This is a genomic window from Blautia sp. MSK17_66 (genome assembly GCF_020538025.1).
Taxonomy (GTDB): domain Bacteria; phylum Bacillota; class Clostridia; order Lachnospirales; family Lachnospiraceae; genus Blautia_A.
The window spans coordinates 57,672-173,014 of sequence record NZ_JAJBNQ010000003.1; the positions used below are offsets into that span (position 1 = coordinate 57,672).

The following is a 115,343-nucleotide window of genomic DNA, read 5'->3' on the forward strand; positions in this document are numbered from 1 at the left end:
AAGGCGGGGCAGAGACGATAGAGGATTTTTGCACGATTATTCTAGAGGAGGCGAATGCAGAAGGCATCCGTGGGGAAGTTGTATTTGAACAGGCCATGCTTGAGACAGGATGGCTTGCATATGGAGGTGATTCCGGGATTTCCCAGTACAATTTTGCCGGCCTTGGAACCACAGGCGGCGGTGTCCAGGGTGTTTCCTATCCTGATGTGAGGACCGGTATCCGTGCACAGGTACAGCATCTCAAAGCATATGCCTGTGATGAAGCACTGAACCAGGACTGTGTAGACACACGCTTCGATATGGTACGAAGAGGCAGTGCTCCCTATGTGGAATGGCTTGGACAGCAGGAAAATCCAAATGGAGGCGGCTGGGCAGCCGGAGCTGATTACGGAGCAAAACTGATCCGCTTACTGGGTGAACTTAAAGAGAAATAAAAGATTGACAAAAAATTATAAAATATGTTAAAAATATCACGACAATATGGAAAACAGACAAAACTTTGCATAAATTATTGAAATTTTTTCGCATTTCCCTTGTATATATTAACTATTTAATGTATAATGAAAACTATCATTACTGTGTAAAGTATACAAATTGATAAACACAGATCAAATTACATTTTTAACAAGGAGGGAATCGAATGTTAGATCAGTCTTATTATGTGAAGACAGATGAGATCATCGAACACTACGGACGCAAACCGGCATCACTGATTCCGATCATGCAGGATATTCAGGCGGAATACCGTTACCTGCCGGGAGAGCTTCTGACCTATGTGGCATCTAAGATCGGGGTTACCGAGGCAAAGGCTTACAGTGTTGCCACCTTTTATGAGAACTTTTCCTTTGAGCCGAAGGGTAAGTATGTGATCAAGGTCTGCGACGGAACTGCCTGTCATGTACGTAAATCCATGCCGGTCAAGGAAGCCCTTATGAAAGAACTTGGCCTCAGTAACAAGAAGCATACAACGGATGACATGCTTTTTACAGTAGAGACGGTATCCTGTCTTGGTGCATGCGGACTCGCACCGACACTTACCGTAAATGACGAAGTACATCCGAAGATGACACCTGAAAAGGCAATTGAGCTTTTGAATGAATTGAGAGGTGAGAAGGTATGAGTATTGTGAGTAAAGATGATCTGCTCAGGAAGCAGGCCGAAGTAAAAAATACCCTGGAATCTTTTACCTGTCGTATACTTGTCTGTTCAGGTACCGGATGTATTGCCTCCGGTGCACAGAAGATTTACGATGAGATGGTGAGACTCTGTGAGAATCTTGACTGGGTAAGCATCGAGATGAAGAAGGACGTGCCGCATGTTGGTATCGTCAAGACAGGCTGCCAGGGCTTATGCGAACTTGGACCTCTGATGAAGATTGAACCGTATGATTACCAGTATGTACATGTACAGGTGGAGGACTGTAAGGAGATCGTGGAGCGTACAGTCATGGGAGGAGAGCCTGTTACCCGTCTGTTCTATCGTGATCATGATAATGTCTGTCAGCATCCTTCAGACATTCCGTTTTTGAATCAGCAGACCAGGATTGTTCTTGAAAACTGCGGCAACATCGATGCAGAATCTATTGACGAATATATTGCAGCAGGCGGATTCCAGGCTATGGCCAAAGCCTTCTTTGATATGACTCCGCAGGAAGTGATCGATGAAGTGACCAGATCCGGTCTTCGCGGCCGTGGCGGTGCCGGTTTCCCGGCAGGCAAGAAATGGTCACAGGTTGCACGTCAGAAAGAAAAAGTACGCTATGTAGTCTGCAACGGTGACGAAGGTGATCCGGGTGCATTTATGGATGGCTCCGTAATGGAAGGTGATCCATACAAGATGATTGAAGGTATGACTATTGCCGCTTATGCAGTTGGTGCAGAGGATGGTTATATCTATGTGCGTGCAGAATATCCGCTGTCCGTCAAACGACTTCATATGGCGATCGAGCAGGCCGAATCCTATGGACTTCTCGGTGACAATATTCTCGGTTCCGGTGTAAACTTCCATTTACATATCAACCGTGGAGCCGGTGCTTTCGTATGTGGTGAGGGTTCAGCACTTACCGCATCCATCGAAGGCAAGAGAGGTATGCCGCGTGTCAAACCTCCTCGTACTGTAGAGAAAGGACTCTGGGAGAAACCTACTGTCCTCAATAACGTAGAAACCTATGCCAACGTTCCAAAGATCATCCTTCAGGGTGCTGACTGGTTCCATACCATCGGAACAGAGGGAAGCCCGGGAACCAAGACCTTCTCTCTGACAGGTTCCATTGAGAACACAGGTCTGATCGAAGTTCCTATGGGAACAAGTCTCCGTCACATTATCTATGATATCGGCGGCGGACTTAAGAACGGAGCTGTTTTCAAGGGCGTACAGATTGGCGGACCATCCGGCGGCTGTCTGATCGAGGATCAGCTCGACCGTCCTCTTGATTTTGACTCTGTCAAATCTTTTGATGCGATTATGGGTTCCGGCGGCCTTGTAGTTATGGATGACAATACCTGTATGGTAGAGGTTGCCAGATTCTTCATGAACTTTACACAGAGAGAGAGCTGCGGTAAGTGTGTACCATGTCGTGAAGGTACCAAGCGTATGCTTGAGATCCTTGAGAGGATCGTAGAAGGTAAGGGCGAAATGTCAGATCTGGACGAGCTGGAAGAACTTGCTACCATGGTTCAGAGCATGGCTCTTTGCGGTCTCGGCAAGAGTGCTCCTCTTCCTGTTATCAGTACACTGAAACGCTTCCGCGACGAATATGAAGAACACATTCGTGACAAGAAATGCCGTGCAAAAGTCTGTACAGCACTTCGTCAGTTCCACATCAATCCGGAATTCTGTATCGGCTGCGGCAAATGCGCGAAGAACTGCCCGGCAGGTGCGATCAGCGGAAAGATCAAACATCCGTATCACATCAACAACGATGCATGTATCAAGTGCGGTGCATGTAAAGACAACTGTAACTTTGATGCGGTTTATGTGGAAGCATAGGAAGGAGGCTGACTTATGGGTACAATGACAATTGACGGTAGAAAAGTTGAATTTACCGATGAAAAAAACGTCCTGACCGTTATCCGTAACGCAGGCATTAATATTCCGACACTGTGCTATCATTCGGAACTCTCTACATTTGGTGCCTGTCGTTTATGTACGGTAGAAGATAACAGGGGCAAGACCTTTGCTTCCTGTTCAGAAGAACCGAGAGACGGTATGGTTATTTATACCAATACCGATAAATTAAGAAAATATCGTAAACTGATCGTAGAACTGCTTCTTGCAGCACACTGCCGTGACTGTACAACCTGTATTAAGAGCGGTGAGTGCGTTCTCCAGGAACTGGCACACCGTCTCGGCGTGAGAAACGTTCGTTTCCAGAATACAAGAGAGTATCATGAACTGGATTTCAGTTCACCATCCATCGTTCGTGATCCGAACAAATGTATCCTCTGCGGAAACTGTGTACGTGCCTGTGAAGAAATTCAGGGAATCGGTGCACTTGGATTTGCTTTCCGTGGAACAGAAGCTATGGTTATGCCTGCATTTAACAAAAAGATTGCAGAGACACAGTGCGTAAACTGTGGACAGTGCCGTGCTTTCTGTCCGACAGGAGCGATTTCCATTCATACTAATACAGACAAAGTATTTAAAGCACTGGCAGATCCGGATGTCCGCGTCGTTGCACAGGTTGCTCCGGCAGTCCGCGTTGCAGTAGGCGATCACTACGGACTCCAGAAGGGCCGCAGTGTTATGGGCAAGATCGTCAATGCACTTCATCGCATGGGATTTGACGAAGTTTATGATACTACTTTCAGTGCTGACCTTACCATCATGGAAGAAAGTGCAGAATTCCTTGACCGCATAGAAAAAGGCGAGAAACTGCCTCTTCTTACCTCCTGCTGTCCGGCATGGGTAAAATTCATCACAGATCAGTACAAGGATTACATTCCGAATATTTCCACCTGCAGATCTCCACAGGGAATGATGTCTGCAGTTATCAAGGAATACTTCCGTGATCCGGAGAATGCCAAAGGCAAAAAGACTGTTATGGTTTCCATCATGCCATGTACAGCCAAGAAGGCAGAAGCAGCTCGTCCGAACAGCTATACACATGGTGAGAAAGATACCGATATCGTTATTACAACGACAGAACTTCTCCGCATGATCGACAACTTCGGCCTCGATTTTGCGACAATTGAGCCGGAAGCATGCGATACACCATTCGGATTTGGTTCCGGCGGCGGCGTTATCTTTGGTGTTACCGGTGGTGTTACAGAGGCGGTTCTCCGTCGACTTACTCCAGATCACAGCAAAGAAGCAATGCGAGAGATCGCTGAGTGCGGTGTCCGTGGAGATGAAGGCATCAAAGAATTCTCCGTACCATACAAGGGCATGGAGATTAAGATCTGTGTAGCCAGCGGACTTGCCAATGCGAGAATTGTCATGGATCGTGTAAAGAACGGCGAAGCAGAGTATCACCTGATCGAGGTTATGGCATGCCGCCGCGGCTGTATCATGGGAGGCGGACAGCCGACCAGATCCGGCGACAGAACCAAGGCAGCCAGAGCAAGAGGTCTGTACAACGCAGACAACACCATGATCATTAAGAAATCCGACGAGAACCCGATGGTACTGGAACTTTATCAGGGACTTCTCAAAGGCAGAGAGCACGAACTGCTCCATAATGAGTTTTATTGAATAGAATAATTTCATAAAAAACTACCCTCCTGCATACATTATAACGATACATGGGATTGTGCGAATTTATGCAGGGGGGATTTTTTATGGAAAATTTTCAGATTTACCGGGACATTCAGGCTCGTACCGGTGGGGATATATACATAGGCGTTGTCGGACCGGTGCGTACAGGAAAATCCACGTTTATCCGAAGATTTATGGAGCTTATGGCACTTCCTGCGATGGAACCAGACAAACAGGCAGAAGTGCGGGATCAGCTTCCCTTAAGCGGTTCAGGGAAACTCATCACCACGGTGGAACCCAAATTTATTCCGAAAGAAGCGGTTCCCGTCACCCTCGGTGAAGACCAGAAGGTGAGGATAAAACTGATCGACTGTGTTGGCTTCCTCGTAAAGGATGCCTCTGGGCATATTGAGGAGGGAAGAGAACGGATGGTCAGAACCCCGTGGTTTGAAAAATCTATTCCCTTCCACGAAGCGGCACAGGTTGGCACCCGCAAAGTGATCGAGGAACACGCGACCATTGGGCTTGTGGTCACAACAGACGGAAGCTTCGGTGAAATCCCGCGGCAGAATTTTGCCGAGGCGGAGGCACTCACAGTAAATGAACTGAAAAAACAGGGAAAACCATTCCTGATCCTTGTCAACTCCCAGACACCATATAAAGAAGAAACACAGAAGCTCTGCCGCAGGCTGTGGGATAACTATGGCGTAACCACGATCGCTGCAAACTGCGAACAGCTTCGGAAGGAAGATGTCACAAGAATCCTGGAAAACATTCTCTATGAATTTCCGGTCAGTGAGATCCAGTTCTACATTCCGAAATGGGTGGAGATGCTCTCCCCTGAGCACGAACTGAAAGCCCAGATCCTCACCCAGATCAGAGAACATATGCAAAAGCTGGCGCATATCCGTGATATCACAAAGGACTCCATACAGCTCACGGGCCCTTATGTCCAGGAAACCCTTCTTGATCAGATCGACCTTTCCAGCGGCATTATCCGCATCCGGGTTCAGGTTCGGGACGAATATTATTACAAAATTTTAAGCGAACTGAGCGGCATCACTATGGAAAGCGAATACGACCTGATCCATACCATGAAGGAACTGACCAATATGAAAGAGCAGTATGTCAAGGTCAGGGATGCTCTCGAAGCTGTCCGTTCCACCGGCTATGGAGTAGTTGTGCCCGAGCTTTCCGAGATCCAGATCGAAACGCCGACCGTTATCCGCCAGGGAAATAAGTTCGGCGTAAAAATCCGCTCCAAGAGCCCGTCCATACACATGATAAAAGCAAACATCGAGACAGAGATTGCCCCGATCGTCGGAACCGAGCAGCAGGCAAACGATCTCATCCAGTACATCGGTGAGAGCAGCCAGCGCGGCGAGAGCATCTGGGAGACCAATATCTTCGGCAAATCAATTGAACAGCTTGTAAAGGACGGCATCAGCAGCAAGATTTCCACCATCGGCGAAGAAAGCCAGACCAAGCTTCAGGATACCATGCAGAAAATCGTCAACGACAGCAAAGGCGGGATGGTGTGTATTATTATATAGAAGAAAGGTAACCAGGGCTTCACGGCAGCGCCTGTCAGAAACAAAAACAGACAGTTGCTGTGAAGTCTTTTTTGTACACCAAAGCCTGTGAGAAAGTTAGAATTTGCTAAAATAATCAAAAAAGACAGATTTAGTGTCATTTTGTGCCGAATCAACCACTCTTTTTGGTTGACGAATTTTGGTTAAACAGGTATAGTATATAACGAGAATATAAAAGTGGAGTTGAGTATATGTATAAGAAATCAGCAAAAGGTTGGTTGAAGCACTGGGATTTTATTCTGTTGGATATTATCTGTCTGCAGCTTTCATTCGTCGTTGCATATTATCTGCGGCAAGGGGATGGCAACCTCTATAGCGATCATTTGTACAGCGGCGTGGCAATCAGTTTTATTCTATGCCAGATTGCGGTAATGTTCTTCAGCCAGTCCTATCAGGGAATCCTGAAGAGAGGATATTACGCTGAATTTACCAAAACGGTAAAGCATGTCTGCATGGTCATGCTGTTGTCTATGGCTTATCTTTTTATTACCCAGCAATCGGAACAGTTTTCCAGAATCATCTTTTTTATCACAGCAGGAATTTATCTGGTCATTGCCTATATCGCCAGACTTCTGTTGAAACGCTATGTCCTCGAGAAGAATCTTAACGACAAACATAAGAAGTCCATGGTGCTGGTCGTAGCATCTGATGAGGCTGAGATCACAATTAATCGAATGATGAGCGGACCGATCCAGGATTTTGTGATCACAGGAATTGCCTTTATGAATAAAGGCTTTAAGGGCGATACATTCAACGGAATCCCGGTTGTCGGAGATATTGACACAGTCAAGGAATATCTCTGTCGTGAGTGGGTTGACGAGGTCTTTATCAAGATCACGGATACACAGCCATATCCGGTGAAGCTGATCGATGAGATCGTTACCATGGGACTGACCGTACATATGAGTCTTGGTTCCGTAGAGCAGTCGCTTCCAGGAAAGAAGTTCGTGGAGAAAGTCGGCGATTACACTGTTGTCACTTCCAGTATCAACACAATCACGCCGAAGGAAATGATCTATAAGCGGCTTATGGATATCGCAGGCGGTATTGTAGGATGTCTGATCACTTTACTTCTGATCATTACCATAGGTCCGATGATCTACATCAAATCACCGGGACCGATCTTCTTCTCACAGGTTCGTATCGGTAAGAACGGTAAGCGCTTCAAGATCTATAAGTTCCGAAGCATGTACATGGATGCCGAGGCCCGCAAGGCAGAACTTATGAGCCAGAACAAGATGGATGGATTTATGTTCAAGATGGATTACGATCCACGAATCATCGGCAGCGAGAAGAAGGACAAGAACGGTAATCCGAAAGGCATCGGAAACTTCATCCGCAAGACCTCACTGGATGAATTTCCGCAGTTCTGGAATGTTCTTAAGGGAGATATGAGTCTGGTAGGAACACGCCCGCCGACAGTAGACGAGTGGGAGAAGTATGAACTTCACCACAGAAGCCGTATGTCCACCAAACCGGGAATCACCGGTATGTGGCAGGTGAGCGGACGAAGCGATATCACAGATTTCGAAGAAGTTGTACGCCTTGACACTGAGTACATAGAACACTGGACCATAGGTCTGGATATCAAGATTCTGATCAAGACAGTCCTAGCTGTTGTCAAACACGAAGGATCTGTATAGTAACTGTTCACAATAACTCTGTATAACTTGACAGAATGAAATCAAACGAGTATGATGAAGAAATGTATATGTAAAAGTCATATTACGCTGGCTCCCGGGTCAGCGTAATATAAAAAAAACAAAATTAGATAAGTTATAAATATAACTAAGAAAAGGAGAAATATGAATACATCCATAAAGAAGTTAGACGATGGCAGACAAACAGAATCCATGACCTCTTTATTCTTATCACAGTCTTATCAGGATGCATGGGACGATTACGCACGCTCTTTGAAGAAAGAAGGCTTTGCAAGATGGGACTATATCGTATTAACCGCTTCCAATGAGGAACAGGCAGAAGGATTTCATGCACAGATCGCATTGCGGCAGAAAGAGAAACTTCTTCCATCCCAGACCAGATTTTTGATTCTGCCGGATCCTGATGGGAAGCGCGTCGGAAGCGGCGGTGCAACCTTAAACGTACTCCGTGCGATTGCAGAAGCGGAAGGAACAGGAGATTTTACAGGCAAAAAAATCCTTGTCATCCACAGCGGCGGAGACAGCAAACGCGTCCCGCAGTATTCCGCAATGGGAAAACTGTTTTCACCAGTGCCTCACGAACTTCCGGATGGAAGAACCTCCACACTTTTTGACGAGTTCATGGCTGAGATGAGCGGAGTTGCAGGACGGATCCGCGAGGGAATGGTATTACTTTCCGGCGATGTCCTTCTGTTATTCAACTCCCTTCAGATTGATTTTCCGGGAAGAGGTGCAGCAGCAGTTTCCTTCAAGGAAAATGTCGAAATCGGTAAAAACCACGGAGTCTTCCTCATGGGAGAAGACGGAAATGTGGCGAAATTCCTTCATAAACAGACTACCGAAAGCCTCCGTGCCCAGGGAGCAGTCAACGAACAGGACTCCGTAGATATAGACACCGGAATGGTGATCTTCAGCCCTGAGATTCTGAACGGACTGTACAGCCTGATCAGCAGACAGGGGATTTTTGACAAAGAAAAATACGATACCTACGTAAATGAGACTGTGCGACTGTCACTGTATGGAGATTTCCTCTATCCACTGGCAGGAGAATCCACACTGGAAGCTTTTTACGAGGAAAAACCGGAGGGAGAATTCTGTCCGGAACTTCTGGCGGCCAGAAAAGTTGTCTGGGAGATCCTGCGTCCATACAGAATGAAACTTCTGCGCCTTTCCCCGGCAAAATTCCTTCATTTCGGAACCACAGCGGAGATCCTGAAGCTGATGACACAGGGAACCCTTCACTACAGCCATCTGGGATGGAAAAGCAAGATCAACAGCAGCGTCGGACAGAATCCGTCCTACGACAGAGATGGAACCAATCTGATCTCCCGAAATATCTGGAAGAGCGGAAGACCGGAGCTTGCACAGGCCAGTGCCAGACCGGGAAGCGTCGCAGCATTAAACAGCATCCTGTCCACAAACGCAGAATGTGGCGAGGACTGCTATCTGGAGGTCAGCTATGTACATCCAGGATCTGTGATCGGAAACCATGTCGTTCTCTCTTATATCGATATCCACGGAGAAACCGTCCCGGATGAAGTCGTACTCCATGGCCTGAAACAGCGCGACGGACGTTTTGTTGTCCGTATTTACGGCATTCACGATAATCCAAAGACCGCCCTGAGCGAAAACGGCTGTGCTTTCCTGACAGGAACACTCAGACAGTTCATGGACAGAAACGGAATTTCAGAAAATGAGCTCTGGGATGAAGGAGAGAATAAAACTCTCTGGACAGCCCGCCTCTATCCTGTGTGCAGCACAATTCCAGAGGCCGTGGCAGCAGCGCTGAATATTTATGAGATGGTAAACGGAAACGGCGATGCCACTGCGTGGAAAAACTCCGAGCGTAAGAGTTTGTGCTCCGGTTTTGGCGAAGCATCCCCACATGCACTGATCGACTGGCAGAGCCGTATGCACGAGCTGGTCAAGATGGACAGCCTTGAACAGATCATCCACACCGGAGGAACCGTACAGGAGGCACAGAACCTTCTCCAGAAAGACAGCCTGAGCAAGATCCAGAATGAATGGCTGGACCGCCACATCGGAAGAGGCGGCTTCAGCAGCATGATCCGCCTGTATTACTACATTGGCTGTGCACTCGGCGGATCTGAAGGCGAGAAATACATAGACAAATGCTTCCAGACCATAGGAGAAGAAATCCTAGCAGGAACACTGGACAGCATTCAGACAAATTTTGACTGCAGAATCCAGTGCGAGGAACACCATGTAAACCTTCCTCTTCGCGTCAACTGGGGCGGCGGCTGGAGCGATACCCCTCCATACTGCAACGAAAACGGAGGAACCGTCCTCAATGCAGCAATCAGCCTGAACGGCGACCTTCCGGTAAAAGTAACCTTACGCCGTCTGGAAGAACACAAAATCGTTTTTGACAGCCGCGACATGGATACCCATGGAGAATTTACCGAAATAGAACCACTGCAGTCCTGCGGTGATCCCTACGATTCCTTCGCTCTTCAGAAGGCAGCCCTCTTGGTATGCGGAATCATCCCGGCAGAGGGTTCAAGCCTGGAAGAAGTACTTGAGCGGATTGGCGGCGGTATCTTTATGAGCACCGAGGTTGTAGGCGTGCCGAAGGGCAGCGGTCTCGGAACCAGCAGCATCCTTGCAGGTGCCTGCGTAAAAGCTCTGTTTGAATTTACAGGAATCACCTACACACAGGAGGATCTCTACGACCATGTCCTGTGCATGGAACAGTTAATGTCCACCGGCGGCGGCTGGCAGGATCAGGTCGGCGGCCTCTCAATGGGACTGAAATACATCACCGCCGAAAGCGGCATGCACCAGTACCCGAAGGTACAGCAGATCGAACTGAAACAGGAGACAAAAGACGAACTGAACAGCCGTTTCGCACTGATTTATACAGGACAGAGAAGACTTGCACGAAACCTGCTCCGCGACGTTGTGGGACGCTATATCGGAAACGAGCCGGATGCACTGTATGCCCTGTCCGAGATCCAGAGAACAGCAGCTCTGATGCGCTTCGAGCTGGAACGCGGAAACGTAGATGCTTTCGCGAAACTGCTCTCCGAACACTGGGAACTCTCCAAGAAACTCGATAAAGGAAGCACAAACACCTGCATCGACCAGATCTTCGCCGTGATCGAAGACCTCATCGATGGAAAAATGATCTGCGGCGCCGGCGGAGGCGGATTCCTCCAGGTAATCCTGAAGAAAAATGCCACAAAGGAAATGCTGGAAGAAAGATTGAACAACGTATTCCAGGACAGCGGCGTGAATGTCTGGGAGAGCGAGATTTTGTGGTAATAGAAGCTTCTACGAATGTCTACCTCAAACTTTCAGTGGCAGCATGATGGTCTACGGTGGCGTATAAAACTCATGCAAAATACCCCTATTACGAGCCTGTTTTATTGCAGAGCAAGGGACGGACATGATAACTGCATTTTTCTGGGGAATTAGAGGTGGAGGTTGAAAGCGTTGAAAAGCCCAAAATCTATTTTTCTGGAAAAATTTATTGCAGACGAGAGATGGACATGATAACTGCATTTTTCTGGGAAATTAGAGGTAGTGAGTGGCAGATGATTGTTCATGTTGCGACAAGGAAATGGTATGAACTTGTACAGTTTTAACAAAGTGAGTTGGTTTACGAGTTATGACAATAAAGGTCAGCACTTTGAAAAATGGAGAAGTGCGACTGCGAGTTATGACAATAAGACCTAACACTTTGGTGGTGAGCTGGTATGAAGGTGTCTACCATGAATTTTCAGTTGAGGGAAAATGAGAGTGTAGCCCGTGAAAGGTCTACATAAAAGATTCAGTGGTGGTCGGAAATGTAGATGGTCACTGTGAGAAAAAGGATAACTATAGTGTGATGAACACACTGTTATAAATAGATAAAGTCCGTGGGTGTACTGCATCGGCGGTTAGATATAAAAACTTGTGAGAGGAATATAGCAGAATGTCGAATAAGAAGAATCTCCTGATCTACGCTCATTACTATATTCCAGATACTGCGTCAACGGGGCAGATCCTCCGTGAATTGGCGGAGGGTATGCTGGATAAATTCAACATCACGGTCATCTGTGTGGTGCCGAGTTACTTGGGAACTATTGAAGATAAATACAAATCACAGAAGTATTACGAAGAAGAAATCAACGGCGTAAAAGTCTTAAGGATAAGAGTGCCGGAATTCAGCAAGACTAACAAGAAGAGCCGTGTGAAGAATATTGTTTCCTATTTCTTTGGAGCAATGGGAGTGACCTTTAAGGTTGGCAAGATGGACTATGTGTTCTCCATTTCTCAGCCTCCAATCCTCGGAGGACTGCTGGGCGTTTGGGGCAAGTGGGTAAAACACGCTAAGTACATCTACAACATTCAGGACTTCAACCCAGAGCAAGTGCTGGCGGTCGGTTACACTAAGAATAAGCTCATCACCGATGCCATGATGTGGTTCGACAAGTTTAGTTGCAAGCGTAGCGACCTTGTGATAACAGTCGGCCGCGATCTGGTGGAAACGGTGGAGAACCGTTTCAAGGGAAAGAAAGTTCCTAAGACCGTTATGATCAACAACTGGATCGATGAGAACGAAATCTATCCGTTGGATGAGAATAACGAGAAGGTTCAGGCTTTCAGAAAGAAATACAGTCTCGATGGCAAGTTCGTCATCATGTACTCTGGCAATATTGGTCTTTACTATGACCTTGAGAATCTGATTAAGGTTGTGGAGAAAGTTGTGGCTGGAACGAAAACAGCGGATGGTCGAGAAGTCGTATTTGCATTTGTTGGTGCGGGCTCTGTGCTGGACAAGTTGGTGCTCTATGCAAAGGAGCATCACATGGACAATGTGACTTTCATTCCGTATCAGGATAAGGCTGATCTGATTTATAGCCTAAACGCCGGGGATGTTCACTGGTGTGTGAATGCGAAAGGTATTAAAGGTGTGAGTTGCCCGTCAAAATATTACGGTTTGGCTTCTGCTGCAAGGCCAGTAATTGGGGTCTTGGAATCTGGATCTGAGATCCGGTGCATTATCGAGGACACAAAGGGCGGCCTGTGCTGCGAACCGGGTGAGTATGACAAGGTTGAAGAAAACATCCGCTGGTTCATTGACAATGCTGGCAGCGAAGAACTGAAAGCAATGGGAGCCAGAAGCCGGGAAAACCTTGAGAAGAATCTGACAAGAAATGTAAGCGTACAGAAGTATGCAGAAGAAATTCTGAAGCTGTAAAGGAGGTGAGAGGACATGAACAGTAACTGGTTCAAGCTGGTTATGAAGATGACAAAAGTTGAATATGGAAAGAACCTCTTGCTGAAGGGTGTACCAATCATTTTCAACAAAGGCGGTGCCAAACTGAAGATTGGTGAGAACGTCACAATTAAGAGCAGCTTCCTCAGTAATTTGGTTGGACTTTACAGCCGGACAATCATTGTTACCCGCGCTCCGGGAGCAGAGATTGAAATCGGAGATAACGTGGGAATAAGTGGAGCAACGATTTACGCCCGCAAGAAGATTACGATTGGTGAAAACACCTGTATCGGTGGTAACTGCAAAATTCTGGACAATGATTTCCATCCTATCGAAGCAGAAGCCAGAAATAAACTGCTGCGAGATGAAAACGGTGGTGACAGTGATCTGGTGCCGAGCAGGAAGATTGTGATAGGGAAAAACTGCTTTATCGGGTGCAACAGCATAATCCTGAAAGGCACAGTGCTGGGCGATGGCTGCGTTGTCGGTGCTGGTGCTGTGGTATGCGGAAAGTTTGAAGATAACTGTGTGATTGCTGGAAATCCAGCAAAAGTGATTAGGAGGCTGTAAGAGGATGGGGGAGACTTCAAAACAATCAACTTCATCATTTGTATTCGGGGATAATTCATTTGATGTCTTGCGGATATTCTCAGCCTTACTTATTGTGTTGGGCCATATAATAGGACACTTAAATTGCAATGTTTGGAAACCGCTTTATTTGCTATGGATCCATTGGCCCGGATTATTATGTTTATTTACATTAACTGGTTATTTAATTCCTGCTTCCTTGGAACGATCAAAATCAAAGAAAGAATTTTTGGTGAAACGAATATCAAGAATATATCCAGAGTTATGGGTGGCTTTTGCTGTTTCTCTTGTTGCGGTGTTGGCAATGGGGGGATATGGAAATCTTCATTATAGCGTAAAAGATATAGTGGTATGGACCATATCTCAGGTTACAGTATTTCAGTTTTATACACCATCTTCAATCGAAATTTATGGAGTGGGAAACCCTAATGGAGCCTTATGGACCATTTCAATGGAACTGCAGGTTTATGTTGTTATCATGCTTGTATATCCATGGTTGAAAAAGCAAAAGAAAAGTGTCTGGTGGGGAATTGGATTAATTTCACTCCTATTCAATATCCTCTATCCATTTTCAGAGGCTTTTATACCGACAATTGTGTACAAATTAATAAATGTAACCTTTTTGCCGTATGCATATATTTATTGGATTGGAATATATGCATACACGTTTAAGGATAAACTGATTCCGAAACTCAAAAAATATTTTTGGTATCTTCTTGGAGGTTACATGATATGGTGTGTTCTTAATGATACAGTGTTGCATTTGAGTTTTGGACATTATTGCAATATCGTGTCTGGAGTTTTTATATGTATGTTGACATTAAGTGCAGGATATTATTTTGGCAATCACAAATTCAAAAAAGATTATTCGTACAGTATTTATCTTTACCATATGATAGTGATAAATGTACTTGTTATGTTCGGTATCAAGGGGAATATGTGGGCTATATTTATTACATATGCGACCACTTTGGCATTCTCGTTTATTTCAACGAACTATGTGACAAAGGGCAATAAATTGATACGGAAGTTGCTGCTACGATAAGGTGTAAGTAGGCAAAATGTATGGGGTGATTTAAAAGTAGTTATTCTTACCAAAATGAGGAGAACGATAAGGAAATGAAATATTTTGTGTTTTTTTCAACAATCCTCCTGATTTTATATTTAGTGGAATTTGTAAAGAAAGATAATAGAACTTTCACTTTTATGGATAAAGATTTTACTACAGCTATCAAAGGCTTTTCAATTCTCACAGTCATGTGGGCGCATGCAGGTGCAAGACTTGGTGTTGGCGGAATTCAGTTCATTGCCGGTGTTGGAGTGGCGTTATTTCTTATCTGTTCTGGCTATGGGCTTGAAATGTCATATCAAAGGAATGGTCTGAAAGGTTTTTGGAAGAAACGCTTTTTGAAGGTCTGTATTCCGTTTTGGATTGTGGAGCTAGTTGGATTGCTTATCACACAGCAGTTTGAGATAAAGAAGTATCTGCTAGATGCTGTGTTTATTAGCCCGGCTACAGGTTATGGTTGGTTCATGCAGTATATTGTCATCTGCTATATTTTGTTTTTCAGTGTGAAGATGATGTCAGAGAAGCTACGAGTAAACGAGATGTGGATACTCATTGTGGCATTTGCTGTATGGTTCATAGCTGACAGTTGTTTTTTTGCAGATTCCGGAATGCCCTTCCTGCGAGCAAGACAAATGCTCTCGTTTCCACTTGGCGTGATGATTGCAAAGAACAGAGAAAAGATAGAACGTTATAGCACTCGAAAAAGAACTGTTATTTTAGTATGGGGGGGGTATAACAGGTATACTCTTCATGGCAATCACGCAGTTATCTGTGGTTAAAGCATTGCCGTATTTTGTATCTAATGTAATGGCTTTATTCACGGTGTTACCGCTGGCAATAGCGTTTATTGCATTTGTAGGAAAAGCAAAAGTTTTGCTGAACAACAAATTCTTACTTGGAGCTGGAACTGTTTCTTACGAGATTTATCTTGTTCATGCGTTTTCACTTAATTTGGTAAAGGGCTCATTAGTACGGGTTAGTGTGTTTGTTGCTGTGACGGCTGTACTTGCATGTGTGTTGTATCTGGGACAAAAGAAAATGATGGGAAGTAGGGTTTGAATAAATTATGGTTGATTTAACAGTTGTCATTCTCACGAAGAATGAAGAAAAAAATCTAAGAAAGTGCATTGAATCTTTTTGTGGAATTGTGAAGCGATTTGTGATTGTGGATAGTTTCAGCACGGACGGAACAGAGGCGCTCTGCAAGCAACTTGATTCTGAGTTAAGAGCCAATGGCTCGCAACTTGATTTCTATCAGAATAAGTGGATGGATTACGCTACACAGCTTAACTGGGGACTGACTCAAACTAACATTACTACAGAGTGGTCCATGCGTTTTGATTCTGATGAAGAACTTACCGAGGAGCTTGTAAATGAAATTGAACAGAAACTGCCGGATGTGAAAGAGCCTGTTAACGGTATCATACTTCGGAGACGCGTATATTTCATGGGGCGATGGATCAAGCACGGAGGTAGATATCCGGAACTGTTGCTACGTATTTTCCGCACGGGAAAAGCAATGTGTGAGCAAAAGCTGATGGATGAACACATGATTTTGTCTGAAGGGACAACGACTACATTCCAATACGATTTGATTGATAATAATCAGAAAGACTTGGAATGGTGGACAGCGAAGCATAACTGGTACAGCAACAGGGAAGTTCTGGATCATCAGATGACACTAGCAAACCAGCAAGTAGAGACGCTCGAATCTGGTGGACAGTCCAGCGGACAGGCTTCCATGAAACGCGCGGTAAAGAATGGTGGATATTATAAGCTGCCGAAGTTCTGGCGGGCACATATCTATTTTATTTATAGATATTACATAAAACTGGGTTTTCTGGACGGACCTGAAGGGAAAATATTCCACTTCTTGCAAGCATATTGGTATCGGTTCTTAGTCGATGCAAAACTGTATGAATGTGAGAAAAAAGGCATAACAATGAAGCCACAGGGAGATTTGAAGGCTTAGGAAAAACTTAGTGGGGTATAAAAAGTCATGAGTAAAAAGAAAAAAATACTTGCATTTGCGGATTTTCCATCACCGTACCGTGTTGAAGTTTTTAAAGGTCTTTCAGAATGCTATGATATGTTTGTGATTTTTGATAAAATGTCGGATCAAAATAGAAATGCGGATTGGTTTTGTAAAAGTACAGGGCTGGATTCAGTTTCTCTACTTGATGAAGAGGGAAGAAAGAGATTTGAAAGAGAATTACTTGAATTAAATAAATATGATCTCATTTTGGCATACGATTATCATATCAAAAATGCAATTAAACTCGAAATATCATGTATAAGACAACATGTGCCATATGTTATGAATTGTGATGGTGCATTTATTAGAAAAAATCCGATAAAAAACATGATAAAACGTTATCTTATCAGGCATGCATCTGGTTATTTTGCAAGTGGAAAGCATGCGGCGGAATATTTTATTTACTTTGGGGCGGATGAGAAGAAGATATACTATCATCCGTTTACATCCTTACATTCTTCTGAAATATATGAATATCCAGCTTTGGAGCAAGAGAAGATAGCGTTAAGAACGGAATTAGGATTAAGCAATCAAACTACTTATATATCAATAGGTCAATTTATTCCGCGAAAGGGATTTGACGTATTATTGAATGCGTGGAAAGAATATGACAATGAGAATCAGCTGCTAATTATTGGTGGTGGCGATGAAAAAGAAAAATATGAGAATACTATTAGACAAAATAAATATAAAAATGTTCATTTGATCGATTATAAACCCAAAGAAACAATTTTTAAATATTATAGGGCTTCGGACATTTTTATTTTGCCGACAAGAGAAGATGTTTGGGGACTTGTTGTAAATGAAGCAATGGCTTGTGGGCTACCAGTCATTTCAACTGATATGTGTTTGGGGGCAACTGAACTCATTGAATCAAAGATTAATGGTGAGATTGTTCCAGTAGATAATGAAGAAGAATTGATTAAGGCGATGCAATGGGGACTTTTTTGTGATAGGAAAAAAATAGGTGTTAACAATATAAAGAAGATTCAAGAGTATACCTACGAAAATGTTGTTGATAAACATATCAATGCTATTAACGAGATTCTTCTTTAAATAGTGGAGAGAAAATATGCGAATCGTAATTTACATAAATAACAAGTCAATAGCGGATGTGGATTGTTCTGATTTAACAAAGGGTAATCCTGGAATTGGTGGTACTGAATACTGTATATTATTGTTGGCACAGTTGTATAAAAGGTATTATCCAGACAATCAAATTACATTGATTGCCAGCAGTAAGGGGATACTACCCGAAGTGGATGATATTGTAATAGAAAATAATTTGTTTGCTGTTCCTCAAACAGCAAAGAGTATTGCAGCAGATGTGCTTGTAGTCAGTTCTGTATTTGAGGGGAAGCCTTTGCCTATAGATTTCTTTTCTGCGGTAGAAGCAGAAAAAATCAAAACAATTACATGGGGACATAATTTTTACCTTAATGATTTTTGTAATCTACTAGTAAAGAACGATTTTATTTGCGCAAATGTTTTTGTAGGGCACCAGCAATATGATCGTTATATTGATCATGAAGTAATTCGGAAGTCTACCTACATATACAATATGTACCCAGAAGTTAGTGAACCGTTTCGCAAAGAAAATGATGGAAAAACTGTGACATATATTGGGTCCTTGGTGCCAACCAAAGGTTTTCATCTGTTGGCGAATGCCTGGAAGGCTGTTTTAGTAGAGGTTCCTGATGCACAACTTCATGTTGTCGGCAGCGGTAAACTCTATGATAGGAACTCAAAACTTGGTGTATACGGAATCGCTGAAGAGTCATATGAAAACAGTTTTATAAAAGGAATCACAGACAGAGCTGGTGAATTATTGCCTTCTGTTCATTTCCATGGTGTAATGGGAGAGGAAAAGAAGGAGCTGATAGCTAGGACAAGTGTCGGCGTAGCCAATCCTTCAGGACGGACAGAGACTTTTGGTATCAGTGCAATAGATTTTTCCAGTCGCGGAGTTCCGGTTGTTACCATTGCATCCGGCGGTTTTCTGGATACTGTAGAAAATGAAAAGACAGGCTTGCTATATAATGATACGAAGGATTTGGCAGGCTGCATCGTGCGTTTGCTGAAAGAAAAAGAATTCAATGAAAAATGTGGGGAATATGGAAAAGAATATTCTAAACAGTATGCCCCGGAAAAATTGATTGTAAAATGGCACGAGGTATTTGAACTTGTTTTAAAGGGAAAAAGACCAGCGATTGAAATGCCTACCAATTTTATGAAAAACAATTTGAAGCAGTTTCGGATTTTAAATAGAAAAATCAAGAACTTCCTGCACTGGGAATACCCGATTTCTGTGATAGGAATTGAAACGATAGGAAGAAATCTGTTAAGGAGGTTGGGACATTGATTAAATTTAGCATCATAACGGTATGCTTAAATGCCGGACAAGATTTGATTGATACTGTAGAGAACACATTAAATCAGAGTTATGATAATTTTGAAATCATTGTAAAAGATGGTTTTTCTAAAGATGGTTCTATAGAGAAGTTGCCGTATAATGACAAGATTAAGCTAATTCAAAAGAAAGATACGGGCATTTATGATGCTATGAACCAGGGAATAGAGGCTGCAACCGGTGATTATTTGATTTTTATGAATTGTGGTGATTGGTTTTATGATGGCTCAGTACTTGAAAGAATCGACGCAGCCATCAAAGAAAAGCAGGAGATGTGTTATTACGGTTTGTGCTATAACCGAAAACTTGACAGCATAAACGCTTATCCAAAGAAAGTGACGAGATTTACTTGCTTTCGGACGATGATTTGCCACCAAAGTACAGTATACTGTCGAAAACTGTTTGAGGAGAAAAATTACGATACATCCTATAAAATTTTGGCGGACAGAGAATACTTAATGTGGATTGTCTGTAGCAAACGAATTTCTCCTTGCTATTTGGATTTCCTTATCGTTAACTATCAAGCTGATGGAGCTTGCGAAAATGAAAAGTATAGGGAGCAAAATAAGAAAGATATTCAAAGAATGAACGAGACTTATCTGTCAAACTTTGAACAAACAAAGTTTAAAATCCTGCATTGTTTGACTTTGCCGAGATTAAGGTCTTTGATCTCAAGTAGTCCTAAGCTCGGGAAAATATATATGAAGTCGGTAGATATGATATACAGAGCTATGTCAAAAAACAGCAGGTGATTGTTTTTATCAAGGAGGAAATGCAAGTGAATCATCATCCAAAGGTATCTATTGTAACCGCTTGTTACAACAGTGAAAAATACATAGAGGATTGTATCAAGTCAATTATGCGGCAGACCTACGATAACGTGGAGCATATTATTGTCGACGGAGGAAGTACAGATGGAACACTGGATATTATAAAAAAATATGAGAATCAGTATAATATGCGCTGGATCAGCGAAAAAGATAACGGTATGTATGATGCAATAACCAAAGGCTTCAGAATGGCAAGTGGAGAAATTTATGCCTGGCTGAATTCCGATGATATGTATATGCCGTGGGCATGTGAGTTGGTGGCAATCGTTATGGAGAAAACGGGAATTCAGTGGTGTACGGGAATTCCGTGCCATTACAACGAGCGTGGGGTGGCTCATAATGTTCCGAGAATTACTCCTGTTTTTCCACGAAATTTTATTCGCAAAGGATATATGGACGGTAGAGTGGCAACTTTTCTAGAGCAGGAATCTATGTTTTGGAGTAAGAATCTGTGGGATAAGGCAGGTCATGTTCTGGTGCAGTATAAAACCGCCGGAGATTACCATCTCTGGAAAGAGTTTGCAAAATATGAAGCCCTCTACACACTGGACAGTGTGATTTCCGGTTTTCGGATTCACGCTGGGCAAAAATCAGGTGATCGGAATAAGTATTACGCAGAGGTTGGGGAAAATTCCCTTTGCGGAAAATTATTACAGAAGAGTAAGCTGATTAAGGTGTTATGTTGTATCGAGTCTTTCACTTTTTCAAAATACCGTATTAAAACACGAGATTTTTTAGTGTGATAAATATGAAAATAATAAAGAACCTTGAGATTTGCAATAGTGGGAAACATTTTGCCAGATGTTGGCACGATTGGTAGGTTACATTATTTCTACTATAAGATGAGGTAAAAAATAGTGGTTATAAGAGTAAAAAATAAAAAACGGATATTTGCATATTTAACAATTATATATCTTTTGGTAATGTCAGGCTCTGTTTTGCATTACAAATACATGGGTACGATAGGTACTATTAATATGAATATTACTATAGTGTTTTTTGCATGTTATCTTTTAACGCATAAAAGTAGATCGAGATACCTTAAAAAAGAAATTAATGACATATTTATGATTTTGGCAGCGTTAGGGCTAATTGTTGTCATGCTTTTGGGAAAAAGTAATTTTACAGGATATTTGGCAACCTATTGCGCATTACTGATGCCATGGTTGATTGTGCAGATGGTAGATTTTGATTATTTTATAGATGCTTATATTAAAACAATGTTAGTTCTTGTGGTATGTTCTTTAGTGTTCTTTTATTTTCCACAAGTTTTAAATGTTATGCCCGGTACGGTATTGAAAACATCAGGATGGAGTTATGACTTTTATGGAATATATGCAAAGTTTCATAAAGCAGAGTATGAAATATTAGAACGTAACATAGGAATATTCTGGGAACCGGGAATGTATCAGGGTTATGTTATTTTTGCATCAATACTGGTGGCAGTGCGAAAAGAGATTTCTTGGAAAACTATCATTTATCAGATACTTATGGTTGTGTGCATTTTTTCTATGAAGTCTACAACAGGTTATCTTTTGTTAATTCCGGTTTTTTTGATCTACGCATTGAAAAGTGCTGAGGGATTTAATAAAAAAGTACAATTTTTGATGACAGCGGTCATCATAGGGATAACTGTAATAATCTTTTTTAATAATGATATTTTGTATGGAATCATAGAATTTATTTCACCTGATATCATACCTAAAATAAGTAATACATCTAATGAATCGACAGCAACAAGATTGTATAGTACATTAATAGATATGAACCTTGTTGTACGACATCCGTTTGGAATCAATATATTGGAAATTGATAGTATGCGAGCTCAGATGGCAGGTATATTGAGATACATGGTAGATGGTTCGAATATAAATACTACATTTACTATGATGTTATATTATGGAGTGATTCCAGGATTATTATATTTATTTTTGCAGATAAAAGCGTGTTTTATGATGTCGGACAATCGTTTTATTTCCGCAGTGATTCTTGTAATTACGTTAATCATTATAAATACTGAACCTCATTATATGACATTATTGTTTACTACGTTTTTCATGTACTTTGCACGGAAGATTGAAAAGAATGAATATAATGAAATGCAGTCTGAAGGATAGGAGAATTATGTTTAATCAACTGAAAAAAATAATTGCAAGCAATGAAATGTTATTAAAAAACATTATTGGAGCCTTTGTTGTTAAAGGAGGATCCTTGATTATCTCTGTCGTCCTTCTTCCATTGTATCTTAGATTCTTTGGAGACCAAACAGTTCTAGGAATTTGGTATACAATTCTTTCTATATTAAATTGGGTGGTGCTCTTTGATCTAGGTTTAGGGCAAGGTTTAAGAAATCAGCTTCCTGTTTTTATTGAAAAAAATAATCAAAAAGGTATAAGGGATAGCATTTCAACGACATATATTCTTATGTCAATCATTGCTATCGTGATTGGCATAGCAGGCTATGCCTGTATTCCTTTAGCAGATTGGAACAATATTTTCAATGTATCTTCATCATTGGTTGAAAATTTCATTTTAGTCAAATGCGTTCGAATTGTTTTTATTGGAATAATGTTGCAGATTGTTTTGAAAATTATTACATCTATCCTGTATGCATATCAACGTTCTGCAATAGTTAATGCTTTAGCCCTGTTCACGAATATTCTAATTCTGCTTTTTCTTTTGGTTTTGCCATCGAAAAGTATTTCTGAAAACCTTCTTATGATGTCTTGGGTTAACGTAGTGGCGGCTAACGTTCCCTACATAATATGTAGCATTGTAGTATTTTCAACCATGTTAAAAGGTAAGGTTCCTAGTTTCAAATGTTTCAATAAAAATTACATCAAGCAAATTTGTAACGTGGGAATAGCACTTCTTTGGCTTCAGATCGTTTTTATGGTTGTTTCTTCGGCAAATGAATTTTTGATTTCAAATTTTACTGCACCAGAATATGTTGTTGAATATCAGGCGTATTTCAAGATATTTAAAACCGCCGCAATGATAATTTCACTTGCATTAACTCCTGTTTGGTCAGCAGTAACGAAAGCACAAGCCCAAAAGAATTATGTCTGGATATTGAAAATATACCGTGTATTTTTAATTTTAACATTGGCATGCTTTGTCGCGGAACTTCTGATTGTCCCTTTTTTGGGTGTAGTATTTGATATTTGGCTTGGTACAGGAGTAATTCATGCAAACATAGTATATGGGCTTGTATTTGTATGTTCAAGCGTCGTTTTTGTTGCACATAATGTGAATACTACGATAGGCAACGGTATGTCATATTTTAAGTTACAAATGATTTGGATGACGTTCGCTGGAATTATTTTTATACCGTTGGCCTATATTTTGGTTCAGATTACTAGAAGTTGGATAGCCGTTGTTCTTGCTAATGTGCTAGCTATGTTGCCATACGAAGTTTTGGCGCCTATATTTACTATAAAGAAATTGAAGAATAAAATTGAGGAATAGCAAAGATGAACTCGGATAAGAAACAGAGAAATTCATATTTGGACATTATGAAAGGCATTTCAATTTTTCTAGTACTTCTCGGACATTCCATTCAATATGGAAGTAAGATTTCTTATGTGGGAAGTAGGCTGTTTTTTAATGATCCGGTTTTTAAGCTGATTTACAGTTTTCATATGCCTCTGTTCGCATTGTTGAGTGGATATTTGTTCTTCTATACAATAAAGAAGCGTACTCCGAAAGAGCTGGTTATAAACCGTGTGAAAACGCTTGTACTTCCTATTATCTGCTGGGGAACAATCGATTTTGCAGTCAGAATATTAACGGGGCAATTGAACGGGTCAGGAATCATCTGGTGGGTTAAGCGCTATGTGATTACTTTGTTTGGAACGCTTTGGTTTTTGTGGGCGATATTGCTATGCTCTGCTATAGTAGCCGGAATCCATTATCTATTTAGGGACAATAAGGCTGTAATGTTGCTTTTGATGATTGCCTTCTTTATTACTCCGGATAAATTCAATTTAGGGTATATGAAATTTTTGTATCCATTTTTTGTTGCTGGTTATATGTGGAATTTACATGGTGTAAGAGTCAGCAATAAAATTCAGAAGGTTGTATTGATAGTATCAGGCTTTGTGCTTTTAATCTTGTTGCGCTTTATGCAGACGGGCACTTATATTTATGTTTCTGGATTTGCAATATTAGGAAAAGAAAATCCATGGATACAAATGTATTACGATTTATACCGATGGACTATCGGCTTTGCTGGATCGGTATTTGTGCTTTCAGGAATTAATTTATTAATGAATGTGACAGTGAATAAATTCAAAACCGCCAAAAATCTAGTGGGGGGGGTGGGAACGCTCTCTATGGGAATTTATGCAGTACAGGGATATGTTTTTCAGTATGTCATAATACCAGTCTTCGCAATAGTAGGAGTAGATGTTCCTTTTATATTGGTAATTGTTGAGGCGCTGTTGATTTTGGGCATTTGCTGTGGAATAACGCTTTTTTTAAAAAAGATAAAACCATTAAGCATTTGCTTATTAGGTGGAAGATAGAATACTTTATAGAAGAATTTGCATATATGATCTTTAAGCATGTTTGTTCACATTCCTATAACGGATATAACCCCCCCCGTTTGAGACACGTTATGCAGATACAAATAAATTTGATATTATTAGTCAATATGGAATAGACGGGGTCAGGCAGTGCGCCCAGCCAAGGGTGAACCATTTAGCGGGTGGAAATCCCGTCCGAAAAGGCTCTAGCCAAGCCATCGGTAGCAAATCCTGGGCTTGCATTGGTAACAGTGCGAGTCAAGCGTGGAACGTTAGGCAGTAGGGTAAGTGATTGAGCACCGTAATCCCGATAAGTCCGTAGGGCGATGCCGTTGCCTGAGCAGAAGCCAACATGTGGGTTTATCGTCACGGCGAGATTTCACACACTGCGGCGGTGTCGGAAGGAGCTTATCATGCTGTACAATGATGGTTCGTCAACTGGGGAGAACCTGTGTATTCCATGGAAAAGTGTAAGGTCTGTGGTATTTCTGACAAGGTAACAAGGAAGGAAAATGATGCACAGGTAGTCGGATGGCCGGATAGTACCTTTGATGGTGTGAATAATAAGCACACCGGAGGGAAGCCGAGAGGGACTGTTCCTCACAGTCCTGCCATGCAAAGTAATATCAAAGAGGAAACATTATCAATACGCAGAGATTGGAGAAATAATGGAAACGAAATTGGAGAGAATATCGCAGTTATCAAGCGAAAATCCAGACATGGTCTTTACTTCTGTTGGACACCTTATCAATAAAGAACTGTTAGCAGACTGCCATAAAGAAATGGACGGAACGAAAGCGGTAGGAATTGACGGGATGACAAAAGAAGAATATGGGAAGAACCTTGAACGCAACCTTGAAGATTTGGTAGCGAGGCTGAAAAGGAAATCCTACAAACCGAAACCGGCAAGAAGGATAGAAATCCCGAAAGAGAATGGTAAGACCAGACCTCTTAATATCTATAGCTACGAGGACAAACTGGTGCAGGAAGCATTGCGGAGAATCCTGGAAGCAGTGTTTGAACCTCACTTTTATGATGAAATGATGGGGTTCAGACCTAACCGAGGATGCCATAAAGCGATAAAGAAGCTGAACACCATGATAGAGAAGAATTTCACGAATTATGTGCTTGATGCAGATATACGCGGATTCTTTGATAATCTCGACCATAAATGGATAATCAGGTTCGTAGAATCCAGAATCAAAGACCCGAACATCACAAGACTTGTGCAGAGGATGCTGAAGGCAGGGATTATGAACGGCTTCCAGTACGAAGAATCCGAATGGGGTTCTGGGCAGGGAAATGTGTGCTCACCAGTGCTTGCAAATATCTACATGCACTATGTGCTGTTGTGGTGGTTTAAGGAAAAGGTTGAACCTGCATGCAGGGGATATAGCGGCATAATTGTTTATGCTGATGATTTTGTGTGCTGCTTTCAATATAAAGAGGAAGCAGAGCGATTCTATGAGAGATTGAAACGTAGGATGGGTTACTTCGGATTAGATCTGGAAGAAGAAAAGAGCAGGCTCATCAAGTTTGGCAGATTTGCGGAAAGTGACTGCCAGAAACTTGGGACAAAGCCGGAAACTTTTGATTTTCTGGGATTTACACACTACTGTTCGCATAGTCAGGACGGAAGATTCCGGGTAAAGAGGAAAACCAGCAAGAAGAAATTCCGCAAGAAATGTAAAGAAATACACCAATTGATTAAAAGCATGCGGACGATTCGACTGAGAGAGGTAATCGTTAAACTGAATCAGATGCTTGTTGGTTACTATCACTACTATGGTATTACAGATAATACACGGAGTCTCACGGACTTTCGATACTGTGTCCTGAAAAGCTTGTATTACTGGTTTAATCGACGCAGTGAGAAGAAAAGTTACAATTGGGTGGAATATTTGGAAATGCTAGATGAATTTCAACTTGCCCGTCCAAGAGAACGTGTGTGGGAGGCATTGCGTCCATACAGGATGAAATTGCTTCGTCTGGCACCGGCTAAATTTATTCATTTTGGTACAACGAGAGAAATCCTGAAACTGATGAGCGGTGGTGTAGATGAGTATCGTGAACTTGGCTGGGGACGTTTGGTTGGAAGTAGTATTAAGGATAGTGATACAGCAGGCTATAACAGTGTTTTAAGCAGCAGAGCAAATATGGGTAAAAACTGTTATCTGGAAGTTTCTTATGTGCATGGTAATTCAGAAGTGGGAGAGAATTGTGTCCTTTCTTATATTGATATTCATGATGAGGTGATTCCGGCTGATGTTGTTTTGCATGGACTGAAACAGAGAGATGGAAAGTTCATTGTCCGTATTTTTGGTATTAATGATAATCCGAAAGAGAACAGACTGTTTGGACGAGATCTGGATGAGATTGAAAAGGAGCTTGGTGCGAAGCTGTGGGAGAATGATTCTCATACATTATGGTCGGCTGCCTTATACCCGGAAAAAGACACGATTGAGGAAGCGGTCAAAGCCGCCTTAAATCTGTATGCAATTGTAAAGGGAGAAGATCAGGCGGATCTTTCCGCATGGAGAGAAGCACAGAAAAAATCTCTTTGTTCTGGATTTAACGACGCGGATCCGGATGCGATCATTGCATGGAATAAGCGAATGGCAGATCTGGTTGCGATGGATGAGATTGCGAAAGCAATCCGAAACAAAGTGCCGGCAGCTAAACTGAGGAAGAGAGAGTCGCTGACAAAGATACAGAAGGAATGGCTGGAACGTCGGATCAGAAAAGCAGATTTTAGTGAAAAAATGCGTCTTCATTATTATCTGGGAACCATTCTGGAGGACGAAGATGAGGTTCAGGAATGTTTCAGCACGATTCAGTCAGAGGTTCTGGCTACAACGCTCAGAAATTTGTCTTATAATGAAAATGCTCGAATCGTCACAGAAAAGCATACAGTAAAATTGCCGCTTCGTGTCAACTGGGGCGGTGGATGGAGTGATACACCTCCATATTGTAATGAAAATGGCGGTACAGTACTGAATGTGGCGATTCTTCTGAATGGGCAGAAGCCTGTAGAAGTCACACTGGAGAAGCTTAGTGAGAAGAAGATTGTTTTCGACAGTCGTGATATGGATGTTCATGGAGAATTTGATACGATTGAGCCGCTTCAGGCAACTGGTGATCCATTTGATCCGTTTGCTCTGCAGAAAGCATGTCTGCTTGCCTGTGGAATTATTCCAAAAGAAGGAAGTAGTCTGGATGAGATTCTGGATCGTCTTGGTGGTGGATTTGAAATGCATTCTGAAGTAACTAACGTTCCAAAAGGATCCGGGCTTGGTACTTCATCTATTCTTTCTGCAGCTTGTGTAAAAGCAGTATTTGAGTTTATGGGAATTGAATATACAGAGAAAGACCTTTACGCGCATGTGCTTGCTATGGAACAGATCATGTCTACTGGTGGCGGCTGGCAGGATCAGGTAGGAGGAATCACTCCAGGGTTGAAATACATTACCTCTATGCCAGGAATTGATCAGCAGTTAAAAGTAACGCACGTGGATATCCCAGAGTTTGCAAAGAGGGAACTGGATGACAGATTTGTTCTGATTTATACCGGACAGAGAAGACTTGCCCGTAACCTTCTTCGTGATGTCGTCGGACGTTACGTTGGAAACGAACCAGACAGTCTTTTTGCTTTGGAAGAAATCCAGAAAACAGCAGCTTTAATGTGCTTCGAATTGGAACGTGGCAATGTAGATGGCTTTGCAAAACTTCTGGATTACCACTGGGAACTGAGTAAAAAAGTTGATGCAGGAAGCAGTAATACTTTGATTGAGCAGATATTCAGTAGTATTGAAGAACTGATTGATGGGAAGCTTGTCTGCGGTGCCGGCGGCGGAGGATTCCTGCAGGTTATCCTGAAGAAAGGTGTTACAAAGCAGCAGGTAGAGAATCGACTGAATGAAGTGTTTATGGACAGTTTGGTTGGTGTGGCTGATTGTAAGCTTGTGTGGGAATAAAAAATCTGGATATCACTATAAAGTAAAATTTTGAACGAGAAATTTAAGGATTATGGAAAGGGGGAGCTTATGGAACAGGAATTATTTAATCCACAGTCATCCTCTGTAAGTTCCTCCAGAGTTCTTTATACACCGTCAGTTTTTGCCAGAACATCTCTGATCCACCTTCAGGAAGTTGGTTCTCTCAAGGCCATTCATCCGCACATATTGAAGCGATCGAACCTGGTATCGTTTTTATGTTTTGTTGTGTTGAGCGGAAGCGGTGAACTGGAATATGAGGGAAGAGAGTATAAACTGGCAGAAGGTGACTGTGTTTTCATTGACTGTCGAAAGGCATATAGCCATAGCACAGGAATTCATTGTGCGGATAATAACAACGGTGGAGAAAATGAGGATTTAAATAAAAATCTCTGGTCTCTTCAGTGGTGTCATTTTTATGCACCTTCTCTTCCATCGGTGCATGAGAAGTATAAAGAACGAGGTGGTCATCCAGTATTTCATCCGAAGGAACCGACACGGTTTACTGATATATTTACAGATATTTATAAACTGGCGTCTTCTTCAGATTATATCCGAGATATGCGAATCAATGAAAAACTTAGTGTTCTGTTGACTCTTCTTATGGAACAGTCCTGGCATCCTGAAAGTGTAAGAGTAAGTCGCAAGAGGATGGAATTATCTTCCATCAAAGCGTTTCTTGATGAAAATTACACAGAGAAAATCGTTCTGGATGATTTGGCGGAGAAGTTTTTTATTAACAAATTTTATATGAGCAAAATATTTAAAGAAACCTATGGCGTAACAATCAATAATTATATGATAGAACGACGAATCACCAGAGCCAAGCAGTTGCTTCGTTTCACAGATAAAACTATAGATGAGATTGGCGTTATGGTAGGAATGGATAGTGCGAACTATTTTAGCAGAGTATTTCGTAAAATAGAAGGTATCAGTCCGGGCGAATATCGGAAACAGTGGTAAATCCACTGTTTTTTTGCTATGAAGATATAATTGATGATGAAAATAAATCGTAAAAAACCAATATTGTGCTAACATTCGACTCATTATGCCGTTTATTTCTTGTTAGCCTTTACGCTAAACTATAGCCAGATTAAAAAAAGTAAGATGATAAAGGAAAGGTACATAAAATGAAAAAAGCATTGATTACTGGTATTACCGGACAGGATGGTTCTTACCTCGCAGAGTTTCTTCTGGAAAAGGGATATGAGGTTCATGGTGTTGTCCGTCGTGCATCTATCTCAAACACCGCCCGTATTGATCATCTGATCGAGAAGAATGCGATTGCCCTGCATGACGGTGATCTCTCTGATTCTTCTGGTTTGATTCGTCTTGTGAATGAGATCAGACCGGATGAGATTTATAATCTTGCGGCACAGAGCCATGTGCAGGTGTCTTTTGATGCACCGGAATATTCTGGTGATGTAGATGCGCTTGGTGTTCTGCGTATTCTGGAAGCTGTCCGTGTCTGTGGGCTGACAAAGACCTGCAAGGTTTATCAGGCTTCTACCTCTGAGCTGTACGGCAAGGTGGAGGAGGTTCCTCAGCGTGAGACAACGCCGTTTCATCCATATTCCCCATATGCGGTTGCGAAGCAGTATGGTTTCTGGATGGTGAAGGAGTACCGTGATGCTTATGGCATGTTTGCCGTAAATGGAATTTTGTTTAATCATGAATCGGAGCGCCGTGGCGAAAACTTTGTTACCCGCAAGATCACTCTGGCTGCGGGGCGTATTGCGGAGGGGCTTCAGGATCATCTGGAACTTGGAAATATGGATTCTCTTCGTGACTGGGGTTATGCAAAGGACTATGTTGAGTGTATGTGGCTGATCATGCAGCAGGACAAGCCGGAGGACTTTGTGATCGCAACGGGTGTTCAGCATACCGTGCGTGATTTTACGGAGAAAGCATTTGCAGCCAACGGTATCACGATCCGCTGGGAAGGCTCCGGTATCGAGGAAAAAGGTTATGATGTGGCTACCGGAAAAATGCTTGTATGTGTCAATCCGCAGTGGTTCCGTCCAACAGATGTTGACAATCTGTGGGGAGATCCGACCAAGGCAAAGACGGTTCTTGGCTGGAATCCGCAGTCCACGACCTATGAGCAGCTTGTTGAGATCATGGCTAAGCATGACCGGGAACGTGCAAAGCGTGAGAAGGCCATGAAGGCTGTTTTATAAGAAAGAAGGCAGAGGATAATGATGGAAAAAAATGCAAAAATCTATGTTGCAGGTCATCGTGGAATGGTAGGTTCTGCGATTGTACGTGAGCTTAAACGTCAGGGATATACGAATATTGTTACCCGCACACACAAGGAGCTTGATCTGATTCGTCAGGATGCGGTGGAAGCGTTTTTTGCAGAGGAAAAGCCGGATTATGTTTTTCTTGCTGCCGCAAAGGTCGGAGGTATTATTGCAAATCAGGAAGCACTGGCAGATTTTATGTACGATAATATGACGCTGGAGATGAATGTTATCCATTCTGCATGGAAAAACGGATGTAAGAAGCTGGAGTTCCTTGGTTCTTCCTGTATTTATCCGCGCATGGCGCCTCAGCCGATGAAGGAGAACTGCCTTTTGACAAGTGAGCTCGAAAAGACCAATGAGGTCTATGCACTTGCCAAGATTTCCGGGCTTAAGTACTGTGAGTTTCTGAACCGTCAATATGGTACGGATTATATTTCTGTTATGCCGACCAACCTGTACGGACCGAATGACAACTATCATCCGACGCACAGTCATGTCGTGCCTGCTTTGATCCGCCGTTTCCATGAAGCGAAGGTGAATGGTTTAGAGAGTGTTGTCTGCTGGGGAGATGGTTCTCCGCTGCGTGAGTTTTTGTATGTGGATGATCTGGCAAACCTGTGTGTGTTCCTGATGAATCATTATTCCGGTAATGAGACTGTCAATGCCGGTACGGGTAAGGAGCTGACCATCCGGGAACTGACGGAGCTGGTGGCAAAAGTGGTCGGATATACCGGCAAGATCGAATGGGATACTTCCAGACCGAATGGTACACCGCGGAAGCTTCTGGATGTTTCCAAGGCAGCGAAGCTTGGCTGGACTTACAAGACGGAGTTAGAAGACGGACTGCGCCTGTCTTATGAGGACTTCCTGAATAATCCGATGCGCGCAGAACGATAACAGGCTGCTGTGATCGATAATGTATTTTGGCCGCATTTGTAGAGATATGGATGCGGCTTGTTATTTTTATACATCGTGTGGTTATACTTAACGGAGGAGTTTTGTTATGAATATAGTTTTATTATCCGGTGGTTCCGGCCAGCGTCTGTGGCCGCTTTCTAATGATATCCGTTCCAAGCAGTTTATCAAAATTTTTCATAAGGAGGATGGCTCCCTGGAATCTATGGTGCAGCGTGTATATCGGCAGATTAAGACGATTGACACGGATGCTACGGTTACGATCGCAACTTCAAAGTCGCAGGTATCTGCAATCCACAACCAGCTTGGGGAGAACGTGGGAATCAGTGTGGAGCCGTGCCGCCGTGATACCTTTCCGGCGATTGCACTTGCAGCAGCTTATCTGAAGGATGTGCAGGGAGTCGGGGAGGAGGAATCTGTGGTTGTCTGCCCGGTGGATCCTTATGTGGAGGATGACTATTTTGAAGCATTGAAGGCATTGGGCGAGAGAGCACAGAAAAGCGATTCGAATCTTGTCCTGATGGGGATTGAGCCTACCTATCCGAGTGAGAAATATGGCTACATCATTCCGCTTGGCAAGGAAGCGGTAAGCAGGGTTTCTATGTTCAAGGAGAAACCGACACAGGAAGTGGCAAAAGAATATATCGAAAAGGGTGCACTGTGGAATGGCGGTGTGTTTGCCTTCAGACTGGGCTATGTTCTGGAGCGGGCGCATGAGCTGATCGGTTTTCTGGATTATGATGATCTGTTCTGTAAATATGAGACTCTGAAAAAGATCAGTTTTGACTATGCGGTTGTCGAGCATGAGCCGGAGATTGAAGTCATGCGTTTTGCAGGTACATGGAAGGATCTGGGTACGTGGAATACGCTGACGGAGGCCATGGACAGCCGTGCAGTGGGTGAGGCTCTGTTCAATGAGAATTGTGAAAACGTCCACGTTGTCAATGAACTGGATATTCCAATCCTCTGCATGGGGCTGAATGATGTGGTCATTTCCGCGTCACCGGAGGGAATTCTTGTATCGGATAAGGAACAGAGCTCCTACATTAAACCGTTTGTGAGTACTCTGGATCATCGTGTGATGTTTGCTGAGAAGTCGTGGGGCAGTTTTAAGATCATTGATATTGACAGTGAATCCATAACCATCAAAGTGACGTTGAATCCGGGTCACAAGATGAATTACCATAGTCATAAGAATCGAGATGAGGTCTGGGTCGTTATTTCCGGTAAGGGAAAGACGATCGTAGATGGTATGGAGCAGAGTGTCAGGGTAGGAGATGTGATCACGATGGCTGCCGGATGCCGCCATACGGTGATTGCTGAAACGGAACTGAAGTTGATCGAGGTGCAGCTTGGGGAAGACATCAATGTTCATGATAAGCAGAAATTTGAACTTGAGTATTGAGAAATGGAAGGAAGCTTTTGATGAATGACGGGAATATGCCTCTTTTGCTCAGACCGTCCGGAAAGGACTATCTTTGGGGCGGAAGCAGACTGAATGATGAATTTGAAAAGGGAATCAATCTGTCACCCGTGGCAGAGACCTGGGAATGTTCTACGCACCCGGACGGTCCGAGTTATGTGGTCGGCGGTGAGTTTGCTGGTATGAAGCTGGCAGAGGTGCTGCGAAATCACCCGGAGTATCTGGGAGAGCGTCACAGAGGAATGACGGAGCTTCCGATTTTGATTAAATTTATTGATGCAAAAAAGGATCTCTCCGTTCAGGTGCATCCTACGGATGAATATGCACGGGAGCACGAGAAGGGACAGCTTGGAAAAACGGAAATGTGGTATGTGCTGGATGCCGGCAGAGATGCAAAGCTGGTGTATGGTCTGAAGCGTGACAGCTCCGAAGCGGAGATGCGAAAGGCTATTGCAAATGGGACACTTATGAATTATCTGCAGCAGGTTCCGGTCAGAAAGGATGATCTGTTTTTTATTGAGGCCGGTACGATCCATGCAATTGGAGCGGGTACACTGGTGGCAGAAATCCAGGAGAATTCGAATCTGACTTATCGGCTGTATGATTATGACCGCACGGGAAAAGACGGCAAAAAGAGGGAACTTCACATTGACAAGGCTCTGAAGGTGGCGAATCTGAAAAGCAGTATGGAACCCCGGCAGCCGCTTCGTGTGCTGAGATATCGTCAGGGAGTTGCCTTGGAACTGTTGACGCGCTGTAAATACTTTGAAGTATATCGGATGCTGATAAATACTGAACGCCGCCAGAAGGTGCATTATCGTGCAGATGAGATTGCATTCCGTGTGCTTTTGTGCGTGAATGGATGCGGTACGATCTCCTGTGAGGATGGAAGCATGGAGTTTTATAAGGGGGACTGTATTTTTGTCCCGGCAGATTCTGAAGTACTTACCATCAGTGGACAGGCACAGTTTCTTGATGTGAGAGGATAAGAATGAGGAGATGGAAATGGATTACAGGAAAGAATATGAGCGTTGGATGAAACAGGCAGCGATGGATGAAGATATCGTTGAAGAATTGAGATCAATGGATGATGCAAAGATGGAAGATGCTTTTTATCGGGATCTTGCTTTTGGTACCGGCGGTCTGCGTGGTGTGATCGGTGCCGGAACAAACCGTATAAATATTTATACCATAGCAAAGGCTTCGCAGGGGCTGGCTGATTATCTGAAGAAAAATTTTGAGGAACCGTCTGTGGCAATCGGTTATGACAGCCGGATCAAGAGTGATGTGTTTGCCAGAACTGCTGCCGGAGTGTTTGCAGCGAACGGTGTCAGAGTCAGTATCTGGCCGGTTCTTATGCCGGTTCCGACCGTCTCTTTTGCAGCAAGATATCTGCATACCTCTGCGGGTGTGATGATCACGGCATCGCATAATCCATCCAAATATAATGGTTATAAGGTTTATGGACCGGATGGCTGCCAGATCACAGTGGAGGCAGCGGATAACATCCTGAAAGAGATTGAGAAGCTGGATATTTTTGCGGATGTCAGAAACAGTGATTTTGAGACAGGAATTGCAAATGGCAGCATTCAGTATATTCAGGATGAGGTATTTACCGCGTTTATAGAGCAGGTGAAAAGCCAGTCTGTTTTATTTGGTGAGGAAGTTGATAAGAATATTGCGATCGTATACAGTCCATTGAATGGAAGTGGCTTAAAACCTGTTACCCGTACCCTGAAAGAGATGGGATATACGAATATTACGGTGGTGAGAGAGCAGGAGCAGCCCGACGGAAGATTTCCGACCTGTCCGTATCCGAATCCGGAAATTAAGGAAGCAATGGCACTGGGGATAGAATATGCCAAAAGATGCAATGCAGATCTGATGCTGGCTACAGACCCGGACTGTGACCGTGTGGGGATTGCGGTTAAGAATCATGTGGGAGAGTATGAATTGCTGACGGGGAATCAGACGGGGATGTTATTGTTGGATTATATTTGCAGCCAGCGTCAGAAGCACCATAAAATGCCCGCAGATCCGGTTATGGTTAAAACCATTGTAACGATGGACATGGCACAGCAGATCGCAGAGCATTATGGATTGCGTACGATCAATGTTCTGACGGGCTTTAAGTTTATCGGTGAGCAGATCGGCAAACTGGAAGAGCAGAAGAAAGCCGACAGTTATGTCTTTGGCTTTGAGGAAAGCTATGGTTATCTGACCGGCTCCTATGTTCGCGACAAAGATGGCGTGAACGGTGCCTGCATGATCTGTGAGATGTTCAGCTATTATGCTACGAAAGGCATTGGTCTTCTGGATAAACTGGATGAATTGTACCGGATGTATGGATACTGTCTGAATACCCTGCACAGTTATGAATTTGATGGCAGTGTCGGATTTGTCAAAATGCAGAAGATCATGAAGGCGTTTCGTGGTGATGTTGAGAAATTTGGTAATAAGAAGGTGCTTAAACTTCTGGACTATGCAGCAGGTCTTGATGGATTGCCAAAATCTGATGTGCTGAAGTTTCTGCTGGAAGACAACTGTTCCATTGTGATTCGTCCGTCTGGTACAGAGCCGAAACTTAAGATGTATATTTCTGTCAGCGCAGAAGATAAAGAAATCGCTGAAAAAACAGAAGAGGAAATCTGCAGGAGTGCAGAAGAGTATCTGCATGTACCCAAAATGGATATAAGAAACCCCCGTTGAGAAATCAACGGGGGGCTTGGTTGTTTTGTTAAACGGCAGAACTTACCTGCTCTGGTTTTAATGTAGAGAGTTTGCTTCCAGCTGCTGCTGCAATGAAAATCCAGATAAACATTTTGACCGGGAAGCAGAGGAAGAGAAGCATGGTTACTGCCAGTGGTTTTTTCATAATTCCGCCGAGAAGTGATGCAGTAACGATTGCAGCTCCAAATACCACATGTCCCCCGTCCGGCCCGCAGGTCAGCATTGCAATGCCGTATCCCATACATACTCCGGCAAAGATGACAGGGAAAAAATGTCCTCCCTTTAAACCGAACTGAATACACAGATTTGTCAGCAGGAGCTTGAGAAACGCAATGCCAATAAGTGCCAGTGGCAGATAAGAGGTATAGGTTTTCATAAGTGTTCCCATCTGTTCTTCTCCGGAAAACATAAGTGCAGGTAAGAAGGAACCCGTGATTCCAAGGCATAAACCTGCAAAAATTTCTTTGACAACTGCCGGGAATCTGCTGGAAATATTTCCGGTCAGTTTGTGCGTTGCCTGATAGAAGCAGGCCAGGATAAGACCACACAAAATATACAGAATCATAAGCAGATAGTCTTTTTTCTGGATTTCCACCATATCAAAGGATGGGAATCCAGAGAGTCCTGCACCAAAAAGTGCAGATAAACCTGCATAAATACCAGTGCCTGCAGCCAGCGCGATTCCGTAAAGAAATACTTTGGAACCCTTTGTTAAGGAGGCAAGATCTTCTTCAGAGTTTTCTTCTACTTCGAAAATGCCGAACAGAGGTGCATGAAACAGCACACTCATGGAGACTGCGGCACCGACCTGTGAATAATTTCTGGTATTCTGTCTGGCAAATTTCAGGTTGTCTCCGGCCCAGTAGCATAAACCTACGATGATTCCGGTAAGTCCGGCTTCGGGACCTACACTGCTTCCTATGAGTAATGGCAGCAGTGCTGCAACCATCATTACAAGCATGTTTTTGTATTCGTATCTTTTTTCTGTTCTGACTTTTTCCATAACGGTTTCCAGATCTTCGGGATAGTCTCCGAATATTTTTCGGAAAATACCGATAATTGCCGCACCGGCTGCACAGATAAGAATCGTATAATAGGGAACAGAGGTTTTTCCGGGAAGCCATTTCCATAGAAATTCAGTTCCGACTGCCATTATTTTCAGCAGGATCCATACCAGTGCACCGGCAACAGCACCAATGAGTGTACAGAACAGCCACAATTCAAGCTGATTTTTTAAAGATACGTTTTTGGGGCTTTTTGCGTTATTCATACAGTTATACCCTTTTTGTCAGCTTTCTGCCTTTCCAAAATTGATTCCAAGTACGATCATATTGATACCCTGCATCAAAACAGAAAAAGCGATCATATATCCTGCAGAGATCATGGTAAGCACAGGATGGGTAAATGAAATGATGCTGACAATCACGGATAAAACACCGCACACAATGCTCAGGATACCTTTTCCTTTAGAAGTTTTATATACCTTTGTGCCGCTGACAATCTGGAAAATACCATAAACCAGAATACTTGCACCAACCAGATAAGCAGCCATTACATCTGTGATGAAACGCTGGATGCCGCTGAATAATAAGATAATACCTGCAAGTCCTTCCAGAACACCGAGAATACATCCCCCGATCTCTTTCTTTTCTTTGGATAAAGAAAGGATTACAAGTTCAATACCATTTACAAACAGAAGGATTCCCAGGATCCAGCCGATTGAGAGAAAAGTCCTCATTGGCCTTACAAGAGTGTAAATTCCTAACAACAGTGTTAAAACTCCGGTGATCAAAGTGATGTATTTCATTGCTTTATTATCTTTCATACTGTTAAGCTCCTTTCATATTGCAAGTGAAACCGTTTTATACTATACTTCAATTAATTTCAGACAACAGATTATTTCATTGGAGGACAGGGGCATGAAAAGAATTAAAGTATTAGGCAGTGTTTTAAAACGGACTCGCGCAGATAAAATTATCATTGGTTTTATTGTGTTTATTTTTGCTGTCGCAGCAGTGATCCAGCTGGTTGAACCGGACATTAACCGATACGGAGATGCGCTGTGGTATTGCTATGCGGTGATCTCCACTGCCGGATTTGGTGATGTGGTTGCGGTTACTTTTATTGGAAAAATGTGTTCCGTTCTTCTGACGATCTATTCGATTTTTGTAGTTGCCATTGCCACCGGGGTAGTGGTTAATTTCTACACCCAGATGGTGGAATTGCAGCGAAAAGAGACACTTGCCATGTTTATGGATCAGCTGGAAAGACTTCCTGAGCTTTCCAGAGAAGAACTGGAGAATATTTCCAGAAAAGTGTGCCAGTTTCGGTAGCTGTGGATCTTACTGATCCTTGGAAGAATGCTCTTCTTCCTGTTTGCTGCGTACCTGCGGGATCAGAGAAGCTGCCAGCTTTCCTTTTCCGCGGTTTCGCAGATACAGAATACCGATGATAGAAAATACGACTGCACCGATAAAGTTTACGATCAGATCTTTCATGGTGTCAACAATACCGATATCAAGATAGCCGCCCAGATTCCAGGTCTCGCCGTTAACGACCAGAGACTGAACATCTACATGGATCGGAACATTTGCACCGGTAGGATTCAGCTTCACAGAGTTGATGGCCGGTACGATCCAGTCTTTCTGCATATCCATTCCAAAGAACCAGTCCATACTGAATTCAAAGAATTCCCACATAACACCAACAGTCATTGAAAAACAGAATGCAAAAAAAGCTACAAAATACGGTGACATTTTAATGGAAAACCTGTCACTGCGGTTAAAAAGATCGATCAGTGCAAATCCGATGGCAGCCATCAGAAAGCCGTTAGTAGTATGTAAAATGGTATCCCAGATGGGGATTTTTACATAAAAGGCATTGATCTCGCCAAGAATCTCTGCTGAAAAGATAAAAATCAGAATGACTGTCTCCAGTCCCGGTGGTATTGTGACACTCAGTTTCCTGTCCAGAAACTGTGGAACCATAAAAAGAATCAATGTTAAGATTCCCAGAAACATATTGTGGTAATTTCCCAGAAAAAACTGACGTACAACGGATAAGATCACTAGGGCGGTAAGCACCATCTGGATCTTTGTTCTGTTCTTTTTCAAACCTGAATCAGCTTTCATTTTTCTTTTCCTCCTTTCTTTGTATCGTTATCCTCACTGTTTTTATTTTAACATAAATACATTTAAACAGCAATGAATTTGTGGATTTAAAACGAGTAAACGCATGTAAATCTTAAATGCTTTTTTAATATATTAATTAAACTCAAAAAATAAATAACTATTAAGAGTTTAAAATGAAATTATGAAAAGTTTTATTGTATTTTGACGAAAGTTATAGTAACATAAAAGTCAGAAAATTATTAATGAACAGAAAGCAGGTACTTTTACATGAGATATAATGTACTTCATTTTTTTGAACGTAAGAATATTGATATAGCTAATATTCTTTATCTTACACGTCAAAATCCACATACAAAAATTACATTTTTTGATGGAAAAGAGATCCTGACTGCAATTCCGGTGAAAGAGATTGCAATTTATCTTCCGGATGAAGAATTTGTGAATATTACAAAAGGTGTTCTTCTTCGAAAATCACAGATTGTAAATATTTCAGATGACGGATTATATACCATGACAGATGGAAGTGTATTTCAGGGACGAAAAAGGAATATCAGTCAACATAAACAGCTTAGACAGGCGTTAGGATTGTCCAAAGAACAGGATGCAAAAGCAGAGAAAATGGTTCCCCTTGAATTGTTGGAAAAATGTAGTATTCTCAATGACATGCCGCTTGCTTTTTGTGTTATTGAACTTGTATTTGATGCGAACGGCAGGGGAGTGGATTTTGTATTTCGTTATTGTAATGAGGAAATGGCTGTTGTAGAGGGAATTCCGGTTTCAGAAATGCTGAATAATTCATTTTATGAGGTGTTTGAAAATGGAGATAAAAAATGGCTGGTTACTTATGCCGACGTAGCTTTAAACGGAACAAAGGTCATTTTACATGATTACAGTCCGGAAATCGGGAAAGATCTGTCTATTTATTGCTTTCAGCCGCATCCGGGGTATTGTGCATGTATATTGATTCCGAGCTGAATGTAATAGACCCGGGTGAATGGGAGTATCTGAAGGTATCCGGGATGAACCTGAAAACCCCCGTTGAGAAATCAACGGGGGTTTTTATGCCCATTTTCAGGGATACATAGACCTTACTATATTTATCAGTCTCTCTTGAAGATGTCTCGTGTATATACCTTGTCCTTCACATCATCAAGGCAGGAGTCATATCTGTTCGCGATGATCGCCTGGCTTTTCTTTTTGAATTTGTTCAGATCATTTACAACCAGGGAACCGAAGAAGGTGTCTCCGTCCTTTAAAGTTGGCTCATAAATGATCACAGAAGCACCCTTGGCCTTGATTCGTTTCATAACGCCCTGGATGGATGACTGTCTGAAATTGTCTGAATTAGATTTCATAGTTAAGCGGTACACGCCGATAACACAGGTTTTCTCCTGATCCGGAGCATAATCTCCGCGATTATAATAATCATAATATCCTGCCATATTCAGTACCTGGTCGGCGATAAAATCTTTTCGTGTACGATTGCTTTCTACGATAGCAGAGATCATATTCTGCGGTACATCGTTGAAGTTTGCGAGAAGCTGCTTGGTATCCTTTGGCAGGCAGTATCCGCCGTATCCAAAGCTTGGGTTATTGTAATGCGTTCCGATACGTGGATCCAGGCAGACACCCTCGATGATCTGCTGTGTATTTAATCCTTTTGTCTCTGCGTAGGTGTCGAGTTCGTTGAAATAAGATACACGAAGAGCGAGATATGTGTTTGCAAACAGCTTAACAGCTTCGGCCTCGGTGAATCCCATGAACAGAGTATCTATATTCTCCTTGATAGCCCCCTGCTTAAGAAGGGCGGCAAAGGTATGAGCCTGCTCTGAGGATTCCTCATCACAGGATACAATGATTCTTGATGGGTAAAGATTGTCATACAGAGCCTTCGATTCACGGAGAAATTCCGGGCTGAAGATGATGTTTCTGGTATTGTATTTCTTTCTTACGGAAGCAGTATATCCCACCGGAATGGTTGATTTGATGATCATGGTTGCAGCTGGATTAACCTTTAATACGAGTTCAATCACCGCCTCTACAGCTGAGCAGTCGAAGAAATTTTTCTTGCTGTCGTAGTTTGTCGGTGCAGCAATCACAACAAAGTCCGCGTTTTTGTATGCTTCCTCACCGTCAAGTGTAGCAGTAAGGTCGAGGTCTTTTTCTGCAAGATACTTCTCAATATAGTCATCCTGGATCGGAGACTTCCTGTTGTTGATAAGATCGACTTTTTCAGGGATGATATCGACAGCTGTCACATGGTTGTGCTGAGAAAGAAGGGTGGCGATAGAAAGTCCTACATAACCGGTGCCGGCAACGGCGATATTGTACCTTCTGTCAAGAACCGGTTTGTTTACAGCAGGCTTATCGTCCTCAAATAAGTCGACTACCTCAAAACCAAGTACTTCTGCGATAGCCTGAAGCTGATCGATCGACGGGGTGTAGTCAAGACTTTCCAGACGGCTGATCATGCCGCGGTTGATATTGGTCATCTCGGCGAGCTGTGCCTGTGTGAGTTTCTGAGCTTTTCTTCTGGTGATAATGGTATCGGCCATTTTTGTAATAGATAATTTCTTCATGATTCCTCTCCAAATCTTAATCTTATAAATTATTATGAAAGTGTCAATTGCATTTAATATGATAAGGTGTAACTATTCAGAAGGTAGTATCCCACGAGGCGTTTTGGCATATTTTTGCCCAAATCCCGAGACATACAAGTCAAAATGCCATCACCGAAGGTGATTTGGAATGCATTTTGACTCGTAACTGTGAGGGTACTGAACAGTTACGATAAGGTGAGCATAGCAGATAGTAATTGAAATGTCAATTATAATAGAATAAATAAAAAATATTTTTTGTAATAGAATAAATAATGTCGTTTAAAATAACATAAAACTGTAGAATGAAAATAAAATATCTCTGCAAAAAAAATATGTGAAAATGCAATAAAAAAGGACAATAATATAAAGACATTGAAATCATCATCGGATTGTGCTATTATAAGCTAGAATTTTTTTACTTTTAATATGCATTGAAGGAATAAGAGGAGATATATTTATGTGTGGAATCGTAGGATTTACAGGTGATCATCAGGCAGCACCGATCTTGCTGGATGGACTTTCCAAGCTTGAATATCGTGGCTATGACTCTGCCGGAATCGCAGTGCGCGATGGGGGGAAGGAGACCAGGGTTATCAAGGCAAAAGGTCGTCTGAAAGGGCTTGCTGAGAAGACAAACAACGGAGAATCTGTTCCAGGCACCTGTGGTATTGGTCATACCCGCTGGGCGACTCATGGAGAGCCTTCGGAGAATAATGCACATCCACATATCAGTGATGACGGAAATGTTGTAGCTGTACACAACGGAATCATTGAGAATTATCAGGAGCTGAAGGATAAGCTGCTTCGTAAGGGCTATACTTTCTATTCCGAGACAGACACAGAGGTGGCTGTAAAGCTGATCGATTATTATTATAAGAAATATGAAGGAACTCCGGTAGATGCGATCAATCATTCCATGGTTCGTATCCGTGGTTCTTATGCAATGGCAATCATGTTCAAGGATTATCCGGAAGAGATTTATGTGGCAAGAAAAGACAGCCCGATGATCCTGGGTGTTGAGAATGGTGAATCCTATATTGCATCAGATGTTCCGGCAATCCTGAAATATACAAGAAATGTTTATTATATAGGGAATATGGAGATGGCCCGTGTGCATAAGGGCGAGATTACATTCTATAATCTGGACGGTGAAGAAATCGAGAAAGAACTGAAGGTAGTCGACTGGGACGCAGAGGCGGCAGAGAAGGCCGGTTTTGAGCATTTCATGATGAAAGAGATCCATGAGCAGCCGAAGGCAATCCAGGATACTCTGAATTCTGCTCTGAAGGATGACAGGATCGATCTCACAGAGGTTGGACTTACAGAAGAAGAAATCAGGGATATTTCCCAGATTTATATCATTGCCTGCGGATCCGCCTATCATGTAGGTATGGCAGCACAGTATGTGATCGAGGATATAGCAAGGATTCCGGTGCGTGTAGAGCTTGCATCTGAATTCCGTTATCGTAATCCGATTCTGGATCCTCATGCACTGGCGGTTGTGATCAGTCAGTCCGGAGAGACCGCAGACAGTCTTGCCGCACTGCGTCTTTGTAAGAAGCATGGAATCCGTACGCTTGCAATTGTTAATGTAGTTGGTTCTTCTATTGCCCGTGAGGCGGATAATATCTTCTACACACTTGCAGGACCGGAGATTTCCGTTGCTACGACCAAGGCATACAGTACACAGCTGATCGCAGCTTATCTACTTGCAATCCAGTTTGCCAAGATCAGGGAGCAGATCACAGAGGAACAGTATACAGGATATATTGAAGAACTCAAAACTCTTCCGGAGAAAGTGCAGAGAATTATTGATGATAAAGAAAGAATCCAGTGGTTTGCTTCCAAGCAGGCAAATGCACATGATGTTTTCTTTGTAGGACGTGGAATCGATTATGCGATCAGTATGGAAGGCAGTCTCAAGATGAAGGAGATCAGCTACATCCATTCGGAGGCATATGCGGCAGGTGAGCTGAAGCACGGAACTATTTCCCTGATCGAGGACGGAACGCTGGTGATCGGTGTTCTCACCCAGCCGGCTCTTTACGAAAAAACCGTCAGCAATATGGTAGAGTGTAAGAGCCGCGGTGCCTATCTGATGGGTCTGACCACATTTGGAAATTACAATATTGAAGATACTGCAGACTTCACAGTTTATATTCCAAAGACAGATCCTCACTTTGCTACCTCACTTGCAGTGATCCCGCTTCAGCTTCTGGGATATTATGTAAGTGTTTCTAAGGGACTCGATGTAGATAAACCGAGAAACCTCGCAAAAAGTGTTACTGTAGAATAATAGTAACTATTCAGAAGGTAGTATCCCGCACAGTTACGAATAATGAATGAAATCAGGCAGAGGGACAATCATTGCTATAAATGACTGTATCCTCTGCTTTTTGGTATCTTATAATACTTTGTAAAAAAGGAGAAGATACCAATGAGAACAATGGTAATTATTTTGGAACAGGTTTGTACGGAGTGGCTGGATATGAAGAGATTATCTGTGAGGGAATCAACGTTTGCACGTTACCAGATGATCATTCAGAAGCATGTTTTGCCGGAACTTGGAAAATATCCACTGGAGGAGATCAGTTCTTCCGTGGTGAATTCATATACCTGTCGGAAGCTGGAGGAGATCAGCACCAAAACGGTGAGGGATATTTGTACGATACTGAAGTCAGTTCTTCGTTATGCGGAAAAGGAATACGGCCTGCATGATATTGCCGGAAATATGGTGCTGCCGAAGCTGCAGAGGACAGACAAGGATATCCTGACACTCAGAGAACAGCGAAAGCTGGAAACGTATTTATGGGAACACCGGCAGAAACCACGCTGTGCAGGCATCCTGATCTGTCTTTATACGGGGCTTCGGCTGGGGGAAATATGTGGACTTCAATGGAGAGATATCGACAGAAAGAGACATGTTCTGTATATTAACAGGACACTTCAGAGAGTTACAGAAACCAGAAGTGATCATGAAAAAAAGACAAAACTGATCAGTGGAGAACCAAAGTCAGGGGCTTCTGTGCGAGCGATCCCACTGCCGAGAAGCTTTTGGATATTGCTTCGTGAGATGTCCGGGGAGATGAGGGATGAGGATTATTTTCTGAGCGGAAATGCAGAACCGATCGAGCCGAGAAACTATCAGTATTTTTTTAAGAAGACGCTGGCAGACTGTGAACTCAGATATGTGAATTTCCATACATTGCGGCACACATTTGCGACTCGCTGTGTAGAGGCGGGAATGGACATTAAGACACTGAGTGAGATTCTGGGACATACGAATACCAATATCACACTCAGCTATTATGTCCATTCCTCCATGCAGTCCAAGAGGAAGCAGATGAACCGGCTGAAATTTCATATGGCGGTTTCATGACCCGGAATGCTTTTTCATCCAGTTTTGTATATATTCCATCTGCTCCCGGTCGGATAATTCCTGTGAGGCCGGATCGTTTCCGGCGGCAAGGCAGCAGAAGAGTACAAGTATCTGCAGCAGAAAAAAGAGTATCAGAAAAATGATCAACATAAAAAGCCTCCTTCTGGTTTCTATGGCTTTCAGTATTGGCATTTTTTCAAAAATTATGCATCATTGTACTTTTTTGAATACATTAAAATAAGTCCATTTATCAGGAGTATATTCATGAAGCAGTCAGTTTATACCGGAAAAGGCATCGGTGTGGTACTTCTGGATACGGGAATTTATCCTCATATGGATTTTGGTGATCGTATTTATGCTTTTGCAGATTTTATTTCATATAGAACCTTTCCCTATGATGACAACGGACATGGAACGTGTGTTGCGGGGATTCTTGGCGGAAGCGGAGAGGCTTCCATGGGAAAGTATAAGGGAATGGCACCGGGATGTTTTCTGATAAGCCTTAAGGTGCTGGACCGTTTCGGAAATGGAAACAAGGAGGATATTCTGGCGGCGTTTCGGTGGATCGAGAATCACCGGGAGGAATACAAGATCCGGATCGTAAATATTTCGGTCGGAACAACATATAAGACCAGAAGTGACAAGGATGTTCTGGTCCGTGGAGTGGAGGCTCTCTGGGACCAGGGACTGGTGGTGGTTGCAGCGGCGGGAAACCGTGGTCCGGAGCCGGGCAGCATTACCGCGCCGGGATGCAGCAAGAAGGTGATCACGGTGGGCTCCAGTGATATGCTTCTGGGAAAGACGGCAATCTCTGGAAGAGGACCGACGTTTGAGTGTGTCTGCAAACCGGATCTGGTTGCACCGGGGCGGCGGATCATGGCGTGTGCACCGGGAGCGGGGAATACCTATGCAATGAAAAGCGGCACTTCGATGTCTACACCGGTGATATCCGGAGCGGCGGCACTTGCCCTGGAAAAGGATCCGATGCTTACAAATGTGGATATCAAGATGATGCTGCGTGACAGTGCGGATGATCTGGGCCTTTCCAGGAATCAGCAGGGATGGGGAAAATTTAACTGTCAAAAGTTCCTTTCGCTGTAATTTTCTGGAAAATTTGTAAGATTTACTATGGTAAAGCCTGAAAGTATTGACGGACAGAGTTTTTTTCGCTACAATGTAACAAATCGCTGTTCAAAGCAACAGGAGCAGCGTATAGTAACTTACTGTGAACAGTAAAATAAATGCTACACAGAGAGGAGAAACTTATGACAAAAATTCAGATGACAACGCCGTTAGTAGAAATGGACGGAGATGAGATGACCAGAATTCTCTGGAAGATGATCAAGGATGAATTACTGCTTCCGTATATTGACCTGAATACAGAATACTATGATCTTGGTCTTGCACACCGTAATGACACAGATGATCAGGTAACGATCGATGCAGCAGAGGCAACCAAGAAATATGGTGTTGCAGTTAAATGTGCGACGATCACCCCGAACCATGCGCGTATGGACGAGTATGATCTCAAGAAGATGTACAAGAGCCCGAACGGAACGATCCGTGCGATCCTGGACGGAACGGTATTCCGTGCTCCGATCGTAGTGAAGGGAATTGAACCATGTGTACGAAACTGGAAGAAACCGATCACTCTTGCACGTCATGCATATGGTGATATCTATAAGAATACAGAGATGTATATTGACAAACCGGGCAAGGTTGAGCTTGTTTATACTTCAGAGGACGGAGAAGAGAAGCGTGCCCTGGTACAGGATTTCAAGGCTCCGGGAGTTGCCATGGGTATGCACAATATGGAGGCATCCATCGAGAGCTTTGCAAGAAGCTGCTTCAACTATGCACTGGATACAAAGCAGGATGTATGGTTTGGTGCCAAGGATACGATTTCCAAGACTTATGATGCCAAATTCAAACAGGTCTTCCAGACTATATTTGATGAGGAATTCAAGGAGAAATTCGAGGAAGCCGGTCTTACTTACTTCTACAGTCTGATCGATGATATCGTTGCCCGTGTTATGAAGGCAGAGGGAGGATTTATCTGGGCATGCAAGAATTATGACGGAGATGTTATGAGTGATATGGTATCTTCTGCATTTGGTTCCCTTGCAATGATGACATCTGTTCTGGTTTCTCCGAACGGATATTATGAGTATGAGGCTGCTCACGGAACGGTACAGAGACATTATTATCGTCATCTGGAGGGCGGTGAAACCTCCACAAACTCTGTGGCAACTATTTTTGCATGGACAGGAGCTCTTCGTAAGCGTGGAGAACTTGACGGAAATGCGGAACTGGCACAGTTCGCGGATAAGCTGGAGAAAGCAACTCTTTCTACTATTGAGTCCGGTAAGATGACCAAGGATCTGGCACTGATCACTACTATCGAGAACCCGACCGTATTGAACAGCGAGGGATTTATTCTTGCGATTAGAGAAACGTTGGATACTCTTCTTAAATAGTAAAAATTAACCAGAGCAATAGGGATATAAAGAAATGGGAAACCCACGGCATTACGCCAGGGTTTCCCATTTTTCATAAAGTTCTTCAAGCTCTGCCTGAATTTTGTCTTTTTCGCGGCTGAGTTCTGCACAGCGTCCGACGTTGGTACAGACATCCGGAAGAACCAGTGTTTCATCGATTTCTTTGTCTCTGGTTTCGAGTTCTTCAATCCTTTGTTCCGTCTTCTTAAGTTCCGCCTCCTGCTTACGCTTACGTGCCTGTTCTTCTTTCTGCTGCTGCCAGGTAAGCTTTCCTTCGGATGCCGCAGGTGCTGCAGGTGCTGCTTCATCGGAAGTGGTTTCTTCTGTCTGCTGTATCGGAGCATATTTTTCAGTGAGTTCTTCTTTTTTCTCAAGGTAATAATCGTAATCACCGATGTAGTTGACAACGGCCTGATTGGTAAGCTCCAGGATCCTGGTCGCGGTCTGGTTGATAAAGTATCGGTCATGAGAAACATAGAGAACCGTACCGGTGTAGCTGTTCAGTGCCTCCTCCAGGATTTCCTTGGATGCGATATCCAGATGGTTGGTCGGCTCATCGAGGATCAGGAAGTTGGCCTCGGAGAGCATCAGCTTTGCGAGAGAGACACGACCGCGCTCACCACCGGAGAGGGAAGAGATCAGCTTAAATACATCATCGTTGGTAAAAAGAAAGGCGGCGAGCATGTTTCGGATCTCTGTCTCGGTAAGGGTCGGGTAGGCATCGGAAATTTCTTCAAAGATGGTTTTTTCCGGATGCAGTACGTGATGCTCCTGATCGTAATAGCCGATCTGAACCTTTGAACCTAGGGTGAAGGTTCCGGAATCAGCGGGAATAAGATCGTTGAGGATCTTGAGCATGGTTGTCTTGCCGGTACCGTTGTTTCCGATCAGGGCAACGCGTTCGCCTCGCTTGATCTGGAAGGAGATATCGGTAAAAAGAGTCTGCTCCGGGAAACTCTTGGAAAGCTCCTCCACGGTAAGAACGTCATTTCCACTGATGACTCTTGGTTCGAGAGAGAGGCGCATCTGGCTCTGTACCTCTGTCGGCTTCTCGATTCGCTGGATCTTGCCGAGCATTTTTTCACGGCTCTCGGCGCGGCGGATGGATTTTTCACGGTTGAAGGATTTCAGCTTGACAATGACTGCCTCCTGGTGCTTGATCTCTCTCTGCTGGTTCAGATAAGCCTTGTACTGTGCATCACGCAGCTGAGCCTTCTTTTCTGCGTAGGCAGAGTAGTTTCCACTGTACATACGGACCTGTCCGGCATCGATCTCAATGACCTTGGTTACAACCTTATCCAGGAAATAACGGTCATGGGAAACAATAAATACAGCACCTGGATAGTTCAGGAGATAGGTTTCCAGCCAGGCAATACTCTCCATATCCAGATGGTTGGTCGGCTCATCGAGAAGAAGAATGTCAGGCTTAGAGATCAGAAGCTTACCAAGTGCAACGCGTGTCTTCTGTCCACCGGAGAGCGTTTCAATCTGCTTGTTGAAATCTTCTTCGGTGAAACCAAGACCCTTGAGGACACCCATCAGTTCACTCCTGTAAGCGTAGCCGTTTTCGAGCTCGAATTCATGGGTCAGCCGGGTATAGGTGTTCATCAGACGCTCGAGCTCCTCGCCGGAGGCATGCTTCATCTGTATTTCTGCTGCACGCATGCGGTCTTCCATATCAATGATGTACTGCTTGGTTGAGAGCAGCTCCTCATAGATGGTGCGGTGTCCCTTGATCTCCTGATACTGTGCGAGATAACCGATCTTCTTGTCCTTCATCAGAACGACCTGACCGGAATCTGCGGAAATTTCTTCCATTATAATACGGAGAAGGGTTGTCTTTCCTGCTCCGTTGTTGCCGATAAGAGCGGCTTTCTCACGCTCTTCTATATGAAAAGAGGCATCGTTCAGAATGACTTTTTCGCCAAAAGACTTATAGATGCTCTGACATGATAAGATCATAAATATTCCTCCAAAATCAATATACGCTATGATTATAAGGGGAAAAATTATCTTTGTAAAGGAAAAACCAACGAAAAAACAGCAAAAATTGCACAGAATTACCAACATAGATTGACAATAAAATGTCATTTCGTTATAATTAACAGGAAAGTATTAAGGGAGGGACAACGGTGGAGGCAAAACAGATATCAAAAGCTGTAATTAAGAGACTGCCCCGGTATTATCGCTATCTTGGCGAATTACTGGAAGACAATGTTGAGCGTATATCTTCCAATGATCTTAGTAAGAAAATGCGTGTCACAGCATCTCAGATCCGTCAGGATTTGAATAATTTCGGAGGGTTTGGGCAGCAGGGATACGGTTATAATGTAAAATATCTTTATACAGAGATCGGTAAGATCCTGGGACTGGATGAGGTACACCCGATGATCATCGTTGGTGCCGGTAATCTTGGACAGGCACTTGCCAATTATGTTGACTTTGAAAAACGTGGTTTTAAGTTACTGGGAATCTTTGATGTGAACCCGGTACTTGAAGGTATTGCTGTTCGCGGAATTGAGATCCAGATGATCAGCAATCTTCCATTTTTCTTAAGAGAGAATAATATTGAGATCGCAATCCTTACACTTCCGAAGAATAAGGCGAAGGATATGGCGGATATCCTGATCGAGAATGGTATCAAGGCGATCTGGAATTTTGCTCATATTGATCTGGATACTCCGGATGACGTAATTGTAGAGAATGTTCATCTTTCGGAGAGTCTGATGACTTTATCCTACAATCTCAGTCAATATCGACAGGAACATGTAGAAGAGCAGCATTCATAAAAAGAGGACAGTGAAAGGCTGTTACCCGGCTCCTTGCATTAAGGAGGCTGCGTAACAGCCTTTCTGTTGTTTTTGGAGAGGAGACGAAATGAGACGGATTGTGAACGGACCGGAAATGAAGACATTGGATCGTTATACGATTGACAGGATGGGTGTGCCGTCCTGCGTTCTGATGGAGAGGGCGGCACTGGCGGTCGTGGATGAGATGGAACGGCATTTTGCGGATACGAAGCAAAAAGAGCGTATCTTATGCGTCTGCGGAGGCGGAAACAACGGCGGAGACGGTGTTGCCATTGCCAGGATCCTGCACCTTCATGGATATGCTGCCGAAATCTATATGATGGGAAATCCGGATCATCGGACAGAGGAAACGTGCCGTCAGCTGGAAATTGCCGGAAATTATCAGGTTCCTCTGGTGAATAACCTGGAACTGAAGGAATATACTACTATAGTAGATGCCATTTTCGGCGTCGGGCTGGACCGTGCAATCGAGGGACGTTACCGGGATGTGCTGAGTGCAATGAATCAGGCGTCTGCCTGGAAAGTGGCGGTCGATCTTCCGTCCGGCGTGAGCAGCAGCACCGGGGAAGAACTTGGGATTGCCTTTCATGCAGATCTGACAGTGACCTTTGCTTTTGGCAAAACGGGCTTATGTCTTTATCCCGGGAAGATGTTTGCAGGAAGGGTTGTCACGGCGGATGTCGGCATCTACGAGAATCCGGAGCTTTTGCCGGAGAAAGGGGTTCTGGAGAAGAAAGATCTCCGGAAAATCCCGAAGCGTATTGCGAATGGAAATAAAGGTACCTTTGGCAAGGTTCTTATTGTTGCTGGAAGTAAGGGGATGTGCGGTGCCGCATATCTCTGTGCAGAGGGAGCATTTGCCGCGGGTGCCGGGATGGTGAAGATCCTGACAGATGAAGAGAATCGTATTCCGCTGCAGACGCTTCTTCCAGAGGCGATGTTTGCGGATGATTCCAGCGGGGAAGATACATGGTCTGATGCGGCACGCTGGTGTGATGTGATCGTGATCGGACCGGGCCTTGGACAGTCGGAAAAAAGTGCACAGAAAACAGAATCTTTCCTCTCTTTCGCACAGAGAATGGGGAAACCTGTGATCCTGGATGCGGATGGACTGAATCTGCTTTCGAAGAACCCGACGTGGAAGAAATATTTTCATGGCAGTCAGGTGATCTGTACCCCGCACCTGGGAGAGATGAGCCGGCTGAGTGAGGAGTTTATGTCCAAAAAGCCGGAATCCAGTCGGTCTTTATCTGAAAAACAGGTATCCAGGTTATCAATACCGGAAATACAGAAGAATCTTATTGGAACGGCTGAGAAGTTTGCCATGCAAAACGGTGTGGTCTGTGTGTTAAAGGATGCGTCGACGGTCATCACAGGCCCGGAGGACGATTTTTGCTGGATCAATCAGAGCGGAAATCCGGGAATGGCGACGGCGGGAAGCGGAGATGTCCTGTCGGGAATTTTGGCAGGTGTTCTGTGTACGTTCCTTTCAGAACATGACGGCAGAGTGAAACTGGCGGAGATGGCGGCCCTGGGTGTTTTTCTTCATGGGCTTGCAGGAGACAGGGCGGCACAGGATAAGGGCACTTACGGAATGAAGGCCGGAGACATTGCAAAAGCCGCGGCGAAGGTCCTCAGAGAACGGGAAAATATGTTAGAATATATTTGATAAGAATATTTGCGATATGCAGTGAGGAGATAAAGGATTATGAAGAAATTCGAGAGAGTAAAAGCGGTTGTATCATTAGATGCGATCGCACATAACTTTGCGGAAATGAAGAAAAATATTGCAGAGGGAACGCAGATCGTTGCGGTGATCAAGGCAGATGGATACGGACATGGGGCAGAGGCAATCGCCCGTCTGATCGAAGACTATGATTATATCTGGGGATTTGCGGTTGCAACACCTGAGGAGGCACTTCAGCTTCGTACCTTCGGCGTCAAAAAACCGATTCTGATCCTGGGGATTGTTTTTGAGGAATATTATACAGAAATGATCGCAAAAGAGATTCGTCTGTCGGTCTGTACTTATGAGATGGCACAAGAACTCTCAGAGGAAGCAAAGCGTCAGGGAAGAAATGTACATATTCATATTGGTCTGGATACCGGAATGAGCCGGATCGGATTTGCAGACAGGCAGGAAAGTGTCGCCCAGATCAAAAAGATCAAAGAGCTTCCGAATGTCGAGATCGAGGGAATGTTCACTCATTTTGCGAGAGCGGATGAAACAGACAGAAGTCCGGCTATGGATCAGCTGAAGCGTTATCTGAATTTTGCAAAGCTTCTGGAGGATGCAGGAGTTCAGATTCCGATGAAGCACTGTTCCAACAGTGCCGGAATTATCCGTATTCCGGAGGCGAATCTGAATGCAGTACGGGCAGGTATCACGATCTATGGGATGTATCCTTCTAACGAAGTAGAGAGAGACAATCTGAAACTGATCCCGGCTATGGAGCTTAAGAGCCACATCGCCTATGTCAAGACTCTGGAGCCAGGGGCTGCGATCAGCTATGGCGGAACCTTTACCGTCAAGAAGGAAATGAGAGTGGCAACGATCCCGGTCGGATACGCAGATGGATATCCGCGTTCTCTGTCAAATAAAGGCTGGGTGCTGATCCACGGTAAGAAGGCTCCGATCCTTGGAAGGGTCTGTATGGATCAGTTTATGGTGGATGTCACAAAGATTCCGGAGGCGGATATGGGTGACGAGGTGACTCTGATCGGAAAAGACGGAAAGGAATTTATCAGCATGGAAACCTTCGGGGATCTGTCCGGACGTTTTTCATATGAATTTGCCTGCGATATCAGCAAGCGTGTTCCGAGAGTCTATATCAGAGACGGCAGAGAATGGGGAGAGCTTACCTTCTTTAACTAAGGAATATGATTCGTAACTGTGAGGCTGAGCAGTTACGAAATCAGATGGAAACACCACACATGTATACACGAGAAAAAAATGGAAATACTAATTCCAGAGAAAAAGAATGGGATGTTCCATAAGGGACAGTAACAGAAGAATCGGAGTGTGAATTGTGTGGTAATTAAAAGAGGAGATATCTTTTATGCAGATCTGCGGCCTGTGGTCGGAAGCGAGCAGGGCGGTATCCGTCCGGTGCTGATCATCCAGAATGATGTGGGCAACCGGCACAGCCCGACTGTGATCTGCGCAGCAATTACATCAAAGATGAATAAAGCGAAACTGCCGACACATATTGAGATCGATGCGTCTGCCTATGGGATCGAGAGGGATTCTGTGATCCTTCTGGAGCAACTGCGGACGATCGACAAACGAAGGCTGAAGGATAAGGTCTGTCACCTGGACCAGGCAATGCTGGATAAGGTGAATCATGCACTGGAAATCAGTCTTGAGCTTACTTTTTGAGCAGTTATCCTTGACGAATTTCATGGAAAGTGCTATATTTTATCAGTAATTACGCAGGTTTACCGGCTTTTTGAGCATGGTTTACAGGAAGATAAGAAATAAAAGGAGCGAGAAAAATGTCAGGACATTCAAAATTTGCGAATATCAAGCATAAAAAAGAAAAGAACGATGCCAAAAAAGGTAAGATATTTACCGTGATCGGCCGTGAGATCGTTATGGCAGTCAAAGCCGGCGGTGCGGACCCGAACAACAACAGCAAGCTTCGTGATGTCATTGCGAAGGCAAAGGCAAACAACATGCCGAACGATACGATCGAGCGTGGAATCAAGAAGGCAGCAGGAGCTGATTCTGCTGACAACTATGAGCATGCTACATATGAAGGTTATGGCCCGAACGGTGTGGCGATCATCGTTGAAACTCTGACTGACAATAAGAACCGTACAGCAAGTAATGTAAGAAATGCTTTCACCAAGGGATATGGAAGCATCGGAACACAGGGATGTGTATCCTTCATGTTCGACCAGAAGGGTCAGATCATCATCGACAAAGAAGAATGCGAGATGGATGCGGACGATCTGATGATGACCGCACTGGATGCAGGTGCTGAGGATTTCAGCGAAGAAGATGACAGCTATGAGGTCCTCACTGCTCCGGATGATTTCAGCGCAGTAAGAGAGGCACTCGAGCAGGCTGGCGTGCCGATGCTTGAGGCACAGGTTGCCATGGTTCCTCAGACTTATGTAGAGCTTACCGATGAGAAGGATATCAAGAACCTTCAGAAGACTCTGGATCTCCTCGACGAGGATGATGACGTCACAGATGTCTGGACGAACTGGGACGAATGATCTGAGAGAGTACGTATAACAATCTGTATTTTTGCACAGAATACCTCCATGAACGATGCATGGAGGTATTTTTATGTCTGAGAGAAATAAGGATGAGAAGCAGAAAGAACTGGATTGTCAGGAGCAGCAGAATGCACAGATCAGGGAAACGGGAGAGGCGGTTCTGGATCAGAATCGACTGGATCACAGGATCGAACTTCTGACAGTCATTGGAGAAGTGGAAGGGCATGAGACAGCTCCCTCACAGAGCAAGACGACCAAATACGAGCATGTCCTTCCGAAGCTTGCGATGATAGAAGATGATAAGGAGGTTGAGGGGCTTCTGATCCTTTTGAATACGGTCGGCGGAGATGTGGAGGCCGGGCTTGCCATTGCGGAAATGATCGCATCCTTAAGCATACCCACGGTCTCTCTGGTGCTCGGAGGAGGACATTCCATTGGAATTCCCATGGCTGTATCAGCGGATTATTCCTTTGCTGTTGCAAGCGCAACGATGGTGATCCATCCGGTACGGTCGAGCGGGATGTTTATAGGAGTGGCACAGACCTACCGAAATATGGAAAAGATCCAGGACCGTATCACAGGTTTTATCGCTGCCCATTCCAGGGCATCCAGGGAACGCCTGGAAGAACTGATGCTGGATACCAGTCAGCTTGTAAAGGATGTAGGGACTTTACTGGAAGGTGAGGAAGCGGTAAAGGAGGGGCTGATCGATGAAGTGGGCGGAATCAGGGAGGCACTGATGAAGCTTCATCAGATGATAGAGACAAACAGAGAAAAATCCGGAGAGAAATTGTAGAAACATATAGAAAAAAGAGTGCATAATTAGTGTGTTTTTGAATATTCCCCTTGTATTAGAAGGAATTTTAGCGTATTATTAATAAAGGATTGAATGAATATACGCTAGGAGGGGAACAATGTATAAGATTTTAAAAGCCGAAACACTGGCAGCTAAGATTCATCTTATGGTTGTACATGCACCGCGTGTTGCAAGCCATTGTCAGCCAGGACAGTTCATCATCGTCAAAATGGACGAGAAGGGTGAGAGAATCCCACTTACAATCTGCGATTACAACCGCGAAGAAGGAACCGTAACTATCGTGTTCCAGGAGATCGGAGCATCTACAATCAAGATGGCTCAGTTAAAAGCAGGAGATTCTTTCCGTGATTTTGTAGGACCTCTGGGATGTCCTTCTGAATTTGTTCATGAGGACATTGAAGAACTCAAGAAGAAAAAAATGGTATTTGTTGCAGGAGGTGTTGGTACAGCACCGGTTTACCCGCAGGTAAAATGGCTTCATGAGCATGGAATCACAGCGGACGTGATCCTTGGCTCCAAGACCAAAGACATGGTGATCCTTGAGAAGGAACTTGCGGCTGTTTCCAACCTCTATGTTACAACAGACGACGGTTCCTATGGCCGTTCCGGTATGGTAACAAAGACTCTGGAAGACCTTGTCACAAACGAAGGCAAGCATTACGATGTCTGTGTTGCGATCGGACCGATGATCATGATGAAATTTGTCTGTCTGCTTACCAAGAAACTCGGCATCCATACAATTGTCAGCATGAACCCGATCATGGTTGATGGAACAGGTATGTGCGGAGCCTGCCGTCTTCAGGTTGGCGATGAGATCAAATTTGCCTGCGTAGATGGACCGGAATTCGACGGACATCTCGTTGATTTTGATCAGGCTATGAAGAGAAGCCAGATGTACAAGACCGAAGAGGGACGTGCATTACTGAAGCTTCAGGAGGGTGATACCCACCACGGCGGATGCGGACATTGCGGAGGTGACGAATAATGGCAGATGCAAAAATGTTAAAGAAAGTTCCTGTAAGAGAGCAGGATCCGAAGGTACGTGCAACAAACTTTGAAGAAGTTTGTCTTGGATATAACCAGGAAGAAGCAATGGAAGAAGCACAGAGATGCTTAGGCTGCAAGAAACCGAAATGTGTGGAAGGCTGTCCTGTATCCATCAATATTCCAGGATTTATTGAACATATCAAAGATGGCAACATCGAAGAAGCCTATAAGGTGATCGGTTTATCTTCCGCTCTGCCGGCGATCTGCGGACGTGTATGCCCACAGGAATCCCAGTGTGAAGGCAAGTGTATCCGTGGAGTCAAGGGTGAGGCAGTTTCTATCGGCAAACTGGAGAGATTTGTTGCTGACTATGCTCTTGAGCATGACATTAAACCAGCCGGAGCAGAAGTTAAGAACGGACATAAGGTTGCAGTTATCGGTTCCGGTCCGTCCGGACTTACCTGTGCAGGAGATCTTGCAAAAGCAGGCTATGATGTAACTGTATTCGAAGCTCTTCATGAGCTCGGCGGAGTTCTTGTTTATGGTATTCCGGAATTCCGTCTTCCGAAGCAGAAAGTCGTTAAGAAAGAAATCGAGAAGGTTAAAGAACTCGGCGTTAAATTTGAAACAAACGTTGTTATCGGTAAATCCACAACCATCGATCAGCTGATCGAGGACGAGGGATTTGAAGCTGTATTTATCGGCTCTGGTGCAGGTCTTCCGATGTTCATGGGAATTCCAGGAGAGAATGCAAGCGGTGTATTCTCTGCAAACGAATACCTGACAAGAAGCAACCTGATGAAAGCGTTTGATGACTCTTATGATACACCGATCGCAGCAGGCAAGAAGGTTGCTGTTGTCGGTGGTGGAAACGTTGCCATGGATGCTGCAAGAACAGCATTAAGACTTGGTGCTGAGGTTCACATCGTATACAGAAGAAGTGAAGCAGAGCTTCCTGCACGAGCAGAGGAAGTTCATCACGCAAAAGAAGAGGGAATCATCTTTGATCTTCTTACCAACCCGAAAGAAATCCATGTTGACGAAAACGGCCATGTAAATGGAATGAAGGTTGTCAAGATGGAACTGGGCGAGCCGGATGCTTCCGGAAGAAGACGTCCTGTTGAAATCCCGGGATCTGAGTATGATATGGACGTAGATACCGTTATCATGTCACTTGGTACCTCCCCGAACCCGCTGATCTCTTCCACAACCAAGGGTCTGGAAGTCAACAGAAGAAGATGTATTGTTGCTGAAGAAGAAACAGGTAAGACATCCAAGGACGGCGTATATGCCGGTGGTGATGCCGTTACAGGTGCAGCTACAGTTATCCTTGCTATGGGAGCAGGTAAAGCCGGTGCCAAAGGTATCGATGAATATCTCAAAAATAAATAATATCTGAACATATTGGAATTCCCTGTCGGTTCTTAAATGAGCCGGCAGGGAATCTTTTTTTCTGAAAACTCTGGACATTTTCACAAACAAATGTTTGGCAACTTGTAACTTGAACTGAAATATGTTATACTGACCTGAACTGATAGCTGTTATAAGGACGCAGACTGCTGTGAACGGAGTGAACCGTAGCGGACGCAGCAGTATGTAGTATTAAAGGAAAAGGAAAAAGGTATGACAGTCTTATATATTATTTTATTAGCGATTGTACAGGGGATCACAGAATTTGTTCCGGTGAGCAGTTTTGGGCATCTGTGCATTCTGGAGAATTTTTTTGGAATGGATCATGATGCGGGAGTCCTTCTGGAGGCAATGCTGCATTTGGGGACTCTGGGTGCGGTATTTATGACTTTTCAGAAGGATATCCGCCATATTCTATATGAGATCCTGGATATGATCCTGGACATTGTGGGAAACGCCCATCTCTATATACATAACAGGAGGACGGGGAAGCAGCTTCATTATGCGAGGATTATCAGCAACACCTATCGTAAGTTTGCTGTACTTCTTCTTGTTTCCATGATCCCGACCGCTCTTCTCGGTTACACGGCAAGAAGGCTGGTCGTTCTGGCGGCGGACTCTGTACTGATCCCAAGTGTCGGACTGCTTGTCACAGGAATCGTTCTTCTTGTGATCGACCTTGCACGGACCGGAGGAACCAAGGCCGCTAAGGATGCGAATCTTTCGGATGCGATGTGGATCGGACTCTGCCAGGGTATTTCCGTATTTCCGGGACTTTCCAGAAGTGGTCTTACGATCAGTGCCGGTCTGATGAGTGGCTTCAGCCGCACGTTTGCAGTGAAGTATTCTTATATTTTGTCAATCCCGGCAATTATCGGATCACTGATCATGGAGCTTGGACAGTTTGGTTCACCTGCCATGACAGTGGGACTTGGATTTGCCTATGTGTTAGGAATGATCGTTTCAGGGGTAACTGCGTTTTTGGTGATCCGTTATTGTCTGAAACTTGTCCATAAGGGAAGATTTCGCGTATTTGCGATTTATTGTTTTGTGATCGGTCTTGTAACGCTGATCATAAATCATATGCTTTGATTGGTAACTATTCATAAGGTAGTATCCCGCGAGGCATTTTGACTCGTAACTGTGAAGGTAATGAACAGTTACTTTGACTGAAATTTTAGTAGGAGGGTGCCCTAAATGGCAGCAAAGAAACAGAACAACAGAAGAGGAACCGCCAAGACTACTTCCAAGAAAAAGAACACCAGGAAGAGAACTGCAAAAGACCAGGGAGTTGCCAGTGGATTCCAGACAGAGATTATTTTATGGATTTTCTTTGCCGCTTCAATAATTCTTATCATCAGCAACCTGGGTATGGGAGGAACTGTCGGAGGCAGCATCAGCCAGGCTTCATTCGGGATCATGGGACTTCTGGCCTATCTTTTCCCGGTGCTGCTTTTTGGATGTGCAGTGTTTTTTATATCCAACAGAAAGAATCCGCTTGCATACAAGAAGCTTCTGGCAGGACTGGTATTCTGGATTTTTCTGTGCGGACTGGTCCAGCTTCTGACAGAAGGCTATATGGCGGAGACGACATTTGCTGAATATTACAGGATTTCTTCCAGTTATCATACAGGCGGTGGTGTGATCGGAGGTGCGATCTGCATTTCAACGACGTCTGCCTTTGGTACCGTCGGTGGCTGTGTGATCATTTTACTGGTTCTGCTGATCACACTGATACTGATCACGCAGAAATCTTTTTTTGGTTTTATTTTCCGTGTCTGGGATGCTGTCTGTGCGATGGCCAGAGACAGACATGCACTATATATGGAAGGTCAGCCGGAGCGTGACCTCAAGAAAGAACTCCGCCAGCAGGAGCGCAGGATGCGCAGGGAACAGCGGCGTGCAGAGAGAATGAAAGAGCTGGAGGAGGCACTTGCCGAAGAAGAGGAGACGGAGCCTGAGAAACAGGAATTTCTGGCGGGAACGAAACTGACACCTCCGTCTGCTGAGCGGGAGATGAAACCGGTTCCGGCCGAGGAAGCTGCATCTTCGGAAGAAAGAGTGGAGATGGAAGAGAGCAGTCAGGGACAGGTCGAATTTAAGATACATCGTGCGGAAACACCTGATGTTCCTGTGCAGGAGGAAGAAGAGAAGCCTTCTTTCCCTGTGTTTGCCAGAGCAGAGACTGAAGAAGAGAATCTGCCGCAGGAAGTGGAAGAGATACCTGTAAAGGAAACAAACGAAGCACCAACGGACAGAACAGAAGTGGCACCTGCAGATGATGCGGAGGATGCCTATGAGGACGCGGACTGGCAGGAGCAGTTAAGAAATGAAGTCTGCCCTGAACCAAGAGAAGAAGCACAGACTGCCGGGAAAGAAGCTGAGGAATCATCTCCGGCATCGCAGAAGAAAAATCCGAAATCCTCAAAGGAGGAGATTCAGAGCGGCATCACCAACATTCAGAAGGAGATCACCTCCCAGGCCGAGGAAGTGCCGGTGGAATACCATTATCCGCCGCTTAAGCTCCTTAAACGGGGAGATGGCAGATCCCAGGGAGATTCCGATGAGCATCTTCGCAGGACTGCAAAGAAACTGCAGGAAACCCTGCATAATTTCGGGGTAAATGTCACGATCACAAATGTAAGCTGCGGTCCGACGGTCACCCGTTATGAATTGCAGCCGGAGATGGGTGTTAAGGTAAGTAAGATCGTAAATCTGGCAGATGATATCAAGCTGAATCTGGCAACGCCGGATATTCGTATTGAGGCCCCGATCCCGGGCAAGGCAGCTGTGGGGATCGAAGTTCCGAATAAAGAAAATCATGCGGTCATGCTCAGGGAGATCCTGCAGTCACAGGAATTCCAGACGGCAAAATCAAAGCTGTCCTTTGCCGTAGGTAAGGACATTGCGGGCAAGCCGGTGGTGACAGATATCGCCAAGATGCCGCATCTTCTGATCGCGGGTGCCACGGGCTCCGGTAAGTCGGTGTGCATCAATACTCTGATCATCAGTATTCTCTACAAGGCATCACCGGATGAGGTGAAACTGATCATGATCGACCCCAAGGTGGTCGAGCTGAGTGTCTATAACGGAATCCCGCATCTGTTTATTCCAGTTGTCACAGATCCGAAGAAGGCAGCAGGCGCCTTAAACTGGGCAGTATCTGAGATGATGGGCCGATATAATACATTTGCGGAATACGGAGTCCGGAATCTTGGAGAATATAATCGCAAGATCGCGAAGATGGAGGTTCCGGAGGGAGCGGAACCGAAGAAACCAATGCCTCAGATCGTGATCATCGTCGATGAGCTTGCAGACCTTATGATGGTCGCACCGGGTGAGGTGGAAGATGCAATCTGCCGTCTGGCACAGCTTGCACGTGCGGCGGGAATCCATCTGATCATTGCAACGCAGAGACCTTCTGTCAATGTCATCACAGGTCTTATCAAGGCAAATATGCCTTCCCGAATCGCATTTTCGGTTTCGTCAGGAGTCGATTCCCGGACAATTCTGGATATGAACGGTGCCGAGAAGCTTCTCGGAAAGGGTGATATGCTGTTTTATCCGCAGGGATATCAGAAGCCGGCGAGACTGCAGGGTGCTTTTGTCTCTGATGAGGAGGTAAGTGGCATTGTGGAATTTCTTGCAGATAAGAATCCCAAGGTGAGTTATAACACGCAGATCGAACAGCAGGTAAACACGATCAGCCTGTCGGGAGGTTCTTCCGGCGGCAGTGACGCAAATGACGTATATTTTGTAGATGCAGGTAAATTTATCATTGAGAAGGAGAAAGCTTCGATCGGCATGCTTCAGCGAATGTTCAAGATAGGCTTTAACCGGGCTGCAAGGATCATGGATCAGCTTTCGGATGCCGGAGTGGTCGGGCCGGAGGAAGGCACAAAGCCGCGTAAGGTACTGATGTCAATGGAAGAATTTGAGACTTATATAGAGGAACACAACGTATAATGGAAATCCGAATTTTAACAGTTGGAAAGATCAAAGAAAAATATTTAAATGACGGGATTGCGGAGTATGCAAAGCGTCTTGGACGGTACTGTAAGCTTACATTCTGTCAGGTACCGGACGAAAAGACACCGGATAAAGCTTCTGATGCACTGAACGAGCAGATCAAGGCAACGGAAGCTGAGCGGCTGATGAAACACATACGCGATCAGGATTATGTGATCGCACTTGCAATTGATGGCAAGATGCTGGATTCTGTGCAGCTGTCACAAAAGATCGGTCAGCTTGGCGTGGAAGGAAAGAGTTCGATCGCTTTTGTGATCGGAGGTTCTCTTGGACTTGGGGATCAGGTGCTCAGACGTGCTGATTTTAAGCTGAGCTTTTCAAAGATGACTTTTCCGCATCAGTTAATGCAGATGATACTCCTGGAACAGATCTACCGGGGATACCGGATTCTGAACCACGAGCCTTATCATAAATAATCTGTAACTGTTCAGTACTATCACAGTTACGGATCAAAATTCTATCTACAAGAGGAGGAAACATTATGACAGCAGAACGCGTAGAAAACATGGCAGGCGGTACAGGACATGTGCTGATCAAACGTCTTCTGGACGAGAAACAGTTAAACGGTAAATGCAAAATGTATGCAGAGGTTACGCTGGAACCGGGATGTTCTCTTGGATATCATGAGCATCATAACGAAAGCGAGACTTATTATATCCTTTCTGGTAAGGGAATTTACAGTGATAATGGAACTCTCCGCATGGTAAGTGCCGGAGACGTTACCTTTACACCGGACGGCAAAGGCCACGGACTGACAAACAGCGGCGATGAAGACCTTGTTTTCATGGCACTGATCATTCTGGATTAACAGGAGGAGATGTCCGATGGCGGCAGAATTAAATACTGAGAAATTTGAAGATTTTATAGCAGAATATCCGATTTATGAATATCGCCTTCTGGACACCAAAGAACTGTCTGTGGCAGAGCGGGTGAGGATCGTCTGCAAGCAGGAGTGTGAACGATATGGGACAACCTGGGCCTGTCCGCCTGCGGTTGGTACACTCAAAGAGTGCGAGGCCCGCATCCACAGTTATGACCGGGCCGTCTTTTTTTCCAGTGTTGCGGAAGTTTCTGATCTTATGAATATGGAAGAAATGCTTGCGACAAGGGATGCTCATGAAGAACTGACTACGAAGGTTGCTGAATATCTGAAGGGAGAAGGCTTTTGTACCTTCACGCTTTCAACCGAATCCTGCGACATCTGTAAGGAATGTGCCTATCTGAAGGGAGAACCCTGCAGACATCCTGAGCGGATGCATCCCTGCCTGGAAAGCCATGGCGTCGTGGTGAGTGAGATCGTAGAGCAGAAGCAGATGGAATATAATCTGGGAGGCAATACAATTCTGTGGTTTTCCATGGTTTTGTTCCGCTAACCTGCATAAAGTTAAGATAACTGTTCAGTATCCTCACAGTTACAAGTTAAGATTCTAAACAGAAATCTCCGGCATATATTTAAAAGAAAAGCCGGAGATTTTTGTGAAAAAGAAACATCAGTGGAAGGAAAATCTGGCAGAGGCGCTGGAGGTTCCGAGGGATCTGGCTTTGAAGGAATCTGTATTTACTGTCACCGGGAACAGCCGGATAAGAATAGAAAATTATCGCTGTATTCTTCGTTATGAGACACAGGAGCTGGTGATTCTGACGTTTTCGGGGAAACTGATCATTCATGGGAAATCACTTCGGATCCTGTGCTACACACCGGAAGAAATGCAGATTCAGGGAAGTTTATCAGAAATAATCCTGGAACAGTAGAGGTGTTTATGGAAAAACTGATCTATTTTTGGAAGGGTTATATCAAGATCCGGATACGGGGAGAACAGACGGAGCGTTTCCTGAATCTCTGCAAGGGAAGAAACATCTGCGTCAGAAAGCTTTTGCGTCATCCTGACGGAGAGCTTACCGGGATCATTGCAATCAGAGATTTCTTCCTTCTTGGACCGCTTCATCGTAAGACCCGGGTCAGAATACATATTGTCGAAAAACATGGAATGCCCTTCTTTTTTTACAGAAGTAAAAAGAGAAAGGCTTTTTTTCTTGGTATTTTACTGTGGATCGGTCTTTTTATTTTTTTATCGGGGCATATCTGGAATATTCATGTCGAGGGAAACCGCCGATGCAGTACACAGGAAATCCTGGATTTTCTGGAAGAGCAGGGAGTCGTGCATGGTATTTCAAGGAAAAAAGTAAACTGTGGCAGGCTTGCCGAGGCACTGAGGGAAGAATATCCGGAGATGACCTGGGTTTCGGTAAAGATGGAGGGAACCAGCCTGAGTCTGGAGATCCGGGAGGGGATCCTGAGTGAAAAGAAGGAAGAGAGTACGCAGAACGCCTTCAGCCTGGCAGCGGAAAAAAACGGAAAGATCGTAAAGATGATCACTCGTGCAGGTGTACCGCTTCTTCATGTGGGAGAGGTATGCAAAAAAGGGGATATCCTGGTATCAGGTGAGCTGGAATTAAAAAACGACAGCCAGGAGGTTTATCAGTATCAGTATGTAAAGGCAGATGCGGATATCTATATTCAATATAAGCAGGCATATTATCATGAAGTACCGCTTGCATACCAAGCAGAGGTTTTTACCGGAAAAGAGAAAAGAGGCGTCTTTTTTCGGCTGGGAAACTGGTGTCTGGCCTTTGGAGAGAAGGCAGAAAAAGGGTTTGAGCGTTCCATAGAATATCACCCGTTTCAGGTGACGGAGAGCTTTTTTCTGCCGCTTTCTTATGGAAAAATTATCCGGAAAGAATATAAAAAAACTGCCAGAAAGTACACGGAACAGGAAGCAAAGCTTCTTTCCTGGGAGATTTTACAGGCTTATGAGAAAAAATTAATGGAAAAAGGGGTTCAAATATCTGCAAATAATGTTAAAATAGAGGTTGACCATGAGACCTGCATCAGTAAAGGGTCTTTGGAAATTATAGAAAAAACCGGAAGGGAGGTTCCCATTGAGAGAAGGGAGCAGCCCGAAGAAAGGACAACAGAGAATGACTGACAGCATTATTGAGTTACACACTCAGGTACCCGCAGATCTGGAAGGAAATGTATTCGGCCAGTTTGACGAACATCTGAAGCTGATCGAGCGTACATTGAATGTGACACTGATATCCAGAGACGGAATGCTCAAGATTCTGGGTACAGATGGAAGCGCAACTCAGGCGAAGAAGCTGATAGAGGAACTGGTAACGCTTGCGGGCAGGGGAAACACCATCACCCGGCAGAATGTGACATATGCATTATCCCTTGCGATGGAAGCGAGAAATCAGGTACTTACAGAGATAGATAAGGATTTTATCTGCAACACGATCCAGGGACGTCCGATCAAACCCAAGACACTGGGTCAGAAGGAATATGTTGAGCAGATCCGTAAGAAGATGATCGTATTTGGAATCGGACCGGCGGGAACCGGTAAGACGTATCTGGCGATGGCAATGGCGGTAACAGCCTTCCGCAATGAGGAGGTCAGCCGGATCATTCTGACCAGACCGGCGATCGAGGCAGGGGAGAAGCTTGGATTTCTTCCGGGAGATCTTCAGAGCAAGGTAGATCCATATCTTCGTCCCTTGTATGATGCTCTGTATCAGATCATGGGAGCCGACAGCTTTGCAAAAAACATGGAGCGCGGGCTGATCGAGGTTGCACCGCTTGCTTATATGAGAGGACGTACACTGGATAATGCGTTTATTATTCTGGATGAGGCACAGAATACAACACCGGCACAGATGAAAATGTTCCTGACCCGTATCGGTTTTGGTTCCAAGGTAGTCGTAACCGGTGATGCCTCTCAGAAGGACCTGCCAAGGGATGCTGTGTCCGGACTTGATGTTGCGGCCAAGGTACTTAAGAAAATAGATGATATAGGATTTTGTCAGCTTACCAGTAAGGATGTTGTCCGTCATCCGCTGGTACAGCAGATCGTACAGGCCTACGATGATTACGAAAAGAAGCAGAAGCCGGTAAGACGAAGTACGGCGAGACGCAGTGAGGAGAAGAAAAAATGACCATTCAGATTGAGTATGAAACAGAACGAAAACTGGAAATACCCTATGAGAAACTTGCAGAAAAAATAGCTTCCCACATTCTGGAGCTGGAGGAATGCCCGTATGAGATCAGCGTGAACCTGGTCATTACAGATAACGAAGAGATCCGCAAAGTAAATGCAGAATTCCGCCTGATCGATTCGCCGACAGATGTGCTCTCTTTCCCGATGATCCCGTTTGAGAAGCCGGCAGATTATTCGGTGATCGATGATCAGGATGAATATTTTGATCTGGATACCGATGAACTGCTCCTTGGAGATGTGATGATCTCTGTAGACAGAGTTTATTCTCAGGCACAGGAATATGGACACAGCATCGAACGTGAATTCAGTTTCCTGTTTGCACACAGCATGCTCCATCTTCTCGGATACGATCATATGACACCCGAGGAGGCTGCCGTAATGGAGCAGAAACAGGCCAAAGCACTGGATGATCTCGGGATCACCAGATAATCTGTCTTTCTCAGGAAGCCGAAGGATACGACAATAAATTATACTTGGAGAGATACGAAACAATGAATTACCGTGAGATGTTAAAGGATAAAAAACGTATTGTGGTGAAGGTGGGTTCCTCTTCTCTGATCCACAAAGAGACAAACAAACTGGATCTGCGTAAGCTTGAAGTGCTGGTTCGTGAATTAAGTGATCTTCATAATCAGGGCAAGGATGTAGTACTGGTAACTTCAGGAGCCGTGGCAGTAGGAGCTTCCGCACTTGGATTTCATGGAAAGCCGGCAGAACTTAAACAGAAACAGGCATGTTCGGCTGTTGGACAGGCAAAGCTTATGATGATCTACCAGAAGCTGTTTGCAGAATATAATCAGGTGGCAGCACAGATACTGATGACCAAGAGTACCATGGTCAACAATCTGAACCGCAGGAATGCCAGAAATACCTTCGAAGAGCTTTTGAACGTCGGAGCGATCCCGATCGTAAACGAGAACGACTCTGTTTCCAGCTATGAGTTGGAGATGATGGAGTCCTTTGGCGACAATGATACCCTGTCAGCCGTGATCACAGGCCTGATCGGCGCAGACCTTCTGATTCTGCTCTCCGATATTGACGGACTGTTTACAGATGATCCGAACAGCAATCCGGATGCAGAATTTATTCATGTGGTAGAGAAGCTGGATGAGAAACTTCTGAGCATGGGCAAAGGACCGAAGAGTAAAGTCGGAACAGGGGGAATGGCAACGAAGCTTACAGCTGCCGAGATCGCGACGGCAGCAGGCGCGGACATGGTCATTGCAAATGGCGCGGATTTCCACATCATCCACAAGATCGTGGAGGGCCGTGACTATGGAACTCTGTTTGTCAGTGATAAGAAGGAAGAATTTTTCCTGATCGACTACATCGAAAAATTACTGTAACTATTCAGAACTGCGAGGGTAATGAACAGTTACAGATTACTTTAAAAGGAGATACCACAATGGGAATGGATAATACAAAAATAGACCGCATCAATACTCTGGCACACAAGGCCAAGAGTGTAGGACTTACAGAAGAAGAAAAGGCTGAGCAGGCAGAACTGCGTAAGGAATATATTGCAGCGGTCAAAGGTAATCTGAAGGCACAGCTCAATAACATCAGCATTAAGGAATCCGATGGATCTGTCACAAACTTAGGTGAAAAATATGGAAACAAAAAAACTCATTAGAAAGCAGATTTTTAAGCTTCGAAAAGAATGTACCGATGAACAGGTGGAAACCTGGAGCCGTGAGATCGCAGCCAGAATGGCCGCACTCCCTGAATTTCGAAATGCACAGAGGATCCTTGCCTATGCGGATTACAATCATGAGGTTATGACTGGTTTTATGATCGAAGAAGCATGGAAGCAGGGAAAGGAAGTAGCGGTTCCGAAGGTTGTCGGACAGGATATGGTATTTTATAAGCTGACGGATTTTGCACAGCTTGAGAAGGGATACTTCGGGATCCCGGAACCTGCACACGGTGAGATCGTTCAGTGGGAGGATGCCATGATGATCATGCCGGGAGTGGCATTTGATCCGCAGAACCACAGGGTAGGCTATGGAGGCGGCTTTTATGACCGTTTTCTTGAGAAGCATCCGATGATAAAGAGGGTGGCTGTGGCTTTTGAATTCCAGATTCTGCCCTCTGTTCCGACAGAACCGACGGATATTTCTCCAGAGCTTATCGTTACCGAAAATACAATCTATTCACTTACAAAATAAAAGACATATTTCCGAAGGAGGTTTTGGCCATGAATGAAAGGTTACTGCAGCTTGGAAAAAACGCCAAAAAAGCTGAGACAGAGCTTCGAAACATAACAACAAACAAGAAGAATGAGGTCCTTGAGGCTGTGGCAGAGCATCTTGTAGAGTGTACCGAACAGCTGCTTAAAGCCAATGCAGTCGATGTCGCACACGGACGAGAGAATCAGATGCCGGAAGGTCTGGTGGATCGTCTTCTCCTCACAAAGGAAAGAATCGAGGGAATGGCAGAGGGACTTCGCCAGCTCGTTTCCCTGGAGGATCCGATCGGTGAGGTAACAGGAATGAAAAAACGCCCGAACGGTCTTCTGATCGGGCAGAAAAGAGTTCCGCTTGGTGTTGTTGGAATCATCTATGAGGCACGTCCGAATGTTACGGCAGATGCGTTTGGTCTTTGTTTCAAGACAGGAAATGTTGTAATTCTCAAAGGCGGCAGTGACGCAATTCATTCAAATGAGGCAATCGTGGACTGCATCAGAGAAACCTTACGTTCTCATGGAGTGACAGAAGATGCCATCCAGCTTATTGAGGATACCTCCCGTGAAACGGCAGCAGAATTCATGAAAATGAATGAATATGTCGATGTTCTGATCCCGAGAGGCGGAAGAGGGCTTATCAAGGCAGTGGTAAACCAGAGCACCATCCCGGTGATCGAGACCGGAACCGGAAACTGCCACATTTATGTAGATGAGAGTGCAGATCTTACGATGGCTGTAAATATCATCATGAATGCCAAGACGCAGAGAGTAGGTGTATGCAATGCCTGTGAATCTCTTCTGGTTCATGAAAATGTGAAAGAAAAACTTCTTCCGGTTCTTGCAGAGAAGCTGAAAGAAAAGCATGTCGAAATGCGTGCCGATAAGGAATCAAAAGAACTGATGCCGGGTGCGGTTTCTGCGACAGAGGAAGACTGGGGAACGGAATATCTGGATTACATTCTTTCGATCAAGGTTGTGCATAATGTAGAGGAAGCAATCGCACATATCAATCAATATAACACAGGCCATTCTGAGGCAATCATCACAGAGAATTACACGAATGCACAGAAATTCCTGGATGAGGTAGATGCGGCAGCAGTATATGTAAACGCTTCTACCAGATTCACAGACGGATTTGAATTTGGTTATGGAGCTGAGATCGGGATCAGTACACAGAAACTTCATGCGAGAGGTCCTATGGGTCTCCTTGCTTTGACAACAACCAAATACATTATCTATGGAAACGGCCAGATTCGACAGTAAAGGCAAAAAAGGTCGAACGATAATGACCGGAAACAGGCATCGTTGATTTGACATTTCACAGAGGCGTGTGTATAATGAAATACAGTTTATTATTACAAACTTTAACTGAAAAGAAGCGTTTTGACGATGCTGCATATTTATTTACAATCGACAATACGAAGTTTACATATTTGTGATTGTGAAATGAAGACACATGGGAGGATTTAAATTGAGACGTAAACAGTTATATGCAATGATCCTGGCCGGAGCACTTGCAGCCGGAGGAGTACCGGTTACTGCAATGGCGGCAGATACTGCGGCAGAAGAAGCAGGAGATCTTGGAGCTGGTGAGAATACAGAGGAATCTGCGGCAGAAGAACAGCCAGCAGAGGAGAATAAAGAACCGACTGAGGCACCTGCAGAGCAGCCGGCGGAAGCACCAGCTGAGTCCAATCCTGCAGAAGCACCGGCCGAGCCTGCACAGGAAGAGAAGAAGAAAACAGAGACCCCGGCTGAGACAACGGAGGAGAACAAAGAACCGACTGAAGCACCGGCTGAGGAGCAGACCGACACCGGAATTGCGATCAATGAAGTTGATGCAGATGGAAATGTCACACCGAAATACTATAACAGCCTTCAGGAGGCGATAGATGCAGCAGAGGCCGCAACAGCGGAGTCATCTGCTACAGTGATCGAAGTTTCCAAGCCGATCGCCTTATCATCCACAGTTACCGTATCTGGCAAGAAAATCTCCATCTGTGCAGTTGGAGATATCTCCATTGCCCGAGAGACAGATTCCTTTACCGGAGATATGTTTAAGGTATTCGGCGAGAACAGCTCCCTGTCATTTGAAACAAAGGATGGAGGCAGCCTGACAGTCAGCGGTGCATTTACGGAGGCAGCGGTGACAGCAGATGGCTCTATCGTCAACGTGAGTGACAGTGGAAGCTTTGGATTATTTTCCAATGTAGAGCTCAGCGGAAACACCAGCAGTGCAGACGGTGCGGCTGTCAACTGTACAGGCGGACAGATTGTTCTGGCAGGCGGCACGATCACCGGAAACACCGGTGCCAAGGGTGCTGTCTACAGTGATTCAGCTGTTTGCGTTCAGGGAACTGTCACAGTGAAGGATAATAAGATCGGTGATGCACAGGCAAATGTATATCTGGATGGGACAGCGGAGTTTGTTATCACAGATGAACTTACTGGTTCTAATATTTCTTTCACCCATGCCAGCGCGGCAGAGGGGACAGAGGTACTTGCCGTGGCAGAGAATGTGACAGTTGCAGATTTTAAAGCTGTGACAGGACAATTCAGTTATGAGACAGAGGAATATATATTGAATCCAGATACAGAGACAAACAAAGCAACACTTAAAAAGAAAGCAACAGAGCCGTCCGTGAGTCCATCCGTGAGCCCGTCGGTAAGTCCGTCTGTTAAGCCGACTACGACAGCAAAACCGACAACGAAGCCGACAGTGACCCCAACCAAGACACCTTCTTTCTTGAAGTATAAGAGCGGTTCACTGAAATGGACAGATCATACAACAGTTTCTCTGCAGATGTCTACCACACAGCACTGTAAATGGTATTACTTCTTTGTAGACGCAGGCACTGATACAAAGGTGATCCAGAACATGTATGATGCAAGTCGTGCCACAAACGTAGCGAAAGCAAACACAAGTTTTACCGTTAAGGCAGAGAATGTTCCGGAGGCAGATACCTGGCTGGTTGTCTGTGCGAAACCTGATTCCGGCAAGGCCAAGATGAGCATTTTTAAATTAAATACCGCATCCTTTAAGAAGAAACGTCCGGCCGCGGCAACTACATCTACTCGTCCGGCACGTACCTATGCGGTTACTCAGAGTACGATCACAGGTCTGGAGAATCCACTGAAATTCACTCCTGGCACCTTCTATGAATTCAGCGTAACAGGTGCAGGACAGAATGACGAGAAGCCATATGTTTCCGGGGATGAGAGATGGATTCCGATGTACTGGAGTCTTTCAGAGAATCCTACGAAATCAGGTGAAAAGAATACCACATTCAGGATCGGTTCCCCGAAGGGCATTGCAGATGCCAAGACTTACAACATCTATGTATTCTTCAAGAAACAGATTTACAATGGATCAGAATGGCAGGATACAGATGTGATCGAGTCTGTGAAGACACAGTTCAGTTCACAGAAGCTTTCTCCGGAGGATCTTACAGTAACTCCGACCGGAGCTGCAGGCGATAATGGTTCTGGTGGAGGCGGAGACGGAAGCGGCAGTGGTAATGAGACAGATGCCGAGCTGACTGCAACGGAAGCAGCATCAGAGAAGGATGGCGGCTCCAGTTCCAAGTCCGCGGTTTCTACTCTCGATGAATCTCCGATCGGAGCCATGGTGGCACTGGCAGCACTCTCACTGCTGGCAGGAGGCTATATCCTGATCCGTAAACGTAAAAAAGATATCTGATAATGTACAAAACTGAATATTTTTTTGGAGGCAGGTTCTTTTGACCTGCCTCTTTTCATATATTAATACAGGGCAGATACATGATTCTGGATAAAGTTTTTTTACAAGAAATGGAGGGAAAAGATTATGCCAGATACACGTTCCTGTACATATGAAGATCTTTATTATGAAATGTGGGAGATGTCTCAGCGTTACCGCCAGATCGCACAGTTTCGGATCATCGGAAAGAGTCACGATGAAAGAATGATCCCCATGATAGAACTTGGAAAAGGAAATAGCTGTATTTTTTGTCTTTCGGGGCTTACCGGCCCGGACAGGCAGACACCGAAGTTTCTGATTCGGATGATCCAGGAATATACCAAAGCCTGGGAAAGCGGATGGAAGATAGAAGAAATCTACGATGTCAGGGAGGCTTTGGATAAGTGGAGACTGTGTTTCATCCCTCTTCTGAATCCGGATGGGTATGAGATTTATGAAAGGGATTTTCAGGCGATCCGCAATCCGATCTATCGGCAGATGCTTCGAATGCAGGAAATTCCGGCGAAAGAATATACGGGAAATGGACGAGGGATAGATTTACGCAAAAATTTTCCAACGCAGTACTATCAGCGCAGACAGGTCATGCAGCAGCCTGCAAGTGAAAATGAAACAAAGGCACTGATCCGTATCTTTCAGGAATATCCAAGCAGCGGACTTCTGTCATTTAATCATTTCAGGAATCGCATTCTGTACTTTAAACAGTCCCGATCCTTTGCCGCGAACCAGAAAAGCTATCGTCTGGCCAGACATCTGCAGAAATGCAGCAGCTACTATATGGACAATCTGCCGGCGGGACAGGGAGATTTTTCTGTTGCCGGTCGTCCGGGAAGTGGTTCACCGGAGCAGTTTTATGCAGAAATCTGTCACAAACCATCGTTTCGTATCGAAACACTGAGAGAAGAAAGCGAGGATAAGGAAGAACAGAGACAGAACGAGTACCGGAAGATCCATACGCTTCCGCTTGAGTACCTGTTTTCTCTTTGATATAACGCTTGCACATATTCCGATTTTTTTGTAAAATACAGATAACTGTTCAGTATCTTCACAGTTATAAGGAAAAATGCCACCTTCTGAATAGTTACGAACAGTTTTAACAAGAATTGCAGATGCATAAACAGAATACATTCAGGTCGAACCGGTGTAAGACCTGTATATGGATAAGGAGTTATCAAATGACAAAAGAATCACAGAAAACAAATACAATGACTGCCGAAGAAACTGCACGCCAGAATTCTTTTATCGAACTGGCACAGACTCTTAGTGCACAGAAATCCAACACACTTGGACGCCCTCTTACTTATTGTCTGACCACCTTCGGATGTCAGATGAACGAGAAACAGTCTGAGGTTGTGGCCGGTATCATGGACGAGATCGGATATCACAGACAGGATAGCGAGGATGCCGATGTGGTGATCTACAATACCTGTACGGTACGTGAGAATGCAAACCTTAAGGTTTATGGAAGACTCGGACATCTTCACAGCCTGAAGGACAAGAACCCGGATATGCAGATTGTGCTTTTTGGCTGCATGATGCAGGAGCCACATGTTGTGGAGAAGATCAGGAAGACCTATCCATTTGTAAACCTTGTTTTTGGTACGCACAACATTTTTAAATTTGCTGAGCTCTTTTATGAGATGCAGCAGTCTGAACAGCAGATTGTAGATATCTGGGAGGGAACAGACCAGATCGTGGAAGACCTTCCTACAGAACGAAATTATACCTTTAAATCCGGTGTTAATATCATGTTTGGATGCAACAACTTCTGCAGCTACTGTATTGTGCCGTATGTCCGCGGACGTGAACGAAGCCGCGAGCCGGAGGCTATCATTAAAGAAGTAAAGCGTCTGGCAGCAGATGGTGTCTCTGAGGTTATGCTCCTTGGTCAGAACGTAAACTCTTATGGAAAGACTCTGGAAAATCCGGTTACATTTGCACAGCTTCTGGAAATGCTGGAGGATATTGAAGGTCTTAAGAGAATCCGCTTTATGACCTCTCATCCGAAGGATCTCTCCGATGAGCTGATTGAAACCATGGCTAAGAGCAAAAAAATCTGTCATCACCTTCATCTTCCGCTCCAGTCCGGCAGCAGCCGTGTTCTGAAGGTAATGAACCGCCGCTATGACAAAGAGAAGTATCTGGATCTGGTAGAGCGGATCCGCACAGCAATCCCGGATATCTCTCTGACTACGGATATCATTGTCGGTTTCCCTGGTGAAACAGAAGAAGATTTCCAGGAAACTCTGGACGTTGTCGCAAAATGTGGATATGACACAGCCTTTACCTTCCTGTATTCCAAACGAAGTGATACACCGGCGGCAGCTATGGAGAATCAGGTACCGCAGGACGTGGCAAAAGAAAGATTTAACCGTCTTCTGGCACTGGTACAGAACGAAGGACGCAAACGTTCCTCCAGATTCGAGGGAAGTGTGCAGGAAGTCCTTGTAGAAGAAGAAAGTAAGGAAAAGGGAATTTTCACCGGAAGAACCCAGTATAATCTTCTGGTACATTTTGCAGGAAATGAATCCCTTCTTGGCAAATATGTCAAAGTACATCTTGATGAATGCAAAGGTTTCTATTATCTGGGAACCCTGGAAGAGAACGAATGAAGATTTATCTTGCCCCGTTAGAGGGGATTACAAATTATGTATATCGAAAGGCTCTTTTTACCTGCTTCGATGGCTTTGACAAATATTTCATTCCATTTATCCGTGCGAAACAGAATCTGAACTTAAGCGGGAGAGAAAAGAAAGACCTGCTGCCGGAGAATAATAAGGGAATGTATGCTGTTCCGCAGATCCTTACAAGAAAGGCAGAGGATTTTATCCGCACAGTGGAGCTTCTTAAGGGATATGGTTACAGGGAAGTCAATCTGAACTTAGGGTGTCCATCGAAAACGGTTGTGACCAAGGGCTGCGGCGCGGGCTTTCTCGAAGATCCAGAAGAACTGGAACGATTCCTGGATACTGTTTTTGAGAAGTGCGATATGAAGATTTCGGTAAAAACCCGCCTGGGAATGGAGGATGCCTCGGAATTTTCTGAACTGATGAAAGTATATAATAAGTTTCCGCTGGAAGAACTGATCATCCATCCAAGGATACAGAAGGATTTTTACAAAAACACGCCAAATCTTTCTGCCTTTGCAGAAGCCTTTGTCCAAAGCAGAAATCCGGTCTGTTATAATGGGGATATTTTTTGTGTAGAAGATTATCGGAGAATCCGTGAGAAATTCCCGGAGCTGGGAGCTGTTATGACAGGCCGGGGAGTGCTGGCAGATCCGGCTCTTGCAAGAGAACTTCGTGGTGGAGAAAAACTTACGAAGTCAGAATTTCGGAAATTTCACGATCTGGTATATCATACTTACCGCGAGGAGGTTTCCGGAGACCGGAACGTGCTCTTCAAGATGAAAGAACTCTGGTTTTATATGGCACCACTGTTTTCGGACAACAAGAAATATCTCAAAAAGATCAAAAAGAGCGAGAAATGCGTGGTATATGAAAGTGCCGTGATGGAACTGTTTGGCAGTGACAGTGCGGTGTTTGATCCAGAAAATTTAATAAGATAAAGAAATGGCAGATATGTTTCTCTTTATAGAAATCATATCTGCCATTTTTACGTCTGCGGAAAGCTTAATAATAAGTTTCTTCCTGGACCAGATTTTCATTAAAAAGCTCAGAATCGGAATCCGAACCACCGGTATCATAATCAATCTGAGTATCACCGGAAGCATCTCCGGAAGTATCGGTATCCTGCGTGCCATCAGTAGAATCTTCTGTCGGATATGTGATCTGATCGGAAGTATCATAATCACCGGAATCACTGTCCTCGTTGGCATAGTCACCGGAAGCAGTGCTGTCGTAAGACGGATCCGAAGACTGGGAAGTGTCTGTCGTGTCCGGGGCAGGATCCGTAGTGGTGGTATCCTGAGTGCTGTCAGAAGCAGCGGTATCCGAAGAAGTATCGTAGTCATAATTGCTATCCTGGGAATAGATAGTAAATCCGGCATCCTCGGCGTCAGACTCTGCTTGTGCCTGTGCCTCGGCAGCAGTTTCCGGCGCCTCCTTAAATGTACTGGTGCTGCGTGCCTTAAGGATACTGACATCCTTGGGGACGGCTGCGTAGATCAGAACCATCACACAGCAGAAGCATGCCGCCATGACCCCGATCCTTATCTCGTCTTTGTATCTCATAATCACTCATTCCTTCTTCATATCTGTTTTTCATAAGTATACCATGAAATCATAAAGTTTTGTAATAAAAATTATTCGGTTTTTGGTTTTGTGTGAGTATAGTCTATATCTTCAGGTTATTTTTTTCAATTTCTGGTTGCACTTCAAACACAGACTTGCTGCCATGAATGGGAAGGGCAGGTCAGATGCTTTTTTACGTCATATCATTACGTGTGGAATGCCTCAATTTTATTGTACTAATAAAATAAATAAGATCCGCTTTAAGATAAAGAGGTAAGTAATCAATGGCAATGTCACCGAAAATTTGCAATTATCTATTTTGGGACAGTAAATGATTAAAATTAATATGGACCATTGGAAAAAATCTTTTATGATGTAAGCAAGGAGATACTGTTTATATTATAAAAGATTTTTACGTATTAGAACCTAAAGTGGATATTCACAAAATCTATAGGTAATTGGATGTTGTTGAAAATGCAGATTTAGAGTATAATAATATATAGCCGAAGAATAGTTTTAAAAGTGCTGTAGAAAAGGAGAAAGACTTTGAATACAGAAATCAAAAATACGATTCTTACGACAGATAAAGACGCACAATATGATGAAAGTGCGAAACGATTACTTGGCCAGAAAAGTATCCTGGCCCATATATTAGTAAAGACTGTTGATGAATTTGCAGGAATGGATCCGAAAGAGGTGGTTTCTTACATTGAAGGCGAACCATTTATTAACACTGTTCCGATAGAAACTGGTCTTACTAATGCTGTTATTAAAAATGATGGATCTCGTGTGGTTGGTCTTAATTCTGAAAATCCGGAACTTCATGAGGGAATGATACGATTCGACATTATATTCTATGTCAGGATGAGGGATGGATTGTCGCAGATTATTATCAATGTGGAAGCTCAAAAGGACGAACCAAATGGGTATGATATATTGAATCGGGCAATCTTTTATGTAAGCCGTATGATTTCCTCACAAAAGGAAAGAGATTTTTCAAATTCAAATTATAATGATATCAAGCGAGTTTATTCCATCTGGGTTTGTATGAATATGCCGGAAAATAGTCTGGAACACATTCACCTGGTGAAAGATAGTATTGTAAATTCCCATGCATGGAAAGGTAAACTGGACTTGGTTAATATCGTAATGATCGGACTTGCCAAAGAACTTCCGAAGCATGAGGAGAAATATGAATTACATAGATTACTGGGAGCATTGTTATCTCAGGATTTAACAGCAAACGAAAAACTGGATATCATTGGAAATGAATATGAGATTCCAATGGAAAAGGATTTCAGAGAGGATGTGAGTATTATGTGTAATTTGAGCCAGAAAATTAAAGAGACTGGAATTGAAACCGGAATTGAGATGGGTAAACGGGAAATGATTATGAAAATGTACAACAAAGGTTATACAGCTGCTCAGATCGCGGATGTAGCTGAAATGGACGAAAAAAAGATAAAAGATATCATAAAAAATGCTGAATTGTTGACAGTATAAAAGATTGAACAGAATCTGATTATTCAAATGTTGTGTAATTGGATGTTTGGCGGGGTGTTACGATAAGCATCTCGCCATTTTTTATTATACGATGTCATGGTCAGAGTAACCTGGAGCGTTTGAATAAGATTAAAATGACCAGTATTTAAAAACACGATATTAAAGAGGTACTGCGGCTTAGAAATTCCAGCATATTTGCAGTCATAGACTTTTTCCTGACAGATATTTTACATTTACCGTAACTATAAAAGTTCTGGACAGCTACACTATCTGTAAATTATAACATATTATGCATCAGCTGCGATACAGGTATTTCCACAACAGTTACAAAAAGATGGTGAACCGAACTGAATTCACCATCTTTTTTTCTTTATCTTCTGTTATTAATAACCTCTCTCGCCATATCTGCAAGTTCTCCGACAGATAATTTTCCATCTATTTGCAGCAAATCATACTGGATGCCATCCTTATTCCAGTTAACGCTTTGAACTTGACTGACTTCAATCTGAGAAGCACTGTCATCATAACTGAATACAACTTTTCCACTGGACTGGTCTTTTTTATCTTGTTCTGTCAATTCGTAATCATCTGATACCACTTTATTTATATAATGTACATAATACAAATTTGTTTCATTTACAGTGGCAATAATATCACCTGACGGAGTAAGTTTTGAGTTAAATTTCTGCTGTTCAAACAATACAACATCTCCATTCTTCTGATAATCAAAGGACACAGATTTAAAATTCTCAATTACATTTGCATTGCCATCCTTAAAACTGTTTTTTATAATATTGCCCTCTTTGAAGCAGTACCCGTTCTCAAAGGTATCAATCAATACCGGTCTATACCCAACATCCTTTGTAATCTGTTCTGACGTTGGAAGAGATGTATAATCAGCACGTGATGCAGATGAACCTGTCCACATTGAAATCTTTCCTGTTGCTGCCACAGCAGTAACTCCAATTGTAAGTGTTGCAGCTATCAACAAAGGTAATATTTTCTTTTTTGATCTCATAGTCGTTTGCTTCCTTTCTGTATCTGCGAAGTCAAGTTTTGCATAAACTCTCTGTCTGACATTCTCTGTATCAATATCAAGAGCATTACAGGAAGTATCTGCCTGTTTTTGTATTCCCAATTCTTTAAGCAAATTTTTTCTTCTCATAATTTTTCCTCCGCATCCGATAACATTTTTCTGAGTTTTCTTTTTCCTCTTGAAAGTCTGGTCTTAACTGTAGAAATATTAAGTCCCATTGCTTTTGAAATATCCTTGATTTTTTCATCAAATTTATACCGCCTTACAAAAATCTCGCTGTCAGGTTCGCCAAGGCTCATAACTGTTTCCCATACATAATTATTGTGAAAATTCTCTTCCATGAAATTTTTGCCATCTGACAGTTCAATATCTTCAAGAGATGTATGATCCAGCTTTCTGTTTATCCGTTTCAGAGCAAAATTCCGGGCAATAGTAGCAAGATATGACCGTAATGTACCTTTCTGTAAATCTATCCTCCCGGTATTCTTCCAAAGTACAACAAACACATCTGCCACAATTTCTTCAATATCCTCTTTCGGCAGTGAATTGCCGGCCATATGATACAAAACAGTACTCAAATACGGCGTATAAATTCGGATTGCTTCATCTATTGAATTTTTTTCTCTGTTCCTGAGACGCTGCAAAAGTTCTGCTTCATCTGTCATATCAATCCTACTTTCTTTTTAATATTTTCAAAAATTAAAAGCTTTTAACCTTTACATTCTTATATATCCTGTCAAAGAGCAAAAAGTTTCAATTTTAGAAAATTATGATATTGATGCACCACTTTACAACTTTTTTATAAAAAAATATCGTACAGGATTTCCTGATGCATAATGAATTTGGTATAAAACATTACAAAGGAAAGTGACCCTGTACGGCAAAAACATTATACAGCGAAAAAACACTGATAGGTAGACTTCAGCAATATTTTTTGATCTATTTTGAAACTTTTTCTGTTCCGACAGCAGATACCTTATTTCTGCTGATATTATCTATACTGAGCCGCACACAACGGTTCCAACTATCTGAATCAACACTGCTTTGTGAGAGTCATGCTCTTCGTACCTGTCTGGAATGGAGATAAAGTATCTCATCTTTCCGTTCCTCTTGGTTATCGTATGTGGCAGAAAAAAGAGTCTAAACTGGAACTGGCAGCCTCCATGATCCGGCAGGTTATACCTGAATTTCACAGCAAAGATCATGTCATCATCCCTTGTGACAGCTGATATACAAAACACAACCTGGTATCCATTGTTGATGAATATCCGAATCCGGATTTGATTGGCAATGCAAGGAGTGATTCTGTCATGTATGATCTTGCTTATGTCCATCTTTTTGTTTGTAAAATTTCTGAAAATATTCTGGTGAAATGGTAGTATAATACGGAGAATGTAAAAACGTAAGAGAGTAAAAATGAAACTACCGGATAAATTAGCACCGTTTCTGGAATTATTGCACATATACAGAGAAACTGGGTGAGAAAACAGTAAAAGCATATCGGATCGATCTAAGCAGTGTTTTGTTTTTGTTGCCTGTGAAGAGCAAGACAAAGAGAAGCTTGAGGAATATATTACGGAATTACATAAAAAATACAAACACAAACAGAACAGAGATTAAAAAAAGTGGATATTTCGTTGGCAATGGAAGAGGCAACGGAAAAAAATACTTTTATGAGAACCGATTTCCTTTCCGATGCATCTAATTAGTGTAAAAGTAAACATGAGTAGTAATCCAGCTGGACAAAAGGAGAAGACAAAGTTATGACAAAAGATGTATTTATTAAGGAGGTTCGGGATGCAGAAGCCATGCTGTATCATATATCGAAGTCCATTCTGAAGAATGACTCTGATTGTGGGGATGCTGTGCAGGAAACAATTCTTAAGGCATATGAAAAACTTCCCACTTTAAAGAAAGAAAAATATTTCCGAACATGGATCACAAGGATATTGATTAATGAATGCAAAGGGATTCTTCGGAAAAGAAAAAATGTTATTCCATATGAAGAATATATGGACAATATGAAAATGACTGAGGAGGACAGATACAGTCATCTGTATATGGCGATTATGGAACTTCCGGAGGATCTGAGGGTTTTGGTAACATTGTATTATTTAGAAGGATTTTCATTGAAAGAGATTAGTGAGGCTCTGGATATTCCGGAAGGAACGATCAAAAGCAGACTTTCACGTGCAAGAGAGTTTTTGAAGGTGCAGTTATCCGAAGAAGAGAAAAGAACGGCAACTGGGAAAAACAGCAAGCAATTAAAGAGAATAACAGGAAAGGGGAAAATGTCATGTTAGAGAAGAAATGGAATAATATCGCACCGGAAGTACCACAGGATTTTCATAATAAATTTGAAGATACACTAAAACAGATTGAACAGGCGGATTCAGTTGATAAAAAATACAAAAGAAAAAAAATCAGTGGACGATTATTGATTGCAGCAGCAGTAATCTGTACTGGTATGGCTGTTACTGTGGCTGCAAAAGAGTTCTTTAAATGGAATGATTACCTGGTGAAAAGACTGGATCCATCGGAGGAACAGCAGGAGACACTGCAGGAATCAACTTATATTCAGAATATAGACCAGTCTGTAACACAAAATGGTGTGACGGTTACCCTGACAGATTCTATTCAGGATCAGGGATTCCTGTATGCTTTTTTTGAAGTGAAAACAGATGACAGTATTTCTATGACTGATCATACTTCTTTTGAGGAGATGACACATTTTAAGATCGATGGAAAAGAAGTATATGCAGTGGACGATAACAGATTTGGAAGTTTCAATACTGGGGTAGGACAGGATGTGTTACTGAAAACAGATCAAAATTCTGCACATCTTAAATATTTTAACGCCTGTATATCTTATGACGGTGATTATGATCTGAGTAATAAAACAGTAGAAATCACATTAAAGAATCTTACGGAGGAAGGAGATTATGATACGACTGTTATTACAGATGGAACATGGAATTTTAAATGGACTCTGGGTGCAGTAAAGCCTCCGACAACTCTGGAAGTGAACCGGAAATGTGATTTTGGAGGTTATGAAATCACAGTGAAAAAAATGGAAGTAACGCCCCTTTTATGGTCATTATATCTTGATTATGATGAAGCTATGAAGGTGTATGAAGATGAGAAAAACAAGTTTGAGTACGCAGGTACGGACTATGGCATGGATCTTTATGCCAGAACTAGTATTGACCAGGTGCGTTATAAAGATGGAACGGTTTTAACACTTGATAGGACCATGGGAGGCATCGCTGGCGGTGGAGAAAAACAGGATAAGGAAAACGGTGTCCTGATCATCAGAAACAGCTTCCCGCAACTGGTTGATGTAGATAACCTGCAGGCGGTACATTTTGGGAACATTGACCAGTGGCTTGAAGTGCGGGGATAAAAGTTTTTTCGGTGATACAGAAAAATCCTCCCATAATTAGATAATGAGAAAATACAAAAAGAACCGATACAAGGTCTTTGCAAGACTGATATCGGTTCTTTTTGGCTAAGTCTGCCAAGCCCATTACCTTTAGGTAATGGGTAGTTGACTAAATATAGGTAACCATACAGTCGGAAAAATGGCTCTGTAACAAAAGACCGTTTTTCCGGCTTTTCATTTTATCAGCAGTGAGGCATTCACACCGTTTGAAAATCTGTAAGAACTGAGTCATTGGGGTATGTCATGACGGGTAATCAAATATATGACATAGATTCTACAATTGCAGAAAATAAGATTGACTTTTTGATTCTATAGATGTAGAATTAGAAAAGATTTCTACATCTGTAGAAAAACAGGGAGAACACAAGCTGAGGCGCAGACTCACAGACCACTATGATTACGATGTGACCATGTGGGATTCAATTGTGGTAAAAAAGTTGCTGCAGCGTATAAACTACATCAAATAGATACGGAGGATAAAATGTGCGGAATCTGTGGATTTACAGGTTACAGACAGGATCAGAAGACAGTAATTGAAAGGATGATGAAAGCCATTGAGCATAGGGGTCCGGATAGTGAGGGCTCTTTTTGCAGGGAGAAGATCACGCTGGGCTTTCGAAGACTTAGTATTATTGATTTAGAAGATGGGCAGCAGCCTATGGAAAGTGCGGACGGAAACCTTCATATTGTTTTTAATGGAGAAATCTATGATTATAAGGAACTGCGGGCAGAACTTGAGGCTTTCGGCATTTCTTTCTGTACTCATTCTGACACGGAGGTTCTGATAAATACTATTCAGCAGTATGGGGAGAAGGCACTGGATAAGCTCAGGGGAATGTTTGGGTTTGCTGTATGGAATGAACAGGAGCAGAGTTTGATGCTTGCAAGGGATTTCTTTGGAATTAAGCCTGTGTACTATGCCGAAATAGATGGACACTTTGTATTTGCTTCTGAAATTAAGAGTATCCTTGCATTTCCAGGCTATGAAAGGAAAGTAAATCAGAAGGCACTGGAGCAGTATTTGTCATTTCAATATTCCCCTCTGGAAGAAACTTTTTTCAGGGGGATTTATAAGCTTATGCCAGGTCATATGCTTTTATATAAAAACGGAAACTATGAGATAAAGACTTATTTCAAAACAAAGCTTGCACCAGGCCAATGGGACCGTAAGACGAATATGGAGCAGCTGCAGAATCAGCTTGCAGAGAATTTAAAGGATTCAGTGGAGCACCATATGTTAAGTGATGTGGAAGTCGGCGCGTTTTTATCCGGGGGAGTGGATTCCGGTTATCTGGCTTCTTCCTCTGGCGCAGATCAGGCATTTACAGTGGGATTCGATGAGGGAGACCGATATAGTGAAGTAAACAAAGCTGCCAAAGTGGCAGAAAAAGCAGGTTTGAAACACCATGTGAAAATCATATCCAAGCAGGAATTCTGGGATGCCCTTCCAGATGTTATGTATCATATGGATGAGCCCCTTGGGGATGCTTCCGCCGTTGCACTCTATTTTCTCTCAAAAGAGGCTGCAGGTCATGTCAAGGTTGTTCTTTCCGGAGAAGGAGCAGACGAGCTTTTCGGTGGATATAATATTTACAGAGAACCGGAATCATTGAAAAAAATTGCCTGGATTCCATTTGGTGTCAGACGTGTAATTGGAAAACTGGCTGCAAAGCTGCCGGATGTGAAGGGACGGGATTTCCTTATCCGTGCAGGAATGAAAGTGGAAGAACGTTTCATCGGAAATGCATATATTTACCGTGAAAAAGAGAAAACGCAGATTTTGAAAAATAAAGTAACAGGACCTTCCACACAGGAATATTTAAGACCATTTTTTGAAGAACTTGAGTCAGAAAACAGAGGATCACTTCAAGACATGGAAAAAATGCAGTCTGTAGATCTGAGCTACTGGCTTCCTGGCGATATTTTGCAGAAAGCAGATAAAATGAGCATGGCACATTCATTGGAAGTCAGAGTACCATTTCTGGATAAAGAAGTTTTTGACTTTGCAGCAAAGCTTCCAAAAGAAGCCAAGATTGCAGCGGGTACAACCAAATATATTTTCCGTAAAGCTGTTTCTCAATTCATACCACAGGAAACCGATGAACGTAAGAAACTTGGTTTTCCAATTCCAATCCGTGTGTGGCTGCGGCAGGATGACTGGTATCAGATGGTAAAGGAATTATTTACCTCGAAAGAAGCAGAAGAGTTTTTTCATACAGATAAGCTTCTTTTACTTCTGAAAGAGCACAAAGAGAAAAAGGCAGATAACAGCCGTAAAATCTGGACAGTTTTGACATTCCTTATCTGGTATGATAGATTTTTTGCTACATGTTCGAAGTGAGAGAGTTGGTTATGAGACGGTAAAAATATAAATATACGAAAAATTCGTTGACAATGGTATTTGGGGCTTTTATGATAAAACTCTATTTGTTTGTATAGAAACTTTCGGATTATTGGAGGAAGAGTTTAGCATGACAGATATAAAACCATTTTATATTACGATATTATTGCAGGCAATTAACAATATGTATGATGCTGGGTGTTCGATTGCAAAGAAAAAACAGGTATTTCAAGTGAATTTATTGCAGGGAATTACGTTTTGGCTTGCATTGATTGATTTGATTTCAGCAGTTTGCTTCCTTGGAAATCCACAATTGCAATCTGTGGCATCTAGGAAAGGAGTTATATTACTATCCTGTATATTTGTTGGATTTATTCTTTTGTTACTTTACAGAGAAATATTTGTTCATCTTAGCATAATTTACAGAAGAGAAAAATATAGTGCAGGTAGTAGTGTAAGAAATGTGATTGAACCAAAAGACCTTGGGATGCAGTCCGATTGTGACGATGCATGCAACTGGGATGATAAGGAGAATAATTATGATTGAAGCTGTAGCAGTACTTCTTTTTTTTATAGTTGCAGGAACTCTATGGGGGATAGTAGAAACTTTTAAATATAGGAAAAATTTTTCAAGAAACTGTGAAAACGGACAAATCTCCACTATTAAAGCGTACCGAATAAAGCGACGTGGATCCTGGCGGATTTTTGGTGACCGTATTCTAGATGAAAAATCGTTTCTGGTAATGAGGGAAAAGGAGTCAAAGTTAAAAATTCATTAATTCAATAGCGGGGTATTTTAAATGGCTGAACAAAATGTTTTTAATCTAATGCAAAACGATGAGATTGGACTGTTGTGGAAAAAGATATATCAATTACATCAAAAAACCAAAATTTATCTACTTACAGCCGAAGAAATATCAGAAAATGGGGATGCATTGATTCAGCCATTAAAAGAGCACCGGGATGCATATGATCATATTGTAAGGATTTTTGCTAGCACAACCAAAAAAGTGCCGGAAGGATACGATTACTATTCTTATATCAAAGGAAATCTTGAGAAAGCATATGGACATGAATATCGTGCTTTTTTTGATACGGCAGACTGGCTTGCATACAATCTGCGGCATAATTTAAGAGAGCGCATAAATGCGATTCCATATAATAAAAGAAATCAATTAATCCCAAATTGCAAAGAAACAATCAAATTATTGAACCAATACCCATTTGAAATTTCTAATCTACGAAATGACAAGGATATAGTAAAAGAGTCTGACTCGGATGAGACAATAAAAGAATATGAAAATTTGCTTAGGCAATTAATAAAGTTATATAAAGAAATTGATTCAATTTGATGTTGCTACTAAAAACAATTAATAGACTGATTGATCGTCGAAAGGTATCTGTTTGTCCATATCAGTGATATGTTACTCCATAAGGAGAGTTCAGGAATATGTAGAATATTACACTTGCTAAAAAATCTGAGTGCAGAAGCGGCAGACCTTTTTTACAAGTGTAATACGGTTTTACTTTCAAGAGTGACTCAACGACTTGAATAATTGTGCGTCGCATTCTCGTTATTTCAGCCTGCAAATAAAAAGTCAATACTAAAATTGAAGAAAATTAAAAAACTTTATAGGTTAAAAATTAGGCATTAAAATAAGACCACCACACCAGTGCTGGTCTGAAAATCATAATGATGATTAGGATTCTGGAAGAGACGAAAGATATTCTTTCACTCGTCCGTAATAGATTCTTAGAAACTTGTTGGCTCCTGCAGTCATATAGACATAGTAAGGCTTACCCTGTGCCCGCTTCTTGTCTATGAACTGATATACAGGATCATCCTGTGGGTGCGTTTTTATTAAGACATCCATTACCTGAAATAAAGTCTTTCTAAGAACAGAGGAACCTCGTTTGGAAGTCGGAACACTTTTTTGTTCATAACTTCCCGATTCATTAACACCCGGGTCTACACCGGCAAAGGCGGTAATAGCACCTTTGTGGGTGAAACGGGAAACATCACCAATCTCAGCCATCAATTGAGGTCCGAGGGATGTGCCGACTCCTTTCATTGCCATAACGACAGGGTATTCAGGAAGTTTGGATGCAGTTTCATTCATAAGTGTGCGTAGTGATTCAATCGTTGTAGAAACACTATTAAGTTGGTCTACAGCTTGTTTGATAATAAGCTTAGTAATGTTGTCCTTAGGAAGTACGGGAACAAGCTCCTTGGCTTTTTCGTAGATTTCTTCAGCCTTTGACTTGCTGAAGTTGTACTTCTTGCGTTTACACCAGTTTTTATAATGGTCGATAAAAGCGTTTTTGGACATTTTACGGACACAGTCCACATGCCAGTATGTAGATGCAAAATCAACCCATTTCTGACTGCCGTTACTGCGCGCAGGACTGTCAAAGTAAGTATTAACACCAGGATAGGTTTGGTCAATGATGCCAATAAGATTATTCTTCATAGCCGTCTTGTGCTTCATGTAAAAGCCGAACTGACGGTTCATGGTTTTGAGCTGATTGCGTAATTCATCTATAACATTATACTGTTTAAGATTTTGCCATTTGTCAAGAGTATATCGTGCAATCTTAACAGCATCCGCCTTATCGGATTTCACTTTACGAAGAGAATTATTATCAAAGTCTTTGATAAGTTTGGGGTTAATGGCACTGACGAAAAGATTTGCCTTTGAAAGCTGATGGGCGAGGACTTCATAATAACGTCCTGTGTGCTCCATCACGATTCGGGACTCACCTTCAACAGAGTTGATGAGTTCTACAAGTGAATTGATATCACTGGTTGTGTGTTTGATTTCAAAAGGTGAGGAAACAATTTCACCGAAAGGTCGCATGATAGCAACCATACTCTTGCCTTTTGAAACATCGATACCTACTGCGTTCATAAATTGTCGCTCCTTAAGATTATTGCAATGGATAACTACCAGTTTTACTCATTACCTGTTCAAACTACTGTGTGTGACACGAATGCACCTGATGTGATTCAACCTGCATAAAACGAACACTGCGAATGAGAAGCTGGTTATCAGTCTGAAGTACGGACGCGAGGTCCAAGTGATGAAGTCGATATACCATTGCATTCTACATTCTAACAGTTTAAGTAATGAGATGGATAAATCCTTACCGGATGTAAGGGGATTACCCATAAATATATTGTAGTAGTGATGAGTTAGACGTGCAAATCTTTTCTAAAAAATACAAATAGAGGGAGTTTTATTGGACTAAATATTTTATAACAGCAGTTGCAGCCGGTATCTCATGATTTATAAAATGAGAATATCGGCTGCTTTTCATTATTTTTACCTCTAAAAGGTAATCTTCTGAAAACCAAAACTGTAGTTTGGATCTCAACTGAAAAAAATTAAATTTTTTTGTTACCATCCACTATTTTTTACGATATATAATATGAATGGAAATTTTTTTATTCAAAAAGGCGCCTTATCTGTTGCTGGTCAGATTATGGACAGTGACTTTTATCTTAAAGAAACCCGGAGGACAACCTGTAAATGAATGATGATGAAATTATAAACCTGTTTTTGAAAAGAGATGAGAATGGAATTATAGAATTGAGTACTAAGTATCATCCCTATTGCTACAAGATTGCCTGGAATTTATTGGCGAATAGAGAAGATGCCGAGGAATGTCTGAATGCTACCTGGTTTTCGGTATGGTCACAGATTCCTCCTACGCATCCTTCTGTATTGGCACACTTTTGCGGTCGGATTACAAGAAATCTTAGTATTGACCGCTTAAGGAAAAAGTTTGCAGGCAAGCGCCCGGATGTTCATATGGCAGATGTTATGGAGGAAATGGAGCAGCTAAATGTAACTTATACCGTGGAAGAACAGCTGGCGGAAAAAGAACTGATGGAAACCATAAATCGTTTTTTGGAAGAAATGTCTCCAAAGGACAGAAATATTTTTGTACGAAGATACTGGTTTTTAGATCCTGTTTCTGCAATATCCAAAAGGCATCATATGTCAGCGGGAAGCGTGAAAATGAATTTATACAGAAACCGGAAAAAGCTGTTGAAACTGTTGGAAAAAGAAGGAGGACGCATATGAAAAAGTTTGATTTTTCAAAAGAATTTGGTAATATTGATCCGAAATATATAGAGGAAGCAGAGCGGGAATGGAGTGAAAAAAAGGAAAACCGGAGACCAAAAGGGTGGAGCAAAGCAGCAGCTGCCTGTGTGATCGTCACCTTGGGTTCTGTTATCTTTTCTAATCCACATATCCAGGCTGCAATAAAAAATATTACATTGTCCATAGGAGAAACCCTTGGTTTCCCAAAAGGTATTGAATCTTATACGGAAGTGTTGAATACCTCTAAGGAAGACAAAGGAATTACTGTAACATTAAAAGAAGTTGTTCTGGATAATGGGGTTCTGTTAACAAAGGTGCATGCAGAAAAAACATCTTCCGGGCAAAAGGACACGGATGATGTCCAGGATGCCTGGACCTTTGCCAATACACAGCTTGACATTGATTATCAGAAAACTACAATAAATGGACAGAAAATTGAAGAATACGAAAGCGGACACCATCTGCCATATTCGGACGAAGATTTGCTAAATACTGGACTGGATGAAAATGTCTATGATGCTGTTCTGGAATCTCGATTTTTCCTTGATGGTGATTTGGGAGAAAATCCGGAAGTACATTTGGTACTCGGTGCCTATCAAAATGAAAATCTTGGCGAAGATTATTTCGCAGAGTTTGAGTTTGATTTTTCTATTCCCCATGAGGAGCTTATGAAACAGACAGTTCATAAAAAGCTGGAAGATGTTTCTGTTAAAACAGAAGAAGGAACCGTAAAATTAACAGACTTTTCCATGAATAAACTGCAAAGTATAATTAAGGCAGAAATTCCGGAAGAACTTGAGGAAAAGCTGTATAATGGTAATGAGATGATGCTTATGGGGACAGACAGTAAAGGAAATCAGGTACAGTATGAACTGCGCAGTAATTCGGCAGATGGTAAATCTCAATGGAGTTTTAAAACCAGTTTCTGGGGTATGTATCAGCTGGATTCTGACAGCCCGGTTCTTTTGCTCCCGGATATTGACAGCGATTATCTGGAATTACAGCTTTATACCAGAGAACCTTACATGGCTGCTGCAGACACTGTCTGGGTTGATGACGATTTTGTAGAAATTGGTGAGACTACAGAAGAGGTAGAAGAGGTTCCGGAGGATACTTTGGAGGAAAAAAATCCGTCGGATGCAGAGGATCAGGTTGAAACTCAAATTATCGGAGGGGCAGATGCTTCCACAGAAGTAAGGCTTCAAGACGATACAGACCAGAAAGAAAATACCGACGCAGCAGATAAAACGGATGAAGATTACGGAACCGAAGAAAGCGCATATTATGATGGAGCTACAGGTGAAATCACTGCAGAATCCGGTTGGACACCTGTCGGGGATAAAATAAGGATTCAGATTAGGTAGAGAAACGTGAATCTGTTTTCAAAAATCCCATGTCAAAGAAGCTTTGCATACCTGTTTTTTCGCTGTAAAAGGTAAATTGCTTTTCATTTGGCAGAAATTTTTATATAATCCAGGTGAGAAAGCAAAACCGATTGGAAGAACAGGAGCAGAGCAATATGAACATTGGAACGCAGATACTAAAAATACGAAAAGAAAAGGGACTGACCCAGGAGGAATTTGGAAAAATATTTCATGTTACCAGACAGACTGTGTCTAATTGGGAAAATGAAAAGAGCTATCCGGATCTGCAGATTCTCATAGACATCAGCAACCGTTTTGATATTTCTCTCGATGTCTTAATAAAGGAAGATGTCAAAATGGTAAAAACCATGGATAAAGAAAGAGTGCTTGGATCATTGAAACGGGAAAAGTCTGTTATTGACTTTTTTACAGGTGCAGGAACTGGAATTGTAATTTCCTGCCTGTTTTCAGCTGATACAATGGTCAGAACGGTTACCATTGTATTAGGCGTGGTCATGATCGGAATTGGCTGGTACCGGGAAGCAAAATATGACAAAAGATTGTTCAGATATATGAATAATGAAGAACGGTGAGGTGGAGAGCATGAAAATCTGGCGTGAACTGTTAGGCTATGTGAAATTGATTGTAATAGTAGTGGCAATTACTCTGGTTATCAATAATGTTGTTTTGATTAACGCAAAAATCCCTTCACCCTCCATGGAAAAAACACTTATGGTGAAAGACCGCCTTTTCGGCTTTCGGCTTGCGTATGGAATTAATCTTAATCTGTTCGGTTATGAAATTTCTGAAAAGTTCAAGGACCCGGAGCGATTTGATATTGTAATATTCAAATACCCAGATGATGAAAGCCGTCTTTTTATCAAAAGAGTGATCGGACTGCCGGGAGAGGTAGTGGAAATTAAGGATGGGAAAGTTTACATTGATGGTTCACCCACTCCATTGGATGACTCTTTCATTCCAGAGAAAATGATCGGAAGTTATGGTCCATATACAGTTCCGGAAAACTGTTATTTCATGCTTGGTGACAACCGGAATGATTCGAAGGATTCACGTTCATGGAAAAACAAATTCGTGCGATTTGACCAGATTGTGGGGAAAGCTGTTGTAAGATACTATCCATCTTTCAAGTGGTTAGGATAATAAGAAACGCGAATATCAGTGGCTTATTAAGCACTGGAATATTCGCGTTTTTTATTTGATAATGGAAGTCGATTTGTCCTGTCTTGTGTATCCCAAAAGTGCCTGTTTTACAGGCTTTCCGGGGTATCAGTCATTTTGTCTGGTATTGTAAAGCAGTGTCAGATTTGTCATAAATGTCGTAAATTTGTGGTCAAAAAATGATGAGAAATGGAGAGTGCTAACAAAATGAAATTAACGTATACGAATGTAAATGGATATCTGCTTCCGGATCTTACTTATAAATCCGGTAAGCAGATGGAGCAACTTGGCAAGTATGGTTTTCTTCGCAGAGATTATCTGAAAAACCATCGAAATTCAACCTATCAGGTGATGCTTCTGCAGGATACGATTGGAAAGCATCTTCTGGAAGTGGACAAGTATTTCCTATTATGTATTTAAGAAATTCTATTTTCTTTATGAAATCTTCAAAATTTGCAGTTATCCTTTTAGCATAATCAAAAGAAAGGATAGTGTAAAATATGAGTATAATCTTGAAAACAACAAATCTCTGTAAATCATTCAGCAGGCAGACAGTTGTAAATAACATATCGCTGAATATTGAAAAAAATTCCGTCTATGGATTGTTGGGACCAAACGGAGCCGGAAAGTCCACAACACTTAAAATGATAACAGGCATTTTGAAACCGACATCTGGAAGCATTGAGTTTGACGGCCACGCTTGGCGCCGAAAAGATTTGAATGACATAGGAACCTTAATCGAAACCCCGCCTCTTTATGAGAACCTGACTGCATTTGAAAATTTAAAAGTGAGGACGGAGCTTCTCGGCTTACCGGATAAACGCTGCCATGAAGCGCTTGATATTGTCGGCCTTACGAATACCGGAAAGAAACGGGCAGGACAATTTTCTCTTGGCATGAAACAGCGGTTGGGAATTGCGATTGCAATTTTAAACAATCCCCGCCTGCTGATTTTAGACGAACCTACAAACGGCCTCGATCCTGTTGGTATAGAAGAACTCCGTGAATTGATTCGTTCCTTCCCCTCTAAAGGAATTACGGTAATTCTTTCCAGCCACATTCTTACAGAAGTACAGCAGATTGCTGACCATATCGGCATTATCTCGGAGGGTGTCTTGGGGTATGAAGGTGTTTTACATGCTGAAGAAAATCTCGAAAAATTATTCATGGATATCGTGAAAAAAAACAGAAAGGAAATGTAAGAGTATGAAATACTTTAAATCAGAACATTTAAAATTCAGAAGAACCTTTTTCAATAAATTATTGATAATTGCCCCATTGATTACAGCAGTTTTTGCTTGGCTTATGGCTGGATTTACTGGATTCCAGTATATGTCCTTGTATTGGTGGTATTCCTTTTTACTTCCGGGAACAATTACAGTTCTTTGCTATTTGTCCAATCAAAAAGAAATACGTGCAGATAAATACTATTCTGTATATTCTATGTCTATCAATCTGAAAAAATTTTGGATTAGTAAAAACCTGATTCTGATTAAAAAAATGATATTTGCGGCTTTTATATTGGCATTGTTAGTATGTGTTAGCAATATTATCTCCCCGTCAACCGTTATTTTCACACCGGGACAATCCTTTATAGGCAGTGTTGCTATTATGATAGCTTCTATATGGCAGATTCCGCTTTGCTTATTCTTGATTTTTAAAATAGGATTGTTTATGCCGCTTGTAGTAAACACTGCCTTTGGAATTTTTCTTCCCGGCTTTTTTGGAACTACCTCCTTATGGTGGCTGTGTCCATATTGTTGGGCTCCAAAGCTGGCGGAATCACTAATGGGAATTGGTATCAATGGAACATTGAATGACACTCCTAACGTTTCCATATTACCTGTTGCATTATCTTTAATTTTATCATTCATACTTTTTTTCGTACTTACTTATCTGGGTGCAGGTAATTTTAGCAGACAGGAGGCAAAATAGAATGACACTATATAGGGCAATTCGTTCAGAATTGGTAAAATTGCGCCACACACCACTATTACCAATTCATATATTCGTACCGATAGCAGGTGCAATCCTTTTTACAAGCTATTTTGGTTTATACAGTTTCAGACCAGACTACAATAAATATAAGCTGATTTTTGAGATTACAGCTACGTTTTTTCCAATTCTTATCAGCATAATTACCGGGTTAAATACGTTTATGGAAGATCACGCCGCACATTCACAGTCGATTCTATCCGTTCCAAACAGGATAACCATTTTCTGCGGAAAGTTTCTTGTCCTTTTTGGTGGAGGCGTTTTTTCACTGATTAGTTTGGTGCTATTATTTTCTATACTGGTAGCAATACAAGGACTTATTCCACATACACCCTATGTCATGCTGTTAGAAACAATAATAGTCCTTGCTTTTGGAAATATTATACTTTACATTTTTCATTTATTTATTGGCTTTAAGTTTGGACTTGGGCCGTCATTGTTTTTAGGTGTATTTGAAAGCCTACAGGTAATTATGTACAGTAATATTGTCTTAGTGGGAGTTTGGAAGTATATCCCTTTCGCTTGGGCGATTGATTTAAGCCGTTATGTGTTAGACGATAAACTATCCCTACACAAAAATGAGGTTTTTATAATGGGACTTATTACAATAATTGTTTTTATTGCAATGACTTTTTGGATTTCACAATGGGAAGGAAAACGATGATTAAGAAAATGATTTTACTGGTTGTTGCTATTCTGCTGATGGAAGCAAGTATGACTGGCTGTTCTGTTTTGGAAAAGGGAATTGATGAATATTCCAAAGACAAAGAAGAATGTGTGCTGAATACGGATAATGTGACACAGTTTACCTACAAGGGAGACAGCTTCACCATTCTTGATGATACGCTGTCAAATTCAGAACTTGGAGAATGGGTTGGCTATATCAGAAAACTTGCGGTCGTAGATTCAAACGGGAAAATCCTGCTTCAACAGGATACAGAAAAGGCCACTTTTAAAACTTTAGCTGATATTGCTGATTCAGAACCAGACGCCGCCTATATCATTCCATTTTTAAATGTCTATACGGTCAAAGATGGAAATACACAGGAGCTTATTGTTGACGTAAACGGAGGCTACCACAAAGCTATTCTTAATAGCTTTGTTACAGACAAAGATACTATTTTTCGATACAATCAGAAAACAGAGGCAACAGCAGAAGGAGAATTTACAATAAATACGCAAAATTGTACACAGTTGCTATGTGGGGATAAAGTTTATCAGATAACAGATGAAACCGTTCCCTATGAAAATATTGGAGAATATATTGATATAATTGCTGAATCCTATACATTTGATAATGATACAAAATTACAAATTCCCAAAGAGGAACTATATCATATTGATTGTAGAGGAAAAGAGAAGAGCTCACAAAAACGAGAGCAGTGGACAATAGGCGGTATATATGAAATCTTGGACAAAGATAGAACTGCTTCCGTGGCAGTAGAAGTAAATTCTGAATACCGGGTGGCAAAATGTCAGTAAAATTTGCAAAATAATATGATGGTGCTACAATAGTACCGGAGTGAAAGGAGGTGCATTTTATGGCAAATATCCTTGCTATAGATGATGAAATTCCTATTTTGGAATTGATAAAAAATGGATTGCAGAAAGACGGACATACCGTTTCCACATATCCATCTGTTTCACAGATTCCCTTAGAGTACTTAAACCGATATGATTTGATAATGCTTGACATTATGATGCCTGACACAGACGGCTTTACATTCTGTAAAAAAATCCGCTCCCTTGTGGATTGCCCCATACTATTTCTTACTGCTAAAACATTGGAGAACGATATCACTTTTGGCTTGGGAATTGGAGCTGATGACTATTTGACAAAGCCCTTCCGTATAGCTGAATTGCGGGCACGTGTAAACGCCCACCTGCGGCGGGAAACAAGAGAAAAACACAGCACAATCGTTTTTGAACATATTAAGGTCGATTTATCCGCAAAAGAAATCCGGGTTGATGACTGCCCGGTTCCCTTTACAAAGAGCGAATATTTAATTTGTGAATATCTTGCTAATAACAAAGGACAGGTTTTTTCTAAAGAACAGATTTATGAGGCTGTATTCAGTATTGACGGAGACAGCGATAACTCAACAATTTCTACTCACATTAAAAATGTACGGGCAAAGTTTAATAAGATGGGGGTACAGCCAATCATTACAGTTTGGGGGATAGGTTACAAATGGGAACAAAGATAGCGACATTAAGGACAGCTTTTATAAAATACCTTGTTATGCTGATAGGCAGTCTGGCATTATCCGTAATCACTCCTTTTCTTATATTTACGATATTTGCTAGTTTGGGGATTGTTAATTATGCTAATCAAAGTGAAGAATTTGTGAAAACAATAGCTCCTGTTCTTGCTTCAACACCTGATTTGGCAGATGTAACAGAAAATATGCCCCCCGGGTGTGATTACCTTTTGCTGGATAAATCATACACAATACTGGAAACCTCCTTAAAAAATGATGATGTGAAATCAGCATTAAGATATGCGACCGATGGTGTTAATACTGCAAATAACGGAAAGCAGTTTCTGCTGATTACAAGGGATAAGGAATTGATTGTTTTACAATACTATATTGGTTCACGCTTTATAAACCCATGGTTGAACAAATATTTTCCTTCACCGGAAATGATACTTTACTCTCTAATTGCTCTGAATTGCGTGTTTGTATGTATACTATTAACCATTCGTTTTTCAAGGCGTCTACAAAAACAATTAGTGCCTATTATGAACGCAACCGAAGAAATTTCATCACAAAATCTTGATTTTGAAATAGGCCATTCTAATATTAAAGAATTTGAAGATGTTCTGCTTTCTTTCTCTAAAATGCGGGATGATCTGAAAATGTCTTTAGAGAAGCAATGGCACGCGGAACAATTACAGAGAGAACAGATTGCAGCATTAGCCCACGATTTGAAAACACCTTTGACAGTTATTCAAGGAAATATTGATTTGATAAATGAAACGGAACTTGATGACGAACAATGTCTATATGCAGATTATATCACTGAAAGCTCCAGTCAAATAAGCATTTATATTAAGACGCTGATTGATATTTCCCGGACTGTTGCCGGGTATCAGCTTCATTTGGAAGAAATTGATATTTCTGGTTACATGGGACAGATTGAAGCACAGGCAAACTCTTTATGTCTTGCAAAAGGAATTTGTCTGCACATGGAAAAGGAAGTTGACTTGGGTATATTCAAAACGGATAAACTTCTGTTAGAACGGGCAATTATGAATGTGATAAGCAACGCCGTAGACTATTCTCCACCACTGGGAACAATTTATGTAACAACACAAAAGGTAGACCATTTTTTACACATATCCATAACAGACGAGGGAACCGGCTTCACATCAGAAGCTATACACCATGCACAAGAACAATTTTTTATGGGCGATAAAAGCAGAACTTCTAATATGCACTTTGGTATGGGACTTTATATCACAAACAGCATTATCAAACAACATGACGGGCAACTTATTTTAAGCAATTCTAAAAAGACTGGTGGTGCGCAGGTAATAATTAAAATTCCATATTAAGAAATTAGAGGGCGATACTACGGTATCGCTCATTATTTTTTCAAATCTTTATAAAATCTACAAATTTTCCATATATATAACTTCATTCTGCCGCACGACGGCAAAGAAAAAAAGCTATCGTAACGCAGATACATTTTCGCGTGCTTTTGAAGCGGTGGCTTTGATTTTTAGAGCAGATGCTTCTTTTTGTGCTTATTTTTAGCAACGACGACCCGGACACAGAACAGCGGCATTTAGGAGGATTGACGCCATGTCTGCGTTATCCTTGTTTTGCTGATATGTATGATAACCCTCTTCTATCCTATAAAAAACTTGCAGGAAATCGCTCTATCGTAGAACGATTAAGAGATTATGAATATTAAAGTAATGGATCCGGATATTGCACCAAGGTATAAAAAGTATATTCCATATTGGGCATAATTTAAGTTTCGCTAAGTTTCACTTATATAGGTGTTTGAGGAAAATTTAATAGAAAAAACATAAAAAAAGCACTGATTATATCAAAAATCACGGGAAAACCAGTGAAGTTTTATAAGGCAGATATTCTGGATAGAGATGCTCTAAATGATATTTTTGACAAGGAAACTATTGAGTCCTGCATCCATTTTGCAGGTTTGAAGGCAGTTGGAGAATCTGTGGTTAAGCTCTGGGAGTATTATGAAAATAACATAGCAGGCACTTTAACTCTGATTGATGTAATGAGAAAACATAATGTGAAAAATATTATTTTCTCTTCCTCAGCAACTGTATATGGAGATCCGGCACAGATTCCGATTACAGAAGAATGCCCAAAGGGACAGTGTACGAACCCATACGGCTGGACCAAATCCATGTTGGAGCAGGTACTTACCGATATCCAGAAAGCAGATCCAGAATGGAATGTTATGCTTCTTCGTTACTTTAATCCAATTGGAGCGAACCCAAATGGCATTCCCAATAACCTTATGCCATATATTACACAGGTAGCAGTTGGTAAGCTGAAGGAACTTGGTGTATTTGGAAATGATTATGATACTCCGGATGGAACTGGTGTAAGAGATTATATTCATGTTGTGGACCTGGCAAAGGGTCATGTAAAAGCACTTAAGAAAATCGAAGAAAATCCAGGGCTTGCGATTTACAATCTGGGAACCGGAAAGGGCTATAGTGTTCTTGATATTGTGAAGAATTTTGAAGCTGCAACTGGTGTGAAAATTCCATATGTGATCAAACCTCGCCGAGCAGGAGATATTGCAACTTGTTATTGTGATGCATCTAAGGCAGAAAAAGAGCTTGGCTGGAAAGCAGAAAACGGTATCCGTGAGATGTGTGAAGATTCCTGGAGATGGCAGTCTAATAATCCGCAGGGATATGAAGAATAGAATGTATATTTAAAATAAGAGAGCTGTAAGATGCAGCCCTCTTATTTTTTTGGATCCAAAAGAGGCAGAAGAATTTTTTTATATAGAGGAAATGCTTCGGCTTCTGAAAGACCATAAAGAGAAAAAGGAAGATAACAGCCGTAAAATCTGGATGGTTTTGTCATTCCTTATCTGGTACGATAAATTCTTTGTTACATATTCGAAGTAAGTGAGTTGATCACGAGGTGAGTAACATTGCTTTCATCGTACACTCACATACCTATGGCTTGTATCCGGAGAAAATCAAAGGTAGCACAATTCATGCGATCACGATTTACGAGAAAAATCAATAGTCATATAGTAAAAAATATGTTAGAATGAAGCAAGCAACAAATAAGGAGAGTGGAAAAGCATGATAAATAAAGAGGTTTATTTAAAAACTATAGCTGAAAATTTAGCACTATTAAGTCGGGAAGTGTCTATTTTAAATGCAGTAAATCTCTATGATATTAACATCATTGCGGAAGACTTCTTTCCTGGGTTGTTGAATCTTATCTATGGTTATGAATTGAAAAATGCAAATCATTTGGAAAAAAATGCTCCAGCAATTGATTTGATTGATCGGAAGAATAGGATAGCAGTTCAGGTTACATCAGACAATAGTAGTACAAAAATCAGGCATACGATAGCGGAATTTAATAAAAATCAAGAGTATCATTTATATGACAGATTGGTTGTACTAATTTTGACGCAGAAGAAAAAATATTCTTCTGATTTTGATACACAGGGGCTGTTTTCTTTCGAAAAGACAAGAGATATTTGGAACGTTGAAAAGTTAATAAAAGATATTCGTGAATTAGAGACAGTGCAAATAAAAAAAATTAGCGATTATCTGTCAGAAGAATTGTGTAACAAATATTATTCTGTGAGAGAAACACAGGCGGGAGAAGTGGACACAATCATAGATTTGATAGAGTATATTTCACAAAATAGAAAAGTAAACAAGGATCGTAAAACAACGGTGGATCCAGAGTATAAAATATATAAAAGATTTAAGAATTTTACGGATAAATTAATTACGGAGTATACGACGCTTTATACAATTTATGGAGAGGCGTTGAATATTGTGAATGAAACGCTTGGAATAGATGAAGCTCAGGACATTATTATTATGTTCTATCTGCAGGATATTAGCGTACAATTTTTGGAAGAGGAGCATGATAACCCCATTGCTGCTTTAAATAAATTGGTTACATATTTTGAAGAAAAATTAAGCACTAATGGAAAAAAATATGACCGTTCTGCGATAAAATTCTATCTTGTCAATGAAATGATTAAATGTAGGGTATTTCCAAACGAAGGGAGTGAGTATGATGCTGACAAGTAGCAATGCACTAAAATCTTCTGCAATGTATATTGGTTATCTCATACTCAAAGAGATACAAAAGCGAGATGCAGAAAAGATTTCAATATATGATGTGTCCAAAGCATTAAAAAAAGCCGGAATCACAAGTAGCAGGCAATTGATCTTAGGGCTTTCTTTTTTATACTCTGTTGATATTGTTGAGTTTGAGGAGTCGAACATATGGGTAAAGAAATAAATCGTATTCGTCTCAATCGACTTTATTCTGAAAATAATATTTTTGAAGAAATTACTTTTCATGATGGAGTTAATATTATATTAGGCGAGAAGTACGATGACAGATCTGTAAAAGGCCGAAAGACAAATGGTGTTGGAAAATCCATGAGTATTGAATTTTTGGATTTTTGTTTTCTGAATGATTATGAAAAATCCAGAATTGTAAAAATACCAAAAGAAGTTTTACCAGTAGAAGAAAATGTAATCCTGGATTTAGATATAGGGCAGGAAACAGTCACCATAAAAAGAAACCGCAAACAAGCAGATAAACCTATACTTATCAGGGAGGGGAAAACAGTTTCCTTTGATAAAATTCAGGACGCAAGAGATTATCTGACTGGAATTATTTTTTCAAAATTAAATGGTAAAAAAGTGCCTAGTTTTAGAAATCTTTTTTCAATCTTGATGAGGGATGAACGTTCAGAGTTTACAGATATAATAAAATGTCATGACCTGACAAAAAAGATCCCGGACGATCTAAGTGCTCATTTATATTTGCTGGGATTTTCTCTGGAAGCTTATAAGAATACAATTGAAACCATCAGGGAAATTGAGGCAGTTAGTACTGTCCTTACGAAAGAAAAAAAAGAACTGACGCAGGACGGGAAAAAGAAAATTTCAGATGTCAGAGCGGAGCTCAATGCATTGGAAGATGAATTGCAAAAATTGGAGGATGCGATTGAAAGCTTTAAAACGAATGAGAGCTTTAATGCTATGGAAGCGGATCTAATTGAATTGGAGGATTTACTGGACCAATTGAGAAAACGGCAAAAGGCTTTGCGTTATGATTATGAAAAAATTAGAAAAATGCCAAAACCGGAACAAATTGATGACAGAGAAATCGAATTGGTCTACAACCAGTTTAAGAATGATTTAGGAAATGCTATAGTAAAATCTTTGAATGAAGTGGTAGGATTTAAGAATAAAATAGAAGAATTTCAAAGAATGTTGGTGAATCAAAAAGCAAAAGAATTGGAGTCCCAGTTAAAAAATATTGCGGAACAAATTCGGATTTTGGATGATGAATATTCAGAAAAGCTGAAGGTGATTGATAAAAAAGGAATTCTTAAGAATTTAAAAGTAAGTTTAAAAATTTACGAAGCAAAGAAAGAAGCCACTTCAAATACAAAGTTTTTATTCGAACAATACCAAAAGAACGAGAAAAAGAAAAGAATGCTAAACCTACAGAAAACGCAGCAACTCATGGAAATTGATGATGAGATTGAACAAAATAAAAAAATCATTGATGACTTTACTGATACTATTTTGCAAATCCATGAATTTATTATGGGAAATAAGGAATGTTCGTTTAGCATCCAGACAATTGATAAAGCTCGCAGAAAAACACCAGTCGAATTGACTCTTCGCATTTATGATGATGGAAGTCATAGTGTAGATAGAACAAAGGTGTTCATTTATGATATGGCATTATTATTTAATCAATATACGAGAGATAGGCATCCGCTGTTTTTAGTGCATGATAATATTTTTGATGTGGATCAGGATACACTTGTTCAATGTTTGAATTATCTTTATAAACAAGAAGAACAATATCAGGATTTTCAATATATTCTTACACTAAACCGCGATAAGATTGAAAGTGAAGAGCAGAGAAAACTAATCCAAATGAATATTGACGAGCATCAAGTGGCCGTTTTTACGAAGAAAAAGAAATTTTTGGGACGGGATTATCAGGAAAAATAATAAAAAATGTGCTATATGACATTTGATTATAAAATAGCAGATAATAAAGTTCACTCTTGAACCGGAACATCAATGATTTTCGAGTAAATTTGTGATACTGTTCATGTATCCTTTCTACTGTTGGAATTTTCTGTAAAAATAATCATACGAAAAGAAGGATAAAATGAAATAGGATTAATCTAGTTGTAGAAAACTGATTAATCCTATTTTGACTTTTTTTATATAAGAAAAACTCAAGTTTGCGGCTCAAAAACTTTGATTATCCATACAGATTTCTTTGCCTCAGAGCACAAAACCCAGTGTATATTAAAAGTTTGAATGTTGGTGAATGGTTGGATTGGATGCCAGAGTTACTATGAGCCTGGAAACTGCCATAAAAAGGCACTAATGTTAGCTTGACAGATGTAGAGATGATCATATACAGAATCCTATCAACTTCATCTGGATGATGGTAACTCAATCTGCACATTATATGAAATGATATACAGAAAGAGAGTTAAAGATGAGTAAAATATTACTTTTAGAAGATGATTTAAGCCTTAACAATGGATTATCCTTTGTTTTCAAAAAGCAGGGATTTGAACTGAGTATTGCCAGAACGCTCAAAGAGGCAGAGGGGATGTGGAAAGATGGAAAATATGATTTGCTGATCTTGGATGTATCTCTGCCGGACGGTTGTGGCTTTGAATTTTGCAAAAAAGTTCGGCTTACATCAAAGGTGCCGATTATTTTTCTGACGGCTTCGGACGAAGAAACAAGCATCATTATGGGGTTGGATATTGGCGGTGATGACTATATTACAAAACCGTTCAAACTGGGAGTTTTTGTTTCAAGGATTAATGCCTTACTTCGTCGCGCAAATTCTTTTCAGGCAATGGATACGGAATTGCAGTCGAATGGTATCAAAGTTCTTTTGCTGCAAGGACAGGTTTTTAAGAATGGAGTACTTTTGGATTTAACTGCTGTGGAATATAAGCTGCTTTGTTTGTTTATGCGAAATCCGAATATGGTACTGACGAAGGAGCAAATTTTGGATAAGCTATGGGACTGCGATGGAAATTATATCGACAGTAGTACCCTTACAGTCTATATGCGTCGGCTTCGTATGAAAATTGAGGATAATCCGAGCGAACCGCAAATGCTCCGGACTGTTCGAGGCATGGGTTATAAATGGAACATTACCGTATGAGGTGCAGAATGAAAATACTTGCAAATAAAGAAATCAAAAATCTATTTCTTTCGCTCTCGCTGATTTTAGGGTGCACATTTCTCTTAGCTGAGTTTTTTTTATGGCTGTCTTGTCACCGACTTTCCCTGTCACTGCTAATCCTTCTACTATTGGCTAATAGTGCTGTATGTGCAGTCTGCTTTGTATATTTTAATCGGCAAAATCAGATTATGGAGCAGGCAATATCGCAGATCAATGCGTATCTTGATGGTGATCGCAGTGCTCGTATTGAATGTGATGATGAGGGCGAATTGTACCGCCTTTTTCATTCCATCAATTCTTTAGCAGCAGTATTAAACGCTCATGCAGATAACGAGTTGCGAGAGAAGGAGTTTTTGAAAAATACAATCTCCGACATTTCGCACCAACTGAAAACGCCACTGGCAGCTTTGAATATTTATAACGGACTACTTCAGGATGAGGATATAGAGGTGTCCTCTGTGAAAGAATTTGCTGATCTGTCCGAGCAGGAGCTTGATCGTATTGAAGTTTTGGTGCAAAGCCTTCTCAAAATCACAAAGTTGGATGCTGGTTCTATTGCATTTGAAAAGGAAATAGAAAATGTGGCGGATATGATGCAGGATTTGGAGCTGCACTTTGCGTATCGTGCCAAAAAGGAACAGAAAGAGATCGTCTTATCTGGTGCAGATGATATTTCCCTTTTCTGTGACCGTGATTGGTTGAGTGAAGCGATTGGCAATATTGTGAAAAATGCGATGGATCATACAGAAAAGGGCGATACCATTCACATCAAATGGAAGGCACTGCCCTCTGCTGTTCAAATCACAGTAAAAGATAACGGGTGCGGGATTCATCCAGAAGACCTATACCATATCTTTAAGAGGTTTTATCGCAGCCGCTTTTCAAAGGATATACAGGGGATTGGGCTTGGCCTGCCGTTGGCAAAAGCAATTATCGAAGCTCATGGGGGTCTGATAGAAGTAGAAAGCGAATTAGGACTTGGAACGAGTTTTATAATGAATTTCCCAATTCCTACAAAATTGTAGGCTGGTTGTAGGGTTACAGTAATATTGAGGTGCTACTCTTTCCATTGTAGACAGAGAACGAAAGTCCACCCGTTTACGACAGCAAAATTATTGAGAAAGAGGTGTTTGCACTATGAACTTGTTAGAAGTCAAAAATATTTGTAAAACCTATGGCAACGGGGAAACCGCAGTCAAGGCTTTGAAAGATGTTAGCTTTTCTGTTCCCAAAGGGGAGTATGTGGCAATCGTTGGAGAATCCGGTTCTGGCAAAAGTACACTGCTGAACATGATCGGCGCCTTGGATACGCCTACGTCAGGCAAGGTGCTGATTGATGGCAAGGACATTTTTTCCATGAACGACAAGAAATTAACTGTGTTTCGGCGTAGGAATATCGGCTTTATTTTTCAGGCGTTCAACCTTGTGCCGGAGCTGACCGTGGAGCAGAATATCATCTTCCCTGTGTTGCTGGACTACCAGAAACCGGACAAAAAGTATCTGGAAGAACTATTGGCGGTGCTGAATCTGAAAGAGCGCCGAAATCACCTGCCGAGTCAGCTTTCCGGTGGTCAACAACAAAGAGTGGCGATTGGACGTGCATTGATTACCCGCCCTTCTCTGATTCTGGCGGATGAGCCGACGGGAAATCTGGATTCACAAAATAGCAGCGAGGTTATTGCATTGCTCAAAGAAACATCGAAAAAATATGAGCAGACCATCATTATGATTACCCATAACCGCGGCATAGCACAAACGGCAGACCGGGTATTGCAAGTGTCGGATGGAGCTTTAACTGATTTTGGGAGGTGCCGTGAATGAAAAGCTATCTTAGTCTCATCCCCATTTCTGCAAAGGTGCGCAAGCAACAAAATCGTATGACAGTTTTGTGTATTATTATTGCGGTGTTTCTTGTTACAGCCATTTTCAGTGTCGCTGACATGATGATACGAACAGAAAGTGATTTTATGATAAATAATCATGGAAACTGGCACATTGCGATAAAAAATATTTCACAGGATGATGCGGATGAAATCAGTAATCGTTCAGATGTTACAGCAGTTGGTGCAGCCTCTCAATTTAATTTTGAAGGAGAACAACCATACCGAATCAACAAAAAACGAACCGTTTTGTATGGCACTGATGAAGCTTATATCGTTCAGATTTCAAATGGAATTGTAGAAGGAACATTTCCGGAAAATGATACGGAAGTTATGCTTACACCTAATGCTGTAACTGCTTTGGGAGTACAAATTGGGGATAAAGTAACCTTACATACCCCTGCTGGAGATCGGATATTTACAATATCAGGTTTTGGAACAGATGATGAAAATTATTATAACAATCAGACCTATTTGGTAGGTTCTTATCTGACACAAAATGCATTTACTTCTGTTATGGCACAAAACGAAGTGACAAATAATGAGTTAACCTATTATGTGCAGTTTGAAAGTGCAACAAAAGCAGCAAATGCAAAAAGAGAATTACAGACACAGTACCAATTACCTGATGAGAGTATTTCTGAAAATACTGGTGTTATGGGTATGTCTGGACAAAGTAACAGTACTGCGATGCAGAGTATATACGGATTAGCAGCAATTCTATTTGTTTTAGTGTTGCTGGCAGGGATATTGATGATTTCTGGCAGCATGAATAGCATGATTGCACAACGAACTCAGTTTTTTGGAATGTTGCGTTGCATTGGTGCAAGTCATGTGCAAATTATCCGCTTTGTTCGTTTGGAAGCATTGAACTGGTGTAAAATAGCGGTACCTATAGGGGTGTTCTTCGGAACAATAATTAGCTGGATTATTTGTGCCACACTTCATTATGGAATTGGTGGAGAATTTTCTACAACACCAGTCTTTCAGATCAGTCCTGTTGGACTAATCAGTGGTGTGGTTGTCGGCGTGGTAACTGTATTTTTAGCGGCGCAATCCCCAGCAAAACGGGCTGCTAAAGTTTCACCTATATCAGCGGTTTCTGGCAATATAGATAATAAAGTTTCTGCTAACCACGCTATTAAGTTTAACTTAGGGAAAATTGACAATTCGCTTGGTTTCCATCATGCAATTGAAAAGAAGAAAAACTGGTTTTTAATGACAGCTTCTTTTGCATTAACTATTATGTTGTTTTTTTCCTTTTCTGTGATTTTAGACTTTGCAAAGCAGCTTGTTCCATCGCAAAATGTCACATCAGCCGACATAGCATTATCAAGTTATGCAAATAAACTGGATATTGAGCGTAGCCTGGTCGATGAAATAAAAAAAATAGATGGGGTTGCAAATGCTTATGGAAGTAGCTATATGGAAAATATCCCCGCAACATCTTCAAGAGCAGGGATAGACCATATCAACATTGTTTCTTATGATGATACACTGCTAGATTACTCAAAAGAAAGTATTGCTCAGGGAGCATTGGATACAGTTTATGGGGACAGTAACAAAGTGGCAACCGTATATAATGGAAATAATTCACTGCGTATAGGTGATACTATCCAGTTTGCAGGCGAGGAAGTAGAGATTGCTTGCACTCTGTCACAAGGGCTCTTTGGAGATGATTTGATTATTATTTGTTCGCAGGAAACATTTGACCGTATCATGGGTAATACAAAGTATGGTCTTATTGGAATTCAATTAGATTCAAATGCAACTGAAGAAACGATAGCAGAAATTAGAAGCCTTGAAAATGATGACATTATTATCACAGATCAGCGTGAAAGCAATAAACAAAATAATGCTACCTATTTGGCGGTACGAATTGTTTGTTATGGTTTTCTGGCTATTGTCGGAATTATCTCGCTGTTTAATATCGTCAATAGCATCTCCATGAGTGTATCTGCACGGATGAAGCAGTATGGAGCAATGCGAGCTGTTGGTATGGATAATAGACAGCTTAAACGAATGATTTCTGCGGAAGCGTACACCTATGCAATTTCTGGTTTGATAGTTGGATGTGGTATTGGACTTCCTCTTAGCCGATTTTTATATAATCGTCTAATTGCACATTATTTTGGAATTGAGTGGAGTTTTCCTATCCTATGGTTTGGAATCGTTGTTGCCTTTATCTTTATATCTGCTATTGTATCTGTCTATGCCCCTGCAAAGCGCATACGTAATATGGCAATTACCGAAACAATCAATGAATGGTAATAGCCATTAGTTTTGATAAATCTTATTGATATATTGACAAATAACGTAAAATAATCTATTATATAGACAACCGATATATAGAACGTCGATATATAGCTTATTCTAAGAAGGGGGTGGACCAGATGGCTATTGAAAGAGCATTGGTTTCAGGAAGTATGGCAATGCTTGTAATGAAACTTTTGTCTGAAAAGGATATGTATGGATATGAGATGATCGACACACTGAGGCAAAAATCTCAGAATGTATTTGAGCTGAAGGCAGGAACTCTTTATCCATTGCTGCACAGCCTGGAAGAGAAAGGACTCCTGACAGTATATGAACAGGATGTAGCTGGAAAGACCAGAAAGTATTATAGCCTTACCAGACAGGGAAGAGGATTCCTTGAAAAGAAAATAGAGGAATGGAAAGAGTATTCTGCAGCAGTGACCAATGTGCTTATATTGGAGGTGTGAGTTATGGACGAATATCTGAAATTATTGCTGGAACAAATTCGCTGCACAAAAGCCAGACCATACATAAAACAGGAACTGCAGGATCATATGGAGGATCAGATTGCGGAAAACATGAAGGCAGGCATGGATCATGAACAGGCAGAGAAGGAAGCTGTCAGAGACATGGGGGATCCTGTGGAAACAGGAATCTCCCTTGACAGTATCCACAGACCTCAGGCTGCATGGAAACTTTTGGGAATAATTATATTTATCAGCATTGCAGGTGTTCTGATACATGCAGGGATTTCCGGAAAAGCCAGTGAGAATGCGGTAGCCGGTTCTGACAGATATGTGTTTCATGTTATGATCGGGCTGGCTGTCATGATGATTTTGTATCTGCTGGACTATACCGTACTGGCAAAATTTTCAAAAATAATTGCAGCTGTTTTATTGTCCGCCTGTTTGCTGGTTATATTGGAAGGAGGCCAGGTAAACGGAGCAAGGATTTTTATATCACTGCCAGGAGGCAGAAGAGGCATGGATGTACAAAAACTGATGCTGTTTTATGTCCCCATATATGGAGCAATTTTATATAAATATCATGGGTGGGGATATAAGGGACTGGTAAGAGCAATCTTATGGCTGATTGCTCCAGTAATATTAGTTTACAGCCTGCCGGCACTCAGGACAGCTTGTGTGATGCTGGTAACTATGCTGACTATGTTGACGATCGCAATCAAAAAGGACTGGTTTACTGTCAGAAAGAAAAGAACTATCTGTGGAATCTGGGCTGTGTTTTTGACCGCGCCCATAGCAGCTTTCCTGGGTATGTACCTGAGAAACAGGCTGGCGGAATATCAAATTGCGCGCATACAGGCGATGTTTTCCAGCGGTAGCGAAACAGATTATCTCACAAAAATGTTGCATTCACTTTGGAGACAAAATAAGCTGATCGGGAAAAGCAAATCAGATGTAACGGGAATCCTGCCAGCATTTAACGCGGATTACATTCTGACCTATCTGTCATCTGTATATGGAATAATTGCAGCTATACTTTTGTGCTGTGTTCTTGCGGTTTTGATTTTTGCAGTCTTTAACACTGCGTTGCGACAGAAAAATCAGCTGGGTATGATGATGGGATGCGGGTGCGGAATTGTATTTCTCATCAGTTTTTTGATAAATGTCCTTGAGAATCTTGGCGTATTTCCGCAATCAATAACATTTCTTCCGTTTTTTTCAGCCGGAGGAAGCTGTATCATAGTTTCTTATGGACTCATGGGAATCGTGCTGAGTACTTACAGGTATAAGAATATTTATCCGCGACATCCTGAAACAGGCTTTATGTCCATTAATTCTAAGGTAAAAAAAGTATCGTAATATTATGTTAAATAAAACCAACCAAAAACGCTGAGAATTGCTCCCAGCGTTTTTTGGTTGGTTTTATTTTGGACAGCTTTCTGCATTCAGCACCAGCTGCTTGCGGAACTGTGAAGGGGAAATGCCGCACTGTTTTCGGAAAAAGCGGCTGAAATATAATGGATTTTCGTACCCGACCAGGTTGGCTATTTCTGTGATATTATAATTGGTCGTTTCCAGAAGCATTTTTGCATTGGTAAGCCTCAGAGACTGCACGTATTGAGCAGGTGTAGTATTGGCATACTGACGGAAGTTCTGGATGAACCAGCTGATACTCATATTGTGGGAAACAGCATAGTCCTCAATACTTATAGGTTTATTATAATGCATCCGAAAGTACTGTGTAGCCTGTTCCATATCGTTCATGTTCTGAAGGTTCTTTTTACGTGGCTTTTGCAGTGCTATTCTATGGAGGCTGATCAGGAGAATCATGAAATAATTTATCAGCATCTCCTCGTAATCAATTCGCTGCAGATTCAGTTCCTCGATCATAGACATAAATAGATTTTTGTACTCAATGGAGATACCGGTATAAATAATGCGGGTATCGTCGGCAATCCCATATCTTCTTAGAAAGTTCTTTACATTATTTCCAGTAAAGTGAACCCAGTAAACTTCGGTCTGATCCGCTCCATAATAATAGCGTTGTTCCTCACGTGGACGGTAGAGTACCATATTGCCGGCTTCTACAACAGTAGGTTTTCCATCAAAATAAAATGTGCCCGTCCGGATGCGATGTAAAGAAGCTGATAATCAAGCCGGTCTTTCGGGCGGTGGGTAGGAAGCTTTTCTACGGTGTATAGATGATAAGTACCGCAGCTTCCAATAAACAGGGGATGTTTTTTATCCATAAAATCAACCCTGGATTTGTGATAGTATGCTGATAATGTATACAAGTAATGTCTTCCTTGTCATATTGCACAAAATACAACAATATGAATTATGCAATTTTACGATTCTACAAAATATTGTTAAAAAATAGTTGGCTATTATGTAAAAGTATAACATTTTGTGCATGTTTTGGCGAATGTTGTTTATGTATTTTTTTATAATAAAAACACAATAAAAATCTGATTATCCGCTAAAACACAGTATCTATCAGCATTTTCAAGGAAACAAACACATCAATTTACTACTTATTTACTACTAACGAATGAGCCTTGATACGCAAGTTTTCCTAGATATGCAAAGATATGGTACAGCACATCAGTATTGAAACAAGAAAAAATTGAATAACTTATAGACTATGGAACGCCTAAAATGACGTTCCTTTTCTATTTCCAGCCGTTCTTATTGGACGGCTATTTTATTACCAAAAATGAAAGGAGCATTAAACTATGAAAAAGACATGGAAACGATTGTGTACGGGCTTTTTAGCTCTTGCGACTGTCGTTACTGCTTTACCGACTACACCCGTTCATGCAGAAAGCAAGCAATACTGGACGGAAAGTGCAGAGCGTGTCGGTATCATTGAAAAAGTAATGAATGACGGTTCTATCGGTTCGACATTCAATGAGGGCTATATGAAAGTCGAGGGCGAAACTGCCTATTGTATTGACATCAATACAGATTTTAGGCGTATGGAAAGACGGCTTGCTGGTGCGGTTACTGCTGGTGGTGTTGCTGGTGCGGTGGCTGGTAGTTCTGTTGCTGGCAAAAGAGCTGAAAGAAAAAATACAGCTTCTAAAGAAAATCGGGGCAATACCACTTCCAGCATGGGACAGCGTGCAGGCTCAAAGGTGGGTGCTGTCTTAGATACGAAAAATAAAGTGAAAGACAAGGCAAATGCTGTCAAAGAAAACATCAAGGATATGCCGACACAGACCGCTTATGCGGTGTATTCCGCAAAGGAAAAGGCAAAGTCCAGCGTGTCCGACTTCAAGCGTGGCATGGTGCAGGAACAGCAGTCCAGACAGACGGGACGATTGGAAAAGCAGGAACAGCATAGGCAGAATATCGCTGACAAGCGTATGGAGCTTCAAAAGGCACAAGAAGCAAGGCAGGCACAGCGAAAGACTGACGGATCAGCGACAACGGGAGCTACCCGTCCCCATGAGCGACCAGCCACAGCTTCAAGCGTTTCAAAGACGGGTGCTGAAAAAATGCAGGAAGTCAAACGTCCTGCCACAGCGACCACTTCAAAGATAAGTGAGCCAGTCAAAGCAAATGTTATCAAAGAGCGTCCGCTATCTTCTGGTGCTTCTGATAGAAAAACGACCCAACCTGCACAGCCAGTACATAGGCAGAATGTAGAAAAAGTGGTATCGCAGGAAACACGCCAGAATGACACAAAAGACCGCAGGACAAAGGTTCAGCAGACGCAAACCGTCCAAAAGAACCAGCAGACCAAAGAGAAAAACCGAAGCCTTGTAACAAAGAAAGGACAGAAGAAAAAATGAAACTGAAACATATCGCTCTCATTGGCAGTCTGTTTCCTATCCTATTTTCTCTGGTGCTTTTCTTTGGGGTGTTGATTAGTGCGGACAGCGACGACGAGAACAGCAACTTTTCTTCTGGCATTACGGGTATGAATTTATCCGCAGAAGTTTTGAAACATCAGCCTATGGTGGAAAAGTACGCCAGAGAAAACGGTATCTCCGAGTATGTCAATGTGCTATTGGCTATCATTCAAGTAGAAAGTGGTGGTACAGCAGAAGATGTTATGCAGAGTTCAGAAAGTCTTGGCTTACCGCCTAATTCCTTAGATACGGAAAGCTCAATCAAGCAGGGGTGTAAATATTTTGCGTCCCTGCTTTCTTCCTGCCAAAATCAAGGTATCGACGATTTGAATGTAGCGATACAGTCTTATAACTATGGCGGTGGCTATGTGGGATATGTGGCAGGAAAAGGAAAAAAACACACTTTTAATCTTGCAGAGAGCTTCGCCCGTGAGAAATCGGGTGGAAAGAAAGTAACCTACACCAACCCGATAGCCGTTGCTAAGAATGGGGGCTGGCGGTATGGCTATGGAAATATGTTCTATGTGGAAGTAGTCAATCAGTATTTAGCAGTTCCGCAGGTATCGGGAGAACTGGCACAAAAGGTAATGAATGAAGCGTTGAAATATCAAGGCTGGAAGTATGTGTATGGTGGCAGTAACCCGAATACTTCCTTTGATTGTTCGGGATTGACGCAATGGTGCTATGGAAAAGCTGGTATCTCCTTACCGAGAACAGCACAAGCACAGTATGACGCAACCCAACATCTGCCACTCTCGCAGGCAAAAGCAGGCGATTTGGTGTTTTTCCATTCCACCTATAACGCTGGTTCGTATGTAACACACGTCGGTATTCTTGTTTCGCCGACACAGATGTACCACGCAGGCGACCCGATAGGATATGCAGACCTAAGTAGTAGTTACTGGCAACAGCACTTAATCGGTGCAGGACGAGTAAAACAATAGAAAGGACTTGAAAAATATGTTTAAGAAGAATAAGAAACAGACAGAAACTATCAAAGAACCAAAAGAAAAAAAGGTGCGTACTGTCAAGGTAGGCACACATAAGAAAACCGTGATTGCGTTGTGGGTGGTGCTTGTCGCAAGCGTGAGCTTTGGGGTGTATAAGAATTTTACGGCTATCGACCAGCACACCACCCATGAAAAAGAAATCATTGAACTTCGCTTGCAGGACACCAACGGGATAGAAAATTTCGTGAAAAACTTTGCGAAGTCCTATTACACATGGGATAACAGCAAAGAAGCTATCGAAGCAAGGACGCAGGCAATCAGCGGTTATCTGACAAAGGAATTGCAGGACTTAAATGTAGACACCATTAGAACCGATATACCGACCAGCTCCACGGTTACAGATGTGATTGTATGGCATATCGAGCAATCGGGAGCGGACACTTTTTCTGCTACCTACGAAGTAGATCAGCAGATAAAAGAGGGAGAACAGACAAGCAATGTGAAAGCAACCTATACTGTAAAAGTCTATGTGGACGCAGACGGGGATATGGTAATCGTTCAAAACCCTACCCTTGCACCAGCAGTTGAAAAATCAGACTATGAGCCTAAGACACCAGAAGCAGACGCAAGCGTGGACGCTGATACGGTAAATGACGCTACCGCTTTTCTGGAAACATTCTTTAAGCTGTACCCAACAGCGACGGAAAAAGAGCTTGCTTACTATGTATTGGGAAATGTGATTGAACCTATCGGCAGGGACTACCTTTATTCTGAACTGGTAAACCCTATCTTTATAAAGGACGGCGACAATGTGAAAGTCAAGGTTGCGGTAAAATTCATTGATAATCAGACAAAAGCGACGCAGGTATCGCAGTATGAGCTTGTGCTACATAAGGATAGTAACTGGAAGATTGTAGGATAAATGATATAGCGTGCATTTCCTATCAGATTTGCACGCTTTTACAAAACGACAAGAAAACTGTGCAAAAATATTGACTTGTAATGACCGAATGCTATAATATAAATAACAAGTGTACTTGGTATGAGACAAAAAGAAGTGATAGGGCAGTCAATGAGAACCACAAAATCGGCAAGACCAGGTTCAGTTGTTTATGTGCCGATGGATAAATCGGAATTCAGATCTATTATATTTTCAGAAAAGAAGAAAAATAAAATTAAGAAAATTGTAATATTGATTATATTGATGATTTTTGTTATAGGCTGTTGTATGTATGCAGGTATATCTTATTATTACTCATATCACTTCTTTTATGGGACGACCATCAATGGGATTGACAGTTCAAATAAGACAGCATATGAGGTTGAGCAGGAGATTGCTGGGAAAAAGGATAACTATACTATTCAGGTAAGGGCAAGAATGCAGGACCCGCAGGCCATTACAGGAAAAGACATTGATTATAAATACGTATCCAGCGGTGCGGTTCTCCAGCTGCTGAAAACTCAGAAATCATGGGAATGGATCGGCAGTCTTTTTGAAACAAAAAACTATATGGTTCAAGAAGAGACTTTTTTCAGCCGGGAGAAACTGGAAGAACAGGTAAATTCATTAAATTGTGCGAAAAAAGAGAATCAGATAGCACCGGAAAATGCGTATGTAAGTTTTGTTAACTCAGAATTCACTATTGTGCCAGAAACGGAAGGCAACGAATTAAATACCAAAGAAGCTTATCAGATGATATGCAGGGCAATCGATAACGATGCGGCAGAGGTAAATCTGGAAAGTGATCCAAAGGCTTATAAGAAAGCAGATGTGACGAAAGAAAGTTCAGAACTTCAGAATATGGTAAATACATATAAGAACCTGACAAAAGCAAATATCACATATACATTTGGAGACGAAACGGTAACACTCGATGGGAATACCATCAAAAACTGGCTGCAGTTTGACGAGAAAGGGCAGCTGCTCCAGAATGATGAAGCCTTCCGGCAGCACGTAGTGGATTATGTGGCACAGCTTGCAGCAGATCATGATACAGTTGGCACTGAAAGACAATTTCAGACCACGAGCGGAAGGACTGTGTATGTATATGGTTCTGCCTATGGGTGGAAGATTGATCAGGACAAGGAAGTAGCACAGCTCATGCAGGAAATTCAGTCAGGAACCCAGACAACCAGGGAACCGGTGTATTCTATGAGGGCAAATGCACACGGGATCAATGATCTCGGAGATACATATATAGAGGTAGATCTTACAGAGCAGTATATGTGGTATTATCAGAATGGAAATATTATTTTCCAATTAGAAATCGTATCCGGACTGCCAAGCGATCCGGATAGAAAAACACCCCCTGGAATATTCACATTGAATTCAAAGAGCAGTCCGTCCGTGCTGCGAGGTGAAATGACAGCAAATGGAACCTATTCTTATGAACAGCCGGTAACGTACTGGATGCCATTCAATGGAGGAATTGGCTTTCATGATGCAGACTGGCAGCCGTACTTTGGTGGTGACAGATATCTTACAGGTGGTTCTCATGGATGTATCAATCTTCCACCAGAAAATGCCGGACAGCTTTATAGTCTTATTCAGTATGATGTCCCGATAATCTGTTTTTACTAATTCTATAGTCAAGATGTACAGGACAGGAGCTAAGTTGTAATGCAGCTGGCTCCTGTTTTCATTGTCAACAGTATCAGATTGGCACATGATCACCCGCTCGGTAATCCAGAACAAAGCAGACTTGATGTGGAAGTGGCAGAGTGATTGGTAAAAGCTAGCAATCTCTTCCTTTCACAAAGAGTGAAGAAGAGAAGGCACATTAATGGGATTGACGTATCAATACTGGAACCATATAATGGGTACAAAGAAAAATTTATTTATGGAAATAAACACATTGACAGAGCATGCAAAAGTGCTGTGATTAAAGTTTAAAAAGAATCCTTATGAATATCATAAGTAATGCTGTCAAATACAATAAAGAAAAAGGAGTAATACTGCTTAGCTATTATGAAACACAGGTGGATGACAGGCATATACTGTTTGAGTTTCACTGCAAGGATACCGGAGTTGGAATGAGTAAAGAATTTCAGAACCATATTTTTGAACCATTTACTCAGGAAACAGGCGGTGCAAGATCTGTTTATGGAGGAACAGGTCTTGGTATGCCAATTACAAAAAAACTAATAGAGAAAATGGGCGGTACGATTAAATTTGAAAGCGAGAAAAATGTAGGAACCACATTCATGGTACAGCTCCCATTCCTTATTTCTGCTGATATGAAGCAGGCAGAAAGCCAGGAAGACGATGTATCAATTGAAGGCATGAGAATCCTTTTGGCCGAAGACAATGAATTGAACATGGAAATTGCAGAATTCCTTCTGACAAATGCAGGAGCAGAAATTATAAGGGCTTCAAACGGTAAGGAGGCTGTTGAAGCATTTGCAAAATCAGGTGTTGGTGAGGTCAATGTAATTCTGATGGATATTATGATGCCAGTTATGGATGGCCTGGAAGCTACCAGAGAAATACGTACAATGAACAGAAGTGCTGCATCTGCTGTG

101 protein-coding genes and 3 pseudogenes (2 of these 104 cut by a window edge) are annotated in these 115,343 nt (G+C 42.2%); 93 read left to right on the top strand and 11 right to left on the bottom strand.

The window, feature by feature from the left end; translation table 11 throughout:
- The 28 genes from LIR34_RS02435 to LIR34_RS02575 form a co-directional block, all read left to right on the top strand.
- Positions 1-434: the 3' portion of a glucosaminidase domain-containing protein gene (locus tag LIR34_RS02435; protein ID WP_173901986.1), read on the top strand. It extends 328 nt beyond the left edge of the window; only the last 434 of its 762 coding nucleotides appear in the window; its start codon lies beyond the left edge, outside the window; the stop codon is at positions 432-434.
- A 206-nt stretch (positions 435-640) separates the two neighbouring features.
- The gene (locus LIR34_RS02440; protein ID WP_161286300.1) at positions 641-1,120 is read left to right on the top strand and encodes a complex I 24 kDa subunit family protein; all 480 of its coding nucleotides are present in this window, start codon (positions 641-643) and stop codon (positions 1,118-1,120) included.
- Positions 1,117-2,988 (top strand): NADH-quinone oxidoreductase subunit NuoF, encoded by a 1,872-nt coding sequence (locus tag LIR34_RS02445; RefSeq protein WP_161286301.1) that lies wholly within the window; start codon positions 1,117-1,119, stop codon positions 2,986-2,988. Before LIR34_RS02440 ends, LIR34_RS02445 begins: the two co-directional genes overlap by 4 nt.
- A 15-nt stretch (positions 2,989-3,003) precedes the next feature.
- Positions 3,004-4,692 carry a [FeFe] hydrogenase, group A gene (locus tag LIR34_RS02450; RefSeq protein WP_173901985.1) on the top strand — a complete coding sequence of 563 codons (1,689 nt, stop codon included), beginning with the start codon at positions 3,004-3,006 and terminating at the stop codon, positions 4,690-4,692.
- A gap of 86 nt (positions 4,693-4,778) precedes the next feature.
- The gene (gene spoIVA / locus LIR34_RS02455; protein ID WP_173901984.1) at positions 4,779-6,248 is read left to right on the top strand and encodes a stage IV sporulation protein A; all 1,470 of its coding nucleotides are present in this window, start codon (positions 4,779-4,781) and stop codon (positions 6,246-6,248) included.
- Positions 6,249-6,478: 230 nt separating this feature from the next.
- Entirely contained in the window at positions 6,479-7,930 is a 1,452-nt protein-coding gene (locus LIR34_RS02460) for a sugar transferase (protein ID WP_173901983.1), read from the top strand.
- Between the two features lie 162 nt (positions 7,931-8,092).
- Positions 8,093-11,233, top strand: a complete 3,141-nt coding sequence (locus LIR34_RS02465) for a fucose pyrophosphorylase domain-containing protein (RefSeq protein ID WP_244092171.1) — start codon at positions 8,093-8,095, stop codon at positions 11,231-11,233.
- A 652-nt stretch (positions 11,234-11,885) separates the two neighbouring features.
- Positions 11,886-13,154, top strand: a complete 1,269-nt coding sequence (locus LIR34_RS02470; RefSeq protein ID WP_118342172.1) for a glycosyltransferase family 4 protein — start codon at positions 11,886-11,888, stop codon at positions 13,152-13,154.
- Positions 13,155-13,169: 15 nt separating this feature from the next.
- Positions 13,170-13,742 (top strand): acyltransferase, encoded by a 573-nt coding sequence (locus LIR34_RS02475; RefSeq protein WP_118342175.1) that lies wholly within the window; start codon positions 13,170-13,172, stop codon positions 13,740-13,742.
- Positions 13,743-13,746: 4 nt separating this feature from the next.
- Entirely contained in the window at positions 13,747-14,805 is a 1,059-nt protein-coding gene (locus tag LIR34_RS02480; RefSeq protein ID WP_118342178.1) for an acyltransferase family protein, read from the top strand.
- Between the two features lie 74 nt (positions 14,806-14,879).
- Positions 14,880-15,608: an acyltransferase family protein gene (locus LIR34_RS02485; RefSeq protein ID WP_173901981.1), complete on the top strand. Its 729-nt coding sequence runs from the start codon at positions 14,880-14,882 to the stop codon at positions 15,606-15,608.
- A complete protein-coding gene (locus LIR34_RS02490; protein ID WP_173901980.1) occupies positions 15,580-15,888 on the top strand; it encodes a hypothetical protein in 309 nt (102 codons plus the stop codon). Before LIR34_RS02485 ends, LIR34_RS02490 begins: the two co-directional genes overlap by 29 nt.
- A 7-nt stretch (positions 15,889-15,895) precedes the next feature.
- Positions 15,896-16,801, top strand: coding sequence for a glycosyltransferase family 2 protein (locus LIR34_RS02495; protein ID WP_118342183.1), 906 nt, complete (start codon positions 15,896-15,898; stop codon positions 16,799-16,801).
- A gap of 27 nt (positions 16,802-16,828) precedes the next feature.
- A complete protein-coding gene (locus LIR34_RS02500) occupies positions 16,829-17,920 on the top strand; it encodes a glycosyltransferase family 4 protein (protein ID WP_118342186.1) in 1,092 nt (363 codons plus the stop codon).
- A gap of 16 nt (positions 17,921-17,936) precedes the next feature.
- Positions 17,937-19,226, top strand: coding sequence for a glycosyltransferase family 4 protein (locus tag LIR34_RS02505; protein WP_118342189.1), 1,290 nt, complete (start codon positions 17,937-17,939; stop codon positions 19,224-19,226).
- Positions 19,223-20,026, top strand: a complete 804-nt coding sequence (locus LIR34_RS02510; RefSeq protein ID WP_118342191.1) for a glycosyltransferase family 2 protein — start codon at positions 19,223-19,225, stop codon at positions 20,024-20,026. The genes LIR34_RS02505 and LIR34_RS02510 overlap by 4 nt, the downstream gene beginning before the upstream one ends.
- Positions 20,027-20,052: 26 nt before the next feature.
- Complete coding sequence (locus tag LIR34_RS02515) at positions 20,053-20,847, top strand: glycosyltransferase family 2 protein (protein WP_173901979.1); 795 nt, start codon at positions 20,053-20,055, stop codon at positions 20,845-20,847.
- 114 nt (positions 20,848-20,961) lie between these two features.
- A complete protein-coding gene (locus tag LIR34_RS02520) occupies positions 20,962-22,221 on the top strand; it encodes a hypothetical protein (RefSeq protein WP_118342196.1) in 1,260 nt (419 codons plus the stop codon).
- Between the two features lie 7 nt (positions 22,222-22,228).
- Entirely contained in the window at positions 22,229-23,572 is a 1,344-nt protein-coding gene (locus LIR34_RS02525; RefSeq protein WP_147417370.1) for a lipopolysaccharide biosynthesis protein, read from the top strand.
- 5 nt (positions 23,573-23,577) lie between these two features.
- Positions 23,578-24,630 (top strand): acyltransferase family protein, encoded by a 1,053-nt coding sequence (locus tag LIR34_RS02530; RefSeq protein WP_118342201.1) that lies wholly within the window; start codon positions 23,578-23,580, stop codon positions 24,628-24,630.
- A gap of 460 nt (positions 24,631-25,090) precedes the next feature.
- Positions 25,091-25,384: a hypothetical protein gene (locus tag LIR34_RS02535; RefSeq protein WP_173901977.1), complete on the top strand. Its 294-nt coding sequence runs from the start codon at positions 25,091-25,093 to the stop codon at positions 25,382-25,384.
- Positions 25,299-28,604: a group II intron reverse transcriptase/maturase gene (ltrA, locus tag LIR34_RS17745; RefSeq protein WP_173901976.1), complete on the top strand. Its 3,306-nt coding sequence runs from the start codon at positions 25,299-25,301 to the stop codon at positions 28,602-28,604. The genes LIR34_RS02535 and ltrA overlap by 86 nt, the downstream gene beginning before the upstream one ends.
- A 69-nt stretch (positions 28,605-28,673) precedes the next feature.
- On the top strand, positions 28,674-29,585 hold the full coding sequence (locus LIR34_RS02550) for an AraC family transcriptional regulator (RefSeq protein ID WP_173901975.1): 912 nt from the start codon (positions 28,674-28,676) through the stop codon (positions 29,583-29,585).
- A 167-nt stretch (positions 29,586-29,752) separates the two neighbouring features.
- Positions 29,753-30,802: a GDP-mannose 4,6-dehydratase gene (gene gmd / locus LIR34_RS02555; RefSeq protein ID WP_173901974.1), complete on the top strand. Its 1,050-nt coding sequence runs from the start codon at positions 29,753-29,755 to the stop codon at positions 30,800-30,802.
- 21 nt (positions 30,803-30,823) lie between these two features.
- The gene (locus tag LIR34_RS02560) at positions 30,824-31,765 is read left to right on the top strand and encodes a GDP-L-fucose synthase family protein (RefSeq protein WP_334297683.1); all 942 of its coding nucleotides are present in this window, start codon (positions 30,824-30,826) and stop codon (positions 31,763-31,765) included.
- A 106-nt stretch (positions 31,766-31,871) separates the two neighbouring features.
- A complete protein-coding gene (locus LIR34_RS02565; RefSeq protein WP_173901972.1) occupies positions 31,872-33,188 on the top strand; it encodes a sugar phosphate nucleotidyltransferase in 1,317 nt (438 codons plus the stop codon).
- A 20-nt stretch (positions 33,189-33,208) separates the two neighbouring features.
- The gene (locus LIR34_RS02570; protein WP_244092169.1) at positions 33,209-34,195 is read left to right on the top strand and encodes a type I phosphomannose isomerase catalytic subunit; all 987 of its coding nucleotides are present in this window, start codon (positions 33,209-33,211) and stop codon (positions 34,193-34,195) included.
- 10 nt (positions 34,196-34,205) lie between these two features.
- On the top strand, positions 34,206-35,915 hold the full coding sequence (locus LIR34_RS02575) for a phospho-sugar mutase (RefSeq protein ID WP_442860848.1): 1,710 nt from the start codon (positions 34,206-34,208) through the stop codon (positions 35,913-35,915).
- Between the two features lie 28 nt (positions 35,916-35,943).
- On the opposite strand, the gene LIR34_RS02580 is transcribed toward LIR34_RS02575, so the two are convergent.
- Both LIR34_RS02580 and LIR34_RS02585 read right to left on the bottom strand, forming a co-directional pair.
- Complete coding sequence (locus LIR34_RS02580) at positions 35,944-37,206, bottom strand: chloride channel protein (RefSeq protein WP_173901970.1); 1,263 nt, start codon at positions 37,204-37,206, stop codon at positions 35,944-35,946.
- A gap of 18 nt (positions 37,207-37,224) precedes the next feature.
- Positions 37,225-37,761 carry an HdeD family acid-resistance protein gene (locus tag LIR34_RS02585; RefSeq protein ID WP_173901969.1) on the bottom strand — a complete coding sequence of 179 codons (537 nt, stop codon included), beginning with the start codon at positions 37,759-37,761 and terminating at the stop codon, positions 37,225-37,227.
- A 94-nt stretch (positions 37,762-37,855) separates the two neighbouring features.
- Between LIR34_RS02585 and LIR34_RS02590 the strand changes: the two genes are divergently transcribed.
- Positions 37,856-38,269, top strand: coding sequence for a potassium channel family protein (locus tag LIR34_RS02590; RefSeq protein ID WP_173901968.1), 414 nt, complete (start codon positions 37,856-37,858; stop codon positions 38,267-38,269).
- 9 nt (positions 38,270-38,278) lie between these two features.
- Here LIR34_RS02590 and LIR34_RS02595 read toward each other — a convergent pair whose 3' ends face one another.
- Entirely contained in the window at positions 38,279-39,067 is a 789-nt protein-coding gene (locus LIR34_RS02595; RefSeq protein ID WP_173901967.1) for a hypothetical protein, read from the bottom strand.
- Between the two features lie 267 nt (positions 39,068-39,334).
- Here LIR34_RS02595 and LIR34_RS02600 point away from each other — a divergent pair, with 267 nt between their 5' ends.
- Positions 39,335-40,042 (top strand): hypothetical protein, encoded by a 708-nt coding sequence (locus LIR34_RS02600; RefSeq protein WP_173901966.1) that lies wholly within the window; start codon positions 39,335-39,337, stop codon positions 40,040-40,042.
- 125 nt (positions 40,043-40,167) lie between these two features.
- On the opposite strand, the gene LIR34_RS02605 is transcribed toward LIR34_RS02600, so the two are convergent.
- Positions 40,168-41,646 (bottom strand): nucleotide sugar dehydrogenase, encoded by a 1,479-nt coding sequence (locus LIR34_RS02605; RefSeq protein WP_161285655.1) that lies wholly within the window; start codon positions 41,644-41,646, stop codon positions 40,168-40,170.
- 478 nt (positions 41,647-42,124) lie between these two features.
- On the opposite strand from LIR34_RS02605, the gene glmS reads away from it, so the two are divergent.
- The gene (glmS, locus tag LIR34_RS02610) at positions 42,125-43,963 is read left to right on the top strand and encodes a glutamine--fructose-6-phosphate transaminase (isomerizing) (RefSeq protein ID WP_173901965.1); all 1,839 of its coding nucleotides are present in this window, start codon (positions 42,125-42,127) and stop codon (positions 43,961-43,963) included.
- A gap of 141 nt (positions 43,964-44,104) precedes the next feature.
- Positions 44,105-45,046 carry a tyrosine-type recombinase/integrase gene (locus LIR34_RS02615; RefSeq protein WP_173901964.1) on the top strand — a complete coding sequence of 314 codons (942 nt, stop codon included), beginning with the start codon at positions 44,105-44,107 and terminating at the stop codon, positions 45,044-45,046.
- Here the strand turns inward: LIR34_RS02615 and LIR34_RS02620 are convergent.
- Positions 45,041-45,196: a hypothetical protein gene (locus LIR34_RS02620; RefSeq protein ID WP_173901963.1), complete on the bottom strand. Its 156-nt coding sequence runs from the start codon at positions 45,194-45,196 to the stop codon at positions 45,041-45,043. The two genes, LIR34_RS02615 and LIR34_RS02620, sit on opposite strands and share 6 nt — an antisense overlap.
- Positions 45,197-45,310: 114 nt before the next feature.
- Between LIR34_RS02620 and LIR34_RS02625 the strand changes: the two genes are divergently transcribed.
- Together LIR34_RS02625 and LIR34_RS02630 are read left to right on the top strand one after the other, a co-directional pair.
- Entirely contained in the window at positions 45,311-46,147 is an 837-nt protein-coding gene (locus LIR34_RS02625) for a S8 family peptidase (protein WP_173901962.1), read from the top strand.
- A gap of 164 nt (positions 46,148-46,311) precedes the next feature.
- Positions 46,312-47,523, top strand: coding sequence for an NADP-dependent isocitrate dehydrogenase (locus LIR34_RS02630; protein ID WP_173901961.1), 1,212 nt, complete (start codon positions 46,312-46,314; stop codon positions 47,521-47,523).
- Between the two features lie 51 nt (positions 47,524-47,574).
- On the opposite strand, the gene abc-f is transcribed toward LIR34_RS02630, so the two are convergent.
- A complete protein-coding gene (gene abc-f, locus LIR34_RS02635) occupies positions 47,575-49,506 on the bottom strand; it encodes a ribosomal protection-like ABC-F family protein (RefSeq protein WP_173901960.1) in 1,932 nt (643 codons plus the stop codon).
- A 170-nt stretch (positions 49,507-49,676) separates the two neighbouring features.
- On the opposite strand from abc-f, the gene LIR34_RS02640 reads away from it, so the two are divergent.
- The 25 genes from LIR34_RS02640 to LIR34_RS02760 all read left to right on the top strand — a co-directional run bounded on the left by LIR34_RS02640 (position 49,677) and on the right by LIR34_RS02760 (position 75,368).
- Positions 49,677-50,333, top strand: a complete 657-nt coding sequence (locus LIR34_RS02640) for a redox-sensing transcriptional repressor Rex (RefSeq protein ID WP_161285650.1) — start codon at positions 49,677-49,679, stop codon at positions 50,331-50,333.
- 88 nt (positions 50,334-50,421) lie between these two features.
- Positions 50,422-52,023: an NAD(P)H-hydrate dehydratase gene (locus tag LIR34_RS02645; protein WP_173901959.1), complete on the top strand. Its 1,602-nt coding sequence runs from the start codon at positions 50,422-50,424 to the stop codon at positions 52,021-52,023.
- A gap of 39 nt (positions 52,024-52,062) precedes the next feature.
- Entirely contained in the window at positions 52,063-53,229 is a 1,167-nt protein-coding gene (alr, locus tag LIR34_RS02650) for an alanine racemase (protein ID WP_173901958.1), read from the top strand.
- Positions 53,230-53,385: 156 nt separating this feature from the next.
- Entirely contained in the window at positions 53,386-53,733 is a 348-nt protein-coding gene (locus LIR34_RS02655) for a type II toxin-antitoxin system PemK/MazF family toxin (RefSeq protein WP_022215039.1), read from the top strand.
- A gap of 116 nt (positions 53,734-53,849) precedes the next feature.
- Complete coding sequence (locus LIR34_RS02660; RefSeq protein ID WP_173901957.1) at positions 53,850-54,578, top strand: YebC/PmpR family DNA-binding transcriptional regulator; 729 nt, start codon at positions 53,850-53,852, stop codon at positions 54,576-54,578.
- A gap of 73 nt (positions 54,579-54,651) precedes the next feature.
- A complete protein-coding gene (locus tag LIR34_RS02665) occupies positions 54,652-55,377 on the top strand; it encodes a ClpP family protease (RefSeq protein ID WP_161285646.1) in 726 nt (241 codons plus the stop codon).
- 118 nt (positions 55,378-55,495) lie between these two features.
- Complete coding sequence (locus LIR34_RS02670) at positions 55,496-56,383, top strand: sulfide/dihydroorotate dehydrogenase-like FAD/NAD-binding protein (protein ID WP_173901956.1); 888 nt, start codon at positions 55,496-55,498, stop codon at positions 56,381-56,383.
- Positions 56,383-57,777, top strand: coding sequence for an NADPH-dependent glutamate synthase (gltA, locus tag LIR34_RS02675; RefSeq protein WP_161285644.1), 1,395 nt, complete (start codon positions 56,383-56,385; stop codon positions 57,775-57,777). The genes LIR34_RS02670 and gltA overlap by 1 nt, the downstream gene beginning before the upstream one ends.
- Before the next feature lie 231 nt (positions 57,778-58,008).
- Positions 58,009-58,887, top strand: coding sequence for an undecaprenyl-diphosphate phosphatase (locus LIR34_RS02680; protein ID WP_173901955.1), 879 nt, complete (start codon positions 58,009-58,011; stop codon positions 58,885-58,887).
- Positions 58,888-58,992: 105 nt separating this feature from the next.
- Positions 58,993-61,761 carry an FtsK/SpoIIIE family DNA translocase gene (locus tag LIR34_RS02685; RefSeq protein WP_173901954.1) on the top strand — a complete coding sequence of 923 codons (2,769 nt, stop codon included), beginning with the start codon at positions 58,993-58,995 and terminating at the stop codon, positions 61,759-61,761.
- On the top strand, positions 61,761-62,240 hold the full coding sequence (gene rlmH / locus LIR34_RS02690) for a 23S rRNA (pseudouridine(1915)-N(3))-methyltransferase RlmH (protein ID WP_161285642.1): 480 nt from the start codon (positions 61,761-61,763) through the stop codon (positions 62,238-62,240). The genes LIR34_RS02685 and rlmH overlap by 1 nt, the downstream gene beginning before the upstream one ends.
- A gap of 65 nt (positions 62,241-62,305) precedes the next feature.
- Positions 62,306-62,632, top strand: a complete 327-nt coding sequence (locus LIR34_RS02695) for a cupin domain-containing protein (protein ID WP_173901953.1) — start codon at positions 62,306-62,308, stop codon at positions 62,630-62,632.
- A gap of 16 nt (positions 62,633-62,648) precedes the next feature.
- Entirely contained in the window at positions 62,649-63,197 is a 549-nt protein-coding gene (locus tag LIR34_RS02700) for a DUF2284 domain-containing protein (protein WP_173901952.1), read from the top strand.
- Between the two features lie 103 nt (positions 63,198-63,300).
- Positions 63,301-63,576 carry a YabP/YqfC family sporulation protein gene (locus LIR34_RS02705; RefSeq protein ID WP_265107698.1) on the top strand — a complete coding sequence of 92 codons (276 nt, stop codon included), beginning with the start codon at positions 63,301-63,303 and terminating at the stop codon, positions 63,574-63,576.
- 8 nt (positions 63,577-63,584) lie between these two features.
- Positions 63,585-64,811, top strand: coding sequence for a sporulation protein YqfD (locus tag LIR34_RS02710; protein ID WP_173901951.1), 1,227 nt, complete (start codon positions 63,585-63,587; stop codon positions 64,809-64,811).
- Complete coding sequence (locus LIR34_RS02715) at positions 64,804-65,817, top strand: PhoH family protein (protein ID WP_161285671.1); 1,014 nt, start codon at positions 64,804-64,806, stop codon at positions 65,815-65,817. The genes LIR34_RS02710 and LIR34_RS02715 overlap by 8 nt, the downstream gene beginning before the upstream one ends.
- On the top strand, positions 65,814-66,308 hold the full coding sequence (gene ybeY, locus LIR34_RS02720) for an rRNA maturation RNase YbeY (protein WP_173901950.1): 495 nt from the start codon (positions 65,814-65,816) through the stop codon (positions 66,306-66,308). The genes LIR34_RS02715 and ybeY overlap by 4 nt, the downstream gene beginning before the upstream one ends.
- Positions 66,309-66,370: 62 nt before the next feature.
- Positions 66,371-67,225, top strand: a complete 855-nt coding sequence (gene proB, locus LIR34_RS02725; RefSeq protein ID WP_173902011.1) for a glutamate 5-kinase — start codon at positions 66,371-66,373, stop codon at positions 67,223-67,225.
- Positions 67,226-67,290: 65 nt separating this feature from the next.
- Positions 67,291-67,512, top strand: coding sequence for a DUF896 domain-containing protein (locus LIR34_RS02730; protein WP_161285670.1), 222 nt, complete (start codon positions 67,291-67,293; stop codon positions 67,510-67,512).
- On the top strand, positions 67,490-68,047 hold the full coding sequence (locus tag LIR34_RS02735; RefSeq protein ID WP_173901949.1) for a 5-formyltetrahydrofolate cyclo-ligase: 558 nt from the start codon (positions 67,490-67,492) through the stop codon (positions 68,045-68,047). The genes LIR34_RS02730 and LIR34_RS02735 overlap by 23 nt, the downstream gene beginning before the upstream one ends.
- Before the next feature lie 29 nt (positions 68,048-68,076).
- Positions 68,077-69,327, top strand: a complete 1,251-nt coding sequence (locus LIR34_RS02740) for a glutamate-5-semialdehyde dehydrogenase (protein WP_173901948.1) — start codon at positions 68,077-68,079, stop codon at positions 69,325-69,327.
- A gap of 208 nt (positions 69,328-69,535) precedes the next feature.
- Entirely contained in the window at positions 69,536-71,764 is a 2,229-nt protein-coding gene (locus tag LIR34_RS02745) for a hypothetical protein (protein WP_173901947.1), read from the top strand.
- A gap of 126 nt (positions 71,765-71,890) precedes the next feature.
- Positions 71,891-72,787 (top strand): M14 family zinc carboxypeptidase, encoded by an 897-nt coding sequence (locus LIR34_RS02750; RefSeq protein WP_173901946.1) that lies wholly within the window; start codon positions 71,891-71,893, stop codon positions 72,785-72,787.
- Positions 72,788-72,975: 188 nt separating this feature from the next.
- Positions 72,976-74,412, top strand: coding sequence for a tRNA (N6-isopentenyl adenosine(37)-C2)-methylthiotransferase MiaB (gene miaB, locus LIR34_RS02755; RefSeq protein WP_173901945.1), 1,437 nt, complete (start codon positions 72,976-72,978; stop codon positions 74,410-74,412).
- A complete protein-coding gene (locus LIR34_RS02760; protein WP_173901944.1) occupies positions 74,409-75,368 on the top strand; it encodes a tRNA dihydrouridine synthase in 960 nt (319 codons plus the stop codon). Before miaB ends, LIR34_RS02760 begins: the two co-directional genes overlap by 4 nt.
- A gap of 64 nt (positions 75,369-75,432) precedes the next feature.
- Here the strand turns inward: LIR34_RS02760 and LIR34_RS02765 are convergent, their stop codons facing one another.
- Entirely contained in the window at positions 75,433-75,993 is a 561-nt protein-coding gene (locus tag LIR34_RS02765; RefSeq protein WP_173901943.1) for a hypothetical protein, read from the bottom strand.
- A 546-nt stretch (positions 75,994-76,539) separates the two neighbouring features.
- On the opposite strand from LIR34_RS02765, the gene LIR34_RS02770 reads away from it, so the two are divergent.
- Positions 76,540-77,496, top strand: a complete 957-nt coding sequence (locus LIR34_RS02770; protein ID WP_173901942.1) for a PD-(D/E)XK nuclease family transposase — start codon at positions 76,540-76,542, stop codon at positions 77,494-77,496.
- Between the two features lie 370 nt (positions 77,497-77,866).
- On the opposite strand, the gene LIR34_RS02775 is transcribed toward LIR34_RS02770, so the two are convergent.
- Positions 77,867-78,514 carry a hypothetical protein gene (locus LIR34_RS02775; protein WP_244092167.1) on the bottom strand — a complete coding sequence of 216 codons (648 nt, stop codon included), beginning with the start codon at positions 78,512-78,514 and terminating at the stop codon, positions 77,867-77,869.
- Between the two features lie 143 nt (positions 78,515-78,657).
- Complete coding sequence (locus LIR34_RS02780; RefSeq protein ID WP_173901940.1) at positions 78,658-79,197, bottom strand: RNA polymerase sigma factor; 540 nt, start codon at positions 79,195-79,197, stop codon at positions 78,658-78,660.
- Between the two features lie 1,098 nt (positions 79,198-80,295).
- On the opposite strand from LIR34_RS02780, the gene LIR34_RS02790 reads away from it, so the two are divergent.
- From LIR34_RS02790 to LIR34_RS02815, 6 genes are all read left to right on the top strand, one after another.
- Positions 80,296-80,835, top strand: a complete 540-nt coding sequence (locus LIR34_RS02790; RefSeq protein WP_144093122.1) for an RNA polymerase sigma factor — start codon at positions 80,296-80,298, stop codon at positions 80,833-80,835.
- Positions 80,829-81,935, top strand: a complete 1,107-nt coding sequence (locus LIR34_RS02795) for a DUF4179 domain-containing protein (RefSeq protein ID WP_227240722.1) — start codon at positions 80,829-80,831, stop codon at positions 81,933-81,935. Before LIR34_RS02790 ends, LIR34_RS02795 begins: the two co-directional genes overlap by 7 nt.
- A gap of 520 nt (positions 81,936-82,455) precedes the next feature.
- On the top strand, positions 82,456-84,315 hold the full coding sequence (gene asnB, locus LIR34_RS02800) for an asparagine synthase (glutamine-hydrolyzing) (protein ID WP_055065704.1): 1,860 nt from the start codon (positions 82,456-82,458) through the stop codon (positions 84,313-84,315).
- Positions 84,316-84,445: 130 nt separating this feature from the next.
- Positions 84,446-84,862 carry a hypothetical protein gene (locus LIR34_RS02805; protein WP_022387879.1) on the top strand — a complete coding sequence of 139 codons (417 nt, stop codon included), beginning with the start codon at positions 84,446-84,448 and terminating at the stop codon, positions 84,860-84,862.
- Positions 84,855-85,094, top strand: coding sequence for a hypothetical protein (locus tag LIR34_RS02810; RefSeq protein WP_005423104.1), 240 nt, complete (start codon positions 84,855-84,857; stop codon positions 85,092-85,094). The genes LIR34_RS02805 and LIR34_RS02810 overlap by 8 nt, the downstream gene beginning before the upstream one ends.
- Positions 85,095-85,115: 21 nt before the next feature.
- Positions 85,116-85,667 carry a hypothetical protein gene (locus LIR34_RS02815; RefSeq protein WP_022387878.1) on the top strand — a complete coding sequence of 184 codons (552 nt, stop codon included), beginning with the start codon at positions 85,116-85,118 and terminating at the stop codon, positions 85,665-85,667.
- 348 nt (positions 85,668-86,015) lie between these two features.
- On the opposite strand, the gene LIR34_RS02820 is transcribed toward LIR34_RS02815, so the two are convergent.
- Entirely contained in the window at positions 86,016-87,224 is a 1,209-nt protein-coding gene (locus LIR34_RS02820) for an IS110 family transposase (RefSeq protein WP_173903304.1), read from the bottom strand.
- 621 nt (positions 87,225-87,845) lie between these two features.
- Here LIR34_RS02820 and LIR34_RS02825 point away from each other — a divergent pair.
- The 22 genes and pseudogenes from LIR34_RS02825 to LIR34_RS02930 all read left to right on the top strand — a co-directional run bounded on the left by LIR34_RS02825 (position 87,846) and on the right by LIR34_RS02930 (position 108,373).
- Positions 87,846-88,403: an RNA polymerase sigma factor gene (locus tag LIR34_RS02825; RefSeq protein ID WP_173903303.1), complete on the top strand. Its 558-nt coding sequence runs from the start codon at positions 87,846-87,848 to the stop codon at positions 88,401-88,403.
- Positions 88,400-89,788, top strand: a complete 1,389-nt coding sequence (locus tag LIR34_RS02830) for a DUF4179 domain-containing protein (protein WP_173903302.1) — start codon at positions 88,400-88,402, stop codon at positions 89,786-89,788. The genes LIR34_RS02825 and LIR34_RS02830 overlap by 4 nt, the downstream gene beginning before the upstream one ends.
- 155 nt (positions 89,789-89,943) lie before the next feature.
- Positions 89,944-90,381, top strand: a complete 438-nt coding sequence (locus tag LIR34_RS02835; protein WP_070100277.1) for a helix-turn-helix transcriptional regulator — start codon at positions 89,944-89,946, stop codon at positions 90,379-90,381.
- Between the two features lie 10 nt (positions 90,382-90,391).
- On the top strand, positions 90,392-90,949 hold the full coding sequence (lepB, locus tag LIR34_RS02840) for a signal peptidase I (protein WP_110103551.1): 558 nt from the start codon (positions 90,392-90,394) through the stop codon (positions 90,947-90,949).
- Positions 90,950-91,174: 225 nt separating this feature from the next.
- Positions 91,175-91,366 (top strand): annotated as a pseudogene (locus LIR34_RS02845) (TnpV protein); the annotation flags it as partial.
- A gap of 101 nt (positions 91,367-91,467) precedes the next feature.
- Positions 91,468-92,169 (top strand): lantibiotic protection ABC transporter ATP-binding protein, encoded by a 702-nt coding sequence (locus tag LIR34_RS02850; protein WP_173746160.1) that lies wholly within the window; start codon positions 91,468-91,470, stop codon positions 92,167-92,169.
- Between the two features lie 4 nt (positions 92,170-92,173).
- Positions 92,174-92,902, top strand: a complete 729-nt coding sequence (locus LIR34_RS02855) for a lantibiotic immunity ABC transporter MutE/EpiE family permease subunit (protein WP_173903301.1) — start codon at positions 92,174-92,176, stop codon at positions 92,900-92,902.
- Between the two features lies 1 nt (position 92,903).
- A complete protein-coding gene (locus tag LIR34_RS02860; protein ID WP_173903300.1) occupies positions 92,904-93,626 on the top strand; it encodes a lantibiotic immunity ABC transporter MutG family permease subunit in 723 nt (240 codons plus the stop codon).
- Positions 93,623-94,444: a NisI/SpaI family lantibiotic immunity lipoprotein gene (locus tag LIR34_RS02865; RefSeq protein WP_173903299.1), complete on the top strand. Its 822-nt coding sequence runs from the start codon at positions 93,623-93,625 to the stop codon at positions 94,442-94,444. Before LIR34_RS02860 ends, LIR34_RS02865 begins: the two co-directional genes overlap by 4 nt.
- Positions 94,445-94,503: 59 nt before the next feature.
- The gene (locus LIR34_RS02870; RefSeq protein ID WP_066547260.1) at positions 94,504-95,169 is read left to right on the top strand and encodes a response regulator transcription factor; all 666 of its coding nucleotides are present in this window, start codon (positions 94,504-94,506) and stop codon (positions 95,167-95,169) included.
- A complete protein-coding gene (locus tag LIR34_RS02875; RefSeq protein WP_173903298.1) occupies positions 95,154-96,521 on the top strand; it encodes a sensor histidine kinase in 1,368 nt (455 codons plus the stop codon). Before LIR34_RS02870 ends, LIR34_RS02875 begins: the two co-directional genes overlap by 16 nt.
- A 479-nt stretch (positions 96,522-97,000) precedes the next feature.
- Complete coding sequence (gene galE, locus LIR34_RS02880) at positions 97,001-97,882, top strand: UDP-glucose 4-epimerase GalE (RefSeq protein ID WP_330417659.1); 882 nt, start codon at positions 97,001-97,003, stop codon at positions 97,880-97,882.
- A gap of 49 nt (positions 97,883-97,931) precedes the next feature.
- Positions 97,932-98,090, top strand: coding sequence for a hypothetical protein (locus LIR34_RS02885; RefSeq protein WP_173903297.1), 159 nt, complete (start codon positions 97,932-97,934; stop codon positions 98,088-98,090).
- Positions 98,091-98,273: 183 nt separating this feature from the next.
- Positions 98,274-99,248 (top strand): SMEK domain-containing protein, encoded by a 975-nt coding sequence (locus LIR34_RS02890; protein ID WP_173903296.1) that lies wholly within the window; start codon positions 98,274-98,276, stop codon positions 99,246-99,248.
- Positions 99,232-99,462: an ABC-three component system middle component 6 gene (locus tag LIR34_RS02895; RefSeq protein WP_173903295.1), complete on the top strand. Its 231-nt coding sequence runs from the start codon at positions 99,232-99,234 to the stop codon at positions 99,460-99,462. The genes LIR34_RS02890 and LIR34_RS02895 overlap by 17 nt, the downstream gene beginning before the upstream one ends.
- Positions 99,447-101,204 (top strand): DUF2326 domain-containing protein, encoded by a 1,758-nt coding sequence (locus LIR34_RS02900; RefSeq protein WP_173903294.1) that lies wholly within the window; start codon positions 99,447-99,449, stop codon positions 101,202-101,204. The genes LIR34_RS02895 and LIR34_RS02900 overlap by 16 nt, the downstream gene beginning before the upstream one ends.
- A 502-nt stretch (positions 101,205-101,706) precedes the next feature.
- Entirely contained in the window at positions 101,707-102,393 is a 687-nt protein-coding gene (locus LIR34_RS02905; RefSeq protein WP_118252795.1) for a response regulator transcription factor, read from the top strand.
- Positions 102,394-102,401: 8 nt separating this feature from the next.
- Positions 102,402-103,439 (top strand): sensor histidine kinase, encoded by a 1,038-nt coding sequence (locus LIR34_RS02910; protein WP_173903293.1) that lies wholly within the window; start codon positions 102,402-102,404, stop codon positions 103,437-103,439.
- Positions 103,440-103,551: 112 nt separating this feature from the next.
- Positions 103,552-104,235 carry an ABC transporter ATP-binding protein gene (locus LIR34_RS02915; protein WP_118252793.1) on the top strand — a complete coding sequence of 228 codons (684 nt, stop codon included), beginning with the start codon at positions 103,552-103,554 and terminating at the stop codon, positions 104,233-104,235.
- Entirely contained in the window at positions 104,232-106,565 is a 2,334-nt protein-coding gene (locus LIR34_RS02920; protein WP_173903292.1) for an ABC transporter permease, read from the top strand. Before LIR34_RS02915 ends, LIR34_RS02920 begins: the two co-directional genes overlap by 4 nt.
- Before the next feature lie 122 nt (positions 106,566-106,687).
- Complete coding sequence (locus tag LIR34_RS02925; RefSeq protein WP_055066334.1) at positions 106,688-107,017, top strand: PadR family transcriptional regulator; 330 nt, start codon at positions 106,688-106,690, stop codon at positions 107,015-107,017.
- Positions 107,018-107,020: 3 nt separating this feature from the next.
- A complete protein-coding gene (locus LIR34_RS02930) occupies positions 107,021-108,373 on the top strand; it encodes an FtsW/RodA/SpoVE family cell cycle protein (protein WP_173903291.1) in 1,353 nt (450 codons plus the stop codon).
- A gap of 63 nt (positions 108,374-108,436) precedes the next feature.
- Here the strand turns inward: LIR34_RS02930 and LIR34_RS02935 are convergent.
- A pseudogene (locus LIR34_RS02935) lies at positions 108,437-109,308 on the bottom strand (AraC family transcriptional regulator).
- A gap of 678 nt (positions 109,309-109,986) precedes the next feature.
- On the opposite strand from LIR34_RS02935, the pseudogene LIR34_RS02940 reads away from it, so the two are divergent.
- From LIR34_RS02940 to LIR34_RS02960, 5 genes and pseudogenes are all read left to right on the top strand, one after another.
- Positions 109,987-110,811 (top strand): annotated as a pseudogene (locus tag LIR34_RS02940) (YtxH domain-containing protein); the annotation flags it as partial.
- Positions 110,808-111,815, top strand: coding sequence for a bifunctional lytic transglycosylase/C40 family peptidase (locus LIR34_RS02945; RefSeq protein ID WP_173745133.1), 1,008 nt, complete (start codon positions 110,808-110,810; stop codon positions 111,813-111,815). The pseudogene LIR34_RS02940 and the gene LIR34_RS02945, both read left to right, overlap by 4 nt.
- A 16-nt stretch (positions 111,816-111,831) precedes the next feature.
- Complete coding sequence (locus tag LIR34_RS02950; protein WP_055157127.1) at positions 111,832-112,743, top strand: conjugal transfer protein; 912 nt, start codon at positions 111,832-111,834, stop codon at positions 112,741-112,743.
- A 120-nt stretch (positions 112,744-112,863) separates the two neighbouring features.
- On the top strand, positions 112,864-114,402 hold the full coding sequence (locus tag LIR34_RS02955; RefSeq protein WP_173761514.1) for a L,D-transpeptidase family protein: 1,539 nt from the start codon (positions 112,864-112,866) through the stop codon (positions 114,400-114,402).
- Positions 114,403-114,719: 317 nt separating this feature from the next.
- Positions 114,720-115,343: the 5' portion of an ATP-binding response regulator gene (locus LIR34_RS02960; protein WP_265107700.1), read on the top strand. Its footprint extends 132 nt past the window's final position; the window shows 624 of its 756 coding nt (coding positions 1-624); it begins with the start codon at positions 114,720-114,722; its stop codon lies off the right edge, out of view.

Coding starts and splice junctions, on each gene's coding strand:
- LIR34_RS02440 (WP_161286300.1), top strand. CDS start 641: ATGTTAGATCAGTCTTATTATGTGAAGACAGATGAGATCATCGAACAC.
- LIR34_RS02445 (WP_161286301.1), top strand. CDS start 1,117: ATGAGTATTGTGAGTAAAGATGATCTGCTCAGGAAGCAGGCCGAAGTA.
- LIR34_RS02450 (WP_173901985.1), top strand. CDS start 3,004: ATGGGTACAATGACAATTGACGGTAGAAAAGTTGAATTTACCGATGAA.
- spoIVA (WP_173901984.1), top strand. CDS start 4,779: ATGGAAAATTTTCAGATTTACCGGGACATTCAGGCTCGTACCGGTGGG.
- LIR34_RS02460 (WP_173901983.1), top strand. CDS start 6,479: ATGTATAAGAAATCAGCAAAAGGTTGGTTGAAGCACTGGGATTTTATT.
- LIR34_RS02465 (WP_244092171.1), top strand. CDS start 8,093: ATGAATACATCCATAAAGAAGTTAGACGATGGCAGACAAACAGAATCC.
- LIR34_RS02470 (WP_118342172.1), top strand. CDS start 11,886: ATGTCGAATAAGAAGAATCTCCTGATCTACGCTCATTACTATATTCCA.
- LIR34_RS02475 (WP_118342175.1), top strand. CDS start 13,170: ATGAACAGTAACTGGTTCAAGCTGGTTATGAAGATGACAAAAGTTGAA.
- LIR34_RS02480 (WP_118342178.1), top strand. CDS start 13,747: ATGGGGGAGACTTCAAAACAATCAACTTCATCATTTGTATTCGGGGAT.
- LIR34_RS02485 (WP_173901981.1), top strand. CDS start 14,880: ATGAAATATTTTGTGTTTTTTTCAACAATCCTCCTGATTTTATATTTA.
- LIR34_RS02490 (WP_173901980.1), top strand. CDS start 15,580: ATGGCAATCACGCAGTTATCTGTGGTTAAAGCATTGCCGTATTTTGTA.
- LIR34_RS02495 (WP_118342183.1), top strand. CDS start 15,896: ATGGTTGATTTAACAGTTGTCATTCTCACGAAGAATGAAGAAAAAAAT.
- LIR34_RS02500 (WP_118342186.1), top strand. CDS start 16,829: ATGAGTAAAAAGAAAAAAATACTTGCATTTGCGGATTTTCCATCACCG.
- LIR34_RS02505 (WP_118342189.1), top strand. CDS start 17,937: ATGCGAATCGTAATTTACATAAATAACAAGTCAATAGCGGATGTGGAT.
- LIR34_RS02525 (WP_147417370.1), top strand. CDS start 22,229: ATGTTTAATCAACTGAAAAAAATAATTGCAAGCAATGAAATGTTATTA.
- LIR34_RS02530 (WP_118342201.1), top strand. CDS start 23,578: ATGAACTCGGATAAGAAACAGAGAAATTCATATTTGGACATTATGAAA.
- LIR34_RS02535 (WP_173901977.1), top strand. CDS start 25,091: ATGGAAAAGTGTAAGGTCTGTGGTATTTCTGACAAGGTAACAAGGAAG.
- ltrA (WP_173901976.1), top strand. CDS start 25,299: ATGGAAACGAAATTGGAGAGAATATCGCAGTTATCAAGCGAAAATCCA.
- LIR34_RS02550 (WP_173901975.1), top strand. CDS start 28,674: ATGGAACAGGAATTATTTAATCCACAGTCATCCTCTGTAAGTTCCTCC.
- gmd (WP_173901974.1), top strand. CDS start 29,753: ATGAAAAAAGCATTGATTACTGGTATTACCGGACAGGATGGTTCTTAC.
- LIR34_RS02560 (WP_334297683.1), top strand. CDS start 30,824: ATGGAAAAAAATGCAAAAATCTATGTTGCAGGTCATCGTGGAATGGTA.
- LIR34_RS02565 (WP_173901972.1), top strand. CDS start 31,872: ATGAATATAGTTTTATTATCCGGTGGTTCCGGCCAGCGTCTGTGGCCG.
- LIR34_RS02570 (WP_244092169.1), top strand. CDS start 33,209: ATGAATGACGGGAATATGCCTCTTTTGCTCAGACCGTCCGGAAAGGAC.
- LIR34_RS02575 (WP_442860848.1), top strand. CDS start 34,206: ATGGAAATGGATTACAGGAAAGAATATGAGCGTTGGATGAAACAGGCA.
- LIR34_RS02580 (WP_173901970.1), bottom strand. CDS start 37,206: ATGAATAACGCAAAAAGCCCCAAAAACGTATCTTTAAAAAATCAGCTT.
- LIR34_RS02585 (WP_173901969.1), bottom strand. CDS start 37,761: ATGAAAGATAATAAAGCAATGAAATACATCACTTTGATCACCGGAGTT.
- LIR34_RS02590 (WP_173901968.1), top strand. CDS start 37,856: ATGAAAAGAATTAAAGTATTAGGCAGTGTTTTAAAACGGACTCGCGCA.
- LIR34_RS02595 (WP_173901967.1), bottom strand. CDS start 39,067: ATGAAAGCTGATTCAGGTTTGAAAAAGAACAGAACAAAGATCCAGATG.
- LIR34_RS02600 (WP_173901966.1), top strand. CDS start 39,335: ATGAGATATAATGTACTTCATTTTTTTGAACGTAAGAATATTGATATA.
- LIR34_RS02605 (WP_161285655.1), bottom strand. CDS start 41,646: ATGAAGAAATTATCTATTACAAAAATGGCCGATACCATTATCACCAGA.
- glmS (WP_173901965.1), top strand. CDS start 42,125: ATGTGTGGAATCGTAGGATTTACAGGTGATCATCAGGCAGCACCGATC.
- LIR34_RS02615 (WP_173901964.1), top strand. CDS start 44,105: ATGAGAACAATGGTAATTATTTTGGAACAGGTTTGTACGGAGTGGCTG.
- LIR34_RS02620 (WP_173901963.1), bottom strand. CDS start 45,196: ATGTTGATCATTTTTCTGATACTCTTTTTTCTGCTGCAGATACTTGTA.
- LIR34_RS02625 (WP_173901962.1), top strand. CDS start 45,311: ATGAAGCAGTCAGTTTATACCGGAAAAGGCATCGGTGTGGTACTTCTG.
- LIR34_RS02630 (WP_173901961.1), top strand. CDS start 46,312: ATGACAAAAATTCAGATGACAACGCCGTTAGTAGAAATGGACGGAGAT.
- abc-f (WP_173901960.1), bottom strand. CDS start 49,506: ATGATCTTATCATGTCAGAGCATCTATAAGTCTTTTGGCGAAAAAGTC.
- LIR34_RS02645 (WP_173901959.1), top strand. CDS start 50,422: ATGAGACGGATTGTGAACGGACCGGAAATGAAGACATTGGATCGTTAT.
- alr (WP_173901958.1), top strand. CDS start 52,063: ATGAAGAAATTCGAGAGAGTAAAAGCGGTTGTATCATTAGATGCGATC.
- LIR34_RS02660 (WP_173901957.1), top strand. CDS start 53,850: ATGTCAGGACATTCAAAATTTGCGAATATCAAGCATAAAAAAGAAAAG.
- LIR34_RS02665 (WP_161285646.1), top strand. CDS start 54,652: ATGTCTGAGAGAAATAAGGATGAGAAGCAGAAAGAACTGGATTGTCAG.
- LIR34_RS02670 (WP_173901956.1), top strand. CDS start 55,496: ATGTATAAGATTTTAAAAGCCGAAACACTGGCAGCTAAGATTCATCTT.
- gltA (WP_161285644.1), top strand. CDS start 56,383: ATGGCAGATGCAAAAATGTTAAAGAAAGTTCCTGTAAGAGAGCAGGAT.
- LIR34_RS02680 (WP_173901955.1), top strand. CDS start 58,009: ATGACAGTCTTATATATTATTTTATTAGCGATTGTACAGGGGATCACA.
- LIR34_RS02685 (WP_173901954.1), top strand. CDS start 58,993: ATGGCAGCAAAGAAACAGAACAACAGAAGAGGAACCGCCAAGACTACT.
- rlmH (WP_161285642.1), top strand. CDS start 61,761: ATGGAAATCCGAATTTTAACAGTTGGAAAGATCAAAGAAAAATATTTA.
- LIR34_RS02695 (WP_173901953.1), top strand. CDS start 62,306: ATGACAGCAGAACGCGTAGAAAACATGGCAGGCGGTACAGGACATGTG.
- LIR34_RS02700 (WP_173901952.1), top strand. CDS start 62,649: ATGGCGGCAGAATTAAATACTGAGAAATTTGAAGATTTTATAGCAGAA.
- LIR34_RS02710 (WP_173901951.1), top strand. CDS start 63,585: ATGGAAAAACTGATCTATTTTTGGAAGGGTTATATCAAGATCCGGATA.
- LIR34_RS02715 (WP_161285671.1), top strand. CDS start 64,804: ATGACTGACAGCATTATTGAGTTACACACTCAGGTACCCGCAGATCTG.
- ybeY (WP_173901950.1), top strand. CDS start 65,814: ATGACCATTCAGATTGAGTATGAAACAGAACGAAAACTGGAAATACCC.
- proB (WP_173902011.1), top strand. CDS start 66,371: ATGAATTACCGTGAGATGTTAAAGGATAAAAAACGTATTGTGGTGAAG.
- LIR34_RS02730 (WP_161285670.1), top strand. CDS start 67,291: ATGGATAATACAAAAATAGACCGCATCAATACTCTGGCACACAAGGCC.
- LIR34_RS02735 (WP_173901949.1), top strand. CDS start 67,490: ATGGAAACAAAAAAACTCATTAGAAAGCAGATTTTTAAGCTTCGAAAA.
- LIR34_RS02740 (WP_173901948.1), top strand. CDS start 68,077: ATGAATGAAAGGTTACTGCAGCTTGGAAAAAACGCCAAAAAAGCTGAG.
- LIR34_RS02750 (WP_173901946.1), top strand. CDS start 71,891: ATGCCAGATACACGTTCCTGTACATATGAAGATCTTTATTATGAAATG.
- miaB (WP_173901945.1), top strand. CDS start 72,976: ATGACAAAAGAATCACAGAAAACAAATACAATGACTGCCGAAGAAACT.
- LIR34_RS02760 (WP_173901944.1), top strand. CDS start 74,409: ATGAAGATTTATCTTGCCCCGTTAGAGGGGATTACAAATTATGTATAT.
- LIR34_RS02765 (WP_173901943.1), bottom strand. CDS start 75,993: ATGAGATACAAAGACGAGATAAGGATCGGGGTCATGGCGGCATGCTTC.
- LIR34_RS02775 (WP_244092167.1), bottom strand. CDS start 78,514: ATGAGATCAAAAAAGAAAATATTACCTTTGTTGATAGCTGCAACACTT.
- LIR34_RS02780 (WP_173901940.1), bottom strand. CDS start 79,197: ATGACAGATGAAGCAGAACTTTTGCAGCGTCTCAGGAACAGAGAAAAA.
- LIR34_RS02790 (WP_144093122.1), top strand. CDS start 80,296: ATGACAAAAGATGTATTTATTAAGGAGGTTCGGGATGCAGAAGCCATG.
- LIR34_RS02795 (WP_227240722.1), top strand. CDS start 80,829: ATGTTAGAGAAGAAATGGAATAATATCGCACCGGAAGTACCACAGGAT.
- asnB (WP_055065704.1), top strand. CDS start 82,456: ATGTGCGGAATCTGTGGATTTACAGGTTACAGACAGGATCAGAAGACA.
- LIR34_RS02805 (WP_022387879.1), top strand. CDS start 84,446: ATGACAGATATAAAACCATTTTATATTACGATATTATTGCAGGCAATT.
- LIR34_RS02810 (WP_005423104.1), top strand. CDS start 84,855: ATGATTGAAGCTGTAGCAGTACTTCTTTTTTTTATAGTTGCAGGAACT.
- LIR34_RS02815 (WP_022387878.1), top strand. CDS start 85,116: ATGGCTGAACAAAATGTTTTTAATCTAATGCAAAACGATGAGATTGGA.
- LIR34_RS02820 (WP_173903304.1), bottom strand. CDS start 87,224: ATGAACGCAGTAGGTATCGATGTTTCAAAAGGCAAGAGTATGGTTGCT.
- LIR34_RS02825 (WP_173903303.1), top strand. CDS start 87,846: ATGAATGATGATGAAATTATAAACCTGTTTTTGAAAAGAGATGAGAAT.
- LIR34_RS02830 (WP_173903302.1), top strand. CDS start 88,400: ATGAAAAAGTTTGATTTTTCAAAAGAATTTGGTAATATTGATCCGAAA.
- LIR34_RS02835 (WP_070100277.1), top strand. CDS start 89,944: ATGAACATTGGAACGCAGATACTAAAAATACGAAAAGAAAAGGGACTG.
- lepB (WP_110103551.1), top strand. CDS start 90,392: ATGAAAATCTGGCGTGAACTGTTAGGCTATGTGAAATTGATTGTAATA.
- LIR34_RS02850 (WP_173746160.1), top strand. CDS start 91,468: ATGAGTATAATCTTGAAAACAACAAATCTCTGTAAATCATTCAGCAGG.
- LIR34_RS02855 (WP_173903301.1), top strand. CDS start 92,174: ATGAAATACTTTAAATCAGAACATTTAAAATTCAGAAGAACCTTTTTC.
- LIR34_RS02860 (WP_173903300.1), top strand. CDS start 92,904: ATGACACTATATAGGGCAATTCGTTCAGAATTGGTAAAATTGCGCCAC.
- LIR34_RS02865 (WP_173903299.1), top strand. CDS start 93,623: ATGATTAAGAAAATGATTTTACTGGTTGTTGCTATTCTGCTGATGGAA.
- LIR34_RS02870 (WP_066547260.1), top strand. CDS start 94,504: ATGGCAAATATCCTTGCTATAGATGATGAAATTCCTATTTTGGAATTG.
- LIR34_RS02875 (WP_173903298.1), top strand. CDS start 95,154: ATGGGAACAAAGATAGCGACATTAAGGACAGCTTTTATAAAATACCTT.
- LIR34_RS02890 (WP_173903296.1), top strand. CDS start 98,274: ATGATAAATAAAGAGGTTTATTTAAAAACTATAGCTGAAAATTTAGCA.
- LIR34_RS02895 (WP_173903295.1), top strand. CDS start 99,232: ATGATGCTGACAAGTAGCAATGCACTAAAATCTTCTGCAATGTATATT.
- LIR34_RS02900 (WP_173903294.1), top strand. CDS start 99,447: ATGGGTAAAGAAATAAATCGTATTCGTCTCAATCGACTTTATTCTGAA.
- LIR34_RS02905 (WP_118252795.1), top strand. CDS start 101,707: ATGAGTAAAATATTACTTTTAGAAGATGATTTAAGCCTTAACAATGGA.
- LIR34_RS02910 (WP_173903293.1), top strand. CDS start 102,402: ATGAAAATACTTGCAAATAAAGAAATCAAAAATCTATTTCTTTCGCTC.
- LIR34_RS02915 (WP_118252793.1), top strand. CDS start 103,552: ATGAACTTGTTAGAAGTCAAAAATATTTGTAAAACCTATGGCAACGGG.
- LIR34_RS02920 (WP_173903292.1), top strand. CDS start 104,232: ATGAAAAGCTATCTTAGTCTCATCCCCATTTCTGCAAAGGTGCGCAAG.
- LIR34_RS02925 (WP_055066334.1), top strand. CDS start 106,688: ATGGCTATTGAAAGAGCATTGGTTTCAGGAAGTATGGCAATGCTTGTA.
- LIR34_RS02930 (WP_173903291.1), top strand. CDS start 107,021: ATGGACGAATATCTGAAATTATTGCTGGAACAAATTCGCTGCACAAAA.
- LIR34_RS02945 (WP_173745133.1), top strand. CDS start 110,808: ATGAAACTGAAACATATCGCTCTCATTGGCAGTCTGTTTCCTATCCTA.
- LIR34_RS02950 (WP_055157127.1), top strand. CDS start 111,832: ATGTTTAAGAAGAATAAGAAACAGACAGAAACTATCAAAGAACCAAAA.
- LIR34_RS02955 (WP_173761514.1), top strand. CDS start 112,864: ATGAGACAAAAAGAAGTGATAGGGCAGTCAATGAGAACCACAAAATCG.